Annotated in this window: 105 protein-coding genes, 2 tRNA genes and 3 pseudogenes (2 of these 110 only partly in view); 67 read left to right on the forward strand and 43 right to left on the reverse strand. The window is 63.3% G+C overall.

The genetic code is table 11. The annotated features are described in order from the left end of the window. Both L1P09_RS09715 and cysB read left to right on the forward strand, forming a co-directional pair. Positions 1–228, forward strand: the 3' end of a protein-coding gene (locus tag L1P09_RS09715) for a universal stress protein (RefSeq protein ID WP_009683850.1). Its footprint begins 270 nt before the window's first position; the window shows 228 of its 498 coding nt (coding positions 271–498); its start codon lies beyond the left edge, outside the window; its stop codon occupies positions 226–228. 127 nt (positions 229–355) lie between these two features. Then, a complete protein-coding gene (cysB, locus tag L1P09_RS09720) occupies positions 356–1,330 on the forward strand; it encodes an HTH-type transcriptional regulator CysB (RefSeq protein ID WP_009683851.1) in 975 nt (324 codons plus the stop codon). Positions 1,331–1,382: 52 nt separating this feature from the next. Here the strand turns inward: cysB and L1P09_RS09725 are convergent, their stop codons facing one another. From L1P09_RS09725 to rloA, 5 genes are all read right to left on the reverse strand, one after another. Further along, a complete protein-coding gene (locus L1P09_RS09725; RefSeq protein WP_009683852.1) occupies positions 1,383–2,117 on the reverse strand; it encodes a phosphoadenylyl-sulfate reductase in 735 nt (244 codons plus the stop codon). A gap of 86 nt (positions 2,118–2,203) precedes the next feature. Next, complete coding sequence (gene pabB / locus L1P09_RS09730) at positions 2,204–3,547, reverse strand: aminodeoxychorismate synthase component I (RefSeq protein ID WP_054905366.1); 1,344 nt, start codon at positions 3,545–3,547, stop codon at positions 2,204–2,206. 169 nt (positions 3,548–3,716) lie between these two features. Further along, a complete protein-coding gene (locus tag L1P09_RS09735) occupies positions 3,717–4,697 on the reverse strand; it encodes an alpha-L-glutamate ligase-like protein (RefSeq protein ID WP_009683854.1) in 981 nt (326 codons plus the stop codon). Further along, positions 4,697–6,232 carry an osmotic stress tolerance membrane protein RloB gene (gene rloB / locus L1P09_RS09740; protein ID WP_029884945.1) on the reverse strand — a complete coding sequence of 512 codons (1,536 nt, stop codon included), beginning with the start codon at positions 6,230–6,232 and terminating at the stop codon, positions 4,697–4,699. Before rloB ends, L1P09_RS09735 begins: the two co-directional genes overlap by 1 nt. A 5-nt stretch (positions 6,233–6,237) precedes the next feature. Beyond that, positions 6,238–6,774: a retropepsin-like aspartic peptidase RloA gene (gene rloA, locus L1P09_RS09745; protein ID WP_029884944.1), complete on the reverse strand. Its 537-nt coding sequence runs from the start codon at positions 6,772–6,774 to the stop codon at positions 6,238–6,240. Positions 6,775–7,081: 307 nt separating this feature from the next. Here rloA and L1P09_RS09750 point away from each other — a divergent pair, with 307 nt between their 5' ends. From L1P09_RS09750 to prpF, 5 genes are all read left to right on the forward strand, one after another. Further along, positions 7,082–7,798, forward strand: coding sequence for a GntR family transcriptional regulator (locus L1P09_RS09750; RefSeq protein WP_009683857.1), 717 nt, complete (start codon positions 7,082–7,084; stop codon positions 7,796–7,798). Then, positions 7,795–8,685, forward strand: coding sequence for a methylisocitrate lyase (gene prpB, locus L1P09_RS09755; RefSeq protein WP_029884943.1), 891 nt, complete (start codon positions 7,795–7,797; stop codon positions 8,683–8,685). The genes L1P09_RS09750 and prpB overlap by 4 nt, the downstream gene beginning before the upstream one ends. Before the next feature lie 115 nt (positions 8,686–8,800). Then, on the forward strand, positions 8,801–9,928 hold the full coding sequence (gene prpC, locus L1P09_RS09760; protein WP_235768759.1) for a bifunctional 2-methylcitrate synthase/citrate synthase: 1,128 nt from the start codon (positions 8,801–8,803) through the stop codon (positions 9,926–9,928). A gap of 124 nt (positions 9,929–10,052) precedes the next feature. Then, on the forward strand, positions 10,053–12,641 hold the full coding sequence (acnD, locus tag L1P09_RS09765; protein ID WP_154211285.1) for a Fe/S-dependent 2-methylisocitrate dehydratase AcnD: 2,589 nt from the start codon (positions 10,053–10,055) through the stop codon (positions 12,639–12,641). A gap of 164 nt (positions 12,642–12,805) precedes the next feature. After that, entirely contained in the window at positions 12,806–13,996 is a 1,191-nt protein-coding gene (prpF, locus tag L1P09_RS09770) for a 2-methylaconitate cis-trans isomerase PrpF (RefSeq protein WP_054905369.1), read from the forward strand. 601 nt (positions 13,997–14,597) lie between these two features. Here prpF and acnB read toward each other — a convergent pair. After that, positions 14,598–17,207 (reverse strand): bifunctional aconitate hydratase 2/2-methylisocitrate dehydratase, encoded by a 2,610-nt coding sequence (gene acnB / locus L1P09_RS09775; protein ID WP_047149740.1) that lies wholly within the window; start codon positions 17,205–17,207, stop codon positions 14,598–14,600. Positions 17,208–17,613: 406 nt separating this feature from the next. Between acnB and L1P09_RS09780 the strand changes: the two genes are divergently transcribed. Together L1P09_RS09780 and L1P09_RS09785 are read left to right on the forward strand one after the other, a co-directional pair. Beyond that, positions 17,614–18,081: a DUF1289 domain-containing protein gene (locus L1P09_RS09780; RefSeq protein WP_161892253.1), complete on the forward strand. Its 468-nt coding sequence runs from the start codon at positions 17,614–17,616 to the stop codon at positions 18,079–18,081. 128 nt (positions 18,082–18,209) lie between these two features. Then, positions 18,210–18,806: a hypothetical protein gene (locus L1P09_RS09785; RefSeq protein WP_235768760.1), complete on the forward strand. Its 597-nt coding sequence runs from the start codon at positions 18,210–18,212 to the stop codon at positions 18,804–18,806. Between the two features lie 13 nt (positions 18,807–18,819). On the opposite strand, the gene queD is transcribed toward L1P09_RS09785, so the two are convergent. After that, on the reverse strand, positions 18,820–19,176 hold the full coding sequence (gene queD, locus L1P09_RS09790; protein ID WP_009685940.1) for a 6-carboxytetrahydropterin synthase QueD: 357 nt from the start codon (positions 19,174–19,176) through the stop codon (positions 18,820–18,822). 53 nt (positions 19,177–19,229) lie between these two features. Beyond that, the gene (locus L1P09_RS09795) at positions 19,230–20,309 is read right to left on the reverse strand and encodes a patatin-like phospholipase domain-containing protein (protein ID WP_054904148.1); all 1,080 of its coding nucleotides are present in this window, start codon (positions 20,307–20,309) and stop codon (positions 19,230–19,232) included. A 201-nt stretch (positions 20,310–20,510) separates the two neighbouring features. On the opposite strand from L1P09_RS09795, the gene L1P09_RS09800 reads away from it, so the two are divergent. The 5 genes from L1P09_RS09800 (at position 20,511) to L1P09_RS09820 (ending at position 24,525) form a co-directional block, all read left to right on the forward strand. Further along, positions 20,511–20,819 (forward strand): PepSY domain-containing protein, encoded by a 309-nt coding sequence (locus L1P09_RS09800; protein WP_029886952.1) that lies wholly within the window; start codon positions 20,511–20,513, stop codon positions 20,817–20,819. Next, positions 20,819–21,133 carry a PepSY domain-containing protein gene (locus L1P09_RS09805; RefSeq protein ID WP_054904147.1) on the forward strand — a complete coding sequence of 105 codons (315 nt, stop codon included), beginning with the start codon at positions 20,819–20,821 and terminating at the stop codon, positions 21,131–21,133. Before L1P09_RS09800 ends, L1P09_RS09805 begins: the two co-directional genes overlap by 1 nt. Then, positions 21,134–21,802 carry a response regulator transcription factor gene (locus tag L1P09_RS09810; RefSeq protein WP_009685936.1) on the forward strand — a complete coding sequence of 223 codons (669 nt, stop codon included), beginning with the start codon at positions 21,134–21,136 and terminating at the stop codon, positions 21,800–21,802. Beyond that, the gene (locus L1P09_RS09815; RefSeq protein ID WP_054904145.1) at positions 21,799–23,115 is read left to right on the forward strand and encodes an ATP-binding protein; all 1,317 of its coding nucleotides are present in this window, start codon (positions 21,799–21,801) and stop codon (positions 23,113–23,115) included. Before L1P09_RS09810 ends, L1P09_RS09815 begins: the two co-directional genes overlap by 4 nt. A 252-nt stretch (positions 23,116–23,367) precedes the next feature. Further along, complete coding sequence (locus tag L1P09_RS09820; RefSeq protein WP_154211287.1) at positions 23,368–24,525, forward strand: HPP family protein; 1,158 nt, start codon at positions 23,368–23,370, stop codon at positions 24,523–24,525. Here L1P09_RS09820 and L1P09_RS09825 read toward each other — a convergent pair. Beyond that, positions 24,499–25,365, reverse strand: coding sequence for a LysR family transcriptional regulator (locus tag L1P09_RS09825; protein WP_235768761.1), 867 nt, complete (start codon positions 25,363–25,365; stop codon positions 24,499–24,501). The genes L1P09_RS09820 and L1P09_RS09825 overlap by 27 nt on opposite strands. Positions 25,366–25,543: 178 nt before the next feature. On the opposite strand from L1P09_RS09825, the gene L1P09_RS09830 reads away from it, so the two are divergent. Further along, positions 25,544–27,433, forward strand: coding sequence for a propionyl-CoA synthetase (locus L1P09_RS09830; protein WP_054904142.1), 1,890 nt, complete (start codon positions 25,544–25,546; stop codon positions 27,431–27,433). A gap of 5 nt (positions 27,434–27,438) precedes the next feature. Here the strand turns inward: L1P09_RS09830 and zapE are convergent. Together zapE and L1P09_RS09840 are read right to left on the reverse strand one after the other, a co-directional pair. Next, positions 27,439–28,506 (reverse strand): annotated as a pseudogene (gene zapE / locus L1P09_RS09835) (cell division protein ZapE); the annotation flags it as partial. Positions 28,507–28,636: 130 nt separating this feature from the next. Then, complete coding sequence (locus L1P09_RS09840) at positions 28,637–28,879, reverse strand: DUF465 domain-containing protein (protein ID WP_009685928.1); 243 nt, start codon at positions 28,877–28,879, stop codon at positions 28,637–28,639. A gap of 258 nt (positions 28,880–29,137) precedes the next feature. Between L1P09_RS09840 and L1P09_RS09845 the strand changes: the two genes are divergently transcribed. Beyond that, positions 29,138–29,212, forward strand: a tRNA-Gln gene (locus L1P09_RS09845). Between the two features lie 141 nt (positions 29,213–29,353). Here L1P09_RS09845 and L1P09_RS09850 read toward each other — a convergent pair. Genes L1P09_RS09850 through L1P09_RS09860 form a run of 3 tightly spaced genes read right to left on the reverse strand, consistent with a single transcriptional unit; the run spans position 29,354 to position 34,493 of the window. Further along, positions 29,354–31,753 carry a response regulator gene (locus L1P09_RS09850; protein WP_054904141.1) on the reverse strand — a complete coding sequence of 800 codons (2,400 nt, stop codon included), beginning with the start codon at positions 31,751–31,753 and terminating at the stop codon, positions 29,354–29,356. A gap of 13 nt (positions 31,754–31,766) precedes the next feature. Beyond that, positions 31,767–32,228 carry a response regulator gene (locus L1P09_RS09855; RefSeq protein WP_009685925.1) on the reverse strand — a complete coding sequence of 154 codons (462 nt, stop codon included), beginning with the start codon at positions 32,226–32,228 and terminating at the stop codon, positions 31,767–31,769. Positions 32,229–32,234: 6 nt separating this feature from the next. Then, positions 32,235–34,493, reverse strand: coding sequence for an ATP-binding protein (locus L1P09_RS09860; protein WP_054904140.1), 2,259 nt, complete (start codon positions 34,491–34,493; stop codon positions 32,235–32,237). 267 nt (positions 34,494–34,760) lie between these two features. Between L1P09_RS09860 and L1P09_RS09865 the strand changes: the two genes are divergently transcribed. The 7 genes from L1P09_RS09865 to L1P09_RS09895 all read left to right on the forward strand — a co-directional run bounded on the left by L1P09_RS09865 (position 34,761) and on the right by L1P09_RS09895 (position 41,098). Further along, complete coding sequence (locus L1P09_RS09865; RefSeq protein ID WP_054904139.1) at positions 34,761–35,288, forward strand: Csu type fimbrial protein; 528 nt, start codon at positions 34,761–34,763, stop codon at positions 35,286–35,288. Between the two features lie 30 nt (positions 35,289–35,318). Beyond that, complete coding sequence (locus L1P09_RS09870; protein ID WP_192439905.1) at positions 35,319–35,855, forward strand: Csu type fimbrial protein; 537 nt, start codon at positions 35,319–35,321, stop codon at positions 35,853–35,855. 18 nt (positions 35,856–35,873) lie between these two features. Continuing rightward, the gene (locus L1P09_RS09875; protein WP_009685920.1) at positions 35,874–36,404 is read left to right on the forward strand and encodes a Csu type fimbrial protein; all 531 of its coding nucleotides are present in this window, start codon (positions 35,874–35,876) and stop codon (positions 36,402–36,404) included. A gap of 3 nt (positions 36,405–36,407) precedes the next feature. Continuing rightward, positions 36,408–36,911, forward strand: a complete 504-nt coding sequence (locus tag L1P09_RS09880) for a Csu type fimbrial protein (RefSeq protein WP_054904137.1) — start codon at positions 36,408–36,410, stop codon at positions 36,909–36,911. A 39-nt stretch (positions 36,912–36,950) separates the two neighbouring features. Beyond that, a complete protein-coding gene (locus L1P09_RS09885; RefSeq protein ID WP_054904136.1) occupies positions 36,951–37,727 on the forward strand; it encodes a fimbrial biogenesis chaperone in 777 nt (258 codons plus the stop codon). A gap of 108 nt (positions 37,728–37,835) precedes the next feature. Next, complete coding sequence (locus L1P09_RS09890) at positions 37,836–40,130, forward strand: fimbria/pilus outer membrane usher protein (protein WP_390898626.1); 2,295 nt, start codon at positions 37,836–37,838, stop codon at positions 40,128–40,130. After that, positions 40,127–41,098, forward strand: a complete 972-nt coding sequence (locus L1P09_RS09895) for a Csu type fimbrial protein (protein WP_192439906.1) — start codon at positions 40,127–40,129, stop codon at positions 41,096–41,098. Before L1P09_RS09890 ends, L1P09_RS09895 begins: the two co-directional genes overlap by 4 nt. A 21-nt stretch (positions 41,099–41,119) precedes the next feature. Here the strand turns inward: L1P09_RS09895 and L1P09_RS09900 are convergent, their stop codons facing one another. The 4 genes from L1P09_RS09900 to L1P09_RS09915 form a co-directional block, all read right to left on the reverse strand. Further along, complete coding sequence (locus L1P09_RS09900) at positions 41,120–42,268, reverse strand: M14 family metallopeptidase (protein ID WP_235768763.1); 1,149 nt, start codon at positions 42,266–42,268, stop codon at positions 41,120–41,122. 96 nt (positions 42,269–42,364) lie between these two features. Further along, entirely contained in the window at positions 42,365–43,168 is an 804-nt protein-coding gene (dkgB, locus tag L1P09_RS09905; RefSeq protein WP_009685914.1) for a 2,5-didehydrogluconate reductase DkgB, read from the reverse strand. A 261-nt stretch (positions 43,169–43,429) separates the two neighbouring features. Then, a complete protein-coding gene (locus tag L1P09_RS09910; protein ID WP_009685913.1) occupies positions 43,430–43,924 on the reverse strand; it encodes a DUF934 domain-containing protein in 495 nt (164 codons plus the stop codon). Continuing rightward, entirely contained in the window at positions 43,908–45,560 is a 1,653-nt protein-coding gene (locus L1P09_RS09915; protein ID WP_054904132.1) for a nitrite/sulfite reductase, read from the reverse strand. The genes L1P09_RS09910 and L1P09_RS09915 overlap by 17 nt, the downstream gene beginning before the upstream one ends. Positions 45,561–45,774: 214 nt before the next feature. Between L1P09_RS09915 and L1P09_RS09920 the strand changes: the two genes are divergently transcribed. Beyond that, positions 45,775–46,851 (forward strand): ABC transporter substrate-binding protein, encoded by a 1,077-nt coding sequence (locus L1P09_RS09920; RefSeq protein ID WP_235768764.1) that lies wholly within the window; start codon positions 45,775–45,777, stop codon positions 46,849–46,851. Between the two features lie 277 nt (positions 46,852–47,128). On the opposite strand, the gene L1P09_RS09925 is transcribed toward L1P09_RS09920, so the two are convergent. Further along, complete coding sequence (locus L1P09_RS09925; RefSeq protein WP_009685910.1) at positions 47,129–47,347, reverse strand: DUF2970 domain-containing protein; 219 nt, start codon at positions 47,345–47,347, stop codon at positions 47,129–47,131. A gap of 160 nt (positions 47,348–47,507) precedes the next feature. Beyond that, positions 47,508–51,215 (reverse strand): methionine synthase, encoded by a 3,708-nt coding sequence (metH, locus tag L1P09_RS09930; RefSeq protein ID WP_235768765.1) that lies wholly within the window; start codon positions 51,213–51,215, stop codon positions 47,508–47,510. Positions 51,216–51,395: 180 nt separating this feature from the next. Here metH and L1P09_RS09935 point away from each other — a divergent pair, with 180 nt between their 5' ends. The 5 genes from L1P09_RS09935 to L1P09_RS09955 all read left to right on the forward strand — a co-directional run bounded on the left by L1P09_RS09935 (position 51,396) and on the right by L1P09_RS09955 (position 56,880). After that, complete coding sequence (locus L1P09_RS09935) at positions 51,396–53,696, forward strand: fatty acid cis/trans isomerase (RefSeq protein ID WP_054904152.1); 2,301 nt, start codon at positions 51,396–51,398, stop codon at positions 53,694–53,696. Between the two features lie 113 nt (positions 53,697–53,809). Next, positions 53,810–54,844, forward strand: coding sequence for an acyltransferase family protein (locus L1P09_RS09940; protein WP_054904129.1), 1,035 nt, complete (start codon positions 53,810–53,812; stop codon positions 54,842–54,844). Between the two features lie 58 nt (positions 54,845–54,902). Continuing rightward, positions 54,903–55,487, forward strand: coding sequence for a Fe-S biogenesis protein NfuA (gene nfuA / locus L1P09_RS09945; protein WP_003250416.1), 585 nt, complete (start codon positions 54,903–54,905; stop codon positions 55,485–55,487). A gap of 301 nt (positions 55,488–55,788) precedes the next feature. After that, positions 55,789–56,397: an SCO family protein gene (locus L1P09_RS09950; RefSeq protein WP_054904128.1), complete on the forward strand. Its 609-nt coding sequence runs from the start codon at positions 55,789–55,791 to the stop codon at positions 56,395–56,397. Beyond that, positions 56,398–56,880, forward strand: a complete 483-nt coding sequence (locus L1P09_RS09955; protein WP_029884912.1) for a copper chaperone PCu(A)C — start codon at positions 56,398–56,400, stop codon at positions 56,878–56,880. 32 nt (positions 56,881–56,912) lie between these two features. On the opposite strand, the gene L1P09_RS09960 is transcribed toward L1P09_RS09955, so the two are convergent. From L1P09_RS09960 to L1P09_RS09995, 8 genes are all read right to left on the reverse strand, one after another. Further along, a complete protein-coding gene (locus tag L1P09_RS09960) occupies positions 56,913–57,140 on the reverse strand; it encodes a hypothetical protein (protein WP_029884913.1) in 228 nt (75 codons plus the stop codon). Positions 57,141–57,212: 72 nt separating this feature from the next. Then, positions 57,213–58,046, reverse strand: coding sequence for an AraC family transcriptional regulator (locus L1P09_RS09965; RefSeq protein ID WP_054904127.1), 834 nt, complete (start codon positions 58,044–58,046; stop codon positions 57,213–57,215). Then, positions 58,043–58,357, reverse strand: coding sequence for an AzlD domain-containing protein (locus L1P09_RS09970; RefSeq protein ID WP_009685903.1), 315 nt, complete (start codon positions 58,355–58,357; stop codon positions 58,043–58,045). The genes L1P09_RS09965 and L1P09_RS09970 overlap by 4 nt, the downstream gene beginning before the upstream one ends. Beyond that, positions 58,354–59,046, reverse strand: a complete 693-nt coding sequence (locus L1P09_RS09975; RefSeq protein ID WP_054904126.1) for an AzlC family ABC transporter permease — start codon at positions 59,044–59,046, stop codon at positions 58,354–58,356. Before L1P09_RS09975 ends, L1P09_RS09970 begins: the two co-directional genes overlap by 4 nt. Before the next feature lie 121 nt (positions 59,047–59,167). Next, entirely contained in the window at positions 59,168–59,863 is a 696-nt protein-coding gene (locus tag L1P09_RS09980) for an SEL1-like repeat protein (protein ID WP_235768766.1), read from the reverse strand. Between the two features lie 139 nt (positions 59,864–60,002). Further along, entirely contained in the window at positions 60,003–61,085 is a 1,083-nt protein-coding gene (locus L1P09_RS09985) for a hypothetical protein (RefSeq protein ID WP_235768767.1), read from the reverse strand. Between the two features lie 39 nt (positions 61,086–61,124). After that, positions 61,125–61,763, reverse strand: a complete 639-nt coding sequence (locus tag L1P09_RS09990; protein WP_115294176.1) for a LysE family translocator — start codon at positions 61,761–61,763, stop codon at positions 61,125–61,127. Between the two features lie 2 nt (positions 61,764–61,765). Then, on the reverse strand, positions 61,766–62,554 hold the full coding sequence (locus L1P09_RS09995; RefSeq protein ID WP_235768768.1) for a YqcI/YcgG family protein: 789 nt from the start codon (positions 62,552–62,554) through the stop codon (positions 61,766–61,768). Positions 62,555–62,714: 160 nt separating this feature from the next. Between L1P09_RS09995 and L1P09_RS10000 the strand changes: the two genes are divergently transcribed. Further along, a complete protein-coding gene (locus tag L1P09_RS10000; protein ID WP_235768769.1) occupies positions 62,715–63,635 on the forward strand; it encodes a LysR substrate-binding domain-containing protein in 921 nt (306 codons plus the stop codon). Positions 63,636–63,752: 117 nt separating this feature from the next. After that, positions 63,753–64,244, forward strand: a complete 492-nt coding sequence (locus L1P09_RS10005; protein ID WP_235768770.1) for a GNAT family N-acetyltransferase — start codon at positions 63,753–63,755, stop codon at positions 64,242–64,244. Positions 64,245–64,296: 52 nt separating this feature from the next. Here L1P09_RS10005 and L1P09_RS10010 read toward each other — a convergent pair whose 3' ends face one another. Then, positions 64,297–65,385, reverse strand: a complete 1,089-nt coding sequence (locus tag L1P09_RS10010; RefSeq protein WP_235768771.1) for an asparaginase — start codon at positions 65,383–65,385, stop codon at positions 64,297–64,299. A gap of 399 nt (positions 65,386–65,784) precedes the next feature. Here L1P09_RS10010 and L1P09_RS10015 point away from each other — a divergent pair, with 399 nt between their 5' ends. The 7 genes from L1P09_RS10015 to L1P09_RS10045 all read left to right on the forward strand — a co-directional run bounded on the left by L1P09_RS10015 (position 65,785) and on the right by L1P09_RS10045 (position 72,727). Then, entirely contained in the window at positions 65,785–66,738 is a 954-nt protein-coding gene (locus L1P09_RS10015) for a sugar ABC transporter substrate-binding protein (RefSeq protein ID WP_054912497.1), read from the forward strand. Positions 66,739–66,764: 26 nt separating this feature from the next. Further along, positions 66,765–68,318, forward strand: a complete 1,554-nt coding sequence (locus L1P09_RS10020; protein ID WP_235768772.1) for a sugar ABC transporter ATP-binding protein — start codon at positions 66,765–66,767, stop codon at positions 68,316–68,318. After that, the gene (locus L1P09_RS10025; protein WP_235768773.1) at positions 68,315–69,307 is read left to right on the forward strand and encodes an ABC transporter permease; all 993 of its coding nucleotides are present in this window, start codon (positions 68,315–68,317) and stop codon (positions 69,305–69,307) included. The genes L1P09_RS10020 and L1P09_RS10025 overlap by 4 nt, the downstream gene beginning before the upstream one ends. A 4-nt stretch (positions 69,308–69,311) precedes the next feature. After that, the gene (locus tag L1P09_RS10030) at positions 69,312–70,334 is read left to right on the forward strand and encodes a LacI family DNA-binding transcriptional regulator (protein WP_235768774.1); all 1,023 of its coding nucleotides are present in this window, start codon (positions 69,312–69,314) and stop codon (positions 70,332–70,334) included. Positions 70,335–70,349: 15 nt separating this feature from the next. Continuing rightward, positions 70,350–71,258 (forward strand): ribokinase, encoded by a 909-nt coding sequence (gene rbsK / locus L1P09_RS10035; protein WP_235768775.1) that lies wholly within the window; start codon positions 70,350–70,352, stop codon positions 71,256–71,258. After that, entirely contained in the window at positions 71,255–71,653 is a 399-nt protein-coding gene (gene rbsD / locus L1P09_RS10040) for a D-ribose pyranase (protein WP_009685887.1), read from the forward strand. The genes rbsK and rbsD overlap by 4 nt, the downstream gene beginning before the upstream one ends. Before the next feature lie 72 nt (positions 71,654–71,725). Further along, on the forward strand, positions 71,726–72,727 hold the full coding sequence (locus L1P09_RS10045) for a nucleoside hydrolase (RefSeq protein WP_197885135.1): 1,002 nt from the start codon (positions 71,726–71,728) through the stop codon (positions 72,725–72,727). Here the strand turns inward: L1P09_RS10045 and L1P09_RS10050 are convergent. Further along, positions 72,699–72,911 (reverse strand): hypothetical protein, encoded by a 213-nt coding sequence (locus tag L1P09_RS10050; protein WP_054904114.1) that lies wholly within the window; start codon positions 72,909–72,911, stop codon positions 72,699–72,701. The two genes, L1P09_RS10045 and L1P09_RS10050, sit on opposite strands and share 29 nt — an antisense overlap. A 275-nt stretch (positions 72,912–73,186) precedes the next feature. On the opposite strand from L1P09_RS10050, the gene L1P09_RS10055 reads away from it, so the two are divergent. Further along, a complete protein-coding gene (locus L1P09_RS10055; protein WP_054904113.1) occupies positions 73,187–73,516 on the forward strand; it encodes an I78 family peptidase inhibitor in 330 nt (109 codons plus the stop codon). Between the two features lie 75 nt (positions 73,517–73,591). Here the strand turns inward: L1P09_RS10055 and L1P09_RS10060 are convergent, their stop codons facing one another. Then, positions 73,592–73,804 (reverse strand): cold-shock protein, encoded by a 213-nt coding sequence (locus L1P09_RS10060; protein WP_003250656.1) that lies wholly within the window; start codon positions 73,802–73,804, stop codon positions 73,592–73,594. Positions 73,805–73,966: 162 nt separating this feature from the next. Then, on the reverse strand, positions 73,967–74,272 hold the full coding sequence (locus tag L1P09_RS10065) for a hypothetical protein (protein ID WP_054904112.1): 306 nt from the start codon (positions 74,270–74,272) through the stop codon (positions 73,967–73,969). A 334-nt stretch (positions 74,273–74,606) separates the two neighbouring features. Between L1P09_RS10065 and thrS the strand changes: the two genes are divergently transcribed. The 9 genes from thrS to L1P09_RS10110 all read left to right on the forward strand — a co-directional run bounded on the left by thrS (position 74,607) and on the right by L1P09_RS10110 (position 82,095). Continuing rightward, positions 74,607–76,529: a threonine--tRNA ligase gene (gene thrS, locus L1P09_RS10070; protein ID WP_054904111.1), complete on the forward strand. Its 1,923-nt coding sequence runs from the start codon at positions 74,607–74,609 to the stop codon at positions 76,527–76,529. After that, positions 76,529–77,080, forward strand: a complete 552-nt coding sequence (infC, locus tag L1P09_RS10075; RefSeq protein WP_235768776.1) for a translation initiation factor IF-3 — start codon at positions 76,529–76,531, stop codon at positions 77,078–77,080. The genes thrS and infC overlap by 1 nt, the downstream gene beginning before the upstream one ends. 60 nt (positions 77,081–77,140) lie before the next feature. Then, positions 77,141–77,335, forward strand: coding sequence for a 50S ribosomal protein L35 (gene rpmI / locus L1P09_RS10080; RefSeq protein ID WP_003250667.1), 195 nt, complete (start codon positions 77,141–77,143; stop codon positions 77,333–77,335). Positions 77,336–77,362: 27 nt separating this feature from the next. Continuing rightward, positions 77,363–77,719, forward strand: coding sequence for a 50S ribosomal protein L20 (gene rplT / locus L1P09_RS10085; RefSeq protein WP_003250671.1), 357 nt, complete (start codon positions 77,363–77,365; stop codon positions 77,717–77,719). Between the two features lie 109 nt (positions 77,720–77,828). After that, positions 77,829–78,845 (forward strand): phenylalanine--tRNA ligase subunit alpha, encoded by a 1,017-nt coding sequence (gene pheS / locus L1P09_RS10090; protein WP_009685880.1) that lies wholly within the window; start codon positions 77,829–77,831, stop codon positions 78,843–78,845. 31 nt (positions 78,846–78,876) lie between these two features. Continuing rightward, positions 78,877–81,258, forward strand: a complete 2,382-nt coding sequence (gene pheT / locus L1P09_RS10095; protein WP_054904110.1) for a phenylalanine--tRNA ligase subunit beta — start codon at positions 78,877–78,879, stop codon at positions 81,256–81,258. A gap of 4 nt (positions 81,259–81,262) precedes the next feature. Beyond that, positions 81,263–81,565, forward strand: coding sequence for an integration host factor subunit alpha (gene ihfA / locus L1P09_RS10100; RefSeq protein ID WP_003250679.1), 303 nt, complete (start codon positions 81,263–81,265; stop codon positions 81,563–81,565). Next, a complete protein-coding gene (locus tag L1P09_RS10105) occupies positions 81,546–81,902 on the forward strand; it encodes a MerR family transcriptional regulator (RefSeq protein WP_009685877.1) in 357 nt (118 codons plus the stop codon). The genes ihfA and L1P09_RS10105 overlap by 20 nt, the downstream gene beginning before the upstream one ends. 116 nt (positions 81,903–82,018) lie before the next feature. Beyond that, a tRNA-Pro gene (locus L1P09_RS10110) sits at positions 82,019–82,095 on the forward strand. A gap of 79 nt (positions 82,096–82,174) precedes the next feature. On the opposite strand, the pseudogene L1P09_RS10115 reads toward L1P09_RS10110, so the two are convergent. Further along, positions 82,175–82,423, reverse strand: a pseudogene (locus L1P09_RS10115) (tyrosine-type recombinase/integrase); the annotation flags it as partial. Positions 82,424–82,750: 327 nt separating this feature from the next. Between L1P09_RS10115 and L1P09_RS26220 the strand changes: the two are divergent. The 4 genes and pseudogenes from L1P09_RS26220 to L1P09_RS10130 form a co-directional block, all read left to right on the forward strand. Continuing rightward, positions 82,751–82,954, forward strand: a pseudogene (locus L1P09_RS26220) (glycoside hydrolase); the annotation flags it as partial. Between the two features lie 21 nt (positions 82,955–82,975). Next, entirely contained in the window at positions 82,976–83,662 is a 687-nt protein-coding gene (locus L1P09_RS10120; RefSeq protein WP_313903910.1) for a hypothetical protein, read from the forward strand. Between the two features lie 402 nt (positions 83,663–84,064). Then, entirely contained in the window at positions 84,065–84,757 is a 693-nt protein-coding gene (locus L1P09_RS10125) for a lipopolysaccharide kinase InaA family protein (protein ID WP_235768778.1), read from the forward strand. Positions 84,758–84,914: 157 nt separating this feature from the next. Beyond that, positions 84,915–85,178, forward strand: coding sequence for a hypothetical protein (locus tag L1P09_RS10130; protein WP_182366150.1), 264 nt, complete (start codon positions 84,915–84,917; stop codon positions 85,176–85,178). Positions 85,179–85,237: 59 nt separating this feature from the next. On the opposite strand, the gene L1P09_RS10135 is transcribed toward L1P09_RS10130, so the two are convergent. Continuing rightward, the gene (locus tag L1P09_RS10135) at positions 85,238–85,600 is read right to left on the reverse strand and encodes a YceK/YidQ family lipoprotein (RefSeq protein WP_192439918.1); all 363 of its coding nucleotides are present in this window, start codon (positions 85,598–85,600) and stop codon (positions 85,238–85,240) included. A 377-nt stretch (positions 85,601–85,977) separates the two neighbouring features. Between L1P09_RS10135 and L1P09_RS10140 the strand changes: the two genes are divergently transcribed. Further along, positions 85,978–86,376 (forward strand): NUDIX domain-containing protein, encoded by a 399-nt coding sequence (locus L1P09_RS10140; RefSeq protein ID WP_009685866.1) that lies wholly within the window; start codon positions 85,978–85,980, stop codon positions 86,374–86,376. Positions 86,377–86,634: 258 nt separating this feature from the next. Continuing rightward, entirely contained in the window at positions 86,635–86,934 is a 300-nt protein-coding gene (locus L1P09_RS10145) for a hypothetical protein (protein ID WP_029884935.1), read from the forward strand. A 20-nt stretch (positions 86,935–86,954) separates the two neighbouring features. Here the strand turns inward: L1P09_RS10145 and L1P09_RS10150 are convergent, their stop codons facing one another. Both L1P09_RS10150 and L1P09_RS10155 read right to left on the reverse strand, forming a co-directional pair. Then, the gene (locus L1P09_RS10150; protein ID WP_054904106.1) at positions 86,955–87,677 is read right to left on the reverse strand and encodes a FadR/GntR family transcriptional regulator; all 723 of its coding nucleotides are present in this window, start codon (positions 87,675–87,677) and stop codon (positions 86,955–86,957) included. A 178-nt stretch (positions 87,678–87,855) separates the two neighbouring features. Beyond that, on the reverse strand, positions 87,856–89,589 hold the full coding sequence (locus L1P09_RS10155; RefSeq protein ID WP_192439919.1) for an IlvD/Edd family dehydratase: 1,734 nt from the start codon (positions 89,587–89,589) through the stop codon (positions 87,856–87,858). Positions 89,590–89,774: 185 nt separating this feature from the next. On the opposite strand from L1P09_RS10155, the gene L1P09_RS10160 reads away from it, so the two are divergent. The 6 genes from L1P09_RS10160 to L1P09_RS10185 all read left to right on the forward strand — a co-directional run bounded on the left by L1P09_RS10160 (position 89,775) and on the right by L1P09_RS10185 (position 96,466). Next, complete coding sequence (locus L1P09_RS10160) at positions 89,775–91,082, forward strand: MFS transporter (protein ID WP_029884937.1); 1,308 nt, start codon at positions 89,775–89,777, stop codon at positions 91,080–91,082. Positions 91,083–91,113: 31 nt separating this feature from the next. Beyond that, positions 91,114–92,103, forward strand: coding sequence for an AraD1 family protein (gene araD1, locus L1P09_RS10165; protein WP_054904104.1), 990 nt, complete (start codon positions 91,114–91,116; stop codon positions 92,101–92,103). 35 nt (positions 92,104–92,138) lie between these two features. Next, positions 92,139–93,713, forward strand: coding sequence for an aldehyde dehydrogenase (NADP(+)) (locus L1P09_RS10170; protein WP_235768779.1), 1,575 nt, complete (start codon positions 92,139–92,141; stop codon positions 93,711–93,713). Positions 93,714–93,863: 150 nt separating this feature from the next. Beyond that, positions 93,864–94,772 (forward strand): glutaminase B, encoded by a 909-nt coding sequence (glsB, locus tag L1P09_RS10175; RefSeq protein WP_235768780.1) that lies wholly within the window; start codon positions 93,864–93,866, stop codon positions 94,770–94,772. A gap of 116 nt (positions 94,773–94,888) precedes the next feature. Further along, entirely contained in the window at positions 94,889–95,962 is a 1,074-nt protein-coding gene (locus tag L1P09_RS10180) for an aldo/keto reductase (RefSeq protein ID WP_054904102.1), read from the forward strand. A 279-nt stretch (positions 95,963–96,241) separates the two neighbouring features. Beyond that, positions 96,242–96,466 (forward strand): hypothetical protein, encoded by a 225-nt coding sequence (locus L1P09_RS10185; protein WP_054904101.1) that lies wholly within the window; start codon positions 96,242–96,244, stop codon positions 96,464–96,466. A 49-nt stretch (positions 96,467–96,515) separates the two neighbouring features. Here L1P09_RS10185 and L1P09_RS10190 read toward each other — a convergent pair whose 3' ends face one another. The 3 genes from L1P09_RS10190 to L1P09_RS10200 form a co-directional block, all read right to left on the reverse strand. Continuing rightward, complete coding sequence (locus L1P09_RS10190) at positions 96,516–97,280, reverse strand: hypothetical protein (protein WP_029886989.1); 765 nt, start codon at positions 97,278–97,280, stop codon at positions 96,516–96,518. Between the two features lie 178 nt (positions 97,281–97,458). Then, complete coding sequence (locus L1P09_RS10195) at positions 97,459–98,229, reverse strand: SDR family NAD(P)-dependent oxidoreductase (protein WP_232892450.1); 771 nt, start codon at positions 98,227–98,229, stop codon at positions 97,459–97,461. A 101-nt stretch (positions 98,230–98,330) separates the two neighbouring features. Next, positions 98,331–98,801: a MarR family winged helix-turn-helix transcriptional regulator gene (locus tag L1P09_RS10200; RefSeq protein ID WP_029886991.1), complete on the reverse strand. Its 471-nt coding sequence runs from the start codon at positions 98,799–98,801 to the stop codon at positions 98,331–98,333. 198 nt (positions 98,802–98,999) lie between these two features. On the opposite strand from L1P09_RS10200, the gene L1P09_RS10205 reads away from it, so the two are divergent. From L1P09_RS10205 to L1P09_RS10225, 5 genes are all read left to right on the forward strand, one after another. Beyond that, complete coding sequence (locus L1P09_RS10205) at positions 99,000–99,830, forward strand: p-hydroxycinnamoyl CoA hydratase/lyase (RefSeq protein ID WP_009685852.1); 831 nt, start codon at positions 99,000–99,002, stop codon at positions 99,828–99,830. Positions 99,831–99,902: 72 nt separating this feature from the next. Then, complete coding sequence (locus tag L1P09_RS10210; protein ID WP_029886992.1) at positions 99,903–101,351, forward strand: aldehyde dehydrogenase; 1,449 nt, start codon at positions 99,903–99,905, stop codon at positions 101,349–101,351. 74 nt (positions 101,352–101,425) lie between these two features. Next, positions 101,426–103,309 (forward strand): feruloyl-CoA synthase, encoded by a 1,884-nt coding sequence (locus L1P09_RS10215; protein ID WP_054904100.1) that lies wholly within the window; start codon positions 101,426–101,428, stop codon positions 103,307–103,309. Then, entirely contained in the window at positions 103,306–104,544 is a 1,239-nt protein-coding gene (locus tag L1P09_RS10220; protein WP_054904099.1) for a thiolase family protein, read from the forward strand. The genes L1P09_RS10215 and L1P09_RS10220 overlap by 4 nt, the downstream gene beginning before the upstream one ends. Before the next feature lie 14 nt (positions 104,545–104,558). Beyond that, on the forward strand, positions 104,559–106,289 hold the full coding sequence (locus L1P09_RS10225; RefSeq protein ID WP_235768781.1) for an acyl-CoA dehydrogenase family protein: 1,731 nt from the start codon (positions 104,559–104,561) through the stop codon (positions 106,287–106,289). Here L1P09_RS10225 and L1P09_RS10230 read toward each other — a convergent pair. Together L1P09_RS10230 and L1P09_RS10235 are read right to left on the reverse strand one after the other, a co-directional pair. Further along, positions 106,273–107,295, reverse strand: coding sequence for a formylglycine-generating enzyme family protein (locus tag L1P09_RS10230; RefSeq protein WP_232892447.1), 1,023 nt, complete (start codon positions 107,293–107,295; stop codon positions 106,273–106,275). The two genes, L1P09_RS10225 and L1P09_RS10230, sit on opposite strands and share 17 nt — an antisense overlap. Then, positions 107,292–108,974, reverse strand: coding sequence for an arylsulfatase (locus tag L1P09_RS10235; RefSeq protein WP_235768782.1), 1,683 nt, complete (start codon positions 108,972–108,974; stop codon positions 107,292–107,294). Before L1P09_RS10235 ends, L1P09_RS10230 begins: the two co-directional genes overlap by 4 nt. Positions 108,975–109,223: 249 nt before the next feature. Between L1P09_RS10235 and L1P09_RS10240 the strand changes: the two genes are divergently transcribed. Together L1P09_RS10240 and mhpT are read left to right on the forward strand one after the other, a co-directional pair. After that, the gene (locus L1P09_RS10240; RefSeq protein WP_054904095.1) at positions 109,224–110,615 is read left to right on the forward strand and encodes an alginate export family protein; all 1,392 of its coding nucleotides are present in this window, start codon (positions 109,224–109,226) and stop codon (positions 110,613–110,615) included. Positions 110,616–110,648: 33 nt separating this feature from the next. Beyond that, a complete protein-coding gene (mhpT, locus tag L1P09_RS10245; protein WP_054904094.1) occupies positions 110,649–111,881 on the forward strand; it encodes a 3-(3-hydroxy-phenyl)propionate transporter MhpT in 1,233 nt (410 codons plus the stop codon). 360 nt (positions 111,882–112,241) lie between these two features. Here the strand turns inward: mhpT and L1P09_RS10250 are convergent, their stop codons facing one another. Next, positions 112,242–113,219 (reverse strand): D-2-hydroxyacid dehydrogenase family protein, encoded by a 978-nt coding sequence (locus L1P09_RS10250; protein ID WP_235768783.1) that lies wholly within the window; start codon positions 113,217–113,219, stop codon positions 112,242–112,244. A gap of 58 nt (positions 113,220–113,277) precedes the next feature. Next, a protein-coding gene (locus L1P09_RS10255; RefSeq protein WP_054905654.1) for a LysR family transcriptional regulator crosses the window boundary here: on the reverse strand, positions 113,278–113,303 show its 3' portion. Its footprint extends 883 nt past the window's final position; the window shows 26 of its 909 coding nt (coding positions 884–909); its start codon lies off the right edge, out of view; the stop codon is at positions 113,278–113,280.

Below are 113,303 nucleotides of genomic sequence, written 5' to 3' on the forward strand. Positions count from 1 at the left end.
GACCTAGCCGTCATCAAGGCCGTACGGGTTCGCCAGGGCGACCCGGCGCAGGTCATTCTGGATCAGGCGCAACGGCTCAGTGTCGACCTGCTGATTTTTGGTAGCCACAGTGCCGGTGCCGGGGTGGATGTGCCAATCGGCCGCACGGCGGTGCGGCTGCTGCAACTGTCGCCGGTCCCGGTCTACATGGTGCCGTTGGCGCAGCATTTGGGGCGTAGGAAAACGTGAGCGCGGCTGTAGGGCATATCCTCAGCATGTAACAAAATTGTTCTAGATTTATTTCCGGAACCACTAATATAGTTATATATCGTCGCTGCTTGCTGCCGCTGACTCATCGCTGAACCGAGGGAAATCTATGAAGCTTCAACAACTGCGCTACATCTGGGAAGTGGCGCATCATGACCTCAATGTCTCCGCGACGGCGCAGAGCCTGTATACCTCCCAGCCGGGTATCAGCAAGCAGATCCGCCTGCTGGAAGACGAGTTGGGTGTTGAAGTATTCGCGCGCAGTGGCAAACACCTGACCCGCGTTACCCCGGCCGGTGAGCGCATCATCAATACCGCGGGCGAAATCCTGCGCAAGGTCGAGAGCATCAAGCAGATCGCCCAAGAGTTCTCCAACGAGAAAAAGGGCACGCTGTCCATCGCCACCACCCATACCCAGGCGCGCTACGCGTTGCCGCCGGTGATCAGCAGCTTCATCAAGCAATACCCGGAAGTGTCCCTGCACATGCACCAGGGCTCGCCGATGCAGATTGCCGAAATGGCCGCAGACGGCACGGTCGACTTTGCCATTGCCACCGAGGCACTGGAGCTGTTCGGCGACCTGGTCATGATGCCTTGCTACAAGTGGAACCGTTGCGTGGTCGTGCCGCAAGGTCACCCACTGGCCAAGCTGCCCAAGCTGACGTTGGAGGCCGTAGCCGAATACCCGATCGTGACCTATGTGTTCGGTTTCACCGGGCGCTCCAAGCTGGATGAGGCCTTCAACCACCGCGGCCTTACGCCGAAGGTAGTGTTCACTGCCGCCGACGCCGACGTGATCAAGACCTATGTGCGCCTAGGGCTGGGCGTGGGCATCGTTGCCGGCATGGCAGTGGACGCCAAGCTCGACAGCGACCTGGTGGCACTCGATGCCAGCGAGCTGTTCGAGGCCAGCATCACCAAGATCGGTTTCCGCCGTGGCACCTTCCTGCGCGGCTTCATGTGTGACTTCATCGAGAAGTTCGCGCCGCACCTGACCCGCGAAGTGATGGCCAAGGCAATCCAGTGCCACAACAAGCAGGAGCTCGAAGCGCTGTTCGAAGGGGTCGAGCTGCCCGTGCACTGAAACGCGAACACCGGGGGCTTTGCGCCCCCGGTTCTACAGCGGCGTTACGGGTTCAAGCCTTGCTGATCAGGTTGCCAGCGTGCAACCCGCACTCCTTCTGGGTGGACTCTTCCCACCACCAACGCCCTTCACGTTCATGCTGGTTCGGCAGCACCGGGCGCGTGCAGGGCTCGCAGCCGATGCTGATGAAGCCACGTTCATGCAGGCTGTTGTACGGCAGCTCCAGCATGCGGATATAACCCCACACTTCTGCGCTGCTCATCTGCGCCAGCGGATTGAACTTGTACAGCGTGCGCTCGGGCGTGGAGAAGGCGCTGTCGATTTCCAGCGCTGCCACCTGGCTGCGAGTGCCAGGGCTCTGGTCACGGCGCTGGCCAGTGGCCCAGGCGCTGACGGTTGCCAGCTTGCGCCGCAACGGCTCGATCTTGCGAATGCCGCAGCACTCGCCATGGCCGTCCTTGTAGAAACTGAACAGGCCCTTTTCCTTGACGAATGGGTCAAGCTGGGCGCGGTCCGGGCTGAGGATTTCGATCGGCAGGCCATACTGCTCGCGCACCTGGTCGATGAACCGGTACGTTTCCGGGTGCAGGCGGCCTGTGTCGAGGCTGAATACCTTGACCTGCTTGTTAAGCTTCCAGGCCATGTCGACCAGCACCACGTCCTCGGCGCCGCTGAAGGAAACCCACAGGTCGTCGCCGAAGTGCTCGAAGGCAAGCTTGAGGATGTCTTGCGGGGATTTGTTGGCATAGGTCGCGGCCAGGGCGGCGACGTCGAAGGGTTGGCTCATCAGGCGGTTTCCATCTTGGCTGTGGCGCTGTGCGCTCGTAGTGGGGGTGATGGTAACAAAAAAACAAGGTCTGGACGGGCTGGCGCTCACAGGCCTTGCAGTGTCTGCAGCAATACCCGCACCTTGGCAATCGACTCTTCGTACTCGGCCTGCCACTCGGAATCGGCCACCACTGCGCCGCCACCCCAGCAACTGACCTGGCCATCCTTGACCAGCAGGCTGCGAATGGCGATCGAGCTGTCCATTTCGCCACGCACGTCCACATACAGCAGGGAGCCGCAGTACAGTGCCCGCCGCGTGGGCTCCAGCTCGTCGATGATCTGCATGGCGCGGATCTTCGGCGCGCCGGTAATCGAGCCGCCAGGGAAGCTGTCGGCGATCAGGTCCAGGGCGTCCTTGTCGCTGGCCAAGCGGCCGGTAATGCTACTGACCAGGTGGTGCACGTTGGGGTAGCTCTCCAGGCTGAACAGCTCCGGCACCTTCACCGAGCCCACCTCGCAGGTACGCCCCAGGTCATTGCGCAGCAGGTCGACGATCATCAGGTTTTCCGAGCGGTCCTTGGGGCTGTGCAACAGCGCCTGGGCATTGCGCCGGTCTTCGCCCGGGTCGCTGGCGCGTGGGCGCGTGCCCTTGATCGGGCGGGTCTCGACTTGGCGTTGGCTGACGCGAATGAAGCGCTCGGGTGAAAAGCTGAGCAGGGCGCTGCCGTCGGCCAACTGCTGATAGCCCGAAAAGGGCGTCGGGCAGGCCTGGCGCAGTGCCTTGTAGGCCTGCCACGGGTCGCCCTTGCACGGCGCGCGAAAGCGCTGGGTGAGGTTGATCTGGTAGCAGTCACCGGCTTGGATATAGCGCTGCACCTGGTCGAAGGCGGCCTGGTACTGCGCAGGCTGCAAGTCGCCGGCCATGGGGGCGAGCAGTTGAAAGTCGCCATCGGGCGTGTGCTCGCTGCCGGCGAAGAGGTTGATCAGGCGTTCGCGCTCGTGTTGCGCCAGGCTTGGGTGAAACACCAGCTGGCTGGTGCCGCACTGGTGGTCGCTGACCAGCGCCCAGGCATACAGGCCCAGTTGCGCGTCGGGCACCCCGAGGTCATCCACGGCGTTGCTTGGCAGGTGTTCAAGGCGGCGGCCGAAGTCATAGCTCAGGTAGCCGATCAGGCCGCCGGCGAAAGGCAGTTCTACGCCGCTGGGCAAATCGGCGCTGCCCAGGCGCGCCAGGCCCTCGCGCAGGCGAGCGAGAAAGGCGCGGCCATCCTCTGCGGGTTCGGCTTGCAGTTGTTGCAGCGGCCAGGCACTGAGCAGATCGAAGCGCCCGCGCTCGGCACCAGGGCGGGCGCTGTCGAGCAGGATGGCGCCGGGCGCCTGGCGCAGGCGGGCGAAATAGGCGGCTGGGTCGGGTTGGTAGGGCAGGGGGTGTAGCGTACAGGTCGGCATCAGTATGGACGGCGATGTAAAAGCGAGGAGGGCGATTGTAGACCTGTGCGGGAGCAGCGCCTAGCACTGGGCGCGACATTCAACCCTGTGTTTGGCGCCTGGGGCTGGCTGCGACGCAAGGCCGCTGCCACAGGAGCACCTGCCCCTTGTGGCAGCCGCCTCGGCGATGTCAGCCCGGGTGTACGTGCCCGAACAAGCCCTGCGACACCTTCACCCGCTGCTCGACGTCCTCCGTCAGGCCGTCCTTGGCCAGTGCTTCGATGTGCGCTTCGATGGCATGGGTGCGCTGGGTCAGCCCGCAGTCGTTGGCGATCTGGATGTTCAGCCCTGGGCGGGCGTTGAGCTCCAGAATCAGCGGGCCTTTGTCCTGGTCCAGGACCATGTCCACGCCGATATAGCCCAGCCCGCAAAGCTCGTAGCACCCGGCGGCCAGCTTCATGAAGCCGTCCCAGTTCGGCAGTTGCACGCCGTCCACCGCGTTGGTGGTGTCCGGGTGCTTGCTGATGATGTTGTTCAGCCAGGTGCCGCGCAGGGTCACGCCGGTAGCCAGGTCGACCCCTACGCCGATGGCGCCCTGGTGCAGGTTGGCCTTGCCGCCGGACTGCCGGGTGGGCAGGCGCAGCATGGCCATGACCGGGTAGCCCATCAGCACGATGATGCGGATGTCGGGCACGCCTTCATAGCTGATGCTCTTGAAGATCTGGTCGGGTGTGACCCGGTATTCGATCAGCGCCCGGTCACGGTGCCCGCCCAGCGAGTACAGGCCGGTGAGGATGCTCGAGACCTGGTGCTCGATTTCCTCGTGGCTCATGATCTTGCCGGAAACGGTGCGGTAGCGGTCCTCGAAGCGGTCGGCGATCACCAGGATGCCGTCACCGCCGGCACCTTGGGCCGGCTTGATGACGAAGTCGTTGCGGCCGCCGATGATCTCGTGAAGCTTGTCGATCTGCTTCTCGGTCTCGATGACACCGTACATTTCCGGTACGTGGATACCTGCCGCGAGGGCGCGCTCCTTGGTGATGATCTTGTCGTCGACAATCGGGTACAGGCTGCGCTTGTTGTACTTCAGCACATAGTCTGCGTTACGCCGGTTGATGCCCATGATGCCCCGGGCCTCCAGGGCTTTCCACGTCTTGATCAGGCCAAACATCACACGTCTGCCTTTTTCACGAATGCCTTGAAGCGCATCAGCTCGGTCAGACGGTAGCCGCGATAACGGCCCATCGCCAGCATGAAGCCGACCAGGATCAGCAGCACGGCCGGGAAGGTGAACACGAAATACACCAGCTCTGGCACCATCATCAGCAGGTGGGCCAGTGATGCGGCAAACAGGGTGCCGATGGCCACTTTCATGGCATGGCCGCCGCCACGCTCTTCCCAGGTGATCGACAGGCGTTCGATGGTCATGGTCAGGATCACCATCGGGAACAGGGCTACCGACAGCCCGCGCTCAAGGCCCAGCTTGTGGCTGAACAGGCTGATCGCCGCAATCAGCACCACGACGAAGGTCAGCACCACGGACAGGCGCGGCAGCATCTGCAGTTTCAGGTGCTCCAGGTACGAACGCAGTGACAGGCCCAATGCCGTGATGACCGTGAACAACACGATACCGAAGCCCAGCTGGGTTTCGCGGAAGGCCAGGGCGATCAGCACCGGGGTGAAGGTACCCAGGGTCTGGATACCGATCAGGTTGCGCAGCACCAGGATCACCAGCACACCAATCGGGATCATGACCATGATCATGAAGGTCTGCTGGGTTTGCAGGGGCAGGCCGTACAGCGAATATTCGAGGAAGTCGGCGTCGGTGTTCTCGTCAGTCAGCTTGGCCAGGCGAATGGCGTTCATTTCACTGTTGTTCATGCTGAACGTGACGTTGGCCTTCTTGCCGCCATCGACGGTAATCAGGTTGTCGTCACCGGTCCACCACAGCAGTCGGTCGCTGGGCAGGCCCTGTTCGCCCGTGTCCGGGTTGAAGTAAAGCCAGTCGTTGCCGTTGTAGCTGCGCAGCCACAGCTCGGGGGTTTGCGGGGTGTCGGCCACCAGGCGGATGGTGTGCACCTTTTCCATCGGTACGTGGGCAATCGACAGCAGCAGGTCGATCACCTGGGCCTTTTTCATCGGTGAGGTATCGCCGGCCAGCAGCAGTTTGACGTTGTCATCGTTGAGGTTGTTGACCCGCTTGATGGTTTCGCTGACGAACGTCTCGACGTCGGCCGAATGCTGGCGGATAGGCGCCATCAGCGCCTCGGCGGCGATTTTTTCGGGGCCGTCGATGGCCAGGCTGTCACGGAAGGTCGGGCCTTTTACCGCGGTTTTTTCGTTGCTGTAGCGCTTGGTCAGCACCAGGCGGTAGTACAGCGTCTGGTTGCCGCTGGCGCGACGGGCCGACCAGGTGACCTTGCGGTTGCCATCGGCACGGTTGACGCTGACCCCGTAGTTGTTGGAGATGAAGCTCTCGTTGAGGCTGACGTAGTCGCGGTTCAGTGGCGGCACGAACATCTGCACCTTGACCGGGTCCTTGGTGCTGGCCACGAACTCGACCTTGGCGTCGATGTTCCACAGGTCGTCGGTTTCATCCTCGGTCACCGGGATGCCGAGGAAGAAGATCTGATAAGCCGTGACTGCCACGCCCAACAACACCAGTACGGTGATCAGGACTTTCAGATGGAGGGTAAGAGAGCGCATCGGGATTACTCTGCTTTGGGAGCGTCGGTGGCACAGGCAGGTTTGCCGGCCGCGTATTTAAGGCTTGGGTCGACCAGCGCGTCAAAGTGCTTGAGCGCCTCGGAGCCGATCAGCAGCGGGAACTGGAAGGCGCTGCGGTCGGTGAGGTTGACTTCGATGGTGCGCAAGGCCTGGCCCATGCAGATTTCGAGTTCGATGACCGGGCGGGCGGTGTAGGCCTTGCCCGATTCAGCATCATAGTCGCCCGCTCGGCGCTTGATTTTGCTGACGCGGGCCAGGGGCCGTTCGATCGGGTGCGAGTGGGCGGCATCGATGGCCAGGTAGAAGCGCACCCAGCTTTCGCCGTTGCGCTTGAAGCGCTTGATGTCGCGGGCGCTGAGCGAGGCAGTTTTGGCGCCGGTGTCGAGTTTGGCCGCCACTTCCAGGTCCAGGTCGCCCAGGCGTGCGTATTCATTGAGACCGTACACGGTCTTGCCGGCCGCCTGGCCAATGGCCGGCAGCAGGGTGAGGCAAAGCAGCAATAAAACGGGTGTGAGTCTCATAATCCTGGCGCGATGCAGTGCAAGGTTCTAGGCAAGGTTCAGGTCAAGGTGACTGGCAACTACTGCGCAAGCTTCCTCGTTCATCTGTCAACAAGCATGACTGCATGACAGACAGGCTATCCATACCCCATCGGAGGCGCGGCATTCTATCACGACGACGTATTGACGCCAGCGGTGCGCGATCTGACAGCGCTTGGCTTGCCTAAGTTCGTTCTTAGACGATTGTCGACAATATTGAATTTGTCTTTGACTTGAGTGGCATCGGTGGTTAACTTCTGACGAGTAGATTTCCCAAGGTGTCGACAATATGCAAGACCTTTCCACCCCTGGCCCGATGCTGGCAGACGAATCGGAAACCTTGTCGGAAAACGTCTTCCGGCGTATTCAGGCGGCCATCGTCAAAGGGGAAATTGCCCCTGGCAGCAAGATCTCCGAGCCAGAGCTGGCACGCACCTATGGCATCAGCCGCGGGCCGCTGCGCGAGGCCATCCACCGCCTGGAAGGCCAGCGCCTGCTGGTGCGGGTGCCCCATGTAGGCGCACGGGTGGTATCGCTCAACCATGCCGAACTGATCGAGCTGTACGAGATTCGTGAGTCCCTGGAAGGCATGGCCTGCCGCCTGGCCGCCGAACGCATGAGCCAGGCCGATATCGACGAGCTGCGCCGGGTGCTCGATACCCATGAGCGGGATGCCGCGTTCCAGGCTGGCCTGGGTTACTACCAGCAGGAGGGCGACTACGACTTCCATTACCGCATCATCCAGGGCAGCGGTAACCAGACGTTGGTCAAGATGCTGTGTGGCGAGCTGTACCAGCTGGTGCGCATGTACCGTATCCAGTTCTCGGCCACGCCCAACCGGCCACGCCAGGCCTTTGCCGAACACCACCGCATTCTCGATGCCATCGCCGAACGTGACGGCGAACTGGCCGAACTTCTGATGCGCCGTCACATCGGTGCGTCCAAGCGCAATATCGAGCGTCACTATCTGGACGCCCACAACAATAACCCACGAGGTGAGAAATGACTGTGAACAGCACACCCGGTCAGCGTTTTCGCGATGCCGTCGCCGCTGAACACCCGCTGCAGGTGGTTGGCGCCATCAATGCCAACCATGCCTTGCTGGCCAAGCGCGCCGGTTTCAAGGCCATCTACCTGTCCGGTGGCGGTGTTGCGGCAGGCTCCCTGGGCCTGCCGGACCTGGGTATCACTGGCCTGGACGATGTGCTCACCGACGTGCGCCGTATTACCGATGTGTGCGACCTGCCGCTGTTGGTGGATGTCGATACAGGCTTCGGTGCCTCGGCTTTCAACGTGGCGCGCACCGTGCGCTCGATGAGCAAGTTCGGTGCGGCGGCGATCCATATCGAGGATCAGGTCGGGGCCAAGCGTTGCGGCCACCGGCCGAACAAGGAAATCGTCAGCCAGCAGGAAATGGTCGACCGCATCAAGGCAGCCGTCGATGCCCGTAGCGACGACAGCTTCGTGATCATGGCGCGTACCGACGCCTTGGCCGTCGAAGGCTTGAACGCTGCCCTGGACCGTGCCGCAGCGTGCATCGAGGCGGGTGCCGACATGATCTTCCCGGAAGCGATCACCGAGCTGCAGATGTACAAGACCTTCGCTGACCGGGTGAAGGCACCCATCCTGGCCAACATCACCGAGTTTGGCGCCACTCCGCTGTACACCACCGAAGAGCTGGCTGCGGTCGATGTTTCGCTGGTGCTGTACCCGCTGTCAGCGTTCCGCGCCATGAACAAGGCAGCCGAGAATGTGTACACCGCGCTGCGCCGCGACGGCACGCAGAAGAACGTGATCGACACCATGCAGACGCGCATGGAGCTTTACGATGCCATTGGCTACCACGCCTTCGAGCAGAGCCTCGACGCGTTGTTTGCCCAGAAGAAGGGCTGAGCCTGTGACAACTCCAGCCCCGCATGGCAGCGGGGTTGCCCGCGAAAGGGCGGGTACAGGCAAGCCCGATTAGCCAGCCAGATTTCCATAACAAGTTCAAGAAAGGAGAAACACCATGGCCGAAGCAAAAGTACTCAGTGGCGCAGGCCTGCGCGGCCAGGTGGCCGGCCAGACTGCGCTGTCCACCGTGGGCCAGGCCGGTGCCGGTCTGACCTACCGCGGTTACGATGTGCGTGACCTGGCCGCCGGTGCCGAATTTGAAGAAGTCGCCTACCTGCTGCTGTACGGCGAGCTGCCCTCCCAGGCTGAATTGGCCGACTACAAACACAAGCTCAAGGGCATGCGTGACCTGCCACCGGCACTCAAGGAAGTGCTCGAGCGCATTCCTCGCGACGCCCACCCCATGGACGTGATGCGCACCGGTTGTTCGGTGCTCGGTACCCTCGAGCCCGAGCTCACCTTCGAAGCCCAGCGCGACAAGACCGACCGGCTGTTGGCCCTGTTCCCGGCGGTGATGTGCTACTGGTACCGCTTCACCCACCATGGCGTGCGCATCGACTGCAGCAGCGACGAAGACACCCTGGGCGGCCACTTCCTGTACCTGCTGCACGGCAAGAAGCCCAGCGAGCTGCACGTCAAGGTCATGAACGTGTCGCTGATCCTCTACGCCGAGCACGAGTTCAACGCCTCGACCTTCACGGCCCGGGTGTGCGCTTCGACCCTGTCCGACCTGTATTCCTGCGTTACCGCAGCCATCGGCACGCTGCGCGGCCCGCTGCACGGGGGTGCCAACGAGGCGGCCATGGAGCTGATAGAGCGCTTCCAGAGCCCGCAGGAAGCCACTGCCGAGCTGCTGCGCATGCTCGAGCGCAAAGACAAGATCATGGGCTTCGGGCATGCCATCTACAAAGAGTCCGACCCGCGCAACGAGGTGATCAAGGGCTGGGCGAAGCAATTGGCCGATGAGGTGGGCGACAAGGTGCTGTACCCGGTTTCCGAAGCCATCGACAAGACCATGTGGGAGCAGAAACGCCTGTTCCCCAATGCCGACTTCTACCATGCCTCGGCTTACCACTTCATGGGTATTCCGACCAAGCTGTTCACCCCGATCTTCGTCTGTTCGCGCCTGACTGGCTGGGCGGCGCACGTGTTCGAGCAGCGCGCCAACAACCGCATCATCCGCCCGAGCGCCGAGTATGTCGGCGTCGAGCAGCGCCAGTTCGTGCCGATCGAGCAGCGCTGAGGCATGGATCGCCAGGGCTGCTGCGCAGCCCAATCGCGGCACAAGGCCGCTCCCACAGGGACTGCGCAGCGCCCCCATTGGCGAGATCTGTATACCGAGTACCGTGACCGAGCCTGATAACGATATGAATACTGCATACCGCAAGCCCCTGCCAGGCACCGACCTGGACTACTTCGATGCGCGCGCGGCCGTCGAGGCGATCAAGCCCGGCGCCTACGACGGCCTGCCGTACACCTCGCGCGTTCTCGCCGAAAACCTGGTGCGTCGCTGCGACCCGGCCACCCTCGACGCCTCGCTGAGCCAACTGATCGAGCGCAAGCGCGACCTCGATTTCCCGTGGTTCCCGGCGCGCGTGGTGTGCCATGACATCCTCGGCCAGACCGCGCTGGTCGACCTCGCCGGCCTGCGTGACGCCATCGCCGACAAGGGCGGCGACCCGGCCCAGGTCAACCCGGTGGTGCCGGTACAACTGATCGTCGACCACTCGCTGGCTGTCGAGTGCGGCGGCTATGACCCGCAAGCGTTCGACAAGAACCGCGCCATCGAAGACCGACGTAACGAGGACCGCTTCCACTTCATCAACTGGACCAAGAAAGCGTTCAAGAATGTCGACGTGATCCAGCCGGGTAACGGCATCATGCACCAGATCAACCTGGAGAAGATGTCGCCGGTGGTGCACTGCGACCATGGCATCGCCTACCCGGATACCTGCGTGGGCACTGACAGCCACACCCCGCACGTCGATGCCTTGGGCGTGATCGCCATTGGCGTGGGTGGCCTGGAAGCGGAAAACGTGATGCTTGGCCGAGCATCGTGGATGCGCCTGCCGGAAATCGTCGGCGTCGAGTTGACCGGCAAGCTGGCGCCGAACCTCACCGCCACCGACCTGGTGCTGGCCCTGACCGAGTTCCTGCGCAAGCAGAAGGTGGTCGGCGCCTACCTGGAGTTCCACGGTGAAGGTGCGCGCGCCCTGACCCTGGGGGACCGCGCGACCATCTCCAACATGGCCCCGGAGTACGGCGCTACGGCGGCCATGTTCGCCATCGACCAGCAGACCATCGATTACCTGCGCCTGACCGGCCGTGAAGAACAGCAGGTCAAACGGGTGGAAACCTATGCCAAGGTCGCCGGCCTCTGGGCCGACAGCCTGGCCGGCGCGGTATACGAGCGTACCCTGAGCTTCGACTTGTCGAGCGTGGTACGCAACATGGCCGGCCCGTCCAACCCGCATGCCCGCGTGGCCACCAGCGAGCTGGCGGCCAAAGGCATTGCCGGCAGCTGGCAGCAAGTGCCAGGGCAGATGCCTGATGGTGCGGTGATCATTGCCGCCATCACCAGCTGTACCAACACCAGCAACCCGCGCAACGTGATCGCCGCAGGCCTGATTGCGCGCAACGCCAACAGGCTGGGCCTCACCCGCAAGCCGTGGGTCAAGTCATCGCTGGCCCCGGGCTCCAAGGCGGTGCAGCTGTACCTGGAAGAGGCTGGCCTGGAGAAAGAACTGGAGCAACTGGGCTTTGGCATCGTCGCCTTCGCCTGTACGACCTGCAACGGCATGTCTGGTGCCCTGGACCCGGTGATCCAGCAGGAAATCATCGACCGTGACCTGTACGCCACCGCCGTGCTGTCGGGCAACCGCAACTTCGACGGGCGTATCCACCCGTATGCCAAGCAAGCCTTCCTGGCCTCGCCACCCTTGGTGGTCGCCTATGCGATTGCGGGCACCATTCGCTTCGACATCGAAAAGGACGTGCTGGGCGTGGTCGATGGCCAGGAAATCCGCCTCAAGGACATCTGGCCCAGTGACGAAGAGATCGACGCCGTGGTGCGTGCGGCGGTCAAGCCGGAGCAATTCCGCAAGGTGTACATCCCGATGTTCGCCATCGAGGAAGACCGCGGGCCGAAAGTGGCACCGTTGTATGAGTGGCGGCCAATGAGCACCTATATTCGCCGGCCGCCTTACTGGGAAGGCGCCTTGGCCGGTGAGCGTACCCTGCGTGGCATGCGCCCACTGGCGGTGCTGCCGGACAACATCACCACCGACCACCTGTCGCCATCCAACGCGATCATGCTCGACAGTGCTGCGGGCGAGTACCTGGCGAAAATGGGCCTGCCAGAAGAAGACTTCAACTCTTACGCGACCCACCGCGGTGACCACCTGACCGCCCAGCGCGCGACCTTTGCCAACCCCAAGCTGTTCAACGAGATGGTGCGCAACGCAGACGGCAGCGTGAGGCAAGGCTCGCTGGCGCGGATCGAACCGGAAGGCCGGGTGACCCGCATGTGGGAGGCGATCGAGACTTACATGCAGCGCAAGCAGCCGCTGATTATCGTGGCCGGTGCCGACTACGGCCAGGGCTCATCGCGTGACTGGGCGGCCAAGGGTGTGCGCCTGGCCGGTGTCGAGGCCATTGTCGCAGAAGGTTTCGAGCGCATTCACCGCACCAACCTGGTAGGCATGGGCGTGCTGCCGCTGGAGTTCAAACCCGGCACCGACCGCAAGACCTTGGGGCTGGACGGTAGCGAAACCTATGACGTGCTGGGTGCGCGTACGCCGCGCGCTACGCTGACCCTGGTGATTACCCGGGCCAGCGGCGAGCGCATCGATGTGCCGGTGACCTGCCGCCTGGACACGGCCGAGGAAGTGTCGATCTACGAAGCGGGCGGGGTGCTGCAGCGCTTCGCCCAGGACTTCCTCGAAGCTACCGCCTAACCCCCAGAGCAGGGGCCGCGTTGCGGCCCATCGCCGGCGAGCCAGCTCCCACAGGAGTCGCGCAATCTCGATGGCAGCACGGTCCCTGTGGGAGCTGGCTTGCCGGCGATGGGCTGCAAAGCAATCCCGAGGGTCTCATGCCCATCAGACAGGACAGCAAAGCAATGGCTCACGTACCGCAAACAAGAATACCCGCCACCTACATCCGTGGTGGCACCAGCAAAGGCGTGTTCTTCCGCCTGCAAGACCTGCCCGAGCCGGCGCAGGTCCCAGGCCCTGCCCGCGACGCGCTATTGCTGCGGGTCATCGGCAGCCCCGACCCTTACGGCAAGCAGATCGACGGCATGGGCGGCGCGACCTCCAGCACCAGCAAGACCGTCATCCTGTCGCCCAGCATCAAGCCGGGCCATGATGTCGATTACCTGTTCGGCCAGGTCAGCATCGACAAGGCCTTTGTCGACTGGAGCGGCAACTGCGGCAACCTGTCTGCTGCGGTCGGGTCGTTCGCCATCAGTAGCGGCCTGGTCGACACCGCGCGCATTCCACGCAACGGCGTGGCCACCGTGCGTATCTGGCAGGCGAACATCGGCAAGACCATCATTGCCCATGTGCCGGTCACTGAAGGCATGGTGCAGGAAACCGGAGACTTCGAGCTGGATGGGGTAACGTTCCCGGCAGCGGAAGTGCAGTTGGAGTTCCTTGACCCGGCTGCGGACGAGGACGGTGCCGGCGGTGCCATGTTCCCGACCGGCAACTTGGTCGACGACCTTGAGGTGCCGGGTGTCGGCACCTTCAAGGCTACCTTGATCAATGCCGGCATCCCGACCATTTTCATCAATGCTGCCGATATCGGCTACACCGGCACGGAGTTGCAGGACGCCATCAACGGTGACCCGCAAGCGCTGCTGCGCTTCGAGGCCATCCGTGCCCATGGCGCCGTGCGTATGGGCCTGATCGACCATGTCGACCAGGCTGCCGGGCGTCAGCACACACCGAAAGTGGCCTTCGTCGCACCACCCAGCACCTACACGGCGTCCAGTGGCAAGGCGGTAATGGCAAGCGAGATCGACCTGTTGGTACGGGCCTTGTCGATGGGCAAACTGCACCATGCCATGATGGGCACCGCGGCGGTGGCGATCGGTACGGCGACGGCCATTCCCGGTACGCTGGTCAACCTGGCAGCGGGCGGAGGCGAGCGCAGCGCCGTGCGTTTCGGCCATCCCTCGGGCACGCTGCGGGTCGGCGCCGAAGCCCGCCAGGTAAACGGCGAGTGGACAGTGACCAAGGCAATCATGAGCCGCAGTGCTCGGGTGCTGATGGAGGGCTGGGTTCGCGTGCCTGGCGACAGCTTCTAACCCACGCCTGGCGCTCGGCCTCAAGCGGGGCCGCTGCGCGGCCCTATCGCTGGCCAGCTCCCACAGGGAGCGCGCCAGGGCTGACAGGTGTTTGCCACAAGATGTCACACGCGCTGAAGATGCAGTGGCGAGCACCTGACAACCCTGGTGCGCCACCCTGTGGGAGATTCTATGGTTTCTGGCAAGGGTAGCCGGAGCATCTTCAGCGCCTGTGAGATCGAGCGCCGCCCGCGCGGCGCAATCCCGAGCTGCGCTCGCTCCTACGTTTGTTTCGGGCCAGTAACGCCTGTGACAGGCGCGCGCGGCCGCCTGGTTTGTACGGCGCGATATTGAGGCATGCACCAAGGCGTTCGCGCGCGAATCCCACAGGAAGAATTGGCCCGAAACAAACGTAGGAGCGAGCGCAGCTCGCGATTGCGCCGCGCGGGCGGCGCTCGCTCTAACAGGCGCTGCCATACCTTGTGGCAAACACCTGTCAGCCCTAAGGCGATCCCTGAGGGAGCTGGCTTGCCAGCGCTAGGCCGGGTGAGGAACAAAAAAGCCCCGGCATTTCTGCCAGGGCTTCTTCTTGTGGCTTGCAGCTTACAACTTGCCGCTCAGCTTACGCCTGTACCACCGGGATCTTGGCGTTGGCAGCCGCTTCGCGGAACTCGGCGATCTGGTCGAAGCTCAGGTAGCGGTAGACGTCGGCAGCCATGCTGTCGATGTCTTTGGCGTACTGCATGTACTCTTCGACGGTCGGCAGCTTGCCGATGATCGAAGCCACGGCAGCCAGCTCGGCCGACGCCAGGTACACGTTGGTGGCGTCGCCCAGGCGGTTCGGGAAGTTACGGGTCGAGGTGGAGACCACGGTCGAACCGGTCTGCACACGTGCCTGGTTACCCATGCACAGCGAGCAGCCTGGCATTTCCATGCGTGCACCGGCCTTGCCGTAGATGCCGTAGTAGCCTTCTTCGGTCAGCTGGTGTGCGTCCATCTTGGTTGGCGGGGCCAGCCACAGACGGGTCGGAATACCGCCCTTGACCTTCTCCAGCAGCTTGCCGGCAGCGCGGAAGTGGCCGATGTTGGTCATGCACGAACCGATGAACACTTCGTCGATTTTCTCGCCCTGAACCGAGGACAGCAGGCGCGCGTCGTCTGGGTCGTTCGGCGCGCAGAGCACAGGCTCTTTGACGTCGGCCAGGTCGATCTCGATGATTTCGGCGTACTCGGCATCGGCGTCGGCCGACAGCAGCTCAGGCTTGGCCAGCCAGGCTTCCATGGCCTGGGCGCGGCGCTCGAGGGTACGGGCGTCGCCGTAACCTTCGCCGATCATCCAACGCAGCAGGGTGATGTTGGACTTCAGGTACTCGGCGATGGCCTTTTCTGGCAGCTTGATGGTGCAGCCGGCAGCCGAGCGCTCGGCCGAAGCATCGGACAGCTCGAAGGCTTGTTCGACAGTCAGTTCGTCCAGGCCTTCGATTTCCAGGATGCGGCCGGAGAAGGCGTTTTTCTTGCCTTTTTTCTCGACGGTCAGCAGGCCTTGCTTGATGGCGTAGTAAGGGATGGCATGGACCAGGTCACGCAGGGTGATGCCAGGCTGCAGCTTGCCCTTGAAGCGCACCAGGATCGACTCTGGCATGTCCAGCGGCATGACGCCGGTGGCCGCAGCGAACGCAACCAGGCCGGAACCGGCCGGGAACGAGATGCCGATCGGGAAGCGGGTGTGCGAGTCGCCGCCAGTACCCACGGTGTCGGGCATCAGCATGCGGTTCAGCCAGCTGTGGATGATGCCGTCGCCTGGGCGCAGCGACACGCCGCCACGGGTGCGGATGAAGTCTGGCAGGGTGTGGTGGGTGGTGACGTCGATCGGCTTCGGATAAGCCGCGGTGTGGCAGAACGACTGCATCACCAGGTCAGCGGAGAAGCCCAGGCAAGCCAGGTCTTTCAGCTCGTCACGGGTCATCGGGCCGGTGGTGTCCTGGGAGCCGACGGTGGTCATCTTCGGTTCGCAGTAGGCACCTGGGCGCACGCCCTGGCCTTCTGGCAGGCCACACGCACGGCCGACCATTTTCTGCGCCAGGGTGAAGCCCTTGCCGCTGTCGGCTGGCTGCTCCGGCTTCTTGAACAGCCCGGATGGGCCTTGGCCCAGTTCGGCACGGGCTTTTTCGGTCAGGCCACGGCCGACGATCAGCGGGATACGGCCGCCAGCGCGCACTTCATCCAGCAGCACTTCGGTTTTCAGGGCGAAGGTGGTGACCAGCTCGTCGCTGCCATGGCGGCGCACTTCACCTTTGAACGGGTAGACGTCGATCACGTCGCCCATGGCCAGGTTGGTGCAGTCGAACTCGATCGGCAGGGCGCCGGCGTCTTCCATGGTGTTGTAGAAGATCGGGGCGATCTTGGTGCCGAAGCAGAAACCACCGGCGCGCTTGTTCGGCACGTACGGGATGTCGTCGCCGAAGAACCACAGCACCGAGTTGGTGGCGGATTTACGCGAGGAACCGGTACCGACCACGTCACCGACATAGGCAACCGGGTAGCCTTGGGCCTTGACCGCTTCGATCTGGGCGAGTGGGCCTACCGAACCCGGCTGCTGCGGCTCGATGCCGTCACGGGCCATTTTCAGCATGGCCAGGGCGTGCAGCGGGATGTCAGGGCGCGACCAGGCATCGGGTGCAGGGGACAGGTCGTCGGTGTTGGTCTCGCCAGGCACCTTGAACACGCTCAGGGTGTACTTGTCGGCGATGGCCGGGCGCGAGGTGAACCACTCGCCGGCAGCCCAGGATTCCAGCACGGCCTTGGCATTGGCGTTGCCAGCCTTGGCTTTTTCGGCCACATCGTGGAAGGCATCGAACATCAGCAAGGTGTGCTTGAGCTGTTCGGCCGCGACGGCGCCCAGTTCGGCGTCATCCAGCAGCGCGACCAGCGTTTCGATGTTGTAGCCGCCCTGCATGGTGCCCAGCAGTTCGGTGGCGTGCTTGCGGTCGATCAGTGGCGATTGGGTTTCGCCCTTGGCGACGGCAGAGAGGAAAGCAGCCTTGACATAGGCAGCTTCGTCGACCCCTGGCGGTACACGGTGGGTGATCAGTTCTACGAGGAAGGCTTCTTCGCCGGCCGGCGGGTTTTTCAGCAGCTCGACCAGGCCTGCGGTTTGTTCGGCGTTCAGCGGCTGGGGCACGATGCCCAGGGCGGCGCGCTCTTCGATGTGTTTGCGGTAGGCTTCAAGCACAGTTATTTCCCTCATCAGTGGTCCCTAAAGGGGGTCCGGGACGCTCATCCAGCATTCAATGCACCCATGCGCCGCCACGGCTTTTTGAGCCGCCCGGCCAGGGTCGCAAAGAATCCTTACGGAAGCTGCTTTCAAAGTTTTACGCCTGCAGAACGGGGTGCTGATGAGGGCTGGCGCGGGCATGCGAGGGATGCATGGCCCGGGCCAACGCCGTTCTACCGGATCAACTGTGCTCGTGACGCTTTGAAAACAGCTTCCTACGGACATTGTTGCCTGTGAAAAGGCGGGATGATTCTACGGCAAAAAAAGCCCGAAGGTAAGGCGCAGAACATCACTTTAACGAGTGACCCTGGTTAGACAAAGGGCTAACATGGGCGCGTGTTCCACCGCCATGCTGTTGTTTTTCATGTCCAACAACTCCATCAAGACCCCTTGCGTCGGCCTGTGCTCCACGGTGTATGGGGACACGGTTTGCCGCGGCTGCAAGCGCTTCCACCACGAAGTGATCCACTGGAACGGCTACGATGACGCGCAAAAGCGCGCTGTGTGGCTGCGCCTTGAGCAGTTGCTGGTGCAGGTCATGATGGCCAAGCTCGAGGTGTTCGATAAAAGCCTGTTGCGCCAGCAACTGGAGCAGCGCTCCATCCGCTTCGTCGACCAGCAGTCGGAATATTGCTGGGCCTACCAGCTGATCGCCCGCGGTGCGCGGATGATCCGTGATCTGGAAGCCTACGGCATGGTACTGCTGCCGGAATTTCGCGATTGGGAACTGCCACAATTGCGCGATGCCATCGACCGCGAATTCTTCCTTTTGTCCGAAGCGCACTACCAGCGTTACATCGCCCCTGCGTTTCTCGCCAGCTCGCTGGGCTAAGCGCTGGCATCAGCGCCTTCGCCGCGTTCACGCCTTGTACGCATGGCCTGGGAGCGGGTTCCGGCTGCAAGCGGGCAACAGCACTCACTACTGTCTTCCTTTTCCGCCAGTGAAGAGGGCTCGACGGCATGTCCCACTACCAATTCCAACCTCAGAAAAGCTTCATTGCCAGGCTGTACTGGCAGCCACGCTTGAGCATGCAAGGGCAGGTCCAAGACGTGCCCATCGGTGACACAGGTAATGGCGATTCGCCCTTTACCAGTGGTGGCTGGCTGCACGCCGGTGAAGACCATTACACCGACACGGTGGCACCGGCGTATGTGATCTCACGGCGCAAGTTTCGCACGCTGTTCTGGTTCGGCTGCTACGAGACCGATGGTGAGTACGACTTCGAGATCCGCGCCGTGGGTGACGAAGACAGCCATCCGCACTGGCGGCGGCGCGGTCACCGCCTGGATGTCAGCCGCAACGGCTACCTGGCCCTGTACTCGGCCGCGCAGGCCGTTGGCCATGACGCCCTGGCCGCCGGCACCATGCTCTGGCGCCTCGATGGCCTGGCGCCAGAGCAGCTTGCCGAAGGCGATGCGGTCAGCGACGTGAGCCTGGTCAGCCTGCATGGCAAGACGGTCAGGCGGCTGGTCGAGGATGGCTTTCCCTACCTCAGCGAGGTGCAAGGTGAAGCAGGCTACCTGCATCTGCAGGTGCTGAGCATAGGGGCCGCCTGACCCTGGCGGTGTTTCAGTCGCCGTAGTATTCGCACCCGCTGGTGCAGGTCTCGTGGATGCGGACTTTGGACAGCTCCGGCAGCAGCGGCTTGACCTGATCCCAGATCCACTTGGCGATTACCTCGCTGGTGGGGTTTTCCAGGCCGGGGATGTCGTTCAGGTAATTGTGGTCGAGCTGCTCGTAGATCGGCTTGAAAATGGCCTTCACCTCGGCGAAGTCACGGATCCAGCCGGTGTGCGGGTCCAGCGGGCCGGTCAGGTGCAGGCCGACCTTGAACGAGTGGCCGTGCAGGCGGCCGCATTTGTGCCCGGCAGGCACGTGGGGCAGCCGGTGAGCCGATTCGAATGTAAATTCCTTGAAGATTTCCACGCTGTCAGAACTCTGAGTGAATCAATAATGCGCGCAGTTTAACAGCATGACCGCTACAAGGCTTGCAGGCGTTCATGCAGCCGCCCGGTGGCGATCAGTTCCAGCAATTCGTCGCCCAGCCGCTGGCTTTCGGCAATGGCCTTGTACCAATAGCGTTTGCGCCCCGCGGCATCGCCCATGAAACGCTTGAAGTCGTTGCGGTCTGGCAACTTGCCGAAGGGCAGGGCGGCCAGATAGTGCGGTGAGGGCGTCATCAGCAACACGTTCTGCAGCCGCCTGGCATCGCCCTTGCGCCAGGGCAGCGCCTTGTCGAACCAGCCGGGTATGACCTTGTCGGTGAAGTGCGGGTACAGCACCAGGTCGTCGCCGTGGTAAGGCAGGTCGAGGTGGTAATCGAGCAAGCCGCCGTCGCGGTAAGTACCGGCGCCCGCCCCGGGAATATCCTTCACTCCCTGCATGACCATCGGGATCGAGCCCGAGGCGAGCAGGGCCTGGCGCAGGTTGGCCAGGTCCAGCGGCAGGCAGCGCGAAGGGAAGTCGGTCAAGGCATCGAGCGGCGGCGCGCTACGCCCGTCATGCAGGATGATGCGCTCGAAGTGGCGCGCCAGGCGTGCCCGGCCCAATAGATTGCTGGCGACCACCGAGCCCAGGCCGAGGCCCAGGCGGGCACGCTGGTCGTGGGCGAGCTGACCATGGCTTTTCACCACCAGGATGTTCAGGCGATAGTGCGGGTTGGCCAGCAACTGGGCGTCGCGGCCCTGCAGCAGGTCATCAAGCATTGTTGCGCAACTGCGGCTGATTTCGGCCGGTGTTACCCCTTTGGCGAAGTCTTGCTCGGTATACAGTTCGCCAAGCCGGCGGATGCCGGCCACCGGGTCTTGCAGGCAGGCACTGGCGAAGCGCCAGGCGCCGATCGAGGCGCCGATCAGTGCGCGTTGGCGCGGTGCCGACGGTAGCCACTCACCGAACAGGGCCAGGTCCAGGCCTTGGATGCCGAGTGGCTTCGGCCCGCCCGCTGCGCCTGGCAGCACACCCACATCGGCCGCCTGTAGCCCGCGCTCGCGGATGTGCCGTAGGGCACGGTGGCCCGCCTTGAACGTGAGCGCAGGGTATTTGATGTGGATGGCGCTCATGACGGATCTCCTGGGTATCGAGCCGGTGATTATAAGGTTCGGTGAAGCGAATACTGCGTAGCGATGCAACGGCGCGGTGGAACATCACACGGCCCCGCAGGCTGCGCTATCATGCCGCCCGTTGCTTTCAGGTTGAATTAAGGACCGCCGGGTAATCTTAACCCCGTAGACAACTTGTACAGCTCTCAGGAGAGAAGCACGATGAAAACCTTGACTGCCCTGTTCACCGCCGCCGCCCTTGCCCTGGGCGCCAATGCCGCTTTCGCCAAGGATGTGCAGCCCGACGAAGTGGTCAAACTGGTAAACGCCAAGACAATCAAGTCGCTGGACGAACTCAAGGCCACTGCCATGGCCAAGCACCCCGGCGCCACCGTTACTGATTCCGAGCTGGAAGACGAGTACGGCCGTTACATCTACAAAGTCGAGCTGCGCGATACCCAGAACGTGGAATGGGACGTGGCACTGGACGCCAAGACCGGTGAAGTGGTGAAGGACGAGCGAGACAACTGATGCGTCGCTTACCACGGCCACCGCGCTACCTGGCGCTGGCGCTGCTGGCCGTGTGCTCGCTGGCAGCCGCCCGCGACCTCGACCAGGATGAAGCCCTGAAACTTCGGCAAAAGGGCGTCATCCTGCCACTCGAACAGTTGCTGGAAACTGCCCTGGGGCGTTACCCCGGGGCGCGTTTACTGGAAGCCGAACTGGAAGAGGACGATGATCGCTACGAATATGAGGTCGAGCTGCTGACGCCTGCTGGCGTGGTTCGCGAAATCAAGCTTGACGCCAGCACCGGCGCCCTGCTCAAAGATGAGGAAGACGACTGAATGCGCCTGTTGCTTGTCGAGGACAACGTACCGCTGGCCGATGAGCTGATTGCCGGCTTGCAACGCCAGGGCTATGCCGTGGACTGGCTGGCCGATGGCCGTGACGCCGTGTACCAGGGCCAGAGCGAGCCTTATGACCTGATCATCCTCGACCTCGGCTTGCCGGGCATGCCGGGCCTGGAGGTGCTCGCCCAGTGGCGTGCCGCTGCGTTGGCCACGCCGGTGCTGATCCTGACCGCGCGCGGCTCTTGGGCCGAGCGTATCGAAGGGTTGAAGGCAGGGGCCGATGACTACCTGAGCAAGCCGTTTCACCCCGAGGAGTTGCAGTTGCGCATACAGGCGCTGTTGCGCCGTGCCCGCGGCCTGGCCAACCAGCCCAGGCTGGAAGCGGCCGGCTTGCACCTGGATGAAGGCCGCCAATGCGTGAGCCGCGACGGTGTAGATATCCAGCTGACCGCTGCCGAGTTCCGCTTGCTGCGCTACTTCATGCTGCACCCACAGCAGATCCTGTCCAAAAGCCACTTGGCCGAACACCTGTACGACGGTGAAACCGAGCGTGACTCCAATGTATTGGAGGTGCACGTCAATCACTTGCGCCGCAAGCTGGGGCGCAGCGTGATCGAAACCCGCCGTGGGCAAGGTTACATCTACGCCGGGAGCGCCGAGTGAAGTCGATCCAGGCGCGCTTGAGCCTGGGCCTGGTCGCTGTGCTGGTGGTGGTGGGCGTGGTGCTGGCTCAACTGACCCTGTGGTTGTTCGAAGCCGGCCTGCAACGCTACCTGGAAAACGGCCTGCGCAAGGAAAGCGAGAACCTGCTGGTGGCCCTGGTGCGGGGGCCGTCTGGCCTGCAGCTGGACGAGCGGCGTATCTCGGCGGCTTACCAGCGGCCGTTTTCCGGCTACTACTTCCGCATCGACTTCGACCAGGGCACCTGGCGTTCTCGCTCGTTGTGGGACCTGGACATGCCCAAACCGCCGGCCCCAGGGCTTTCCGACAGCCATGAGCTGCGGCCGGAAGGGCAGCACCTATTGGCACTGCGTGCCGACTACCGGCGCCTGGGGCAGGATATTTCCATCAGCGTGGCCCAGGACTATTCCCCGGTACGCCAGGGATTCCGGCGCCTGCAACAGATCGGCCTGGGCATGGGCCTGGTGGCGTTGATCCTGGTGCTGGTGCTGCAGCGCATCACCGTCACCCGCTCGTTGCGGCCGCTGGAGCGGGCACGCCAGCAGATCGCCCAGCTGCAGCAGGGGCAGCGTTCGCAACTGGATGCCGAAGTCCCCAGCGAGCTGGCCCCGTTGGTGGGGCAGATCAACCATTTGCTCAGCCACACCGAAGACAGCCTGCGCCGTTCCCGCAATGCCCTGGGCAACCTTGGCCATGCGCTGAAAACACCGCTGGCGGTGCTGCTCAGCCTGGCGTCGAGCGAGCGCCTCAAGGATTTGCCGCAAGTCAGCGCGCAGATGCGTGAGCAACTGGAGCAGATCCAGCAACGCCTGGCCCGTGAGTTGAACCGGGCGCGCCTGGCCGGCGACGCCCTGCCAGGCGCGCAGTTCGATTGCGATGCCGAGTTGCCCGGCCTGCTCCAAACCCTGGGCATGATCCATGGCGAAGGTTTGCTGCTGGCCAGTGATGTGCCGCCCGGGCTGTCACTGCCATGGGACCGGGAAGACGTTCTGGAGCTGCTGGGGAACCTGCTGGACAACGCCTGCAAATGGGCTGACAGCGAAGTGCGCCTGGGGGCCGAGGCGGATGCCGAAGGGTATCGGCTGTGGGTCGATGATGATGGGCCGGGCATTCCCGAGGGGCAGCGCCAGCAGGTGCTGGGGCGCGGGTCGCGGCTGGACGAGCAGGTGGACGGGCACGGCCTGGGCTTGGGCATCGTGCGTGACATCGTGGAGGCCTGGGGAGGGCAGTTGGCGTTGCAGCAAAGCCCGTTGGGCGGGCTGCGGGTGAGCCTGAACCTGCCGCGCAAGGCCTAGTGGTCCCGAGCCGCGCCTGCGGCTGCGGCGGCCTGCTTTGCCGATAGGCACTGCAAAAAAATTGCAGTACAGGCGCATTTTTTTGAATTGGCCCAATCGCGCCGCTGCCGGCACAATGCCTTCACGAAACCGCGTGGTTTCCATCTCTCCATGGACGGAGCCCCTTGTGATATTGCCTGCGCAATACCAGGCCCAGGCAGCTGCCCTGGGCTTTCTTTTCAAACCGAAAAAAACACGACCCCGATAGTTCAAATGCCTGCCTCGCGTTCCGAAAGTCGTCTGCTGCGGCTATTGCCGCCCGCCCTGAATATCCCCCCCAAAGAATGGTTGCGTGCCGGTATTGGTGCACTGCTTGGTTTGTTCCTCGCCGGCTGGCTGACCAGCATGGCCTACGGCCCGGGCATTGCTCTGCACTTGCTCGGCCCGTTGGCCGCGTCGGCGGTGCTGGTGTTCGCGGTGCACTCTGGCCCGTTGGCCCAGCCTTGGCCGGTGCTGGGCAGTTACGCCCTGGCAGGCGCTGTTGGCCTGGCCATGCGCCAGGGGTTCGGCCCCGAGTTGTGGGTGGCCGCCGTGGCGCTGGGGATCTCGATCCTGGTCATGTGCCTGCTGCGCTGCCTGCACCCCCCGGGTGGCGGGGTGGCCGTGAGTGCGGTACTGGCCGACCCGGGCCTGACCGCCCTGGGCGACCACCTGTTGCAACCGGTGTTGCTCAATGCACTGATCCTGGTAACGGTGGCAGTGCTCTACAACCGCCTGACGGATGTGCGCTACCCCAAAGGCGCGGTAATCCGCAAGGACCTGCACCATACCCATGACCCGCTGCCTACCGAGCGCGTTGGCGTGCGCAGCGAAGACCTGGACCATGCCCTCGAAGAGCTGGGCGAGTTCGTGGACGTCACCCGTGACGAACTGGAGCGCATCATCCTGGCCACCGAGCAGCATGCCTTGCAGCGCAGCCTGGGTGGCATCACCGCGGCGTCAGTGATGTCTCGCGATGTGCAATTCGCCAGCCCCGACACGACGCTGGAGCGGGCCTGGGCCATGCTGGCCAGCCATCATCTGAAAACACTGCCGGTGCTGCAGCACGGCAAACTGGTGGGTATTGTCAGCCTCAGCGATCTGGTTGGCCCGGCCATGCAACGTGGCCGTTTCACCTGGCGCGGACTGTTCGGCCGCCCGCCCGTGCGCCTGGCCCAGGTGATGATGCAGCCAGTGGTCAGCGTCAGCAGCCAGCACCCGCTGGAGCGCCTGCTGCCGCTGCTGTGCGAACAAGGCCTGCATTGCCTGCCGGTGCTCGACGATGGGCGCCTGGTGGGGGTGATCACCCAGACCGACCTGATCGCCGGCCTCAAGCGCCAGTTGCTCAGCAAGGCCCAACAGGTTTCAGAGAACAGGGTCCCAGCGTTGTGACCAGTCGCTTGCGCCGGCGGCCACCAGCCGGCGCAGCACGCTGAACGACTGTTGCAGGGCTTCGCTGTCGCGTTTGCGCGGGTAGACCAGATAGGTTGGGTAGGTGAATTCCGGCGCGTGCGGGACTCGCTCGAAAACCCCGCTGTCGAGGTAAGCTTGAACCACCCGTGTGCGGAAGTAGCCGCTACCGCCTTGGCCGAGAATGAACTGCAGCGCCAGTGGGCCGAGGTTGAAGCTCAGCGCCGGGCGCGCGCAGTCGGGCAAGGCGGCGTCATGCTGGCGACGGAAGGCCTGGCCCCAGTCGATGTAGATATACGGCTCTGGCCGATCGACCCGGCGCACGCGGATCAGCTTTTCTTCCATCAACTGCTCGACCTGCAAACCCGGGCCATAGGTTGGCTGGTAGACCAGCGCAGCGTCCAGCAGGCCCATCTCGACCTTGCGCAGCAGCGCCTCGCCGTCGCTGACCTCGCTGCGGATTGCGTGGCTGGGCAGTTCGCGATGCAGGGCGCTTACCCAATCGAGCATCATCGGGTTGCCCAGGCTCACTTCACCGCCTACATGCAGCACCTGCTGGCAGCCCTCGGGCAGCGGCAGGTCACGGCGCGCCGCCTCCCAGGTCTGCACCAGCTGGTTGGCATAACTGACGAAAGCTTCGCCATCGCAGGTCAAGCTGGCGCCACTGCGGCTGCGCACGAACAACTGGCAACCCAGCTGCTGTTCAAGGCGCTGCACCCGGGCGGTGATTGCCGTTTGCGAAACGAACAGGCGCTCGGCGGCAGCGACCAGGCTGCCGCAACGCACGATCTCCAGAAAGGTACGGGCCTGTTCGATATCCATGGGCTGCTCGGTGGCTTGAGGGGGGCCTATTCTAGGGGTTTTGCACCGAAATAGGGCGCATTGGCGCGTTATGCAAATTTGCAGGTCGGTTGTGACTTTAGTCGCCTGGCGAGGCGGGCGGTGCAGGCCATACTTCAGGTTCGCCCTTCAATAACAACAAAATCGGGTTCCTTTCGATATGAGCTACCAGCACAGCTACGCCCAGTCCATCTCCGACCCTGCCGCTTTCTGGGCGGAACAGGCCGCTCAACTAGCCTGGTATCAAAAACCTGCCCAGGTCTTGCAAGAGAACGCCGATGGCACCCACCGCTGGTTCGCCGATGGCCGGCTCAATAGCTGCTACCTGGCCCTCGATCACCAGATCGAGCAGGGCCGCGGCGAGCAGTTGGCGCTGATCTACGATTCGCCGGTGACTGGCGTGCAGCAAACCTACACCTACCTGCAGTTATGCGACGAGGTGGCGCGCCTGGCCGGCTTGCTGCGTGAACTGGGCGTTAACAAAGGCGACGGCGTGATCATCTACATGCCCATGGTGCCGCAGGCGGCCATGGCCATGCTGGCCTGTGCGCGGATTGGTGCGGTGCACTCGGTGGTGTTCGGTGGCTTCGCCGCCAACGAGCTGGCCCTGCGCATCGATGACGCGCGGCCGGCGCTGCTGCTGACGGCTTCCTGCGGGCTGGAGTTCGACAAGGTCATCCGCTACAAGCCACTGGTCGACCGTGCGCTGCAACTGGCCAGGCATCAGCCGCGCTCGGTACTGGTGCTGCAGCGGCCGCAGGTGAAGGCCGATCTGCTGCCAGGGCGCGACCTGGATTGGCAGGTGGCGGTGCAAACTGCCAAGCCGGTTGAGCCGGTAGCGCTGGATGCCGGTGACCCGCTGTACATCATGTACACCTCGGGCACCACGGGCAAACCCAAGGGCATCGTCCGCGAAAACGGCGGCAACGCGGTGGCACTGTGTTACGCCATGCGCCATATCTATGGCATGCAAGCCGGTGATGTGTGGTGGGGCATTTCCGATGTGGGCTGGGTGGTGGGGCACTCGCTGATCGTCTACGGGCCGTTGATGAGCGGCTGCACCACGATATTCTACGAGGGCAAGCCGATTCGCACGCCAGACGCCGCTGCCTACTGGCGGGTGGTCGAGCAGTATCGGGTCAATGCGCTGTTCTGTGCGCCCACGGCCATGCGTGCCATTCGCAAGGAGGACCCGCAGGGCGAACGGGTGCGCACCCATGACCTCAGTTCGCTGCGCCATGTGTTCCTGGCGGGTGAAAAGCTCGACTCGAGCACCCATCAATGGCTGGAGCAGGTGAGTGGCAAGCCTGTGCACGACCATTGGTGGCAGACCGAGACCGGCTGGCCAGTCACTGCGCCCTGTGTGGGGCTGGAGGGCAGCGCGGCACGGCCGGGTTCGAGCAACCGCGCCGTGCCCGGCTATCACGTGCGTGTGCTGGACGACGAAGGGCGCCTGCTGGGCCCCCACCAGCAGGGCTCGATCGTGATCGCCCTGCCATTGCCGCCCGGTTGCAGCCAGACGCTGTGGGGCGACCACGCACGTTACCTGCAGGCCTATCTGCACAGCTACCCTGGCTACTACCACACGGGCGATGGCGGCTACCTGGACGATGATGGCTTCGTTTACATCATGGGGCGCACCGACGATGTGATCAACGTGTCCGGGCATCGGCTTTCCACGGGGGAAATGGAAGACCTGGTGGCGCGCCACCCTGCGGTGGCCGAGTGCGCGGTGATTGGCGTGCATGACGAAATAAAGGGGCAGGTGCCGTTGGCGCTGGTGGTGCTCAAGGACGGCGAGGGCATTGCCGAGGCGCAGTTGCTGGTCGACCTGGTGGCCAGCGTACGCGAGGAAATAGGCCCGTTGGCGTGCTTCAACCGAGTGCGACTGGTGAAGCGCCTGCCCAAGACCCGGTCCGGGAAGATCCTGCGGGCGGTGTTGCGCAAGATTGCCGATGGGCAGGACTACGTCCCGCCTTCGACCTTGGACGACCCGGCGGTGTTGGGGGAAATCGAAGTGCTGCTGGCTGATCTGCCCAGGGCGGTGTAGCCCTGCGGCCCGACCACCTGCAGCTGCCCCAGGCGGCTGCGGGTGCGCATCAGGTCGGCAAGCGGCCCACCCAGGCTTTCTTCCAGTGGTCGTTTGCCGATCACCGTCACCTGCCTGTCCTGGTCGTACAGCACATCCACCAGGTTGACGAAACGTTGTTGCGCCGCCAGTGAGCAGTCCGCCAGGTCATCCAGCCCATCGATGACCCATTCGTCGTACTGCTCGGCCAGCACCAGGTAGTCGATCACCGCCGTGGCCTTTTCGCACAGGTCGTCAAAGCTAAGCACCACGCGCCGGCCATCCACTGCCAGGGCGCGCAGTGGGCGCTTGTTCACGTTCAGCTGCACTGGCCGTGGCGCGGGCACCTGCAACGCCTGGCGCTGCGCGGCAGTGCCGGGCCATACATAATGCCCCTGGGTGAATCGCTGCTGCTCGCGGTTGGCCGGCAGGCTGCGAAAGTCGGTATCGCCACCGACTTCGAGGACCTCCATCGAGCTGTTGATCAGGCGGATCACCGGCAGGAAACGCTCGTGGTACAGGGGGTTGGGCAGCAGCCCCTCAGGCGCGTAGTTGGACGTCACCAGCAAAAACACCCCGCGGCTGAACAAGGCATTGAACAGCCGGGTGAGCAGCATGGCATCGCCAATGTCATGTACATGGAATTCATCGAAACACAGCACCCGGCAATCGCCTATCAGCTCGTCCAAGGTCGCACCCAGTGCGTCGTCCAGCGCCCGGTGGCGATGCATGCCTTGGTGCAGGCGGGCAAAAAAATCATGGAAGTGCAGGCGCTTCTTGGCTTCGACCGGTACGGCCTGATAGAAGCCGTCGAGCAGCCAGCTTTTGCCCCGGCCGACCGAGCCGTACAGGTACAGGCTACGCGCTTGGCCTTGCTCCAGTTGTGCCAGTTGCCTGGCCATGCAGTGGATCACCCGGCGCTGGCCATCGCTGAGCTGATAACCGCGGCTGTGCGCCTTGTCTTCGAACCAGGCGAGCAGTTCGCTCTGATGCGCGGCAGCGCCGCGCAGGCGTTGGCCAAGTTGGCGCAGCGGGGTAGGGATCCAGGCAGGCAAAAGCACAGCTCCTTGGGCATTGACGGGGCAGTGTGCAGCTTGCCCGAGGGCGGCGATTTTGACCAATAGAGAAATTGCGCGGCAATTATCACTTCTCGCGATAGGTGTCGCCGCCACGGCTGCCGCTGGGCTATGCCTTGCGTTCCAGCTGGCGCTCGATCATGTACTTCACCGCCAGCCGGCGCTCTTTCAGGTGGCGCAGGTCCTCGTCGACGAAATTGCCTGCCGAGATGGCCTCGGCTGCCAGTACCTGGTTGTCGATATCGACGTACTCATCCAGCAAGCGATCCAGTGCCTTGTCGGCCTGGCGACGTTGTTGAACGATCTCGCGTGGGTAGTGCAGGTCCTGGTAAAGGTCGTGAGAGACAGGCATGGGTTCCTCCTTGGTCAATGCAGATGGGTTATCTGATTTGAAGGGAGGAACGCGAATGTGTTGAAGCGAAGCGAGAAGAAAACGACGGATGGTAGGCGGCGGCGGCAGAAATGACTAAGCCGCTGTTTTTTGACAATTTTTTTTTCATCAGGGGGTTCACAGACCGAAACTTTGTTGTTAAAGTGCCGCGCATTCCAAGACAACACGCAGTTGTCACTCACTTGGAATTGTCAGAGCAGCTCACGCTGCATCCGATACAGGGGCGTCGCCAAGCGGTAAGGCAGCAGGTTTTGATCCTGCCATGCGTTGGTTCGAATCCAGCCGCCCCTGCCATTTCCCAGTTCCAAATGTAACTTGCCCGGTGCTTATTCTGATGAGCGTCGGGTTTTGTCGTTTCTGCGCGTGCGAACTGCTACACCCACTGTGGCCGCAGCGTTGCGTTGGCCCAGGGCCGCAAAGCGGCCCAGCCATTGGTCAGCCCTGGCGCACTGCCAGGCCGCCCAACATCTCGTTGAGCACCCGCGCCAGTTCATCGGCTTGCACCGGTTTCTGCATCACCAGGCTGCCCGGCAATTCCAACCCTTGCAACTCCGCATAGCCAGTAAGAAACACCACCGGCAGGTGCGGGCGCCGCTCGCGGGCTGCCAAGGCCAGTTGCCCACCGTTGAATTCCGGCATGGCGAAATCGGTCAGCAGCAAGTCGATCTCGTCATCCAGCAACGCCAGTGCCTGTTCGCCGCTGTGCGCCTGGCGCACCTGGTAGCCGTACTGGCGCAGTACATCGCCGAGCATGTCACGTACCAGGTGGTCATCGTCCACCAGCAGTACGGTCCGGTTACGGCCGCTATCGTTGATCGAAAGGCTGAGCACGGCTGCTGCCGGTTCACTGACCGCGCGGTCTTTCACTGCTGGCAGGTATACCGCCACCTCGGTACCACGCCCTGGCTTGGTGTCGATGCGCACACCACCACCGGACTGTTTGGCGAAACCAAAGACCTGGGCCAGCCCAAGCCCGGAACCCTTGCCGATATCCTTGGTGGTGAAGAACGGCTCGAACACCTTGGCCACCACCTCTTCGCTCATGCCGCACCCGGTGTCGCGAATGCTCAGCATCACGTATTCGCCCCGCTCAGGGTCTTCCGGGCGCTGTGGGGGGGTGTCGATGCAGGTGTTGTGGGTCGCCAGGATCAACTGGCCGCCATCGGGCATGGCATCGCGGGCATTGATGGCCAGGTTGAGAATGATCATTTCAGTCTGGGTCGGGTCGGTCAGCGCCTGCCACAGGCTTGGGTCCAGGTCCAGGCGCACCGAGATATTGCCGCCCAAGGTGCGGCGTAACAGTTCCTCGAGGCCCGCCAGGGTGCGGTTGAGGTTCAGCGGTACCGGTTCCAGGCGCTGGCGACGGGAGAAGGCGAGCAATTGCGAGGTCAACTTGGCACCGCGCTCACCCGCTTCGCGAACGTGCTTGAGGCGCGACCGGGCTTTGTCCAGGTCGCCCCGGGTCAGGTCGCGCTCAAGGAAACTGGCACCGGTGAGGATCACGGTCAGCAGGTTGTTGAAGTCGTGCGCCACGCCGGCAGTCAGCTGGCCGACCGCTTCCAGGCGCTGCATCTGCTGCAAGGCGGCCTCGATGCGCTCGCGCTCATCGATCTGCTCGCGCAGGCGCGCATTGGCTTCGGCCAGGCCCAGCGCGGTTTCGCGCTCGCTGGTGATGTCGCGGGCGACCACGTAAAGCAGGGTGTCTTCGGGCACCACGACCCACGACAGCCAGCGTTGCTGGCCACTGGCGTGAAGGATGCGGCCAACGAAACGCACGCTGGTACGGCCGTGCGCGAGCGCGGCCAGTTCGGTCAACAGCAGTTCCTGATCGCTGTCGGGCAACAGGTGCAACAGCGACGACTGGCTCAGGCGCTCGCGGGAAAAGCCCAGGCTGGCTTCCCAGGCGGGGTTCAGCGCCACCGGGGTGAGGTCCTTGTTCAGCACTGCCAGCAGATCCTGTGACAGCTCCCAGGCGCGGTCGCGTTCACGGGTACGGCGTTCCACCCGCTCGCCCAGCATTTCGTTGAGCTGGCGCAGTGCCTGGGTGGCCAGGCGCTGGGTGTTGATGTCTTGCAGCACGCCGGAAAAGCGCACGCACTGGCCGTTGACGAACTGGCTCTGGCCACTGCTAAGCAACCACCGCGGCTCCTGGCCGCTGGGTTGGGCAGTGCGAAATTCCACCCGGTACTGGCCACCGCTTTCGGGCAGCATGGCGTATTCGACAGCATTGCGCACCAGCGCAAGGTCGTCTGGGTAGATGCCGTCGTAGAACACCTGCATGGTCATTTCCATGCTGGCGGGCAGGCCGAACAGGGTCTTGCAGCGCTCGTCCCATACCAACGAGCCATCTTGCGGGCGCAGGTCCCAGGTGCCCATGCCCGCGGCGTCGATGGCGATGCGCGCCCGCGCCTCGACATCGACCAGCGCCTCTTCGGCGCGGCGCCGGCGCTGGCGCTCCTGCACTTCGGTCAATGCCCGGCGTACCGCCTTGGGCAGTAGCGGCAGGTTCTTCTTCAGCACATAGTCGGTAGCGCCCAGGCGGATCATTTCCACGGCGTGCTCTTCGCCGTAGATCCCGGAGAGAAAAATGAACGGGGTATCTGCGGCCAGGCGCTGGGCAATGGCCAGCACCTCGGTGCCGGACGAGCCCGGCAGCACGCAGTCGCAAAGGATCAGGTCGTAGTGGTCCTGCTCCAGGGCATGCTCGACGCCCGTATGGTCGAATACCAGATGCGATTGCACATGCAGCCCGCTGCGCTCCAGGCGCATCAAGGTCAGCTCGGCGTCCATCGAGCTGTCTTCGACCATCAGTAGTTTCAACGGCGTTTGCGGCATCGTTGCGGCGGCCTCAATTGCTACCGCGACGGTTCAGCCGCAGCGAGCCAGGTGGTGGTTCATTCAGTACGGCCCAGAAGATTCCCAGGTCGGAAATGGCGGCGACGAATTCCTTGAATTCCACGGGTTTGACCACATACGCGTTCACCCCTAGCTCGTAGGCGCGCAGCAGGTCGGGCTCTTCGCGGGACGAGGTCAGCATGACCGTGGGGATGCTACGTAGCTCGGCAGTGGCGCGCACTTCCTTGAGCACCTCCAGGCCGTCGACTTTGGGTAGCTTCAGGTCCAGCAGCATTACAGCAGGGTTGCCGTCATCACGATCGGCATAGGCGTTGCGGCGCAACAGGTAGTCCAGCGCCTCGGCACCGTCGCGCAGGACGATGACCTCGTTGGCCAACTGGCTACGCTCCAGAGCCAAAAGCGTCAGCTCCAGGTCTCGTGGATTGTCTTCGACCAGCAGGATGGGTTTGAGCATGATTGTTCAAGTGCCTCGGGTAGTCGCGGGTTGGCGCGGTAGAGAAAAGTGGAAACTGGCGCCATGGTCGATCTGGCCCTCGGCCCAGACACGGCCATCATGGCGCTCGATGATACGGCGCACGCTTGCCAGGCCAATCCCTGTGCCTTCGAACTCTTCCATACGGTGCAGGCGCTGGAATACCCCGAAAAGCTTGTTGGCGTAGGCCATGTCGAAGCCCACGCCGTTATCGCGGATACAGATTTCGGTTTCATCCGGGTGTTGCTCGGCGCTGATCGAAATGCGCGCGGGCTCACGACCGCGGGTGTACTTGATGGCATTGGCGATCAGGTTGTGCAATGCCAGGTTGATGAATGCCGGGTCCCCGATCACCTTCGGCAGTGGCGCAATGTCCCAGATGATCTCGCGGCCTTGGTAATCGGGTGCCAGTTCGCTGCGGATAGCCACGACCAGGGCGTTCAGGTCGACATCGGACATGCGCAGGGCAGAGCGGCCCATTTGCGAGAAGTTGAGCAGGTTGTCCACCAGGCTGCCGGCGAAATTGGCGGCTTCACCGATGTGTTGCAGGAAGCGCTGGCCACGCTCGCTCAACCCTGCGCCCTCGATTTCGCCGAGCAGCTCGGTATAGCCGGCAATGTGCCGCAGCGGCGCGCGCAGGTCGTGGGAAACGCTGTACGAAAACGCCTCGAGTTCCTTGTTGGAACGGCGCAGTTCACCGGCCAACTGTGCCAACTCCTCGGCCTTGCGCAGCACAATGCCAAGCACTGCGGTGCGCAGCTCCTGCACGCCCTCGACCACCAGTGGCTCCCAAGGTGCGCAGTAGCCATGCAGTCGCTCCTGCCAGCGCTCGAAACTGTGCCGCGGGTCGAGGTTGCCCTGCGGCCCCACCTGCTTGGTCGGCTGGCCTGCCCAATTCACCGTGCGTACCTGTTCGGGGCGGAACCACAGCAGGTAGTGCGAATGGATCTGCGAAATCGCGACGGCCAGAACGCCACCGGCATGGTCTGCCAGCTCGGGCAACTCGTCGATATCGCGGCGCACGTTGTCGGTGCAAAATACATGTTCGTCGCCACGCTGGCTCAGCCAGTGCACCAGCGCCGTGACCTGGGCGGTGGGTGGCGTCTGGCCGAACAGGTCGCAGCGTTCTGCCGAGATCACCGCGGCGCCCTGGGCGTCGGCAAAGGCCAACAGGACTTCGGGCACCTCGCGCAGGCCATCGCTGACGCTGTCATGGTCGGCCATGGACGAAATCATGCGGACAATGTGCTGGCGCAGCTCCAGTACCTTGCTGGTGCTGGCATGTGACTCGCGGGATTCGACCTGCAACGACAGCACGCTGGCCAGTAGCTCGCAGGCGGTGCGCGTACGCAAATCTACAGGCCTGGGTTGCTGATGGTGGCAAGAGATCAGCCCCCACAACTCGCCATCGGCCATGATCGACAGGGACATCGACGCCAGGGTACCCATGTTGCGCATGTATTGCAGGTGCACCGGTGAAACGCTGCGCAGTGTCGCAAAGCTCATGTCCAGCGCCTTGCCGGTACGCGGGTTGGCTGCCGGCAGCAGCGGCGAAGGCTGATAGTTGGCGTCCTCGATCACGCGGATACGGTTGACCCGGTACAGTTCGCGCGCCTGGCGCGGGATGTCCGAGGCCGGAAAGCACAACCCCAGGTAGCTGGGGTAGCCCGGGTCGGCGACCTCTGCCAGAACCTGGCCATTGCCTTCTGCATCGAAGCGGTAAGCCTTGACCCGGCCAAAACCGGTGATGCGCTTGAGTTGAGCCACCGTTTGCTGCAGCAGCTCTTCAAGGCTGCCGGCCAGGTGCAGGGTGCTGACGAAGTTGCGCACCAGCGGGTAGTAATCGCCTTGCCCGGTGAGGTCGGACGGCAGCCGCGGTGGTTCGAATTCGGCGATCAGCACCTGATCGTGACGGTGGGCCAGCAGGTGCAAGGCGGCGGTGTGCGGTGCCCCTTCGCACAGGTGCACATCACCAATGTGAAAGGGGAATACTTCGTCTTCGGGTAACCGCGAAAGGTGCATGCGCAAGTCGAACCCGCCACTGACCAGCTCGGCGAAATGGCAACCGATAAGCTCCCTGGCCGGCTTGCCCAGCCACTGTTCGAGGTTTTCACTGGCCTGGAGTACCCGCAAGTCGGCTTCGTCGACGACCAGCAGGAAACCGTGGGGCTGGACGCTGCCGGGCACCTGGATCGGTTCCTGAGCGCAACGCTCCACGGCTTGGGCGAGCGTGCTATCTGCAGTCATCAATTGAAAGCTCCTGTCTTGTCGGTCCATGCTTGCCGCACGAGTTTGAGGCAGGATGATGGAGGTACACCTTATCAGAATATCGGCCCATTCGCCGGCTTCTGGCCATTTGAGGTCTGTGAATCACGATGGGTTCTGCCCCTTGCAGGTTTTTTTTCATCGAACGCTATCGCTTTGTTGCTAATACCAAAAAACGGTCGGTTGCAGCTTTTGGCGCCGTGCCTCGCTGCTAGGCTCAACTGAGCATAGAGCGATAAGGACAACAAGGTGAAGGAGCGCTTACTGGCCGGGTTGTTTGGCCTGTTACTGAGCAACGCTGGCGCAGCGGCAGACTTCCTGGTGGAGGTGCGGGTGCTGGTGCAGCGCGGCTGCATGCTGGTCACCCAGGCCCGCGACGCGGGCGCGCAGGCTGCTGGGCGAATCGACCTGGGTGCTGCGCCGCGGCTGGATGGCCCGTCGGCACCGCTGGCCGGGGTGTTGCTGAGCCAGCGCCCGCCGCGCCTTGAATGCAACCCCGACACGCCTTATCAAGTACAGGTCGACGGCGGCCAGCACGGCGGCACTGGCGATGTGCGTTTCCTGGCCAGCGACGACGCCCCGGGCCGGCCTATTCCTTATCGGCTCTATCGCGACGCGGCCTGGCGCGAGCCACTGCCAGTGAACGTTGCGCAGGCGGCCCGGGTGCCCGATAGCGGCTCGGCCGAATTGCCGCTGTATGCGCGAATCGACACGCTGGCCTGGGTGCCGAAAGCCGGCCTGTACGCCGACCTGTTGAAAGTCACGGTCACTTGGTGAGGATGCTGCCATGCACAAGGACGCGCAGCCATGAACCGCACCTCGATCCTGCTGTTGACCCTGGGGCCTTTACTGGTGCCAGGCGGTGCAGCGCATGGCAGCGCCACTGGCTTCATTCAGGCGCGGCTGGTGATCAGCGCCGCCTGCCAGATCAGCAGTAACGAAGCGCAACCGGCGACCCTGGCCAACCCGGGCTTGCTGGACTTCGGCGAGCGGGGCCCGAACTGGGACCAGCCGCTGCGTAGCCGGGTGGATGAAGCGGGCGGCGAGGGCAGCCTGCAAATCAGTTGCACCCCCGAAGTGCGTGCATTCAACGTGCGCATCAATGGTGGCATGCATGGTGACGACGGCATTCGTCGCCTCAGCAACGGCAGCCACCTGATTCCCTATCAGCTGGCAGTGGACCCGGGCGGTAACAGCCGTTACGGCATCGGCCAGGCACGGGCCTTCGTCATCAGCAGCACGCAACAGATACCGATCCCCATCTACGGCGTGGTGGTGGCGCAACCGCGTGCGCTGCCAGCCGGGCTGTACCGCGACACCCTCCGGGTGACCCTGGACTGGTAACCACGCAAGGAGACTCCGATGCGAACGAACCTTTCATGCTGCATCCTCGCCGGCCTGGGTTTGGCCCTGGCCACGCAGGCCCAGGCCGCCACGGTGACCGGGACCATCAACTCGACGCTGACCTTGACGGCGGCCTGCCAGGTGAATGGTAGTTCAGGCACCTCGGGGTTGAACTTCGGCTCGCTGGATTTCGGCACCCAGGATGCCTTGTTCACCACGGCCAACGCACAGGTGCTGGGTAGCGGTGGCGCGCTGAGCATTCTGTGCTCGGCGGGCACGGTGCCGGCGATTCGCGTGCGTGCAGGGTCGCATGATGGTCAATCGACCGGCGGCACCCGTGCACTGGCTGATGGCGCGGGGAATTTCGTGCCCTACGACTTCTATACCGACTCCGGGCGCACCACCGTGTTGGCCATCGATGGCACCATCACCCTGCCAACCAGTACCGGTGTGGCGCAAACCGTCAACCTGTACGGCCAGGCGCGTGGCAAGGCCGGGTTGCCGGCTGGGGTGTACACCGACACGGTCGCCGTCGAGTTGTCGTTCTGAGCCATGCGCCATTGGCTGACGGTGGGCCTGGCTGGCCTTGGTGCGCTACTGGCGGCGCCACTGGATGCGGCCACTACCAGCACCTTCACGGTCGCGGCGCAGGTCGCTGCCGGTTGCCTGGTGGTGGGCGGTGTCAGCCAGTATGGGGTGCTGAACTATGGCACCCAGTCGGCGTTGTCCACCAGCGTGCTCAGTACCTCGCTGGGCGGCACCACGGTGACCTTCCAGTGCACCCCGGGTGTGGCAGTGAGCATGAGCCTGGGCGGTGGCCAGAACAGTACCAGCGGCACGCGCTATCTGAAGAACACCAGCGGCAGCCAGGTCCTGGCCTACCAGTTGTACCGGGATGCCGCCTACAGCCAGCCGTTGGGTGTAGGGCAGAGCGCCACCGTGAGCTACAGCGACGCCACGGCGATCAAGCTGCCGGTGTATGGGCGGGTTCAGCTGACCGGCAAGCTGCCGGCAGGGACTTATACCGACGTTGTGCAAGTGATGGTGACCTGGTGAACGCCAGCGGCGCCAATGACCAGTGCTAAGGAGAGCTTGATGGCAGTAGGCGCGAAGTGGGCGCGAGGGCTGATCGGGTTGTGGTGGCTGGCAAGCCTGCCGGCTGGTGCAGCCACCTCGGTGTTGATCTGGCCGATCGACCCGGTGCTGGAGGCCGATCAGAAGGCCGGCGCACTGTGGCTGGAGAACCGCGGTACCGAGGCTGCCAACTTGCAGGTGCGGGTGTTTGCCTGGCACCAAGGGCGTTACCAGGAGCAGTTCCAGGCCCAGCGCGAGATCATCGGCAGCCCCCCAGTGGCCAATATTCCCCCTGGACAGAAGCAATTGATCCGCCTGACCCGCACCGGCCCTTCACCTGCCGGCCAGGAAAAGGCCTATCGCATCATCATCGACGAAATTCCGCCGGCCATCCCGCTCGACAAGGCCGGCCCCGGCACCACGGCCGCCATTCGGCTGCAGATGCGCTATTCCGTACCGCTGTTCGTCTACGGCGAAGGGCTGTGGGGCAAGGCGGACCCCGAGGGCGGGCGCACCGCCGCCAGCGTGGGCAAGCCCCAGTTGAGCTGGCGGCCTGTCACGGTGCAGGGCAAGCCTTATGTGGAACTGCGCAATACCGGCCCGGTGCATGCACGGCTGACCGACGTGGTGCTGCAGCAGGGCGGCCAGCGCAAGGCGCTGGCCGAAGGTTTGCTGGGCTATGTGTTGCCGGGTGCGAGTATGCGTTGGCCGGCACCCGTGGCGCTCAATACAGGCAGTGTGCTGCAAGGCCGGGTCAACGGCCAGGCCACGGCCGGCACCCTACCCCAGGGGCAGTGAACCAGCACCAGAATGCAGCGCAGGGGCCAAGGAGGACCCGGCAATGGTTGGATACCGTGTGTGAAATGGCTAGCGCTGAGTTTGCGCCGCGGGTGCCTGCAGTTGGCTGTGCTTGGCCCAGCGCTGGCGCTGGCCGACGACCTGCCGCCGCCGCCCACGGAGCTGTCCGCCATCGCCGACGCCACGCTGTTCCTCGACCTGATGGTGAACCGCATGCCCAAGGCTGAGCTGGTGCCGGTGCAGCAGCGGGCCGGCCAGTTGTACCTGGACAGCGCCGTGTTGCGCGCGGCAGGTGTGACACTGCCCGGCGACCCGCAGGGCGAGGTCGCCCTCGACGCGGTGAGCGGGCTGCACGCCGATTACGACAGCCGGAACCTGCGGCTGTTGCTGCAAGTGCCGCCGGCCTGGTTGCCCGAGCAACAGGTCGGCGATCGTAACCTGTACCCGCCCAGCGATGCGCGGAGCAGCTTCGGCGCGTTGTTCAACTACGACCTGTACCTGAACGACACCGATGACGGCGGCACCTACCTGGCGGCCTGGAACGAACTGCGCGTGTTCGACGGCTGGGGCACCTTCGCCAGCACCGGGCAATGGCGCCAATCGTTCAATGGCGCGCAGGCCGACGCGGCAAGGCGGGGCTTTCTGCGCTACGACACCACCTGGCGCTTCACCGACGAGCAGCGCCTGTTGACCTACGAGGCCGGCGATTTCGTTACCGGGGCACTGCCCTGGACCCGTTCGGTACGGGTGGGCGGCGTGCAACTGTCGCGCGACTTCGCCGCGCGGCCGGACCTGGTCACTTACCCCTTGCCGGCCTTTGCCGGCGAAGCCGCGGTACCGACCTCGCTCGACCTGTTCATCAACGGCTACAAGGCCAGTTCCAACGAATTGCAGCCAGGCCCCTACACGCTGACCAACGTGCCGTTCATCAACGGTGCCGGCGAAGCGGTGGTGGTCACCACCGACGCCCTGGGCCGGCAGGTTTCCACCACCTTGCCGTTCTACGTCACCAGCAGCCTGTTGCAAAAAGGCCTGTCAGACTATTCGATAGCGGCCGGGAGCCTGAGGCGTGACTACGGTGTGCGGGACTTTGCCTACGGCGCGGGGGCGGCCAGCGCCAGCCTGCGCCATGGGGTAAGCGACACGTTCACCGTGGAAACCCACCTTGAAACCGCTGCCTCGCTGATGCTGGGTGGCCTGGGTGGCAACCTGCGGCTGGGCAACTTCGGTGTGCTCAATGCCGCGCTCGCGCAGAGCCGTTTCGACGGCGATCAGGGGCAGCAGGTCGCGCTGGGTTACCAATACAACAGCCAGCGCTTCGGTTTCAGCTACCAGCGCCTGCAACGGCGTGCCGACTATGCCGACCTGAGCCGGGTCGACACCCCGGACATACAGGCAAGCACACGCAGCGAGCAGGTCAGCCTCAGCCTCAACCTTGACAGGTACGGCAATGTCGGTGCCGGCTACTTTGACGTGCGCGCTGCAGACGGCACGCGTACCCGGCTGATCAACCTGAGCTACAGCAGGCCGTTGTCAGGCAGCAGCAGTGTGTACCTGTCGGCCAACCGCGAAATCGCTGGCGGGCAGTGGGCCGTGCAGGCGCAACTGGTGATTCCGTTCGACACCCATGGCACGCTGGCGCTAGGCCTGGAACGCAGCAACACCGGTGAAACCCTGCAGCGGGTCAATTACGGGCGCGCCGTGCCGGTAGGCAGCGGCGTGGGCTATAACCTCGGCTATGCCCAGGGTAGCGACCGCGATGCCTATCGCCAGGCCGATGTGACCTGGCGCTTGCAGTCGGTACAGCTACAGGCCGGCGTATATGGCAGCAGCGGCGCAACGACCCGCTGGGCCGATGCCAGTGGTTCGCTGGTATGGATGGATGGGCTGTTCGCCGCCAACCGGATCGACGACGCTTTCGTCGTGGTCAGTACCGACGGCTATGCCGATGTACCGGTGCGCTATGAAAACCAGGAGGTCGGCCGTACCGACGCCGGCGGCCACCTGCTGGTGCCGTACAGCAGTGGTTACTACCGCGGCAAGTACGAGATCGACCCCATGGACCTGCCGCCCGATGTGCTGGCGCCGAATGTGGAGCAGCGTGTGGCCGTGCGCCGCGGCAGTGGCTACCTGCTGGAGTTCCCGCTGAAACGGGTACTGGCGGCGAGCATCGAGCTGGTTGATGCCAGCCAGCAGCCGCTGAAGCTGGCCAGCCGGGTGACCCACGAGCAATCGGGCAGCCAGGCTGTGGTCGGTTGGGACGGGCTGGTGTACCTGGAGAACCTGTCGCCACGCAACCGCCTGCAGGTCGCGCTGGAGGGGGGCGGGCGCTGCCAGGTCGAGTTCGACTTCCCCGAAGCGCAAGGTTCGATCCCATTGCTTGGGCCGTTGGTGTGCCGATGACGGCCTGGCAGCGGGGCCTGCTGGCAAGCTTGCTGTGGTTGCCGATGGGGGCCGCCTGGGGGTTGTGCTCATCGGTGGCGACCCTGCCGGCCGCGTTCGGCAGCCTCAATTCCACGCAGGTGCGCACCACGGCACAGAACGCCTCGACCCTGAACTCGGGGTTGCAGTGCACAGGGTCGCTGCTGAGCGTGCTGAGCAACAGCGACCATTTCTATCTCACTATCACGTCGCCCAGCAGCGGCCTGGTAGGCCCGACGGGGGATGTGATTCCTTACACGGTGTACGGCGACAACACCACCAATTACCCGATTGCCCGCGGCGTGGCCTATGACTTCGCCCGTACCGGCATTCTCGACCTGTTGGGTTTGCTCGGCGGCACCACCCCCAAATCGGTGCCGCTGTACATGCGCACCCAGGTGGGCAGCAATGTTGCCGCTGGCCTGTACCAGGAAACCCTGACCATTGCCTGGAGCTGGGACTACTGTTCGGGCATTGGCTTGCTCGGCGCCTGCCTTGGGCGCGACATCGGTTCAGGCAGCAAGACCCTGACCGTGAGCCTGACAGTGACCAACGATTGCCAGATCACCACGCCCAACATCAACTTCGGCAGTGCCCCGGTGGTGGCAGGGTTCGCCACGGTCAGCCAGAGCCTGAGTGTGTCCTGCACCAAGGGCAGCAACTACACGGTTGGCCTGGACGACGGGCAGAACGTGGCCAATGGCAGGCGGCGCATGAAATCTACCCTCAGCAATTACCTGGCATACGACATTTTCAAGGGTGCCGGTACGGTGCGGTGGGGCGCGGTTGGTGCGGCACGCCGCGCGAGCACTGATGCGGATGTGAACCCCGGTGCCGGTACCGGCACCGGCAGCCAAGTGTTCAACTACAACGCCAAGGTCTACACCGACCAGGCCACGCCGCCCGTGGCCAGCTATACCGACAGTGTGATCCTGGATGTGCAGTTTTGAAGGCGTGCGCCAGCTGCGGGGTCAGCGCAAGTCGCCAAGCATGTCTGCCAGCGTCTCCAGCACGGCGCCGGCCAGTGCCTTGGAGCGCGTGCCCGACCAGCCGGTGGCGGCGTTGGGCGCATCATCATGGTCCTTGAATGGCATTTCCAGGGTCAGCGACAGGCAGTCGTACGCCATGCCCACCGCATTGCAGGCCAGGGTGGTGTTCGCCTGGCCAGGCTCGTCGCGGGTGTAGCCATGTACCGTCTGGAAGTCGCGGGTAAGGCTGCACAGGGTGCTGCGGAACTGCGCCTCAAGCTTTGCCAGCCGGGGTGTGTAGCCTGGGTTGCCCTCGCACGCCGCCGTGAATACATGGGGGATTTCTTCATCACCGTGCACGTCGATGAAGGCGTCCACACCATATTGCTTCATCTGCGCCTGGGCGAAGAACACTTCCGGGGTGAGTTCGACACTGGCGTCCTGCCAGGCACGGTTGAGGTCCTTGCCTTTGAAGTTGGTGCGCAAATGGCCAAGGAAGGCGCCGTCGGGGTTCATGTTGGGGATCAGGTACAGATCGGCTTTGCCCAGCAGTTGCTGGATCACCGTGTCGTTAGCCTGCAGGCGGTCTATCACGCCCTCCATGAACCATTCGGCCATGTGCTCGCCGGGGTGTTGCTGGGCGATCAGCCATAGCTTGCGCTTGCCCTCGGCACCATCACCCGCCCGTAGCAGGGGAATGCCCCGGCCTTGCACGCTGCGGCCGCTGGCCAGCAATTCGACACCGGGCAGTTGCCGGGCCCGCTCGATCAACTGGTTGTGGCGAGCGCGCGGGTAAGGTTCGAAGTAGGCGAACCAGACCTGCGGCTGCTCAGCCTTGAGTTCGAACGAAAGCGCGCTGCCATCGAACTGGCTGGGCACCCGGAACCAGCGTTGCTGGTCGTAACTGGCAACGGCGTTGTAGCCGCTCCAGGCATGCTTGTACGAAGCGCCAGAGGCGTTGTCGAGGCTGAAGCGGTGGACCTGGCCCGGCGTCAGCCCGCTGACCCTGAAGTGGAACCACTGGTAATGGTCGCTGTGGGTGTCCGGGCGGATGGCCAGGCGCACCTGCGCCGGGTTGCTGGCATCCAGTACCTGGATATTGCCAGAATCGAAATCGCAGTCGATGTGCAGGGGGGACAGCGTTACGCTCATGGGCCGGGCTCCTTTGTGGGCATTGTTGTAGGCGTACTGTACACGGCTTGGCCGTGCAAAGTGGCGCTCGGTCCCATGCCCCCCCTGCAGAGTGTCTCAGTCCCAATCAGGGGCAAGGCCCGGCGGGCTGACTTCACGGCCATTGCGTTCCAGCGTGGCGATGCGTGCCATGTCCTGGTCATCCAGCTTCAGGCTACGGGCCAACAGGTTGCTGGCCAGGTTCTCGCGCTTGGTCGACGAGGGGATCACCGCGTAGCCCAGTTGCAGTGCCCAGGCCAGGGCAACCTGGGCCACGGTGGCCTTGTGCTTGGTGGCGATCTCGGTCAGCACCGGGTCCTTCAGCACCTTGCCGTAGGCCAAGGTCATGTAGGACGTGACAGTGATGCCTTGCGCCTCGAGGTAGGCAGCCAGCTTGCTGTTCTGCAAGTACGGGCTGAGCTCGATCTGGTTGGTGGCGATTTCGCCTTTGCCCACCACCTCGATGGCTTGCTCGGTCAACGCGATATTGAAGTTCGACACCCCGATCTGGCGGGTCAGGCCCGCTTTCTTGACCTCGGCCAAGGCGGCCATGTAGGCGGGCAGGTCAACGCCGTTGCCCGGGGCTGGCCAGTGGATCAGCAACAGGTCCACGTAGTCGGTGCGCAGTTTTTTCAGGCTTTCCTTCAAGCTGTCTTGCAGCTTGTCATGGGCATAGTTGTCGACCCAGATCTTGGTGGTAATGAACAACTCACCGCGTGGTACACCGCTCTCGGCGATGGCCTGGCCGACCTCTGCTTCGTTCTTGTAGACCTGCGCGGTGTCGATGGCCCGGTAGCCCAGCTTGAGGGCGGCCTTGACCGAGTCGATGACCGTCTGGCCTGTGAGGCGAAAAGTACCGAGACCAAAAGATGGAATGCTCATGAGGTGGCTCCTGCTAGGTGAGGGAAGGGGCTGGAATTCAGCCAGGGGGGGCAGCCCCGTCCGTTGTTTGAGTGTGGAGCAGTGTGCAAGTTTGATGCGGTTTGATTAAGGCGGGGTTCGACCAAGGACATTTGATCCCCAGGCAAAAAAGGGCGCAGGCGTGGGTGGGCTGGGAGGAAGCTGGGGCAGGGTTGAGCGGTACCGGCGGGTACAAATGAAACGGCCCGCCATTGCGGCGGGCCGTGGTGTTGCAGGTGGCAATCAGCGGCGACGGAACAGCGGCAGCGGCTCGTCGGTAGCGGCCTGGTAGGTCACCGAGAAGTCCTTGAGGCCCTGCAATGCGTCTTCCGGGTCCTTGTCGGCACGGATGGCGAATGCATCGAAACCGCAACGGGCCATGTAGAACAACTGGTCGCGCAGTACGTCACCAATGGCACGCAGCTCGCCCTTGAAGCCGTAGCGGTCACGCAGCAGGCGCGCGTTGGAGTAGCTGCGCCCGTCGGTGAAGGCGGGGAAGTTCAAGGCGATGACCTGGAAGTACTGCACGTCTTCACCGATTTCTTCGGCTTCCTGGTCGCTGTCCAGCCACACGCCAAGGCCGCCGTCGCGGGCCTTGAGCACATGGGCATGGTCACGCCACATCTGCAGCGGAACGATGTAGTCGTCGCAGTTGGTCAGCTCGTCGAAAGACGTTTCCTTGGGCAGCAGGTGCCAGGTTTCGTCGACGATCTGATTGTTCTTAATGATTCGCTGCATAGACGCGTTCCTTGAAGGGGTCGATACCGATACGCTGGTAGGTGTCGATGAAACGCTCTTCCTCGGTACGTTGCTCGACGTACACCGCGATCAGCTTTTCGATCACATCGGCCATGTCATCCTGGGCGAAGGACGGGCCGAGGATCTTGCCCAGGCTTGCGCCGCGTGCAGCGTTGCCGCCCAGCGACACCTGGTAGAACTCCTCACCTTTCTTGTCCACGCCGAGGATGCCGATGTGGCCCACGTGGTGGTGGCCGCAGGCGTTCATGCAGCCGGAAATGTTCAGGTCGATTTCGCCGATGTCGAACAGGTAGTCCAGGTCGTCGAAGCGGCGCTGGATGGACTCGGCAATCGGGATCGACTTGGCATTGGCCAGCGAGCAGTAATCACCGCCCGGGCAGCAGATGATGTCGGTCAGCAGGCCGATGTTCGGAGTGGCGAAGCCGCTTTCGCGTAATTCCAGCCACAGCGCGTGCAGTTGGCGCTGCTCGACATCGGGCAGGATGATGTTCTGCTCGTGCGAAGTACGCAGGAAGCCGAAGCTGTAGCGCTCGGCCAGGTCGGCCACGGCGTCCAGCTGCTTGTCGGTCAGGTCACCCGGGGCCACGCCGGTGGGTTTGAGCGACAGGGTAACGGCCACGTAACCCGGCCGCTTGTGAGCGCGGGTGTTGCGCGAGCGCCAGCGGGCGAAGCCAGGGTACTCGGCGTCCTGGGCGGCGAAGTCGACGTTGTCCAGGGCCAGGTATTCGGGGTCGACGAAGTGGCGCGATACCCGCTGCACTTCGGCTTCGGTCAGGGTAGTGCTGCCGCCACGCAGGTGGACCATTTCGGCCTCGACCTTTTCGGCGAACACTTCCGGGGTCAGTGCCTTGACCAGGATCTTGATCCGCGCCTTGTACTTGTTGTCACGGCGACCGTAACGGTTGTACACGCGCAGGATGGCGTCGAGGTAGCTGATCAGGTCTTGCCACGGCAGGAATTCGTTGATGAACGAGCCGACCACCGGGGTACGCCCCAGGCCGCCGCCTACCAATACGCGGAAGCCCAGCTCACCGGCCGCATTGCGCACCGGCTCCAGGCCGATATCGTGCACTTCGATGGCGGCACGGTCTTCCTGCGAGCCATTGATGGCAATTTTGAACTTGCGCGGCAGGAAGGCGAATTCCGGGTGGAAGGTGGTCCACTGGCGCACAATTTCGCACCATGGCCGTGGGTCGATGACCTCGTCTGCGGCAACCCCGGCGAACTGGTCGGTGGTGGTGTTGCGCAGGCAGTTGCCGCTGGTCTGGATCGCGTGCATCTGCACTTTGGCCAGCTCGGCAAGGATGTCTGGAACATCTTCCAGCGCCGGCCAGTTGTACTGCACGTTCTGCCGGGTGGAAATGTGGGCGTAGCCCTTGTCGTAGTCGCGGGCGATCTTGGCCAGGGTGCGAACCTGGGTGGCGTTCAGCTGGCCGTACGGCACGGCGACACGCAGCATCGGCGCGAAACGTTGGATGTATAGGCCGTTCTGCAGGCGCAGAGGGCGGAATTCTTCTTCGCTCAGCTCACCGGCCAGGTAGCGGCGGGTCTGATCACGGAACTGCTTGACGCGGTCCTCGATGATCCGCTGATCGTACTCGTCGTATACGTACATAAAAGTCCTGTCTCAGGCATGCAGCTATTCGCGCGCACGGCCGCGCACTCCGGTACGGAGCCGGGGAACGATAGCAGGTTGCGTTTATGCGCTAAAGTGATGTTTTTGCATATGAAAAGAACCAAATGGACTATGTGAGACTGACTGCCATTTGTGCCCAGTATACCGGCGCGGCGGGTATAATCCGCGGTTTGCGTTACAGGGATGCCAGCCCATGTTGAAGGCGTTGTGCCAAAGCATTTGTCTTGCCTTGCCGCTGGCGGCGAGCGCACAACCGGCTTCGGTGGTGTTCCTCAACCCGGGGCTGTCCAGTGAGACGTTCTGGAACAGCTACAGCCGGTTCATGCAGGCCGCCGCCCAGGAGCTGGGCATGACCCTGCGCGTGCAATACACCGAGCGCAGTGCCGACCAGGCGTTGACCCAGGCAAGGGCGATACTCACCGCGCCGCAGCGGCCCGATTACCTGATAGTGGTCAACGAGCAATACGTGGCGCCGGAAATCCTGCGCCTTTCGCGCGGCACGGGGGTGAAGCTGCTGCTGGTGAATAATGGCCTCACGGCCAGTCAGGAGCGCAGCATCCTGGCCCAGCCCGACAAGTTCGCCGCGCCACTGGGCACACTGACCAGCAATGACGAACAGGCGGGTTTCGAGATGTTGCATCAGATGGTCGCGCGATTGCCACGTGGCCATGGCCCGGTAGAGTTGCTGGCGTTTGTCGGCGTCAAGACCACGCCGGCCTCGCAAATGCGCGAGCAGGGTATGCGCAGGGCGCTGGCCGATTTCCCCCAGGTGCGCCTGCGTCAGGTGGTGTATGGCGGCTGGAGCCGACAGCGGGCCTACGAGCAGGCGCAGCTGCTGCTGCAGCGTTACCCGAACATCGGCCTGGTGTGGTCGGCCAATGACGAAATGGCCTTCGGCGCCATGCAAGCTTTCCAGGAAGCCGGCCATACGCCGGGGCGTGACGTGCTGTTCGGTGCTGTGAACAGCTCGCCCGAGGCGCTGCGTGCGCGCATCGACGGCCGCCTGAGCGTGCTGTTGGGTGGGCATTTCACCCTCGGTGGCTGGGCCATGGTGATGCTGCACGATGATGCCCAGGGGCTGGCGCTGAACCGTGATGGCTTGCGTGTACACACCGCGCCGGTCATGCAGGTGATTGACCAGGCCAAGGCCAGGCGTTGGCTGAAACTGCTGGAGCGGGACGACTATGGCGTGGATTTTCAGCGCTACAGCGCCGAAGGGCGGCCTGCCAGTTACCAATACCCGTTTTTGACGTCGCCGGTCGAATATTGAAAGACCCTGCTTGAGAGAAGGGCATTGCTCGTCTTAACTGCTGGTTGTGAAGTGCATTCCCATAACCACTACAAGAGGCAATGCAATGGGAAACTCAACCAAGGTCCGCAAAGCTGACAGCAGTGTCGATGCCTGGGCGATCCTCTGCCTGATCGTGCTGGTGGTCGTCACCGCCGTGTACTGGGTCAGCCACCAGTGACTTGAACCTTCCGACCGTGATGCAGCCACGGCGCCTGCGGCAGCCATTGCGCAGGCGTTGTGCTTTGCGGCCCCGTGATTAACGCGCGGTAAGGTGTAGCGCCAGTTGCACCAGGCCAATCAGCACGGCAATGAACACCAAGGTGAACAGTGTGCCCATGACGATGAAATGGCTTGCCTTGCCATGGGTGAAGTCGCGGGCGCGGTTCTTGCCGCTTTGCACGCCGAAGGCGGCGGCGAGGATGCTGTGCAGCATCTGCCAGAAGGTCGGCGGTTTGCCTTGGCTGGAATCGTCCATGGTGGCTCCTGAATAATCAGAGGCAATCAGGGACAGTGTAGGTGGGGTTTGCCGCTACCGTGCAACCCGTTCGCGACCCGAGCCCGCGCCTGCCGAAGCAACCGGGCCCGGGCAGCCGCAACCGGGTGTCGCGAAGGGCCGCAAGGCGGCCCCGGCAGACTCAGCTGTCGTAACCCAGGTTAGGGGCCAGCCAGCGCTCGCTGACGCTGACATCCTGGCCTTTACGCGCGCTGTAACACTCGATCTGGTCCTTGTCGACCTTGCCCACGGCAAAGTACTGCGCATGCGGGTGGGCGAAGTACCAGCCACTGACCGCCGCGGCCGGGAACATCGCGAAGTGCTCGGTGAGGAACACGCCGCTTGGCCCGGTTTCGCCAATGGCCGTGCCATCGAGCAGGCGGAACAGGGTCTCTTTTTCGGTATGGTCCGGGCAGGCCGGGTAGCCCGGTGCCGGGCGGATGCCGCGGTACTGCTCCTTGATCAGCGCTTCGTTGTCCAGTTGCTCGTCGCGGGCATAACCCCAGTGTTCCTTGCGCACCTGTTCGTGCAGCCATTCGGCACAGGCTTCGGCCAGGCGGTCGGCCAGGACCTTGACCATGATCGAGCTGTAGTCGTCGCCTTTGTCCTGATACGCCTTGGCCACTTCCTCGGCACCAATGCCGGCCGTGGTGATGAAGCCCCCCACGTAATCGGTCACGCCGCTGCCTTTGGGCGCGACGAAGTCGGCCAGCGACCAGTTGGCCTTGCCGTCCGGCTTGATGGTTTGCTGGCGCAGGTGGTGCAGGGTGGCCAGGGTCTGGCCATCTGCACCGTAGACTTCGATATCGTCATCGGCGACCTGGTTGGCCGGCCAGAAGCCGAACACCGCCCGGGCACTGATCAGCTTTTCGTCGATCAGCTTGTCGAGCATTTCGCGGGCATCGTTGTACAGCGCCGTGGCCGCTTCGCCGACCACCTCGTCGGTGAGGATGCGCGGGAACTTGCCGGCCAGGTCCCAGGAAATGAAGAACGGTGTCCAGTCGATGTATTCGGCCAAGGTGCGCAGATCGATGTCTTCCAGCACCTTCACGCCGGTGAAGGAGGGTACCGCTGGCTGGTAGCCGGCCCAATCGTATTGCGGCTTGGCGGCGATGGCCTGGGCGTAGCTCAGGCGCTCGGTACGGGCACTGCGGTTGGCGGTGCGTTCGCGTACTTCCACGTACTCCTGGCGGGTCCGCTCGATGAAACCTGGCTTGAGCTCCCTGGACAGCAGCTGGGTAGCCACGCCAACCGCGCGCGAGGCGTCGGTGACGTAGACCACGGCATCGTTGCTGTACTTCGGTTCGATCTTGACGGCGGTATGCGCCTTGGACGTCGTGGCGCCCCCGATCATCAGCGGCAGCGTGAAGCCCTGGCGCTGCATTTCGCGGGCAACGTGGACCATCTCGTCCAGCGACGGCGTGATCAGGCCGGAGAGGCCGATGATGTCGCACTTTTCGTCGCGAGCGGTTTGCAGAATTTTCTCGGCCGGCACCATCACGCCAAGGTCGACGATATCGTAACCGTTGCAGCCCAGCACAACGCCAACGATGTTCTTGCCGATGTCGTGCACGTCGCCTTTCACCGTGGCCATCAGGATCTTGCCTTTGGCTTCGGGCTTGTCACCTTTCTCGGCCTCGATGAAGGGGATCAGGTGCGCCACTGCCTGCTTCATCACCCGGGCCGACTTGACCACCTGGGGCAGGAACATCTTGCCCGCGCCGAACAGGTCCCCGACCACGTTCATGCCGTTCATCAGCGGGCCTTCGATCACTTCGATCGGGCGTGCGCACTGCTGGCGGCAGGCTTCGGTGTCCTCGACGATGAATGCGGTAATGCCCTTGACCAGCGCGTGCTCCAGGCGTTTTTCCACCGGCAGCGAGCGCCACTCTTCGTTTTCCACTTCTTTGGTGGCGCCGCCGCCGCGGTAGTCTTCGGCGATTGCCAGCAGGGCGTCGGTGCCGTGCGGGGTGCGGTTGAGCACCACGTCCTCGACCTTTTCGCGCAGCGCAGCGGGAATTTCGTCGTAGATTTCCAGCTGGCCGGCGTTGACGATACCCATGGTCAGGCCGTTCTGGATCGCGTGGTAGAGGAACACCGAGTGGATCGCCTCACGCACCGGGTTGTTGCCACGGAACGAGAACGACACGTTGGACACACCGCCCGAGCTCAGCGCATGCGGCAGGTGGTCGCGAATGTAGGCACAGGCCTCGATGAAATCGACGGCGTAGTTGTTGTGCTCTTCGATACCGGTGGCGACGGCGAAGATATTCGGGTCGAAGATGATGTCTTCCGGCGGGAAGCCCACTTCGTTGACCAGGATGTCGTAACTGCGCTGGCAGATTTCCTTCTTGCGCGCAGCCGTGTCGGCCTGGCCCACTTCGTCGAAGGCCATGACCACCACGGCGGCGCCGTAGCGCTTGCACAGGCGGGCATGGTGCTTGAACTGCTCCACGCCTTCTTTCATGGAAATGGAGTTGACGATGCCCTTGCCCTGGATGCACTTCAGGCCCGCCTCGATCACTTCCCACTTCGACGAGTCGATCATGATCGGCACGCGCGAGATGTCCGGTTCGCCAGCGATCAGGTTGAGGAAGCGGACCATGGCGGCCTGGGAGTCGAGCATCCCTTCGTCCATGTTGATGTCGATCACCTGGGCGCCGGCTTCGACCTGCTGCAGGGCGACTTCCAGGGCTTCGGTGTAGTTCTCTTCACGGATAAGCCGGGCGAACTTGGCGGAGCCGGTGATGTTGGTACGCTCGCCAACGTTCACGAACAGCGACTGGCGGTCGATGGTGAACGGCTCCAGGCCCGACAGGCGGCAGGCCTTGGCGATTTCCGGAATCTCGCGCGGCGGGTATTTGGCGACCGCTTCGGCAATCGCCTGGATGTGGCCCGGGGTGGTACCGCAGCAACCGCCGATGATGTTGAGGAACCCGCTGGCGGCGAACTCCTCGACCACCGCGGCCATTTCGGCAGGGCTTTCGTCGTATTCACCGAAGGCGTTGGGCAGGCCGGCGTTGGGGTGTGCCGAGACATGGGTGTCGGCCTTGGTCGACAGTTCTTCCAGGTACGGGCGCAAGTCCTTGGCGCCCAGGGCGCAGTTCAGGCCCACGGAAATCGGCTTGGCGTGGCGTACCGAGTTCCAGAACGCTTCGGTGGTCTGGCCCGACAGGGTGCGCCCGGAGGCATCGGTAATGGTGCCGGAGATCATGATCGGCAGTTCGATGCTGTCTTCCTCGAACACCTGTTGCACGGCGAAGATCGCCGCCTTGGCGTTGAGAGTGTCGAAGATGGTCTCGATCAGGATCAGGTCGGCGCCGCCTTCGATCAGGCCACGGGTGGCCTCCACATAGTTCACCACCAGCTCGTCGAAGGTGACGTTGCGGTAGCCAGGGTCGTTGACGTCCGGTGAAATCGAGCAGGTGCGGCTGGTAGGGCCGAGCACGCCAGCAACGAAGCGCGGCTTGTCGGGGGTTTCCAGCGTCTTGGCATCGGCCACCTGGCGGGCAATGCGCGCACCTTCGACGTTCAGCTCGTACACCAGCGATTCCATGCCGTAGTCGGCCTGGGAGATTTGGGTGGCATTGAAGGTGTTGGTTTCGAGAATATCCGCGCCCGCATCCAGGTAGGCTTTCTCGATGGCAGCGATCACGTCTGGGCGGCTGAGCAGCAACAAATCGTTGTTACCCTTGACATCGCTTGGCCAATCGGCGAAACGCGTGCCACGATAGTCGTGTTCCTCGAGCCGGTAGCTTTGGATCATAGTGCCCATGCCGCCGTCGAGGATCAGGATGCGCTCTTTGAGGGCGTTCTGGAGTGCTTGGAGACGAGCGCTGCGGTCGGACATAGGAACTACCTGGTCGGGCGAATATCAGAAGGGGCCGAATCATAACAAAGCTGCGCGGTTTTTAGGTGCATCGCCCATTTCCATGAATTCTGCTCATGTTGGCCTAGCCGGTGAAAAACGGTGGCCAAGGACGACCAGGCAACAAATCGTGATGGCTTCAAGAACCAGGACTTTCCGCACATGGTGCAACGTATCCTTGCCGGCGCTTTCGCCCTGCTCCTTAGTGGCGCGGTGCTTGGGCAAGCTCCCCAGTCGAGCCCGGCCATATCCTACACCCGGGACATCCAACCCATTTTCACCGAGAAATGCGTGGCCTGCCACGCCTGCAACGATGCCGCCTGCCAACTGAAGCTGGAAAGCCCCGAAGGCGCAGTACGCGGGGCCAGCAAGGTTCCGGTGTACCAGGGCGAGCGCAGCCAGGCAGTGCCCACCACGCGGCTGTTCTACGACGCCCACAGCGAGAGCGAGTGGCGCAAGAAAGGCTTCTACTCGGTGCTCGACAACCAGGGCAGCCAGGCCGCGCTGATGGCGCGCATGCTCGAACTGGGGCACAAGACGCCACTCACGCCCAATGCCAAGGTGCCTGACGAGATCGTCCTGGGCCTGAACCGCAACAACATGTGCCCCTTGCCCCATGAGTTCGATGCCTACGCCGGCGCCCATCCCAAGGAAGGCATGCCGCTGGCCGTGACCGGGTTGACGGACCAGGAATACGACACCATGCGCCGTTGGCTGGCCGCCGGCGCGCCGGTCGAGTACCAGCCGATCCAACCCAGCGCTGCCGAAGCCCGGCAAATCGCCGAATGGGAGGAACTGCTCAACCGCCCAGGCTCCACCGAAGCGCTGGTTGGCCGCTGGCTGTACGAGCACCTGTTCCTGGCGCATATCTATTTTACAGGGGGTGAGCAGGGTCATTTCTTCCAGTGGGTGCGCTCGCGCACGCCAAGCGGCCAGCCAGCAGACATCATCGCCACGCGGCGGCCCAACGACCCGCCCGGTACCGACTTCTACTACCGGTTGATCCCGGTGCAGGGCGTGATCGTGCACAAGACGCACATCACCTACCCAATGGGGCCGCAAAAGCTCAAGCGGGTGAAGCAGCTGTTCTATGCCGGTGACTGGCATGCCAGCGCGCTGCCCGGCTATGGCCCACGCCACCGCGCCAACCCGTTCGAAACCTTCGAGGCCATCCCGGCGGTGGCGCGCTACCAGTTCATGCTGGATAACGCCGAGTACTTCGTGCGCACCTTCATCCGCGGGCCTGTTTGCCGGGGGCAGATCGCCACCGACGTCATTCGCGACAACTTCTGGGCATTGTTCCAGGAGCCCGCGCACGACCGCTACATCACCGATGCGCACTACCGCGGCGAAGCCACGCCGTTGCTGGCCATGCCAGGCCAGAACGACGACGTGGGCAGTGTGCTGAGCCTGTGGCACGCGTACCGCGACAAGCGCAACGCCTATGAAAAGCTGCGCCGGGAAGCCTATGCCGAGCTGCCGGCCCCAGGCTGGGCGACGCTGTGGGCCGGTAACGACAATGCCTTGCTGAGCATATTCCGTCATTTCGACAGCGCCTCGGTAACCAAGGGCCTGGTCGGCGACGTGCCCCTTACCGTCTGGCTGTTCGACTACCCACTGCTCGAACGCACCTATTACCAGCTGGCAGTCAATTTCGATGTGTATGGCAACGTGTCCCACCAGTTGCAGACGCGCCTGTACTTCGACCTGATCCGCAACGGTGCCGAGGTCAATTTCCTGCGCCTGATGCCGGCAGACCAGCGCAAGGCGATTCTTGGCGACTGGTACCAGAACAGCGGCAAGGTCAAGATGTGGCTGGACTACGAGGACATCGACAGTGACACGCCGAGCGGTATCAAGCTTGACCCGCGCAACCCCACGCGCGACTTCGGCCTCAAGCTGTTGCAGCGCACCGGCAGCCTGAATGCCGCGCCCGACCCGATCAACCGCTGCCAGGGCGCCTTCTGCTCGCGGCCGCAAATGAGCGAAGAGTTCCGCAATGCCGAGCAGTCGCTAAGCCGCCTGGTCTCGCGCCCGGCGGCCGGGCTGAAGGTGATCAACCAGCTGCCCGAGGCGACGATGTTGCGCATCGAAGGGCAGGGCGGCCAGCGCCAGGTGTACAGCCTGCTACGCAATCGCGCGCACAGCAACGTGGCCTTCCTGCTTGGCGAGGCCTATCGCTACCAGCCTGGCCTGGACACCCTGACCCTGTACCCCGGTGTGCTCAGCAGTTACCCCAACTTCATGTTCAACATCCCGACCAAGGATGTGCCGGAATTCGTCGAGGACATGGAGTACGCGAAGGACGATGCGGCGAAGTTCGAACGCATTGTCATGCGCTGGGGCGTGCGCCGCAGCCACCCCGAGTTCTGGCGCTACTTCCATGACCTGAACAGCTACATCAAGGAAACCGAGCCGCTCGAGGCCGGGGTGCTGGACATGAATCGCTACGAAAACCTCTGATCGGTTTGGCTGACCTTTCCGATACACCTGCGGTCGGAAAGTGTTAGGTGGCCTGTATCGGTGCTCACGCAGCCGATACGGGCCTCAATGCACCGAAAAGCGCAGGTTCTTTCATGTTGTATTCGCTTCAGGCATTGCGGGCGTTCGCCGCTTGGGTGGTGGTCTGCCACCATTTCATGCAGATCTTCTTCGATTTCCATGCCACGGGCCCCGTCGGCCAATTGCTCACTGACCGCGGCGCCGTGGGCGTGGACATCTTCTTCGTGATCAGTGGGCTGGTTATCTACCTGTCGACCTGCGACAAGCCGGTCGAGCCGCGCCAGTTTCTGCTCAACCGGGTGCTGCGCATCGTTCCCGCCTACTGGTTCTATACGGCCCTGATGGCCTTGTTGTTGCTGGCGTTCAGCCAATGGATGCCGCACCAGGTGTTCAGTTGGCATCACCTGCTGCTGTCGCTGCTGTTCATCCCGGCGGAGAACCCCGGCGGTTATGGCCTGTATCCCACCTTGAACGTGGGCTGGACGCTGAACTTCGAGATGTTCTTCTACCTGTTGTTCGGCCTGGCTTTCCTTGTGCGCAAACGTCACCACCTGTTGATGGTGGCTGGCGCCTTGCTGCTGGTCAGCGAGGTGCTGGGGCGGTTCGGCTTGCTCAGCCACTTTTACAACAACGACATCATCTATGAGTTCTTGCTCGGCATCGGCCTTGGGGTCTTGTACCGCCATGGGCTGATCCGCCAGGGCCGGGTGCTGGCGTTGCTGTTGCTGGGGGCGGCAGGCCTGGCCATCTATCACCTCGATGCATCGCAGCGTTTGCTGCATTGGGGCGTGCCGAGCGCAATGATCGTGCTGGCCTTCATCGCCCTGGAACCGATGTTCAAAGGCAACCGGCTGCTCAAGGCGCTGGGCGACTGCTCGTATTCCGTGTACCTGATCCATGTGCTGGTGCTGTATGCCGGCTGGTTCGCCAGCCAGCGGCTGCAGTTGAATCCTTACTGGGTATTCGCGGTGTGCGTGCCGTCCATTGGACTAATGTCGTGGTTCAGCTATTGCTGGCTGGAACGTGGCCTGTACCGGCGCATGCAGGCGTGGCTGGCGGCGCCGCGAGGGGGCGAGCCGGCCTATGCGCTTTCCCGAGTCAAATACTAGGACTTTGTTCGATGCGCCGGTTGGCGTACACTTGGCGGCAAGTCTGTGAGGAACCTACATGAGCGCTATAACCATTACCGACGCCGCCCATGACTACCTGGCCGATCTGCTCTCCAAGCAGAACACGCCTGGCATCGGCATTCGTATTTTCATCACCCAGCCGGGCACCCAGTACGCCGAAACCTGCATCGCCTACTGCAAGCCGGGCGAAGAGAAGCCTGACGACACCGCCGTTGGCCTCAAGAGCTTTACCGCTTACCTGGATGCGGTCAGCGTGCCGTTCCTGGAAGATGCCCTGGTCGATTACGCCACCGACCGCATGGGTGGCCAGCTGACCATCAAGGCGCCGAACGCCAAGGTGCCGATGGTCAATGAAGACAGCCCGATCAACGAGCGTATCAACTACTACCTGCAGACCGAGATCAACCCTGGTCTGGCCAGCCATGGCGGCCAGGTCAGCCTGGTAGATGTAGTGGACGACGGCATTGCTGTGCTGCAGTTTGGCGGTGGTTGCCAAGGGTGCGGCCAGGCTGACGTAACGTTGAAAGAAGGCATCGAGCGCACCCTGCTCGAGCGTATCCCGGAGCTGAAGGGCGTGCGTGACGTGACTGACCACAGCCAGAAAGAAAACGCCTACTACTAAGCCTTCCGGCGGCTGCGGGGCTGCAGCCTCACCGTTGCCATGGCGCATGCTTGCTCGGGCTGCGTTGCAGCCCGATCGCGACACGAGGCCGGGTCTGAACAGGCCGCTAAAGTCCCCGCACTTAGCAATAAAGTGTTACGTTTTCAAGCCCTGCGACAACAGGCCGCAGCCCGTATTTCAAGGGCTGCAGGCTCTACCTGCCCAGGTCGGGTAGAACCCCTCTGGGTCTCATGCCAGAATGCCCCGGTTTTTCGACTGGCCCGTCCCAAGGGCCGGCACCTTCCCTGTAAAGGATGGTTTCATGAATGATCTATATAGCCGGCGGGCAGTCGTCGCCGGCATGGGCGTTCTCGGGCTCGGCCTGCTGGCGGGCTGCAGCCCGGCGCGGGGGCTCGAGTTCAAGTACGGCAAGAACATGAGCAATGAGATCCTCGGGCGCAAGTTCAGCCTCAAGGACCCGCAAGGCAACGTGCGCACCCTGTCGAGCTTTTACGGCAGCATGCCCATGATTTTCTTCGGCTTCACCCAGTGCCCGGCGGTCTGCCCCACCACGCTGGCGCGTGCGGCGCAGATCCGCAAGACGCTGCGCGGCCGCGACCGCGACTTGTTCCAAGTGGTGTTCATCACCCTGGACCCGGAGCGCGACACCCCCGAGGTGCTCGATGCCTACGTCAAGGCCTTTGACCCCACGTTCATCGCACTGACCGGCACCCCCGAAGAAATTGCTGCAGTAGCCAAGGAATTCAAGGTGTTCTACGAGAAAGTCCCGGCCGGGGACACCTACACCATTTCTCATTCGTCCACCAGCTACGTCTACGATACACGTGGCACCCTGCGCCTGAGCCTGGGCCATTCCCTGACTGCCAAGGAATGCGCCGAAGACCTGGTCACCCTGATGGAGATCTGCTGAATGTTGATGCAACCGATCAAACGCGGCCTGGCTGCCCTGGCCCTTGCCGGGCTGGCACTGCCGGCCCTCGCCCAGACCACCGTGAGTGAAGCCTGGGTGCGTGCCAGCGTGCCGCACCAGCAGTCCACCGGCGCATTCATGACCCTGACCGCCAGCAGCGACAGCAAGCTGGTGAGCGTGGCGTCGCCAGTTGCCAAGACCGTTCAGGTACACGAAATGACCATGAACGGCGATGTGATGGGCATGCGTGAGGTGAAGGCTGTCGAGCTACCCGCGGGCAAAGCCGTTACGCTGGACCCAAATGGCCTGCATGTGATGCTGATGGGCCTGAACGGCCAGGTCAAGGAAGGCGAAAAAGTACCGCTGAGCCTGACCATCGAAGACGCCAAAGGCGCCAAGGAAACCGTGGAAGTGCAGGCTGAAGTGCGCGCGCTCACCGCCGAGGCGGGCGGCGGCCACGACCACATGCACATGCAGCACTGACAGGTTCCAGCAAGGCAGCCTTGGCGCGCCGGTCAACTGCGAAACTTGGGCAGTGGCCGGTCGAGGGTCAGCGAGGTCAAGGTCTTGCGGACTTGCGCCTCGTCGGCTTCCAGCGCCCGTAAACTCGCGCGAATCTTGCCTGCGGCGGGCACATCGCCCTGCCGGTCGATCCAGTCGGCAATCTCCTTGCACGCGCTACTCAGGCAGGCCTGGCGCTGGTTCATCAGCGACAGTAGGGTGGTGAGCTCTCTTTGGGACATGGCAGGATCCTCCGTTCAGCCCTGTTAGTGTAGCAGTGGCTAGGCGGCCTGCCTGTGGCGAGGTGCCACAGCTCAGCCTGACCTCCAGGCGCTGCGATAAACGCCCGGCGGCACGCCGTAGGCCTGCTTGAACTGCCGGCTCAGGTGGCTCTGGTCGGCAAAGCCCAGGTCGAACGCGACCTGCGACGCTACCAGGCCGCTTTTCAGCATTTCCCGTGCACGGGCCAGGCGCCGCTGTTTGAGCCAGGCATGCGGCGGCAGGCCGGTAGCCTGGCGAAACACCCGGGCGAAGTGAAATGGCGACAGGTTGACCGCCGCTGCCAGCGCCTCCAGCGAAGGCGGGTCGGCCAGCCGGCTTTCCAGCAGTTCGCGCGCGCGGGCCACTGCCAGGGGCTCTTGGCCCGGGGCCGAAGGCGCCGCGCATTGCCCATGGCGCTGCACCAGCGCCAGCACCGCCTGGCGCCAGGCGGTTTGCTGCTGCAGGGCGCTGGCACCGGCTTCTGACAACTGGTGCAGTTGACTGAATGCAACGGCCAGCGCAGGGTCTTGGATCACGCTGGCCTTGAAGCTGGGCATGCCGTGACGCCCCAGCTCCAGTTCCTCGAGCACCCCTGTGACCCGTTCATGATCGGGGTAGAAACCGCGATAGCGCCAACCTGCTTCGTGAGCGGTGGCGCCGGTGTGCAGTTCGTCCGGATTGATCAGCACCATGCTGCCGACCGGGGCCAGGTGCTCGCTGCCGCGGTGCCAGAAACGCTGGGCGCCGGACTCGATCACGGTGAACACATAACCCTCGTGGACGTGCGGGGCGAAGCGTTGCTGAACGTAACGCGCGTGCAGCATCTCGACGTCGCCCAGCGCTGGCGCCTGCCAAAGGTGTGTCTGCTCGCGCAGTGCCTCGCTCATGCCAGCCAACTGCGCAAAAGGAAGAAGATCAACATGCTCACCAGCATGCTCAGCACTACGCTGCGGGTCAACAGCACCAAGGTGATGGCCGCCAGTGAGCCCAGCAGGTAGGGGTTGAGCAGGCTCAGTTCGAGCTGGTGCTCGGGCAGGAAAATGATGGGGCCGCAGATGGCCGTGAGCATGCCCGGCACGGCAAAGCCCAGAAATTGCCGCGCGTTGGAGCTAAGCCGTAAGGGCAGGCGTGGCTCCAGAAACGCGTAGCGGTTGAGAAACACGATGGCCCCCATGGCAAAAATCAGCACCCAGGTCATGTGCGTGCTCCGGCAAATTTCTGGCAGATGAAACCGGCGCTCATGCCCAGCAACCCGGCGGCGACCAGGGCGGTCTCCCAGTGCCAGTAGCTGAACAATACCGAGCAGAACAGCGACACGGCTACGCACGCCAGCGTGGCGAGGTTGCGCACCAGCGGCGCGATCAAGGCCACGAAGGTGGCGACGATGGAAAAGTCCAGCCCGTACTGGTCCAGGTGTGGAATGCTCTGGCCCAGCAGGATACCGGCCAGGGTGAACAGGTTCCAGGCAACGTAGAAGGTCAGGCCCACCCCTAACGCGTACCAGCGGTTGAACTGCTGCTGCTCGTACTGGCTGGTCAGGGCGAAGAATTCGTCGGTCAACAGAAAGCCTAGGCCCAGCCGCCAGCGCAGCGGCTGGTTGGACAGCACTGGGCGCATCGACAGGCCATACAGCAGGTGCTGTGAGGTCAACAGCAAAGTGGTCAGCAGTATCGATGCCAGGTTCGCGCCGCCCTTGAGCATGCCGATGGCCACCAGTTGCGCGGCGCCGGCAAAGACGATGGCCGACAGCCCTTGGCCCTGCCAAGGGCTTAGGTTGGCCTCGATGGCCATCGACCCGGCGAGCAGGCCCCAAGGGGCGACGGCAAGGGACAGCGGCAGGATGGCGATGGCGCCGTGGAGAAAGGCTTGGCGAGCAATGGTGGGCATGGTATCTGCAATGCGTTTACAGGGCAGGCCAGCATGCCAGACGGTCAGGGGGTTGGCTTGAACGATCTTGCTGGTCGACAGCGCTTTTGGCGTGAGCGCCCGTAATGCCCCCGGGCACCAGCTAGGGGTGCCGGGTCAGGTGTTGCTGCGCTGTCACGCAGCCATTGATGTCGACCGCCTTCTGCAGCAGGCTCAACCGGTGCTGTGGGTCCAGTTCGCTGAGCAGGCGGTACACCTCGGCCTGGTAGTCACGCTGGCGCCCCCACAGCATTTCCAGGCCTTGTGGCTGGTTGCGTCGGCAGGCCAGGTGAGTGGCAGGCTGCGGGTAATAGGGGGCGTACACGGTGGCCATGCTGGGGATGGCCTCCAGGGCTGTGCGGTAATCGCTACTGGCATTGTAGGGCTGGCACCAAGTGGCGATGGCCGGTGCGGGTGCGGCAAAGCCCTGCTTTAGGCTGGCTTCGAGCAACGGGCAGGCAGCTTCAGGGATCTGCGCCGCGGGAAGGTAGGTCATGTAGTACAGGGCCAACCGGTACTGGGCGACCGGGTGGCCCAGCTCGACCGACTTTTTCAACAGGGCCACCGCTGTAGGCAAGGTGTGAGCCATTGCCTGCCCCTGGCGGCTGAGCTCCGCGTCGGCGCCCAGCGACGTGCGCAGGGTGCTGCTGCCTTCTTCCTGATTGTCGGCCTGTTCCAGCAATGGCAACGCCTGGCGGTAGAGCAGGTCGGCATGCGGGTCGATATTAACCTCCAGCGCCTGGGCAGCCAGCGGCAGTAACGCAACCAGCAGCGCGGGCAGGCGCATGGCCAGGCTCACAGGTGAACCCCATGGGCGGCCAGGTGAGAGTGCACGGTTTCGACGGTCATGGCGGTCAAGCATTGCGCCTCGGGGAAATCGGAACGACCACGTATTCTAGCCAGCCAAGGGGCCTGGCCGAAAGGCCGCTGTGCAAATGTCAGACGAGTCTGATAGGGGTGACATTACGCTGGGCGTGTTTTTCCTGGGCCAGGCCCAGCTTGGCGGTGATCACCTTGGCCAAGGCATTGTTGCCCAGGTCGTTCAGGTGCAGGCGATCGATGAACAAATCTGCCCCGAACACGGGCGAGCTGCTGAGCATGCCGTTCATGTCGTAGCAGGGGACCGGATCGGCCTGGCTCTTGATGCGGCGGAAAAACGCCGAGTGCAGTTGGCTGTCGAACGCGCCTTCGAGCAGCCGGTCGAAGTTGCCCGGCTGCTGCTCCAGTGCCGCCAACATGGCCTGTTCGCCGGCCGGCAGGGTTTCCCGGCACCAGGGCAGCAACGGCTGCAGGATGAAGGTCAGGGTGGCATGGCTGTCGGCCAGCAACCGGTCCCATTGCCGCAGCGTGCGGCCAATGGTGTCGGCGGCGCGAGCCAGGCGCTTCTCCGGGGCGGATAGCGGCCAACTGCCCACGGCTTCGGCTGGCGGCGGCGGCGCCAAGGCTTGACCAATGCGCCGCCACAACGATTGCCGGCGGGCGGCGGTGGCAGGCTGCAGGCCTTCGCTGAAGCTGTTGAGAAAGTCCTGGTAAGCCTTGCCATGGGCTGCTGCGGGGCTGGCAAGCACTTCGCACAGGGCTTCGTGGGCCAGGCTGTTCAGGCCGCTGAGCACGACCACGTGGCCGAGCTGGCCCAGGCGATGCTGGTGGGTCAGGAACAACAGCAGCTCCTGGCTGGCATTGAGCCCGCAGCCGGCCAGGCTCAGCCAGACTTCGCCAGTGAGCATCGACAGGTGCGAAGCCACGGTGTGCTCGTCGGAGCTGGCGCCGATGCCCAGGGCTGTCGAGCCGCCCACCAGCAAGTTGATGCGTGAAGCGCCGCCGCGCTCGCCCGCAGAAAAGCGCTTGCCGGCGCAATGGCTGTAGCGCAGGCCCAGGGCATCGGTGTTGATGGTGCCAGAGCGGTAGCCGGTTTCGTGCACATGCACGGTGTGTGGCGCACGGCGGCTGCCGCGCAGCAGAAAGCGCTGGTAGTCCTGTGGCAGCGGCGAAGGAGGCGGGCTGGTGCGGGTGGAGTTCATGAATGCTCCTTCAATGGCGCCGTAGGGTGCACAGCAGTTTCAGGCCGCCAGTTCTTTCAGGTTGTACAGCAGGCCGCCTGCGGCGATCAGCAGCAGCGCCACGCCGGACGCCAGGCTGATGACCCGGTTGCTACGCTGCGAGGCGATCTTGCCGATGGCGAAGATGTACAGGCTGAGCACGGCGAAGTCGATGGCCACCCAGAGCAGCGACAGGACCACCATGCTTTTGCCGAACGACTCGGTGATCTGGATGAACTGCGGGAAGAAGGCGATGAAGAAGATGATGTCCTTCGGGTTGGAAATGCCCACCATGAACCCTTGCAGCAACCCGCCACGGCCGGGCTTGGCCGCCTCGTTAGGGGCCTCGTTCGAGGCCGCTGCAGCCGGCGCCTGCAGCGCCTCGCGCAGGGTACCCACGGCAATGTGGCCGATGAACAGGCAGCCCAGCAGGCTCATGATGTTGAGCCAGGTCTTGTCGATGGCCGCGCTGGTGAGGATGATCCAGGCGGCTGCGCCAATCAGCACCAGGGACGCCCAGTTGGTGCCGACGGCGGTGAACATGGCCTTGCGCGAGCCCGAAGCGGCCGCAGTGTTGACGATCAGTGCCACCACTGGGCCGGGCGTGGCGATCAGCAGCAGGACGGTGAGGGCATAAGTGGCGGTGAGTGCGGTATTCACGGTCAGTTCTCGATCAGTATGTCGGGTGTCGGCTGGTGTGCGGTGTGGGTATGAAACGGGCAGCGCGACGGGTTCAGCGAACCTGCCTCCTGCAGCTGGTACTGCTTCCATTCGTAGTTGTTGGCATCGCCAAAAGCGCCAAGGGTGTCGGGCACGACGCCATCGTTGTAGTGGTGTACCCGCTCGCGGATGCGCGCGCGGATGCGCCGGCCGCTTTCGCTGCGGGTGTCGGCCACTTCGTCGAAGTTTTCCCGGGGGTTGATGACGAAGGTGATGTGTTGGCCCAGGTTGCGGCTTTTCATGCGCTGGTGGCCGGGGAAGTTCATGTTGATGAACAGCGGCATGCCGGCGTAGCAGAACGACCAGCCGGTATCGGCGGGGTCGGTCGGTATGCCCTGTGGCCAGGGGTGAGGGTCGCGCGCATGCACCCCGCGCAGCACCTTCCAGGCCAGCGCCTGCTGTTCGCTCAGGCTGCTGTCGGCTGCAGTCTGCAGAAACACCACCAGTGGGCTGCCGATGCGCTGCCGGGGTGTGACAGGTGCGATGAGGCGCACATAATCGGCCAGGCCCTGTGCGATATCATCCGACAGTTGCTCGGCGCGTGCGAACAGGATGTAACAGGTTTCGCCGTTTACCGCCTTGCGGCCGAACAGGCACGGAAATTCGGGGTTGGCGAGAATGGTGCGAAATTGTTCTACGGTGGTGTACGTCCAGTGTTGCATGTCATGACCATGTTCAGCGGCGAGCTCTAGCGCATCCAGGCGATAGCAATTTCCATATCCCGTAAACATGATTTCCCCAGGCGTGAATTTAAATGAACGTTCCAGTCATATGCAGGCAGGATCTTGGTTATATTTGTTTTTTACCTGCATTTTCCGAGACGCACTTCACGTTGTAAAACGCGTGGAACTATGACCTACTATTAGTCTCACTCATGCTCGGGATATCGCCATGTCGGAACGCATCCAGGCCCTGCACGCATTGCGTGCCTTCGAGGTGGCGTCACGCTATGGCTCCTTCACCCGTGCGGCCGAAGAGCTTGCCTTGACCCAGGGTGCAGTCAGCCACCACATCAAGACCCTCGAAGCCATGTTTGGTTGCGACCTGTTCGAGCGCCGTGGGCCCAAGCTGAGCCTGACCGAGCATGGCCGCGTGCTGGCCCAGGAACTGAAAGTGGGCTTCAAGATCATCGAAAATGCCTGCGCGTTGTTGCGCCAGGACCGTTATGGCTTGCGCCTGAAGGCGCCTTCCACGCTGACTGTACGCTGGTTGTTGCGGGCGCTGGATGCATTCAAGAAGCACGAAGACCACTGCAGCGTGCAGCTGTCGAGCGTGTGGATGGACATCGACACCGTCGACTTCTATTCCGAGCCTTACGACTGCGCCATTCTTCTGGCCAGCGGGCGCTTCCCTGCCGACATCGACAGCTTCAAGCTGTTCGACGAGTGGCTGATACCGGTATGCCACCCCGATTACATGGCGCAAGCGCAGCCAGCCCTCAGCGACCTGCCGCAGTGCGAGTTCCTGCACCCTTCCCCCGACCGGCGCGACTGGCGGCGCTGGTTGGCGCGGATGGACGCGCTGCACATCAGTATCGACCAGGGGCAGGTATTCGACACGCTGGACCAGGGCATTTCGGCTGCACAGCAGGGCCTGGGCATTTCGGTCGTCGACCTGGTACTGGCCAGTGCCGACCTGGCGGCCGGGCGCCTGGTTACGCCATTCAAGCATGCCGTGGCCACCGGCGACGGGTACTACATGACCTGGCTCAAGGCCAGCCCCAAGGCGCGGCAGATGCACAAGCTGCGTGACTTCCTGATGGGCCAGGTGCCGCCGCTGGCCTACAAGGATATCGACTACCTGTACGGTTGAGCCGTACTGCTTCGCGGTGGCAGAGCGCTGTGGCCAAAATGCCTTGCAACGGCTGCGCGCATGCCAGCCAGCGGTTTAGAATGGCCGGCTTGCCATTTTGGTACCCGGAGCCTGCCCATGAGCAACCTGCAATTCCGCCAGCCCGTCATGACCGACGCCGAGCGCTGCTACCAGATTGAGGTGAGTGCCTACGAGGGCGACGAGGCGGCCACCCTGGAAAAGATACGCACCCGTATCAGCCAGTACCCACAAGGCTTCCTGTTGCTCGAAGAGCAGGGCGGCATCGTGGGGTTCATCAACAGCGGCTGTGCCCATGCCGTGGTGATGGCTGACGAGGCGTTCAAAGACTTGGTCGGGCATGACCCGCTGGCAGCCAATGTGGTGATCATGTCGGTGGTGGTGGACCCCGCGCACCAGGGCAAAGGCTACGCCAAGCGGCTGATGGACGAATTCATTGCGCGGACCAAGGCGCAAGGCAAGCAGACCATTCACCTGATGTGCAAGGAGCAGCATGTCGAGCTGTACCGCAAGATGGGCTACCAGTACGTGCGGCCTTCGCCCTCCGACCACGGCGGCATGGCCTGGCACGAAATGGTCATGGCCCTCTAGGCAACCGTGAAGCGGGCCTCAGCAGCCTGTGGCTGCTGAGGTTGCTGGGGTATCAGTACTCCCAGAAGATCCGCTGCAGCTCCTTGCTGTCCTGGGTCTTGGTCATTGCCACCATGGCCAGAATCCGCGCCTTCTGCGGGTTCAGGTCGTGTGCCACCACCCAGTCGTTCTTGTCATCTGGCTGTTCGGCGTTACGCAGCACGAGGCCACCCTGGTTGACGTGCGACGAGCGAATGATCTGCACACCCTCCTTGCGCAGTTCCTGCAGCGCCGGCACTACCCGTGAAGACACCGAGCCATTGCCGGTACCGGCGTGGATCAGCGCCTTGGCGCCATGTTGCGCCAACGCTTTGTAGGCAGTGTCGGTCACGTTGCCATAGCCATAGGCAATGTCGACCTGCGGCAGGCTGCTGATCTGTTTGATGTCGAACTCGGAGTTGACCGTGTGACGCTTGGCCGGCAGGCGGAACCAGTACGACTTGCCTTCCACGACCATGCCCATTGGCCCCCATGCGCTCTTGAACGCTTCAGTCTTGATGTTGACGGCCTTGCTCACGTCACGGCCAGACTGGATCTCGTCGTTCATGGTCACCAGCACGCCCTTGCCTCGCGACTGCTGGTCGCCGGCCACGGCCACTGCATTGTAGAGGTTGAGCATGCCGTCGGCGGACATGGCGGTGCCCGGGCGCATCGAGCCGACTACCACGATTGGCTTGTCGGTCTTCTCGACCAGGTTGAGGAAGTAGGCGGTTTCTTCAAGCGTGTCGGTACCGTGGGTGATGACGATACCGTCCACATCCTTGCTGTCGGCCAGTTCGGCGACGCGTTTGGCCAGCTTCAGCAGGTCATCGTTGCTGATGCTTTCCGAGGCGATCTGCATCACCTGCTCGCCGCGCACATTGGCGATGTCAGCGAGCTCCGGCACGCCGGCGATCAGCTTGTCCACCCCCAGCTTGGCAGCCTGGTAGGTGGCGCTGTTGGCGGCGCTGGCGCCAGCGCCGGCGATGGTGCCACCGGTGGCGAGGATGACCACGTTGGCCAGTTTCTGCCGGGTTTCGGCTTCCTTGGCCGAGGCGGCGGTGGGCAGGACCAGCAGCAGGGTGAGGGCGCTGGGGGCAAAGGTTTTCAGTGCGGCATTCATCGTTCTTGTGCTCTCTTCCAAATGAGATGGTTTTTGAATCGCGCAGCTTGCAAGGCATCTTTCATACCAGCTTGCGCGCGCAGTGGTGCAGGCACCGCTGTGTGTTGCAGTGCTGTGCGCAGCAGCCCCGAAACCACGGCCGCAGTGCAGGTTGGCGCAGGTGCAGCGCAGCCCGGCTCGACCTAGGGGGGGGCGTTGCGGGGGTAGTGTTCCATTCGAGAATCCGAACAGGCGTAGGAAAAGGTGTTCGGTTTTGCGGAAAGATTCTGGATAATCAGCGCCAACGGTTTCGGCCGCTGACCTGAAAAACGGATTTGACAAACCCTGCTACTGTTTCCATAGTTACGTACCGCAAACGTTTGCGATCCGATAAAAAAACAAGATTCGGAGTCATCGTCCATGAAACTGCCGTTCCCCGGTCGTCTGCTGGCCCTCGCTGTCGTTTCCTCACTCTCCCTTGCCTTGCCGTTTTCTGCCGCCCACGCCGAAGACAAGCCCAAGGTCGCCCTGGTCATGAAATCGCTGGCCAACGAGTTCTTCCGCACCATGGAAGACGGTGCCAAGGACTACCAGAAAAGCCACGCCGCTGAGTTTGATTTGATTGCCAACGGCATCAAGAACGAAACCGACACTGGCGAACAGATCCGCATCGTCGAGCAAATGGTCAACGCCGGCGCCAAGGCGCTGGTGATTGCCCCGGCCGATTCCAAGGCGTTGGTATCAGCGGTGAAGAAAGCCATGGACAAAGGCGTGGTGGTGATCAACATCGATAACCGCCTGGACCCAGAGCTGCTCAAGAGCAAAGGCATCAGCGTGCCCTTCGTCGGCCCTGACAACCGCAAAGGCGCGCGTATGGTGGGCGAGTACCTGGCCCAACAGAAGCTCAAGGCCGGTGACCAGGTGGGCATCATCGAAGGGGTGCCAACCACCACCAACGCCCAGCAGCGCACTGCAGGCTTCAAGGACGCCATGGAAGCCGCCAAAATGAACATCGTCTCGGTCCAAAGCGGTAACTGGGAGATCGACAAAGGCAACGCCGTCGCCGCTTCCATGCTCAACGAATACCCCGACCTGAAGGCCCTGCTGGCCGGTAACGACAGCATGGCGCTGGGTGCGGTTTCGGCTGTGCGTGCCGCCGGCAAGGCGGGCCAGGTGCAAGTGGTCGGCTATGACAATATCAACGCCATCAAGCCCATGCTGGCCGATGGCCGCGTGCTCGCCACCCTTGACCAGGCAGCCAGCCAGCAAGCCGTATTCGGTATTCAGGCAGCATTGAAAATGGTCAAAGGCGAAAAGCCTGACGTGGATGCCGACAACGTCATCCAGACCCCAGTCAAGCTCGTTACCAAGTAGCCCCGACCCTGCCAGGAGAACCGGCCATGCCTGCATCGGCCAATGAAGTGGTGCTCGCTGCCAGCGGCCTTGGCAAGACCTACGCCCAGCCGGTGCTGGGCGAGGTCAGCCTGAATCTGCGGGCCGGCGAAGTGCTGGCCCTGACCGGCGAGAACGGTGCGGGCAAGAGCACGCTGTCCAAGTTGATCAGCGGCCTGGAAACCCCCACCACCGGGCACATGACCTACCGCGGCCAGGCCTACGCCCCCGCCAGCCGCAGCGAGGCCGAGCGCCTTGGCGTGCGCATGGTCATGCAGGAACTGAACCTGCTGCCAACCTTGACCGTGGCGGAAAACCTGTTTCTCGACAACCTGCCCAGCCGTTTTGGCTGGATCAACCACAAACGCCTGCGCCAGTTGGCCACGGCGGCCATGGCCAGGGTCGGGCTCGATGCCATCGACCCGGATACCCCAGTCGGCGAACTGGGTATCGGCCACCAGCAAATGGTCGAAATCGCCCGTAACCTGATCGGCGACTGCCACGTGCTGATCTTCGACGAACCCACCGCGATGCTGACCGCGCGCGAAGTGGAGCTGCTGTTCACCCAGATCGACCGCCTGCGCGCGCGCGGGGTGGCCATCGTGTACATCTCTCACCGCCTGGAAGAGCTGCAGCGCGTGGCCCAGCGGATCGTCGTACTGCGCGACGGCAGGCAGGTGTGTGACGAGCCCATCCAGCGCTACAGCAGCGCCGAACTGGTCAACCTCATGGTGGGCCGCGAACTGGGCGAGCACATCGACCTGGGCCGGCGGCAGCTTGGCGGACCCTTGCTCAAGGTCGAGCGGCTTACCCGCAGCGACAAGGTGCGCGAGGTATCTTTCGAGGTCAGGGCAGGGGAGATATTCGGCATCTCCGGCCTGATCGGCGCGGGCCGCACCGAGTTGTTGCGCCTGATCTACGGCGCCGACCGTGCTGACAGCGGCAGCATCGCATTGGGCCAGCCACCGCAGCCGGTGACCATCGACTCGCCCAAGGCGGCCGTGCGCGCAGGCATAGCCTTGATCACCGAAGACCGCAAAGGCGAGGGCCTGCTGCTGAGCCAGTCGATCAGCGCCAACATTGCCTTGGGCAACCTTGGCGCCGTGTCACGGGCCGGCGTGCTCGACGGCGAGGCGGAAAGGGCCTTGGCCGAGCGCCAGATCCAGGCCATGCGTATTCGCAGCGCCGGTGCGCAGCAGGTGGTTGGCGAGCTGTCGGGTGGCAACCAGCAGAAGGTCGTGATCGGCCGTTGGCTGGAGCGCGACTGCCAGGTGCTGCTGTTCGACGAGCCCACCCGGGGCATCGATGTCGGTGCCAAGTTCGACATCTACGGCCTGCTGGCCGAGCTGGCACGCCAAGGCAAGGCCCTGGTGGTGGTGTCCAGCGACCTGCGCGAATTGATGTTGATCTGCGACCGCATCGCCGTGCTGTCTGCCGGCCGCCTGATCGACACCTTCGACCGTGAGCACTGGACGCAGGATCAACTGTTGGCGGCAGCCTTTGCCGGTTATCAGAAACGTGACGCTCTGCTGCATGAGGCAGCCCCCAGGATGGACGTATGAAAACCACACCGCTCGACAGCCAAGGCGACGCCGTGCGCCGCAACGGTTCCTATTATGGCCTGGGCACCTACCTGGGCCTGGCCGGCGCCTTGCTGGCGATGATCGTGCTCTTCTCGTTCCTCAGCAGCCACTTCTGGTCGTACAACACTTTCAGTACATTGGCCAACCAGATCCCGGACCTGATGGTACTGGCGGTCGGCATGACCTTCGTGCTGATCATCGGCGGTATCGACCTGTCGGTGGGGTCGGTGCTGGCCCTGGCCGCGTCTACGGTGAGCGTGGCGATGCTCGGTTGGGGCTGGGGCGTGCTACCCGCCGCGCTGCTGGGCATGGCCGTGGCTGCGCTGGCCGGCAGCATCACTGGCAGCGTGACCGTGGCCTGGCGCATCCCGTCGTTCATCGTCTCGCTCGGCGTGCTGGAAATGGCCCGTGGCCTGGCCTACCAGTTCACCGACTCGCGCACCGCCTATATCGGCGATGCCTATGCCTGGTTCTCCGACCCGGTCGCCTTTGACATCTCGCCAGCGTTCATCATCGGCTTGCTGGTGATCGTGCTGGCCCACCTGGTACTGACCCGCACGGTGTTCGGCCGCTACCTGATCGGCATCGGCACCAATGAAGAGGCCGTGCGCCTGGCAGGTATCGACCCACGGCCCTACAAAGTGCTGGTGTTCGCGCTGATGGGCCTGCTGGCCGGGCTGGCTGCGCTGTTCCAGATTTCCCGGTTGGAAGCGGCCGACCCGAATGCCGGCTCTGGCCTGGAACTGCAGGTCATTGCCGCCGTGGTGATCGGCGGCACCAGCCTGATGGGCGGGCGTGGCTCGGTCATCAGCACCTTCTTCGGCGTGCTGATCATTTCCGTACTGGCCGCGGGGCTGGCGCAGATCGGTGCCAGCGAACCGACCAAGCGCATCATCACCGGGGCGGTGATCGTCATTGCCGTGGTGCTCGACACTTACCGTAGCCGGCGTGCAGGCCGGCGGAACTGACAACATGGCAACCATCAAAGATGTCGCGGCATTGGCGGGTATTTCCTATACCACGGTGTCCCATGTATTGAACAAGACCCGACCGGTCAGCGAGCAGGTGCGGCAGAAAGTGGAGGCCGCGATTGTCGAGCTCGACTATGTGCCCAGTGCCGTGGCGCGTTCGCTGAAGGCTCGTAGCACGGCGACCATCGGCCTGCTGGTGCCCAGCAGCGTGAACCCTTACTTTGCCGAGCTGGCGCGGGGCATCGAGGACGCCTGTGAACGCAACGGCTATTGCGTGATTCTGTGCAACTCCGACGACAACCCGCAAAAGCAGCGCAGTTACCTGCGCGTGTTGCTGGAAAAGCGCATCGACGGGCTGGTGGTGGCGTCGGTGGGCGAGGACAGCGACCTGCTGCAGAGCCTGGCCAGCGTACGTACGCCCATGGTGATCGTCGACCGCGAGCTGGAAGGGGTGGACGCTGACCTGGTGCGCATCGACCATGAGCACGGCGCTTACCTGGCGACCCAGCACCTGCTGGCCCTGGGGCACCGCGACATCGCCTATATCGGCGGCCCCGCCGATACCGGGGTAACCCAGCTGCGCCTGCGCGGCTTTCATCGGGCCATGGCCGAGGCGCAGGCGCCGGTGCACAGTGACCGTGTGCTGCACTGCGACTTCACCAGCCCGGGCGGCCATGCCGCCGCTGCGCAAGTGTTGCAGGGGCGGCGACCTACGGCCATTTTTGCGGGCAACGACATGATCGGTTTCGGCGTGCTGCGCGCTGCCGCCGAACGCAATATCAACGTGCCCGGCGAATTGTCGGTGATCGGCTTCGACGACATCGAGCTCAGCCGCTACGTGTACCCGCCGTTGACCACCGTGGGCCAGTCGATCCGCGAACTGGGCGAGAGCGCTGCCTCGCTGTTGCTGGCGCGCATCGGCACCCCCCGGCAAGGCATGGCCGAGCAGCGCATCGTAGCCCCGCGCATTGTCTTGCGCGAATCCACCGGGCCGCGCCCGGACCTGTTCAACGATTACCGCTAACGCTAAGGAACTGTCATGAATGCCAAGGTTGTGGTGGTCGGCAGCCTCAACATGGACCTGGTGGTCCGCGCCCAGCGCTTGCCTCGCGCCGGCGAAACCCTGCCCGGTGAGCGTTTTTTCACGGTGCCGGGCGGCAAGGGGGCCAACCAGGCCGTAGCAGCTGCGCGCCTGGGCGCCAGCGTGGCGATGATTGGCAATGTCGGCGATGACGATTATGGCCGCCAGTTGCACCAGGCATTGTCCGCAGAAGGCATCGACTGCCAGGGCGTCAGTACCTGCCCCGGCGTGTCCAGCGGTGTAGCCCTGATCACCGTGGATGCCGGCAGCCAGAATTGCATTGTCATCATCCCCGGCGGCAACGGCCTGCTGACGCCGCAGTCGGTGCAGCACTTCGAGGCGTTGTTGCAGGCTGCGCAGGTGGTCATCTGCCAGTTGGAGGTGCCGGTCGACACGGTGGCCTGGACGCTGAGGCGGGCGCGTGAACTGGGCAAGCAGGTGATCCTCAACCCGGCGCCTGCCACCGGCCCGCTGCCTGCGCAATGGTTCGCGCTCATCGATTACCTCACCCCCAATGAAAGCGAGGCCGAAGCGCTGACCGGCATTGCGGTGACCGACCAGGCGAGCGCGCAGCTTGCCGCAGAGCGCTTGCTGCAGGCGGGGGCGGGCAAGGTGATCGTCACGCTGGGCGCGCAAGGGGCATTGCTGGTAACGCCCGAGGGCCACCAGCATTACCCCGCACCGGTGGTGCAGCCGCTGGACACCACTGCTGCTGGCGACACCTTCATTGGCGGCTTCGCTGCGGGCCTGGTGCGTGGCCTGGAGGAGGGCGAGGCCATCGCCTTCGGCCAGCGTGCTGCGGCGCTGTCGGTGACACGCGCTGGCGCGCAGCCATCAATCCCTTACCTGGCGGAGCTGGTGCCATGAAGAAAACCCCGCTGCTGAACGTTGCCCTTTCGCGCACCATCGCCGGCATGGGCCATGGCGATATCCTGGTGATCGGCGATGCGGGCCTGCCGGTGCCGCCAGGCGTGGAAATGATCGACCTGGCGATCACCCCTGGCTTGCCGGACTTCGCCAGTGTGTTGCGGGCCGTGCTGAGCGAGCTTCAGGTAGAGCGGCATGTGCTGGCCGAGGAAATGCAGAAAGTGGTGCCGCCAGCGCTGGTCGAGCTCGAGCGCCTGAAGGGCAAGCTGGGCAAGCGCGAATGGCTTAGCCATGAAGCATTCAAGGTGCTGTCGCGCAGTGCCCGGGCGGTGGTGCGTACCGGTGAGTGCCAGCCCTACAGCAATATCGCGCTGGTTTCCGGCGTCACGTTCTGAGCCGTTTACCAGCCGCCGGTGCCACCCGGCGCGTCTGCCGTTATTCACCAAAGGCAACAGGAGTGCCATTCCATGCTCAAGCCCTGGCTTCAAGGACTCGCTTTCATGCTCACTGCCACCAGCTTGCAGGCTGCCCCCATCGACCTGATCATCGACACCGACCCCGGTGCTGACGACGTGGTCGCCTTGTTCCTGGCCCTGGCCTCGCCAGAAGAACTCAATGTTCGCGCCATCACCACCGTGGCCGGCAATGTGCGCCTGGATAAAACCTCCCGCAACGCGCGCCTGGCGCGCGAATGGGCTGGCCGCGAAGACATCCCGGTTTACGCGGGGGCCGGCCGCCCGCTGGTGCGCGCCCCTGTCTATGCCGCAGAAGTGCACGGCGAAGAAGGCCTGGCCGGCGTTCAAGTGCATGAGCCGAAGGCCCCGCTGGCCGCCGGCAACGCCGTGCAGTACCTGGTAGACACCTTGGCGGCCGCCAAGCCGCACAGCATCACCGTGGCCATGCTCGGCCCACAGACCAACCTGGCCCTGGCGCTGATCCAGCGCCCGGAGATTGCCAAGGGCATCAAGGAGGTGGTGGTCATGGGCGGCGCCCACTTCAACGGCGGCAACATCACCCCGGCGGCAGAATTCAACCTCTACGCCGACCCCCATGCAGCCCAGGTGGTTCTGGCCAGCGGGGTGCAACTGACCTATCTACCGCTGGACGTCACACACAAGCTGCTGACCAGCGACGCCCGGCTGCAGCAGTTGGCCGCGGTGAATACACAAGCCAGCAAGCGGGTGGTGGACATTCTCAACGTGTACATCAAGCACGACATGGCGTTGTACGGCATGCCCGGCGGTCCGGTGCATGACGCCAGCGTCATTGCCTACTTGCTCAAGCCCGAACTGTTTAGCGGCCGGCGCATTCACCTGAGCATCGACAGCCGCGAAGGCCCGACCTTTGGTCAGACCGTCGCTGACTGGCACGGCGTGCTCAAGCAGCCGGCCAATGTGTTGTGGGTGGAGCAGGGTGACGCCCAAGGCCTGTTCGACCTGCTTAGCGCCCGGTTGGCGCGGCTGCAATAGCTGCGCGCGGGGCGTAGCGCTCCAGCACCTGCTCGATGAAGCTGCGTGCTGCTTCGGGGCCGCGGTCGCGCACCAGCAGGTCGATGCCGATCAACAGCAACTCCTCTGGTGTGCCAGGGCTGTACGCACTCTGGCCCTCGGCCCACTTGACCTTGATATCGGCATCGATGGTGTGGCTGCTCATGAAAAGCTCTCGCTAGGGGCCCGGAACGAAGGGGTGAACACCTGACCCTGGTGTTCGATGGAGGCGGGATGCACTCCACTTCTTGCAGCAAATCATGGCTTTGCGCCAGTGACCGTGCGCGCTAAGCATATGGCAAACGCAGCGGGTTGTGCAAAATCCGGTCACGATTGCTTTTCCCCCTCGTTGATCGAGTTCAGGCAGACTTGACCGGTTTTGCAACAAATGATGAGCGGAACTGTCGGATCAGACATTCCCATACCGATTTAGGAGGCTTCATGTTCCGTACCCGTGCTTACCTGGCAACCCTGGCGATGGCTGCTGTCCTGGCTGGTTGCAGCACTGGTGGCGATGCTGGTGGTAATGCCAGTGGGGCTGCACCGGCTGCGCCGGCCGGCAACGACGGCCGCTGCGATGCCAGCGGCGCAGACTTTGCCATGGGCAAGCAAGCCAGTGCCGAGTTGCTGGAGCAGGCGCGCAAGGCCAGTGGTTCGCAAATAGCGCGTATTCTCAAGCCGCACGACGTGGTAACCCTGGAGTACCGGTCCGAGCGCTTGAACCTTAACGTCAATGAGCAGGGTGTGGTCAACCGCGTCAACTGCGGCTGATTCAGCTACCCCCGGCCCCTGGGGCGCGCCCAAAAAAAACCCGCCACAAGGGCGGGTTTTTTACAGCTATCCGAATTACTCCGGACGAACCTGTGCAGCCTGCATGCCTTTCTGGCCGCGCTCGGCGACGAAGGAAACAGTCTGGCCTTCTTTCAGGCTCTTGAAGCCGTCAGATTCGATGGCTTTGAAGTGAACGAACAGGTCGTCGCCGCCGCCTGCTGGGGTGATGAAGCCGTAGCCTTTCTCATCATTGAACCATTTGACGGTGCCTTGTTGGCGATTGGACATGGGTGAATCTCCAGAACATTTAGTTTTTTCGGTGGTGCAATGCGGCCGAGGCTACGGAGCACGGGACGTATCATAGTCCATTTCTGCGCATCTAGCGCCTTTTACCTTCGCCGGATATTGATCCAGCTCAAAGATTTACCGGCCGACTTTGGCTTTAAGGTTTCAGCTCTTCGGTGCGCAGGCCTGTTTCACAACCGTTTGCGCTTTCTGCATCAGCTTGGCGTCCACGCCATCCTTGCTGTCCAGGTCGGCAATTTCGGCATCGGTGAAGTTCTTCTTGATGGCTTGGGCGCCACAGTCGCAGTGTTTCTTCGCAGTTGCAGCATCAACGCCCTGGCCGCTGGCCACCTGCGTGCACTGAGCCATGTAGCCGGCCTCTTTCCCCGGTGGGAAGTTGCCAGCGTTCGCGGCTACCGGCAGCAGCAGGGCAGCAGTGGCCGCCAGGGCCAGAAGAGACGGAACTCGCATAACCAGTTACTCCTTGGGTTAAGGTCTCATCAAGAGTAGGTTGCTTCCCAAAGTCTGATAGGGCTTTTTCCGGGTTAGTTCACCCCGACCCTGTAATTTCCAAATATTTCTGCCTGCGGTGCAACCCGCGTGCTAGCATGCTCGGCTTGTGTTCGCGCCTTTGCCCGGCGCAGCCATTTTTCTTTCCAGTCACTCTGGTTCGTCCCTCGCAAGCCGAAAGGCTTCTGCCACTGTGAGGCAGGCTTCCTTTGCAGGAAGGCAGGTCGGATCTTGTACTGGCTCATCCCAACCCACGTGACCTTTGGTAGGGGTCACCACTAGGAGAGGAGGCGCCATGCCCGTTATTACTCTTCCCGATGGCAGTCAGCGTTCGTTTGATCACGCCGTATCCGTAGCCGATGTAGCCGCATCCATTGGTGCAGGCCTCGCCAAGGCCACCGTGGCCGGCAAGGTCGACGGCAAGCTGGTCGACGCCTGCGACCTGATCAGCCACGACGCCACACTGCAGATCATCACCCCTAAAGATGCAGAGGGACTGGAGATCATCCGCCACTCGTGCGCCCATTTGGTTGGCCACGCGGTGAAGCAGCTGTACCCGACCGCCAAGATGGTGATCGGCCCGGTGATCGACGAAGGCTTCTATTACGACATCGCCTACGAGCGCCCCTTCACCCCTGAAGACCTGGCCGCCATCGAAAAGCGCATGATGGAGCTGATCGACAAAGACTACGACGTGATCAAGAAGGTCACCCCGCGCGCCGAAGTCATCGACGTTTTCACCGCCCGTGGCGAAGACTACAAGCTGCGCCTGGTCGAAGACATGCCGGACGAACAGGCCATGGGCCTGTACTACCACGAAGAATACGTTGACATGTGCCGTGGCCCGCACGTGCCCAACACCCGCTTCCTCAAGGCTTTCAAGCTGACCAAGCTGTCCGGCGCCTACTGGCGTGGCGATGCCAAGAACGAGCAGTTACAGCGCGTGTACGGCACCGCCTGGGCGGACAAGAAGCAGCTGGCAGCCTACATCCAGCGCATCGAAGAAGCCGAAAAGCGCGACCACCGCAAGATTGGCAAGCAGCTCGACCTGTTCCACTTGCAGGAAGAAGCCCCAGGCATGGTGTTCTGGCATGCCAACGGCTGGACCGTCTACCAGGTGCTCGAGCAGTACATGCGTGGCGTGCAGCGCGAAAACGGCTACCAGGAAATCAAGACCCCGCAGGTTGTCGACCGTATTCTGTGGGAGCGTTCCGGCCATTGGTCCAACTACGCCGAGAACATGTTCACCACTTCGTCGGAAAGCCGCGACTACGCGGTAAAACCGATGAACTGCCCGTGCCATGTGCAGGTGTTCAACCAGGGCCTGAAAAGCTACCGCGACCTGCCGCTGCGCCTGGCCGAGTTCGGTGCCTGCCACCGTAACGAGCCATCCGGTGCCCTGCACGGCATCATGCGCGTACGTGGCTTCGTACAGGACGACGCGCACATCTTCTGCACCGAAGAACAGGTGAAGAAAGAAGCAGCCGACTTCATCAAGCTGACCCTGGACGTGTACAAGGACTTCGGCTTCAGCGACATTGCCATGAAGCTGTCCACCCGCCCGGCCAAGCGTGTCGGTTCCGAAGAGCTGTGGGACCGTGCCGAAGGTGCACTGGCCGACGCCCTGAACGAATCCGGCCTGGAGTGGGAATACCAGCCAGGCGAAGGCGCCTTCTACGGTCCGAAGATCGAGTTCACCCTGCGTGACTGCCTTGGCCGTAACTGGCAGTGCGGTACCCTGCAGTACGATCCGAACCTGCCAGAGCGCCTGGATGCCAGCTATATCGCCGAAGACAACAGCCGCGTGCGCCCGGTAATGCTGCACCGTGCCATCCTCGGCTCGTTCGAGCGCTTCATCGGCATGCTGATCGAGCACTACGCTGGCGTGTTCCCGGCCTGGCTCGCACCGACCCAGGCGGTGATCATGAACATCACCGACAAACAGGCCGATTTCGCCCTTCAGGTGGAGAAATCTCTGAACGGTAGCGGTTTCCGTGCCAAGTCGGACTTGAGAAATGAGAAGATCGGCTTTAAAATCCGCGAGCATACTTTGCTCAAGGTCCCGTACCTTTTGGTTATAGGGGACCGCGAAGTCGAAACGCAAACCGTCGCTGTGCGCACTCGCGAAGGTGCTGACCTGGGCTCCATGCCCGTCGCCCAGTTCGTTGAGCTGCTGAATCAAGCGGTTTCCCGGCGTGGTCGCCAAGAATCGGAGTAATGACTATTAAGCGTGAAATGAGAAACGATAAGCGTGCTGTACCGAAGGCCCCGATCAACGAGAATATCTCGGCCCGCGAGGTTCGGTTAATTGGCGCAGACGGCGAGCAAGTTGGCATCGTCTCGATTGATGAAGCGCTGCGTATCGCTGATGAAGCGAAGCTGGACCTGGTAGAAATCTCTGCAGACGCAGTACCACCTGTCTGCAAGGTGATGGACTACGGCAAGCACCTCTTCGAGAAGAAGAAGCAGGCTAACGAAGCCAAGAAAAACCAGAAACAGATCCAGATCAAAGAAATCAAGTTTCGTCCAGGGACGGAGGATGGGGATTACCAGGTAAAACTACGCAACCTGGTACGTTTCCTTACCGATGGGGACAAGGCCAAGATCTCTCTGAGATTCCGCGGCCGTGAGATGGCCCACCAGGAGCTGGGCATGGAGCTGTTGAAGCGGGTCGAAGCCGACCTCGCCGAATACGGCACCGTTGAGCAGCATCCCAAGATGGAAGGACGCCAGCTTATGATGGTCATCACCCCCAAGAAAAAGAAATAATCTCCCGGGCACGGCAGGCCTGATGATTATGTGTAATTTTATCGAATGCGGAGTTCCAACATGCCAAAAATGAAAACCAAGAGCGGTGCTGCGAAGCGCTTCCTGAAGACTGCTTCGGGCTTCAAGCACAAGCACGCTTTCAAGAGCCACATCCTGACCAAAATGTCGACCAAGCGTAAGCGTCAACTGCGCGGTGCCAGCTTGCTGCACCCGTCCGACGTGGCGAAAGTCGAGCGCATGCTGCGCGTACGTTAATTCTGGTTAAGATAGAGGAAGTTACTCATGGCTCGTGTTAAGCGCGGCGTTATCGCTCGTAAGCGTCACAAAAAAATTCTGAAGCTGGCTAAAGGTTACTACGGTGCACGTTCGCGCGTATTCCGTGTAGCCAAGCAAGCGGTCATCAAGGCTGGCCAATACGCCTACCGCGACCGTCGCCAGAAGAAGCGTCAGTTCCGCGCACTGTGGATCGCTCGTATCAACGCCGGTGCCCGCACCAACGGTCTGTCCTACAGCCGTCTGATTGCTGGCCTGAAAAAGGCTTCGATCGAAATCGACCGTAAGGTTCTGGCCGATCTGGCAGTGAACGAAAAAGCGGCGTTTGCTGCGATTGTCGAGAAAGCTAAAGCCGTTCTGGCTTAAGTACCCGCGACAATCACCCGGCGGCGCTCGCGGCGCCGGGCATTGAACGTCATCGATAGGGGAAGAGCCTTCAAAGCTCTTCCCCTATTTTCGTATCTGGAGTCTGTACATGGAAAACCTGGATGCGCTGGTCTCCCAAGCCCTAGAGGCCGTGGAGCGCGCTGAAGACATCACTACCCTGGAACAGATCCGGGTTAACTATCTCGGCAAGAAAGGCGAGCTGACCCAGGTGATGAAGACCCTGGGCAACCTGCCAGCCGAAGAGCGGCCGAAAGTCGGCGCGCTGATCAACGACGCCAAAGAGCGCGTTACCGTTGTGCTCAATGCCCGCAAGGCTGCCTTTGAAGAAGCCGAGCTCAGCGCTCGCCTGGCTGCCGAATGCATTGACGTCACCCTGCCAGGCCGTGGCCAGGCCACCGGTGGCCTGCACCCGATCACCCGTACCCTCGAGCGCATCGAGCAGTTCTTCACCCACATTGGCTACGGCATTGCCGAAGGCCCAGAGGTGGAAGACGACTACCACAACTTCGAAGCGCTCAACATTCCCGGCCACCACCCGGCGCGGGCGATGCACGACACCTTCTACTTCAATGCCAACATGCTGCTGCGTACCCACACCTCGCCGGTGCAGGTGCGGACCATGGAGTCCACCCAGCCGCCCATCCGCATTGTCTGCCCGGGCCGCGTTTATCGCTGCGACTCGGATATCACCCACTCGCCGATGTTCCACCAGGTCGAAGGCCTGCTGATCGACCGCGACATCAACTTCGCCGACCTCAAGGGCACCATCGAAGAGTTCCTGCGCGTGTTCTTCGAGAAAGAACTGGCGGTGCGTTTCCGCCCATCGTTCTTCCCCTTCACCGAGCCGTCCGCCGAAGTCGATATCCAGTGCGTGATGTGCTCCGGCAACGGCTGCCGGGTGTGCAAGCAAACCGGTTGGCTGGAAGTGATGGGTTGCGGCATGGTGCACCCGAACGTGCTGCGCATGTCTGGCATCGACCCGGAAGAGTTCCAGGGCTTCGCCTTTGGCATGGGGGCCGAGCGCCTGGCCATGCTGCGCTATGGCGTCAACGATTTGCGTCTGTTCTTCGACAACGACCTGCGGTTCCTGGCGCAATTCCGCTAGGCCCAATCGACGCAATTTTCAGGAGAACAGCATGAAATTCAGTGAACAGTGGCTGCGCGGTTGGGTAAACCCGCAAGTCTCTCGTGACGAACTGGTTGCCCGCCTGTCCATGGCCGGCCTTGAAGTCGACAGCGTTACCCCCGCTGCCGGCCAGTTCAGCGGCATCGTGGTAGGCGAGATCCTGGCCACCGAACAACACCCGGACGCCGACAAGCTGCGTGTGTGCCAGGTAACCAACGGCCAGGAAACCTTCCAGGTCGTGTGCGGCGCCCCTAACGCCCGCCCAGGCATCAAGGTGCCATTCGCCATGATCGGCGCCGAGCTGTCTGGCGACTTCAAGATCAAGAAGGCCAAGCTGCGTGGCGTCGAGTCCTTCGGCATGCTGTGCTCGGCTGCCGAGCTGGAAATCAGCGAAGAAAACGACGGCCTGCTGGAACTGGCAGCCGATGCCCCGGTAGGCGAGAACATTCGTACCTACCTGAGCCTGGACGACGCCAGCATCGAAATCGGCCTTACGCCGAACCGCGGTGACTGCCTTTCCATCGCCGGCCTGGCGCGTGACGTCAGCGCCCTGTACGACACCCCGGTCAGCCGCCCGGTAGTGCCTGCTGTACCACCGGCCCACGACGAAGTGCGCCCGGTTGAAGTCAGCGCCCCGGCTGCATGCCCGCGCTACCTGGGCCGCGTTATCCGTAACGTCGACCTGAGCAAGCCAACCCCGTTGTGGATGGTCGAGCGCCTGCGCCGCAGCGACGTGCGCAGCATCGACGCCGCCGTAGACGTCACCAACTACGTGATGCTCGAACTCGGCCAGCCGATGCACGCCTTCGACCTGGCAGAAATCAACGGCGGTATTCGCGTACGCATGGCCGAAGAGGGCGAAAAGCTCGTTCTGCTCGACGGCCAGGAAGTGGCCTTGCGCGCCGACACCCTGGTGATCGCCGACCACACCCGTGCCTTGGCCATCGCCGGCGTCATGGGTGGCGAGCATAGCGGTGTAAACACCGAAAAAACCCGCGACCTGTTCCTGGAAAGTGCCTTCTTCGAGCCGATTTCGGTTGCCGGTAAAGCCCGTTCCTACGGCCTGCACACCGACGCCTCGCACCGCTACGAGCGCGGCGTCGACTCGCACCTGGCCCGCGAAGCCATGGAACGCGCCACCCAGCTGCTGCTGGACATTGTCGGCGGCGAAGCCGGCCCGGTCGTCGAAGCCGTCAGCGAGCAGCACCTGCCGCAGGTGGCCCCGGTTACCCTGCGCGCCGAACGCATCACCCAGATGCTTGGCATGGAAATGGACCCAGCCCAGGTCGAGCAACTGCTCAACGCCCTGGAACTGACCACCAGCAAGGCAGCCGAAGGGGAGTGGACCGTCACCGTGCCAAGCCACCGCTTCGACATCAGCCTGGAAGTGGACCTGATCGAAGAACTGGCCCGCCTGTACGGCTACAACAACCTGCCGGTCCGCTACCCGCAAGCGCGCCTGGCGCCACAGGGCAAGCCGGAAACCCGCGGTGACCTACCGACCCTGCGCCGCCTGCTGGTTGCCCGCGGTTACCAGGAAGCCATCACCTACAGCTTCATCGACCCGAAACTGTTCGAACTGTTCAGCCCGCGCGTAGAGCCACTGCTGCTGGCCAACCCCATTTCCAGCGACATGGCCGCCATGCGTGCTTCGCTGTGGCCGGGCCTGGTCAAAGCCCTGCAGCACAACCTGAACCGCCAGCAAGACCGCGTGCGCCTGTTCGAAAGCGGCCTGCGTTTCGTCGGCCAGCTGGGTGACCTGCAACAGCAGCCCATGATCGCTGGCGTGGTCACCGGCAGCCGCCTGCCAGAAGGCTGGGCCAACGGCCGCGACGGCGTCGATTTCTTCGACGTTAAAGCCGACGTGGAAGCCTTGCTGGGTTATTCCGGTGCCCTGAGCGACTTCACCTTCAGCGCCGGCAAGCACCCAGCCCTGCACCCAGGCCAGACCGCCGCCATCGAGCGCGACGGCAAACTGGTCGGTTACCTCGGCGCCATCCACCCAGAGCTGGCCAAAGCCCTGGACCTGGACCGCCCGGTGTTCCTGTTCGAGCTGGTGCTTGGCGACGTGGTCGAAGGCCGCCTGCCGAAATTCAGCGAACTGTCCAAGTTCCCGGAAACCCGTCGTGACCTGGCCTTGATCGCCGGCCGTGACGTGGCAGCCAGTGCGGTGCTTGAATTGATTCGTGACAATGCAGGCGAATGGCTCACAGACCTCAGGCTGTTTGATGTCTACCAGGGTAAAGGTATTGATCCTGATAGAAAAAGCCTGGCCGTCGGCTTGACCTGGCAGCATCCATCGCGCACTCTTAACGACGATGAGGTGAACACTACCCTGCAAAACATCCTCACCTCGCTCGAACAAAGGTTGAACACCACGTTAAGGAAATAACGGCATGGGTGCTCTGACGAAAGCTGAGATGGCCGAAAGGCTGTACGAGGAGCTGGGGCTTAACAAGCGTGAGGCCAAGGAGCTGGTCGAGCTGTTTTTCGAAGAAATTCGGCACGCACTTGAAGAGAACGAGCAGGTCAAGCTGTCCGGTTTCGGCAACTTCGACCTTCGCGACAAACGCCAGCGGCCGGGCCGCAACCCCAAGACTGGGGAAGAAATCCCGATCACCGCACGGCGCGTCGTCACCTTTCGTCCAGGGCAGAAGTTGAAGGCCCGGGTTGAGGCCTATGCTGGAACCAAGCCATAACGACGAACTGCCCCCCATACCGGGCAAACGCTACTTCACCATTGGTGAAGTGAGCGAGTTGTGTGCCGTAAAGCCACACGTGCTGCGGTATTGGGAGCAGGAGTTCGACCAGCTCAACCCTGTGAAGCGGCGGGGGAACCGGCGGTATTATCAGCGGCAAGACGTGCTGATGATCAGGCAGATTCGCGCGCTGCTGTATGAGCAGGGGTTCACCATTGGCGGGGCGCGGTTGCGGCTCTCCAGTGATGAGGCTAAAGATGATTCGAGCCAGTACAAGCAGCTGATTCGGCAGATGATTGTCGAATTAGAGGATGTGCTGGTCGTGTTGAAGAAGTGAGCTGTGGCTTTTCGGGTGAGTGGAAATTTTTTTGAGAAAAAGCTTTCATTTATCAGAGGGTTAGGGTACATTCTTCAACGTTCTCGGCAGTATTGAGAACATGCTTCAAGCCCAGTCGGGGCGTAGCGCAGCCCGGTAGCGCACTTGCATGGGGTGCAAGGGGTCGAGTGTTCGAATCACTCCGTCCCGACCATATATTTCAGTGACTTAGGCCATTTCCGAAAGGGATGGCCTTTTTCATGTGCGTGACTTTTGCGTGACTTCTCAGGTTTTTACGCCTGCCTCCTCTTCAAAATGGTCAGTACCGGCCCACGCGAGTCCGTCGCTGAAACTTTGTTTGCAGCATCTATCAACTGCCCCAGCTCCGCGCCAGAATAGTGGCTGGTCACGCTTCCGTTTTTGTGACCAAGTAGCGACTTCCGATCTTCCTGTGTTACACCAGCTGCTTTCAGGCGTCTGCCGAAAGTGTGCTTCAAGTCGTGGACCCTGATCGAAGCGAACCCAGGGTGTGCCGGCCGCAAGATCAACTATAGAGCAGGCATCAACGTCCTTCGCTAAAGGAATCAACCAGCTTGTTGAGAATGCCTTCTTGGTACTGGCGGTTGTAACAACCAGGTTGATTCGGCGGGGTGTCATCGCACGCGATATTGTGTGCGCGGGTAGGGCTCCCATAAGTGCTATTGGAGAAATGAGAGCAACCGCTTAGCAAACAGATCCCAAACCCAAGTACCAACAATCCTTTTTTCATATCCTGCCTCGCACATAAGTCAATGCAGATTTGACGATTTAGCAGCCTAAAAGACACATTCATGCCCGCCAAGTGCGGGCTTCTTTTTGCTTGGAGAACCATGGCCAGACTCACCGAATCCCAGGCCGGAGGCGCGAATGTGCTCCGGTTTCTGGATCTGATCGCCTTTTCAGAAGGCACCTCTACCGTCAAAGGCAGTGATGATGGCTACAACGTGCTGTACGGCGGTGGGCTGTTTCAAGGCTATGCCGATCACCCGCGCCGCAAGCTGACTTTTCCCATAAACGGCAAGCCGGTCACCAACCTCAAGCGCGCCACCTCCCTCCTGCTGTTGCTGGCCACAGCCTCACTCACCGCGTGCCTCCCCTGGAAGCGCGAACGCGCCGCCTACGCGGACCTTTGCGAATCCGAGTTCCAGTTCAAAGTGCCAGGCCCGCAGGGCGAAATCACGCTCTACCTGGAAACCTACCTCTACGACCACGCGGCACAGTGGGGTGAAAAGCGTTACGAGCAAGGCCTGCACGTGCAGTACCCAGGCGAGGAATACCCGCGGCCAGAATTTTTCGTGCAGATGATCGCCTACAACAAGGACCGCCAGCGCCCGTCCACCGACTCAAAACATGGTGAACCGCCGATTCCGGTGCTGTACGACAGCCGCCAGGCCTACATCATTTTCGAAGACGGCTCGCGCCTGAATGCGCGGCCCGAGGTGTACGTAGGCCGCAACGATATCTACGACTATCCCTCAGTGAATGAGCGGGCTGCCAGGCCGTCCCCGTACGACATCAACAGCGATGAAGTGCACCGGATGATTCCCAAGCTCACCAACAACAAGCGCTACGGCTCGGCGTATGTAATCTTCCAGACGGACAAGCTGAACGCTGACTCCAAGTGGACCATTCACCTGGGCAGCTTGCAGGTGCAGGGGCGCGCAGTGGCGATTCCGCCACTGCAGTTGTGTTATCACCCGGTGAAGAAATGGATCGGCATCGAGCCGCTGATGAAGCCGTGAAGCTGCAGCAAGGTTGGTTTGGTGGTGTTTGGCGGGGGTGGGAGCGAAAGGGAATTTTTGTCAGAAATGCTGATTTTTTCTTGAGTCTGGGATTGCTGAACGGCGTTGAAGAGCTGGCGACCGCTTTGCGGTCCGGCCGCCACGCAAGGTCGGATAGGCACGCCACCTGAACGATGTGATTTGGCCGCGATCGAACCTCCAGGGCCTGGTCTGGCTTCATCGCTCGCAAGCAAGCGCATGCTGCACAGGCCACGAGCTCTCCAGCCGCAGCTCGTAAGTGTTGGCCGAATGGATAGGTGTTGTGTCAGTTCTGCCACCCTGATTTCCCTTCGATTTCCATATACTTTCACTGTTGTTATCAAGATATTTCAGCCAAATTGGCGCCAGGCGTTAAGGTGTTCCGTGACTGCAAATCCGACCGATGTGAAGCTTGGCGAGTTACTGCTGGCAGATGTTCTCAACGCTCCGGGCGTTTGGGTAGAGCCGCCTAATGTCCGCAGGGGAGGTGAGAGCGGTGTGTTGCGGGTAGAGCTGGGTGGGCTGACGTTCTATAAAAAGCAGCAGGTCGGGCATGTCTATCGAAGCCTGCGTCACCCTTTCGGCCACCCAACCGTTGCACGCGAGGCAAAGGCTGTGCGTGCTGCTACAGCGCTGGGGGTTGGTACGCCCGAGCTTGTGTACAGCCATATTCATAAACACCAGGGAAAGTGGCAGGCCGTGATGGTCACGGCGGCGCTGGAGGGCTACGTGTCGCTCGAAGACTTCCGTGCCCGGCAGCTGGAAAAAACGCTAGGGCATCATCGCTATCTCGAAATTCTTGAAGCCTATGGCCGAGCACTTGGCAAGCTGAATCTTGGAAAGTGGCAGCACGGTTGCCTGTATCTGAAACATGTCTTCGTCGATTTCAGGGCGCCAGGCCTGGCTGTCGCCTTGCTAGACCTGGAAAAGGCCAGAAAGCGCTTCAGCGCCAAACAGGCCGCCCGCCATGACTTGCGGCAGGTCAAGCGTCGGTCAGGCTGGGATGGCGAAGAGTGGGGGGCGTTCTGTCGGGGCTACAGGCATTCGTTCGGCACAAAAGCCGATGTATTGCTTTGACAGCCCGTTGTGCTCCATGACCTGCCCACCCATCCAGCATGGATGGAAAGCCAGTAGCGACTTCCCTGGTTGCATAGTACGGTCCGCCTTCAACAACCCCCCCCGGTGCGTTGTCGCCAATCCCACGGACCGGGACTCTCATGACCTGGGAGGTCGAATGGAAGTCGCTCGAAAGATCAGCCAACAAGCATTGGATAACGCTCTGGTAGCCTTCGCCCGCTACAAAATCGGAGAAATCAAAATCTTCGACCTGGAACAGGCGATGAGCTTCGAAGCGGGCGAAGCCCTATCCGAAAGCGGTCTGGTCCAGTTAACAATCGCCAAGATGGCGTCTGGCCGGTATCGCATCAGCGATGAAGGGGAGAACGCCATCACACAGGCTGGTCGGGATCGCCTCGAGGCCATCCGCGGCAGATCGTGATCTATTCAGCGTCGAGACGGCCGCAGTGGTGTACTGCGGCCGTTCGCCTGGCGCACCGCTCACTCCTGCACAAGGCTGGTTTGAGCCGGTGCCTGGGGCATTTGTGGGCTTATGCTTGGCACAACCATATTGCCGAGTTTGAATTGCTGGTAACTGGTGTAGGGCAGCATAACGGTGTCCGCAATGCCCGACATCGCCATATCGACCAGAATCTGGTACGGATCTGAATGGGCTCCAGTTCTTTCAGGGCCAGTCAAATTGCAAAATTGGTAGGCTACACCGCTATACATCCGTGGAATGGCTGGGCAATAGGAGTTCCACTCAGCCAGATCGCCCACTGCCTTTGACTCATTCGATACCGTACGCACGGTTCCACATCCGCTTATCGCTGCTGCGATGATGATCCCGATCCATGGCCTCATGATGCTGTCTCCTCTGCAATGGCCAGCCATTGTGCATCAGCTCTATTCGTCGCTTGCACGTACAAGGTTAGTGATCATACCTCGTTCGTTTCTGACGCTTCTGGATCACCTCAGGGCACGCCATGCCAGCAAGGCCCGCGACTTCAATTTCTTGCAGGCAAAAGAAAGCCCGCTGCTAGTCGGGCTAGAGGTGTTTCACATGGGGATGGCTTGATTGTCCCTCTGCAGGCGTGAAAATGAGGTGAAAATAACGTGCTCAGCCTGTGATTTGTGCCGTTCAGGGTGAACGAGTCGTCACCGAAGTGAGTCTTCAGGAAGCAAGTCTGTATTGGCTGCAACGATACGGACATGGACCTACTGACGAGCTGAGTGTGTGTATGCGGGACAAGAAGGCGCGCGGAGCCAAGATCAAAGACAGGGCAACGGTCCTCTGCCTGCGCAGTGGCAGGATCTTGCTGGTACGGAAAAAAAGCGGGAAGTGGAACTTCCCCGGCGGCGCTATCGAACCGGGCGAGTCGCCTGTTGCAGCGGCTGCGCGGGAGCTGCAAGAGGAAACGTCCATTGAAGGCCACGGTCTCTTTCACCTGTGCACCCTTCAGCTGGGGTCAACCATTCACCATGTGTTCACTACGCATGTCGATGATCAGGAAAAACCCGTGGCTCGCAATGAGATCGTGGCCTGCAAATGGGTGCTCAGAGACAAGCTGAGCCCAGCCATTCTCAATGCTAGGGCCGCTGAGCTGCTATCAAGCCAACTGCCTGCGTTGACCGCTTAGTTACTTCAGCGCAGCGGCATCGCGCCTGGTCTCATCTTTCTCACATCTTGCTCATCATTGGCCTCCAGCAGGTTGCCAGGGCTGAGCGTGCACGCAGCGCGCCCAGGCCGGTTGCCGGTAGATCATGGCAAATGCGGCTGTTAAATAATTGCAGCACATACGCACGCTCGGCGGTCGATCCAGTTATATCGGCTTAATCCCAAAGTAGGGTAAGCCGCACGGCCTGGGGTACAGCCAATTTCGATCGCTGGAGGCGCTATGCGGATGAGGGGTAACGTGTATTGGGCGTGGGTCGACCCTGCGCTGAACCATCGCAGCCATGAAGAGACCCTGGCAGACGGCAGCCGGATAGATGTACAGGTCAGGCTTTCGCGCAGCGGGACCACGCAGATGTTCCTGGGGGTGTATGCCCGTTCCGGGATGGCATTGCACGAAGAGGCCTACGACTGCTGGCCGAAGCGCTCATTGGTTCGTGCCTTGGCCTGGGGCAGCATGCGTGCGCGGCAGATAGCCGAAACAGGCGTGTCTGCCGTGCCCCCCAAGGCCGCCCTGCAATAAGCACCCGGCGGCCTTCTGCCTTAGCTGGTCGGGTCCTGCCCCAGTACTTTGCCCAGCGCCACGCGCGCATCCTCAAGCTGTACCAGCGAGGCATGGCGTGCACCGAGTGCGTCGCCATTCTGGATGGCGGTCAAAATGGCCTTGTGCCGGGGCAGGGCGAGTTGGTTGAAGTTTGGCCGCTGGTTGGAATAGCGCACCGATTCGCGCAGGGCCATGGACAACATGTTGCACAGGTAGGCCAGCAGGTCATTGTGGGTGGCGTCGGCGATGCGTGCGTGGAAGTCCAGGTCCGGTTGCAGCCGCTCTTCATGGGTGCGCGCGGCTTCCATGCGTTGATACGCTTCGCTGATCGACTGCACATCTTCGGCCGTAGCGTTGGTGGCGGCCAGTGCGGCAGCAGCGGGCTCGATGACCCAGCGTACGCTGGACAAGGTATTGAAAAAGTCCTTCTGCGGCGTGGCCTGCATCAGCCAGTGCAGCACGTCTGGGTCAAGCATGTGCCAGTCATGGCGCGGCCGCACCAGGGTACCGACCCGGGGGCGGGCTTCGACCAGGCCTTTGGCAGTCAGCGCACGCATCGCTTCGCGGAACACGGGCCGGCTGATCGCGTAGCTTTCGCACAGGCTGGCCTCGTTGGGCAGCTTCTGCCCGGGCGCGAGTTGGCCAGAGACGATCTGCAGGCCGAGGTCCTGTACCAAAGTGGTGTGCATGCTCTTGCGCGTGGAGGGCTGGCGGTAGTTCATGGGGGGCGCGGGTGGTCCTTCAAGCGGGGGGAGCATCATAGCATCAGTGAATGGGCGGCGGCCTTTTGACGAGGTCGCAGCAGTTTGGCTTGGTTCGGCGGGAAACAGCGTGGTGGGTGGAACGGGCTTCGCCGGTGTTCGCGGCTGAGCCCGCTCCTTCATTGCGGGGTGCGGCTGGTCAGTGGGAATGCTTGGGCACCGCTGCCCCTCGGCAGCCCACCAGGAAGTCGAAATCGCAGCCTTCATCGGCCTGCATCACATGGTCCAGGTACAGCTTGGCATACCCGCCGGTGATCAACTGCGGCGGGGCTTGCAGGTCGGCCAGCCGGCCGGCCAGTTCCTCGGCGCTGATATCCAGGTGCAGCCGGCCCTCCTTGCAGTCCAGTTCGATCCAGTCACCTTCCCGCACTGCGGCCAATGGCCCGCCTGCTGCGGCCTCGGGCGCCACATGGAGTACCACGGTGCCGTAGGCAGTGCCGCTCATGCGTGCGTCCGAAATACGCACCATGTCGGTTACGCCCTGGGCCAGCAACTTCGCCGGCAAGCCCATGTTGCCGACTTCGGCCATGCCCGGGTAGCCCTTGGGCCCGCAGTACTTCATCACCAGTACCGAATTGGCGTCTACATCCAGTTCAGGGTCGTTGATGCGTGCCTTGTAGTCTTCGAAGTTTTCGAACACCACGGCGCGGCCACGGTGCTGCATCAGCGCCGGGGTGGCGGCTGACGGTTTGAGCACCGCGCCCTTGGGCGCCAGGTTGCCACGCAAGATGCAGATACCGCCATCGGCCACGAGTGGGTTGGCCAGCGGGCGTATCACTGCTTCGTCATATAACGGCGCGGCCTGGCAGTTGGCCCACAGGCTGTTGCCGTTGGCCGTCAACGCGTCGGGGTTGGGCAGCAGGCCATGTTCGCCCAGGCGGCGGATGACCGCCGGCAAGCCACCGGCGTAATAGAACTCTTCCATCAGGAAGCGGCCCGATGGCTGCAGGTCGACCAAGGTCGGTGTCCCGCGGCCAACGCGGGTCCAGTCTTCCAGTTGCAGGTCTACGCCAATGCGCCCGGCAATCGCCTTCAGGTGGATAACGGCGTTGGTCGAGCCGCCGATGGCGGCGTTGACGCGAATCGCGTTCTCGAAGGCTTCGCGGGTGAGGATTTTCGACAGGCGCAGGTCTTCGCGAACCATATCGACAATGCGCATGCCGGAAAGGTGGGCAAGGACATAGCGGCGGGCATCCACTGCCGGGATGGCGGCATTGTGGGGCAGGGAGGTGCCCAGCGCTTCGGCCATGCAGGCCATGGTCGAGGCGGTGCCCATGGTGTTGCAGGTGCCCGCCGAGCGCGACATGCCAGCTTCGGCGGAAAGGAACTCGTTGAGGTCGATCTGGCCGGCCTTGTAGGCCTCGTGCATCTGCCAGACGATGGTGCCGGCGCCAATGTCCTTGCCCTTGTGCTTGCCGTTGAGCATCGGCCCTCCGGTCACCACGATCGCCGGCACGTCGCAGCTGGCAGCGCCCATCAGCAGCGCCGGGGTGGTCTTGTCGCAGCCTGTCAGCAGCACCACGGCGTCCACCGGGTTGCCGCGGATCGCTTCCTCCACATCCATGCTCGCCAGGTTGCGGGTGAGCATGGCGGTGGGGCGCAGGTTGGACTCGCCGCTGGAAAACACGGGGAACTCCACCGGGAAGCCGCCAGCCTCCAGCACGCCTTTTTTCACATGCTCGGCAATTTTGCGGAAATGCGCGTTACACGGCGTCAACTCCGACCAGGTGTTGCAGATGCCGATGATCGGCTTGCCCTGGAATTCATGGTCCGGAATGCCCTGGTTCTTCATCCAGCTGCGGTACATGAAGCCGTTCTTGTCGGCGGTTCCGAACCATTGGGCAGAGCGCAGGGGGCGTTTGGCGTCAGACATATCGGGAGACCCTATTAGTATTACTATTTGTCGTTTATTGCCTAACTGTACTGCGTGAAATCGCGCATGTGAAGGCTTGTTGTTCCAAATAGTATTACTATATGATCCTGTCGCCAGGTTAGCGGTCTGCCAAAAAGCCCCGGCCGGGTGCTGTGATCATTACAAGAACAATTGGAGACATCGCCATGATTCAGGAGCAGCGGCTTGTCCGCCTGATCACACTGAAACTCATCCCTTTTCTGGTTCTGCTTTACCTGGTGGCCTACGTCGATCGTTCGGCGGTGGGCTTTGCCAAGCTGCACATGGGCGCCGACATCGGCCTGGGTGACGCGGCCTATGGCCTGGGTGCCGGGCTGTTCTTCATCGGCTATTTTCTGTTCGAAGTGCCGAGCAACCTGCTGCTCGACCGCTTTGGCGCGCGGCGCTGGTTCGCCCGCATCCTGGTGACGTGGGGTGCAATTACCATCGGCATGGCCTTCGTGACCGGGCCCAATGGCTTCTACGTGATGCGCTTCTTGCTCGGCGCCGCCGAGGCGGGCTTCTTTCCGGGGGTGCTGTACTACATAACCCAGTGGTACCCGGTGCGGCATCGCGGCAAGATCCTGGGCTTTTTCATCCTCTCGCAGCCCCTGGCCATGCTGATCACCGGGCCGCTTTCCGGCGCGCTGCTGGGACTGGAGGGCATCTACGGCCTGCATGGCTGGCAGTGGCTGTTCATCTGCATCGGCACCCCGGCGGTGCTGCTCGCCTGGCCTACCTTGCGCCTGCTGCCGGACGGGCCTGCCCAGGTGCGCTGGCTCAGCGAGGCACAACGCAGTTGGCTGCAGGAGCAACTGGCCAACGACCTGCGTGATTTTGGCCAGACCCGCCATGGCAACCCGCTGCATGCGCTCAAGGACGGCCGCGTACTGTTGCTGGCGCTGTTCTACCTGCCGGTCACCTTGAGCATCTACGGCCTCGGCTTGTGGCTGCCAACGCTGATCCACCAGTTTGGCGGCAGCGATCTGGTCACGGGCTTCGTTTCGGCGGTGCCGTACCTGTTCGGCATCATCGGCCTGTTGATCATGCCCCGCAGCTCTGACCGCCTCAACGACCGCTATGGGCACCTGGGCCTGCTGTGTGCGCTGGGCGCCATAGGCCTGTTCCTCAGTGCCTGGCTGACGGTGCCGGTGCTGCAGTTGGCCGCGCTGTGCGTGGTGGCGTTTGCCCTGTTTTCCTGCACGGCCATCTTCTGGACGCTGCCTGGGCGGTTCTTTTCAGGTGCCAGCGCAGCCGCAGGCATCGCCCTGATCAACTCGATCGGCAACCTTGGCGGCTACCTGGGGCCGTTCGGTATCGGCGCGCTCAAGGAACACACCGGGCAGTTGTCTTCGGGGCTGTATTTCCTTGCCCTGGTGATGCTGTTCGGCGTGCTGCTCACCGGCGTCGTCTACAACCGCCTGGAGCGTCGCCAACGCCTGGCTTCCACGCGGGCCGCCGAAGGCGCCCGCTGAACTTTGCAACCGACAAGCGAGCACATCAACCATGCGACTGATTCAATTCGAAAGCGCCGCCGGCGCGCGCCATGTGGGCGTGGTGGAAGGCGAGTACGCCCTTGAAGTGCGGGGCGTCAGCAGCACCCGTGAGCTGGCCTTGCAGGCCATTGCCGCCGGCCGCGATCTGGCCAGTGAAGTCCGGGCCGCTGGGCTGGGTGAGCGGCACGACTACCTGGCCTTGCTGGCCCAGGGCCGTGTGCTGCCACCTTTGGACCACCCGGACCCGGCGCACTGCCTGGTCACCGGCACCGGCCTGACCCACCTGGGCAGCGCCGCCACCCGCGACAAAATGCACCAGCAACAGGCCGAAGGTACCTTGACCGATAGCATGCGCATGTTCCAGTGGGGCCTGGCGGGCGGGCGGCCGCCAGCGGGTGAGGAGGGTGCGCAGCCGGAGTGGTTCTACAAGGGCGACGGCGCGATCGTGGTGCGCCCCGGCGCCGACCTGCCGCTGCCGGCCTTTGCCGAAGACGCCGGCGAGGAGCCTGAGCTGGTCGGGCTGTACCTGATCGGCCCGGGCAATACCCCGTACCGGATTGGCTACGCCTTGGGCAACGAGTTTTCCGACCATGTGCTGGAGCGGCGCAATTACCTGTACCTGGCGCATTCCAAGCTGCGCGCCTGCAGTTTCGGCCCGGAGCTTCGCCTGGGGGCGTTGCCAGCGCACCTCGAAGGCACCAGCCGCATTCTGCGCGATGGCCAGGTGCTGTGGAGCAAGCCGTTCCTGTCCGGCGAGCAGAACATGTGCCACAGCTTCGAGAACCTGGAGTACCACCACTTCAAATACAGCCAGTTCCTGCGCCCTGGCGATGTGCATGTGCACTATTTCGGCACCGCCACACTGTCGTTCGCCGACGGCGTGCAGGCCCGACCGGGCGATACCTTCGAAATCAGCCTCGACGCCTTTGGCCAGCCGCTGCGCAACGGCGTTGCCGCAGCGCCCGGGCAGGTTCGCCCAGGGCTGGTGAAAAGCCTGTGAGGGCCAGGCCTTCTTTCTTGTTACAGGAGTCAACCATGTCTGCAAGCAATTTCATTGGCGGCCAGCGCAGCGCTGCTGGCAGCGTTCACCTGCAAAGCCTCGATGCGCGCACCGGCGAAGCCTTGCCGGGGATCTTCACCCAGGCCACCCCTGGCGAGGTGGCTGCCGCTGCCGAGGCCGCCGAAGCGGCATTCGTCGAATACAACGGCATGGCGCCCGAGCGTCGCGCGCAGTTTCTGGATGCCATTGCCGACCAGCTGGACGCGTTGGGCGATAGCTTCATCGCCACGGTGTGCCGCGAAACGGCCTTGCCTGCTGCGCGCATCCAGGGCGAGCGCGGCCGAACCAGCAATCAGCTGCGCCTGTTCGCCAAAGTACTGCGCCGCGGCGATTACCTGGCGGCGCGCATCGACCGCGCTCAGCCACAGCGCCAGCCACTGCCACGCCCGGACTTGCGCCAGTACCGCACCGGCGTAGGGCCGGTAGCCGTGTTCGGTGCCAGCAACTTCCCCCTGGCGTTCTCCACTGCCGGCGGCGACACCGCAGCAGCGCTGGCCGCTGGCTGCCCGGTGGTGGTCAAGGCGCACAGCGGCCATATGGCCACGGCCGCGCAGGTGGGCGAGGCTATCGAGCGGGCGGCGCAGGCGACCGGCATGCCTGCCGGGGTGTTCAACATGGTCTACGGTAGCGGTGTGGGTGAAGCGTTGGTGCGCCACCCGGCCATCCAGGCGGTGGGGTTTACCGGTTCGCTCAAGGGCGGGCGTGCCCTGTGTGACCTGGCGGCAGCACGCCCCCAGCCGATTCCGGTGTTCGCCGAAATGAGCAGCATCAACCCCGTGCTGGTCTTGCCCGCGGCGTTGCGCGCGCGCGGCGGGCAGGTGGCCGAGGCGCTGGCGGCTTCGGTGGTGCTGGGCTGTGGGCAGTTCTGCACCAACCCCGGGCTGGTCATTGGCATTGCCGGTGAGGCATTCACCGCCTTCACTGCAACGCTGGCTGCGCAATTGGCCGACCAGCCCGCGCAAACCATGCTCAATACAGGCACCTTGCGCAGCTATGCCAGTGGCGTGCAGCGCCTGCACCAGCACCCAGGCGTGCGCCACCTGGCCGGTGCCGAGCAGGTTGGCGACCAGGCCCGGGCGCAGCTGTTCCAGGCCGATGCGAGCCTGCTGTTGAACGGTGACGAACTGCTGCAGGAAGAAGTGTTCGGGCCTGCCACGGTGCTGGTCGAAGTCGCCGACGAAGCCGAGCTGCGCCGCGCCGTGCAAGCGTTGCACGGGCAGCTCACCGCCACCCTGATCGCCGAGCCGCAAGACCTCCAGCAGTTCGCCACGCTGGTGCCGCTGCTGCAGCGCAAGGCAGGGCGCCTGCTGCTCAACGGTTACCCCACCGGTGTCGAAGTGTGCGAAGCGATGGTGCATGGTGGGCCCTACCCGGCCACCTCCGATGCCCGCGGCACCTCGGTCGGCACCTTGGCCATCGACCGCTTCCTGCGCCCGGTGTGCTTCCAGGACTACCCCGATGCGCTGCTGCCCGATGCGCTGAAAAATGCCAACCCGCTGGGGCTGCAGCGCTTGGTCGACGGCCAGCACAGCCGTGAGGCATTGATCTGACGCAGGCTTGGGCATGGCGGCGGCCCAGGCCTTGCAGGCCGAACGGCGCCGACGGGGGAGTTTGTTGCCAAATGTGTGATTTCCTTCACGCACTCGGCGTCAAGAATGCGACCCCCGCCGTCGTCGAGGGGGACTGAACCAGGGCCCGCCATGCAAACGCTGTTGGACGAGATCCTTGAACAAGTACGCCCCTTGATCGGCACGGGCAAAGTTGCCGATTACATTCCTGCGCTGGCCGACGTGCCGGCCCAGCAACTGGGCATCGCCGTCTACAGCAACGATGGCAGTCACTACTGTGCGGGCGACGCCCTGGAACCGTTCTCGGTGCAGAGCATTTCCAAGGTGTTCAGCCTGGTTCAGGCGATAGGCCATTCGGGTGAAGCGATCTGGGAGCGGCTTGGCCATGAGCCGTCCGGCCAGCCATTCAACTCGCTGGTGCAGCTGGAGTTCGAGCGCGGGCGCCCGCGCAACCCGTTCATCAACGCAGGGGCCTTGGTCATCTGCGACATCAACCAGTCGCGCTTCGCTGCGCCAACCTTGTCGATGCGCGATTTCGTCCGGCGCCTGTCCGGTAACCCGCACATCCAGATCGACACCCGCGTCGCCGATTCGGAGTATCAGTTCCGCGCGCGCAATGCGGCCATGGCTTACCTGATGCAGTCGTTTGGCAACTTCCACAACGAGGTGGAAACGGTGCTGCGCAGTTACTTCAGCTACTGCGCACTGCGCATGAATTGCCTGGACTTGGCGCGGGCATTCTGCTTTCTGGCCAACGACGGCTTTTGCAAGCACAGCGGTCAGCAAATTCTCAGCCGTCGCCAGACCCAGCAGGTGAACTCGATCATGGCCACCAGTGGCCTGTATGACGAGGCAGGCAACTTCGCCTACCGGGTAGGGTTGCCGGGCAAGAGTGGCGTCGGCGGCGGCATCGTCGCCATCGTACCGGGGCAGTTCAGCGTATGCGTGTGGTCGCCGGAGCTGAATGCGGCGGGCAACTCGCTGGCCGGCATGGCCGCGCTGGAGTTGCTGAGCGCACGCATTGGCTGGTCGGTGTTCTGAATACCAGGCTGGCCTGGCGCGTGGTCGCTTGCCCCAGCCGGGTTCGGCCAACCTGATTGAACGTTTCAGCGCCATGGGCCGTCGGTATTGCATGTCTTATGCAATGGAGGTAGCCCATGAAATACCGCGCACTCGGCAACACTGGCCTGCTGGTTTCGGAGCTGGTGGTTGGCACGGTCCCGTTCGGCGGGCGTGGCGCATTCGAAAAAACCGGTAGCGTGGATGTCGACCAGGCACGGCGCATGTTCGACATGGCCTTCGATGCCGGCGTCAATATGGTGGACACGGCCGACTTGTACTCGCACGGCCTTGCCGAAGAAATCGTTGGCCAGGCGCTGGCCCAGCGGCGCCAGTCGATCATCCTCGCGACCAAGGCGCGCAGCCCGATGGGCGACAACCCCAACGACAGCGGGGCGTCGCGTTACCACTTGATTCGCGCCTGCGAGGCCAGCCTCAAGCGCCTGGGTACCGACCATATCGACCTGTACCAGGTACACAACTGGGATGGCGTGACGCCGGTGGAGGAAACCCTGGCGGCCTTGGACCACCTGGTGCAGAGCGGGAAGATCCGCTACTTCGGCACGTCCAACTATACCGCCTGGCAAATGATGAAAACCCTCGGCAGCGCGCGCGTGAATGGCTGGCAGCAGCCGGTCTCGCAGCAAATCTATTACACCCCGGAGGCGCGCGAAGCCGAGTACGAATTGCTGCCCATGGCCATCGACCAAGGGGTTGCAACCTTGGTGTGGGGGCCCCTGGGCGAGGGGTTGCTGACCGGCAAGGTGCGGCGCGGGCAGCAGACCCCCAAGGGCACCCGCCAGGGCAATGACTGGCCAGAACCCTACGTGCATGATCGCGAGCGGGCCTATGACATCATCGAAGCCTTGATCACCATCGGCCAGCGCCATGGCTGCTCGCCGGCACGGGTATGCCTGGCCTGGCTCAAGGACCGCCCAGGCATCACCAGCGTGATCACGGCGGGGCGCAGCTTCGAGCAGCTGCATGACAACTTGCAGGCGACCGAGCTGGTGCTCTTGCCAGAAGACCTGGAACAGATGGAACAGGCCACGCGGATCGCGCCCCAGTATCCCTACTGGCACCGGATCGCGGCCGAAATGGACCGCATCGACCCTGCCGAGGCGCCATTCATCGCCTTGCACCGCAAAACGATGCAGCGCCAGCAACCGTGACGAGTGCAGGTAATCGTTCAGCCACCATCGAAGAGGACACGCCCATGGCCGAGCAGCAGAAAGACCAGCAAACCCAAGTGCCAGCCCATTCCACGGAAGAGGAGAAGGCCCGGTTGAAAGACAAGAACAAGGACGGCATTCCGCCGGGCGCCGAGTAATCGCAGCGCAGTACCAATCTGGCGGTCGCTTGGCCCCACGGGCCAGGCGCCCGCTATTTACCTGAATTATTTTCTGCCCGACCGGTCAGGTATTGAGTCCTTGTTCAATCAAGAGGTTCTTATGCACGCCTACACGGTCCGCTATCAACTCAATGGCCAGCCTTGCACCCACACCTTCGAGCTCGAACAGCCCGAGCTTGCCCTGCACCAGGCAGCGCTGCACCTGATGGTGCTGCACTTCGGCGACGGCGAGAACAGTTTGCTGATGCCGCCCGCTGATGCCAGCCCGGACGAAATCTTGGCCCAGGCCAAGGTAATGGGGCTGACCCAAATCGACGTGGCGTGACGAAGCCCACCGGGTGAGCCTGCCACCCCTTGGCGTGGCAGGCTGAACTTCAGCGCCGCCGTAATGCGGCGGCCAGCCCTAGGGTCAGCACCACGGCACTGGCGATTGCCACGCCGATGGCAGCCGCGGCGCCCCAGGCTTGCAGCAGTGCTGCCAATACCAGGTAGAACGCGATCACCCCCACCGCGCCAATCGCATTGCCCCGCACCATCGCGGCCATCCCGGGCCGGCCATTCTGTACGTAGGCAAACACGACCAGCGGCCATGCGATTACCGGTATCGGTGCCAGCATGCCGCTGGTTGCCGGGCCCAGCCAGTCGGCCAGGCTTGTGGTCAGCATCAGCAGGCTGGTCGCCGCCACCATGCGCAGCGGTATTTCCCAGTATCGGTGCTTGGGGCGGGCCAGCATGTCCGGGCTGGGCTCGCGGCCACTGGCGCGTATCAGCACCCCGATCAGAACCAGCGCTACGGCCACCGACAGGTGCAGGTTGCCCCAGTGGGTAAATGCGTAAGCCACCAAGCCGTACGCCAGCAACGCCAGCAGCACGGCGGGTACCAGCGCTGCCCGGCGGGTGCTCCACATGAAGCAGCAGTACGTCGCCTGCACCGCCACCAGGCCGCCCAGTGCGCCAGGCACTGCAGCTACAGCAAAGGTGCTGCCCTGTTCCAGGCACAGGAAGGTCATGACCAGTGCCGAGGTAATGGGCATGCCGGACAACAGCCCGCCCAGCAGGCCGCCCCATCGGCGCGACGCCAGGGAAATGGCCCACATCAGCAAAGGGGTGACGATTAGCTTCAGGTACAACAGCGTCATTGCGCGAATGGGCCCAGGCCCAGCTCGGTGTGGGTGGCCGGGGGCTGCAGCAGCATGCAATCGTTCCTTGTGCGTGGGGGCAAGCCTGCGAGCATGCGGCGGCGCAAGGGCCGGGGTCAAGGCTGTGGCGTGCCTGCAAGGTCATGCCGCGCGGGCCGGGCCTAGGGCGCGAAGCGGCTCACCACGGGATCCGCTGGCCGTCCCACCCCCAGAAGCTGCCACTGTCGGCTGGGCCTGTCCGGCCTACCTGGTCGATCACGCACTGGGCGGCAAACGCCGGCTCGAACAACTTGCCCGGCGGCACATTGCTTTGGAACGGCCGCGACAGCGCGGTATCGGTGGTGCCTGGGTGCAGCGCCAATACCGTAGCCGCCGGGTTCAGGCGTTGCAGCTCGATACTTGCCGTGTGCAACAGCTGGTTCAGCGCCGCCTTGCTCGCGCGGTAGCTGTACCAGCCGCCCAGGCGGTTGTCGCCGATCGAGCCCACCCGCGCCGACAGTGCGGCAAAGGTGGCCGGCTGTTGGCGCAGCAGGGGTAGCAGGTGCTTGAGCAGCAGAATAGGGGCGAAGGCATTGGTCACGAAGCTGGCCTGCAACCCGGCCAGGTCCAGCTGGGCCAGGGATTTTTCCGCCTTGGCGCCTTGCTGGTGCAGAATGCCCAGCGTGCTCACCACCAGGTGCAGGTGCTTGCAGCCAGCGCTGACCGTGCAGGCCAGCGCAGCAAGGGCCGCCTCGTCGCGTGCATCGCAATCCACCAGCCTCAGGCGTTGGCCGTGTGCGGCCGTCAGCGCAATCAATGCGCTGCTACGGCTGGCACTGCGCGATACCGCCCACACCAGGTCGATATCGTCGCGGGCCAGCAAGGCCTGGCACAGTGCCAGGCCGATGCCTTGGCTGGCGCCGCCTATCAGGGCATTGGCTTGCCCGGTCAATCCAGGGATCAGGTGCATGGGGCGCCCTCGGCACTGCGGGGTACTCCCAATGAGTACACCGGGTCATTGCAGATCATGCGCTACCGGCAGCAGCACCGCGGTAGCGCGGCTCACAGGTTTTACGCCTGGTAGATCCTGGTCAACAAGCGCAGTAATTGCTCGCGCTCCTCGTCATTCAGTGCCGCGGTCGCTTCCCGGTCGCTGTCGCTGGCGATCTGCTTCAACTCCTTGAGCAGTACTTCACCGGCTTTGCTGAGAAAAATCCCGTACGAGCGCTTGTCCGGTTTGCAGCGCACCCGTACGGCCAGGGCGCGTTCTTCCAGCTTGTTCAACAGCGGTACCACCTGGGGTGGCTCGATGGCCAGCGAGCGGGCCAGGTCCGCCTGCATCAGCCCTGGGTTCTGCTCGATCACCGCCAGTGCCGAAAATTGCGCCGGGCGCAGATCATGGGCAGCCAGCCGGCCGATAAAGTTCTGAAACAGCTTCAACTGGGCACGGCGAAGGGCATAACCGATCAAGTCTTCAAGCACGACATCCGCCCCGGAAACGGCGGTGGCAGCAGTATCGGTGGTGCGGGCAGACCTTCCCATCGGGTGAATGGCTCCTGGGGCATTGGTAATAAAGTTACCTAGTTTGCCTGCCTTGGCAAGATCCGGCTAGAGGAGGGCTGGTGAAAAAGAGCGGGGGCTTAGATGCTGCAAAGGATAATTTTCATAATAGTTAATTGACATAACTAATTTGCTCCCTTAGCTTGAGGGCATCACCCCGAACAACAAGAGTGCAGAACCATGAGCAAATACGCAGGCCGTTGGGCTACCGTGAAAGTCGAGCTGGAGTCGGGCATTGCCTGGGTCACCCTGAATCGGCCAGAAAAACGCAACGCCATGAGCCCCACCCTGAACCGGGAAATGATCGACGTGCTGGAAACCCTGGAGCAGGACGCCGAGGCTGGCGTACTGGTCCTGACCGGTGCCGGGGAGTCGTGGACGGCCGGCATGGACCTCAAGGAGTACTTCCGCGAGGTGGACGCCGGGCCGGAAATCCTTCAGGAAAAAATCCGCCGCGATGCATCGCAGTGGCAGTGGAAGCTGCTGCGCATGTACGCCAAACCGACCATTGCCATGGTCAACGGCTGGTGTTTCGGCGGCGGTTTCAGCCCGCTGGTGGCCTGCGACCTGGCCATCTGTGCCGACGAAGCCACGTTCGGCCTGTCGGAAATCAACTGGGGCATCCCACCCGGCAACCTGGTCAGCAAGGCCATGGCCGACACCGTGGGCCACCGTCAGTCGCTGTACTACATCATGACCGGCAAGACCTTCGGTGGGGCAAAGGCGGCCGAAATGGGCCTGGTGAACGAAAGCGTGCCGTTGGCCCAACTGCGCGAAACCACCCGCGAACTGGCGCTGAACCTGCTGGAGAAAAACCCGGTGGTGCTGCGTGCCGCCAAGAACGGCTTCAAGCGTTGCCGCGAACTGACCTGGGAGCAGAACGAAGACTACCTGTACGCCAAGCTCGACCAGTCCCGCCTGCTGGATACCGAAGGGGGGCGCGAGCAGGGCATGAAGCAGTTCCTCGACGACAAGAGCATCAAGCCAGGCTTGCAGGCTTACAAGCGTTGAGTGACAGCGGGCCGCGCCGCCCCTGGCGGCAGCCCGCGAATAGTGCCCATGAATACAAAAAGAGGAATGAGCATGTTGCAGGTGCCTTTGCTGATTGGCGGGCGGTCGTGCCCCGCCAGCGATGGACGAACCTTCGAGCGACGCAACCCGGTCAGTGGTGAAGTGGTATCGCAGGTGGCCGCGGCTTCGCTGGCCGATGCCGATGCTGCCGTGGCAGCCGCCAGCGCGGCATTCCCGGCGTGGGCAGCACTGGCGCCCAGTGAGCGACGTGGCCGCCTGCTGGCCGGCGCAGACCTGCTGCAGGCGCGCGCCGGCGAGTTCATCGCTGCGGCCGGTGAAACCGGGGCGATGGCCAACTGGTACGGCTTCAATGTGAAGCTGGCGGCCAACATGCTGCGTGAAGCCGCCGCCATGACCACGCAGGTCACCGGCGAGGTGATCCCTTCCGATGTGCCTGGCAGTTTCGCCATGGCCTTGCGAGCACCGTGCGGGGTGGTGCTGGGTATCGCGCCCTGGAATGCCCCGGTCATTCTGGCCACGCGCGCCATCGCCATGCCCCTGGCGTGCGGCAATACCGTGGTGCTGAAGGCGTCGGAGCAGAGCCCGGCGGTGCACCGGTTGATCGGCCAGGTGCTTCAGGATGCGGGGCTGGGCGACGGCGTGGTCAACGTTATCAGCAACGCCCCGCAGGATGCGCCAGCGGTGGTCGAACGCCTGATTGCCAACCCCGCTGTGCGGCGGGTGAATTTTACCGGCTCCACCCAGGTGGGGCGCATCGTCGGCGAGTTGGCCGCACGCCACCTGAAACCGGCCTTGCTGGAGTTGGGCGGCAAGGCGCCGTTGCTGGTGCTGCACGACGCCGACCTGGACGCCGCGGTCGAGGCGGCGGCCTTTGGCGCCTACTTCAACCAGGGCCAGATCTGCATGTCCACCGAGCGCTTGCTGGCCGATAGCCGCATCGCCGATACCTTTGTCGACAAGTTGGCAGTCAAGGTCAGCGGGCTTCGTGCCGGCGACCCCCAGGCCAGCGACTCGGTGCTCGGCTCGCTGGTCAGCAGTGCGGCGGGCGAACGCATCAAGGCGCTGATCGACGATGCCGTGGCCAAGGGCGCTCGCCTGGTCTGCGGCGGCCAGCTGGACGGCAGCATCCTGCAGCCGACCCTGCTCGACCATGTCGACAGCAGCATGCGCCTGTACCGCGAAGAGTCGTTCGGGCCGGTGGCTGTAGTGCTGCGCGCCGAAGGTGACGAGGCCTTGCTGCAACTGGCCAACGATTCGGAGTTTGGCCTGTCGTCAGCCATTTTCAGCCGGGACACCAGCCGGGCGCTGGCCCTGGCCCAGCGCGTGGAATCGGGTATCTGCCACATCAACGGGCCGACCGTGCACGATGAAGCGCAAATGCCCTTCGGCGGGGTGAAGGCCAGCGGCTATGGCAGCTTCGGCAGCCGCACGGCCATCGACCAGTTCACCCAGTTGCGCTGGGTCACCCTGCAACAGGGCCCCCGGCATTACCCCATCTGAGCAACACGCAATTGGCCGCCCCGGGCAATGCCCGGCGGCGGCAGCCTGTACAACAAGAACAAGGAGCAACCTGCGTGAATACCCAACCCCGCCTGCGGTCATGCGACCCTGGCCAACCGCCGCGCTACCGGCAGGTGTCCATTGGGCACCCACAAGTGCAGGTCAGTGAAACCGACGGTGTGCTGCGCATGCTGGCGCTGGAGCCGTTGGCGCCTTTGCCGGCGCGCCTGCTCGACCGCCTGCTGCACTGGGCGCGCGTGCGCCCGCACACCACCCTCATCGCCGCGCGCGAACCCAGCGGTGGCTGGCGTGAAGTCAGCTATGCGCAGATGCTCGACCAGGTACGTACCATCGCTGCCCACTTGCTAGGGTTCGGCCTTGGCGCCGAACGGCCGCTGGTACTGTTTTCCGGCAATGACATCGAGCACCTGCAGCTTGCCCTGGGGGCCATGTATGCCGGCATTCCTTACTGCCCGGTGTCGCCTGCCTACGCACTGCTGTCGCAGGACTTCGCCAAGCTGCGCCACGTTTGCGAGGTGCTGACCCCTGGCCTGGTGTTCGCCACCGACAGCCAGCCGTTCCAGCGTGCCTTCGATGCCGTGCTGGATGAATCGGTGCCGGTGGTCAGCGTGCATGGCCAGCCGCCACGCCGCCGCCATTTCAGTTTCGCCAGCCTGCTGCAGCCCTGTGACCTGGCGCCGGCAGACGCTGCGTTCGCCGCCACCGGGCCCGATACCATTGCCAAGTTCCTGTTCACCTCGGGTTCCACCAAGCTGCCCAAGGCGGTGATCACCACCCAGCGCATGCTCTGCGCCAACCAGCAGATGCTGCTGCAGACCTTCCCGGTGTTTGCCGAAGAGCCGCCGGTGCTGGTCGATTGGCTGCCCTGGAACCACACCTTCGGCGGCAGCCACAACCTGGGCATCGTCCTGTACAACGGCGGCAGTTTCTATCTGGACGCCGGCAGGCCGACCCCGCAAGGCTTCGCGGAAACCTTGCGCAACCTGCGCGAGATTTCGCCCACGGCCTACCTCACCGTACCCAGGGGCTGGGAAGAGCTGGCCAAGGCGCTGGAGCAGGACGCCCAGCTGCGCGAGGTGTTCTTCGCCCGCATGAAGCTGTTCTTCTTTGCCGCAGCGGGGCTTTCGCAAAGCGTTTGGGACCGCCTGGACCGTATCGCCGAGCAGCACTGCGGCGAGCGTATCCGCATGATGGCGGGCTTGGGCATGACCGAGGCGGCGCCGTCCTGCACCTTTACCACCGGGCCGCTGTCGATGGCCGGCTACGTCGGCTTGCCGGCACCGGGTTGTGAGGTGAAGCTGGTGCCCCAGGCCGACAAGCTCGAAGCGCGTTTTCGCGGCCCGCATATCATGCCGGGCTACTGGCGCTCGCCGCAGCAAACTGCCGAGGTGTTCGACGAGGAGGGCTTCTACTGCTCGGGCGATGCACTGAAACTCGCGGATCCGCAACAGCCGGAGCAGGGCCTGATGTTCGACGGCCGCATCGCCGAGGACTTCAAGCTGTCGTCGGGTGTATTCGTCAGTGTCGGGCCACTGCGCAACCGCGCGGTGCTGGAAGGCTCGCCCTATGTGCAGGACGTCGTGGTCGCGGCGCCCGATCGCGAGTGCCTGGGCATGCTGGTGTTCCCGCGGCTACCCGAGTGCCGGCAATTGGCGGGGCTTGGGGCACAGGCCAGCGACGCCCAGGTGCTGGGCAGCGACGCGGTGCGCCAGTGGTTTGCCAACTGGCTGACGCACCTGAACCGGGACGCCCAAGGCAACGCCAGCCGCATCGAATGGTTGGCCTTGCTTGAAGAGCCACCCTCGATCGACGCGGGCGAAATCACCGACAAGGGCTCGATCAACCAACGTGCGGTGTTGCAGCGGCGCGCTGCCCTGGTCGAGGCGCTGTATCGGTGCGAAGCCCCGGGCCAGTTGCACGCACAGGCGCGGCCATGAGCGGCGGGCTGTGCACCGTGTTCGACGACGTTGCCATCGTCGATATGGTGCGCACCCCTTGGGTTGACCTTGGGGGTGCGCTGGCAACCGTTTCACCCATCGACCTGGCCATCAAGGCCGGGCGGGCGGTGCTGGCGCGTGCCGGTAGCGATCCGCAGGCCGTGGGCAGCGTGCTGGCCGGCAGCATGGCCCAGGCCAGCTTCGATGCCTATTTCCTGCCAAGGCATGTCGGCCTTTACTGTGGCGTGCCGCTGGCAGTGCCGGCCTTGGCGGTACAGCGCATCTGTGGCACGGGGCTCGAGCTGTTGCGCCAGGCTGCCGAGCAACTGCGCAGCGGGGCGCCGCAGGTGTTGTGCGTAGGTGCCGAATCCATGTCACGCAACCCGATCGCGGCCTATGAACACCGGGGCGGCTTCCGCCTGGGGGCGCCGGTCGGGTTCAAGGACTTTCTCTGGGAGGCGTTGTACGACCCGGCGGCCGATGTGGACATGATCGGCACCGCAGACAACCTGGCCCGTGAGCATGGCCTGGCGCGGGAAACCGTGGATGCCTGGGCCTTGCGCAGCCATCAGCGCGCGTTACAGGCCCAGCAGGCCGGTTGGTTCGCTGAGGAAATCGTCAGCATCAGCAGCGAAAGCTTCTTCGCCGACGGCTACCAGCCACGCGGTATCGAACTGCCACGCGGGCTCGCCGAAGTCAGCCGCGACAGCCACCCACGGCCCACCGATGCTGCAGCGCTGGCGCGGCTGCGTACCGTGCACCCTGGTGGGGTACAAACCGCAGGCAACAGTTGCGCGGTGGCCGATGGGGCGGCGGCGGCAGTGGTGGCGCCCTACGCCAGTTGCACGCGACCGCCCCTGGCGAAACTGTTGATGGCCACGGCGGTGGGCGTATCGCCGCACACCATGGGTATCGGGCCGGTGCCGGCCATCGAGCTGCTACTGCGCCGCAGCGGCCTGCGCGCAGACCAGATAGACCGCTTCGAAATCAACGAAGCGCAAGCCGCGCAGGTGGTGGCGGTGGCCCAGGCGCTACAGCTCGATGTGGCAAAGCTCAACGTTCACGGTGGCGCCATTGCCCTCGGGCACCCGCTGGCCGCCACCGGGTTGCGGCTGGTGCACACACTGGCTCGGCAACTGCAGCAGGGCAACCTGCGCTATGGGGTGGCTGCTGCGTGCATTGGCGGCGGCCAAGGCATGGCGCTGCTCATAGAAAACCCCCGTTTCACTGCCTGAACAAGAGGTGTTCCATGGCCTGGAAGGCCCCCCTGCTGGACATGCAATTCGTGCTGCAACATTGGCTCCAGGCTGACAAGGCCTGGCAGGCAATGCCGCCTCATGCCGACCTGGACCTGGACCTGGCGTGGCAGGTGCTGGAACAAGCCGCCCGCTTCACTGAGCAGGTGCTGGTGCCGCTGAACGCCACAGGTGATCGCCAGGGTTGCCGTATGGAGGCGGGGCAGGTGCGGACCCCGCACGGTTTCCCGGCGGCCTACCAGGCTTATGTCGAGGCAGGGTGGCCGGCATTGGCCTGTACCCCGCAGTTCGGCGGCCAAGGGTTGCCGCTGGTGCTCGACGCTGCGCTGCAGGAAATGCTCTTCGCCAGCAACCATGCCTGGGCCATGTACACCGGTATTGCCCATGGCGCGTATCAATGCCTGCAGGCGCATGCCAGCGAACAACTGCAGGCACGCTACCTGCCCGGTATCGTCAGTGGCGAGATCCTGCCCACCATGTGCCTGACCGAGCCCCAGGCCGGCAGCGACCTGGGCCTGTTGCGTTGCCGCGCCGAGCCGTTGGGCGACGGCCGTTATGCCATCACGGGCAACAAGCTGTTCATCTCCGGCGGCGACCACGACCTGACCCGCCAGATCGTGCACCTGGTGCTGGCGCGGCTGCCGGGCGCGCCGGCCGGCAGCCGCGGTCTGTCGCTGCTGCTGGTCCCCAAATGGCTGGAAGACGGTCAGCGTAATGCGGTGCAGTGCGAAGGCCTGGAGCACAAGCTGGGTATCCGCGGGAGCGCCACCTGTGCATTGCGCTTCGAGGCGGCCAGTGGCTGGTTGGTGGGGCAGGCGCACGGCGGCCTGGCGGCGATGTTCGTGATGATGAATTCGGCCCGGCTGCACGTTGGCTTGCAAGGGCTGGCGCACGCCGAAGCCGCCTGGCAATGTGCCCGGGAATACGCCATGGCGCGTAGGCAGATGAATGCGCCCGGGCAGCCCAAGGGCCAAGCCGACCCCATTCACTTGCACCCCGCCATGCGCCGGGTGCTGCTTGAGCTGCGGGTGCGCAGCGAAGGTATGCGCGCACTGGGCTACTGGGCGGCGCACTGGCTGGATGTGGCCGCAGCAGCCACTGAGCCCGGGCAACGGGCCAAGGCGTCGACGCTGGCGGCGCTGCTGACACCGGTCATCAAGGCTGCCTTCACCGAGCAAGGTTTCACCCTGGCCAGCAAGGCCCTGCAGGTGTTCGGCGGTTATGGCTACACCTGCGAGTTCAGTATCGAGCAAACGCTGCGCGACAGCCGCATCGCCATGATCTACGAAGGCACCAACGAGGTGCAGGCCAACGACCTGCTGCTGCGCAAGGTGCTGGGTGACGGCGGGGCGGGCATGGCACTGCTGCTGGGCGAACTGCGTAAAGAAGCCGGCACCGGCATGGCGGCTGCGGTTCTGCAGAAGGTATGTGCGGTGCTGCAAGGGCTACTTGCCGAGGTCATGGCCAAGGCGGCCGCTGACCCCGAGTACCCGTACAGCGCGGCCGGCGACTTCCTGCAACTGTGTGCCACGGCGTTGCAGGCGTTTGCCTGGGCGCGCACCGAGCGTTGCCTGCAGGCCTTGCCGGTGGACGCGCCACTGCGCCTGCAAAAGCAGGAAAGCATCGGCTTTTTCTGCAACTACCTGATGCTCGATTTCGACCGCCAGGTAGCGGCCGTGGCGGCGGCCGCTGCCCCGTTGCCCAGCATTACCGCACCGTTCTGAAACCCACGTGTGAAGTGGCCATGAACACCGGCTGAGGTTGCCGCGCCGAAGGCCGGTAGCGCAGGCAGCGGTCTGCCGAACACAGGTGCGAACCGCCCTTGATCACTGCCACTTTCACGCCGGGGTCGGCGGGGTCGTGGCTGTCGTCCAGGCTTGGCCCGGGCGGGTCCAGGCCAGCGTCGCGCTGCGGCGCATGGCCAGGGCGGTAACCCGTGCGGGTCAACTCCCAGACATTGCCCCCGGCATCGAACAGGCCAAAGCCGTTGGCCGGGAAACAGCCCACCGGCGAAGTGCCGGTGAAACCGTCGGTGGCGGCGTTGTGGTACGGGAATTGGCCCTGCCAGGTATTGGCCATGGCTTTGCCCTTGGGCAGTTCGGTCATGCCCCAACTGAAGTCGGCATCCTGCAGGCCGCCGCGCATTGCATATTCCAGCTGCGCCTCGCTGGGCAGCCTGCGCCCGGCCCAGCGCGCATAGGCCTGTGCATCCTCCAGTGCCACTTGCACCACCGGGTGGTTAGCCAGCCCTTGCAAGTCGCTGCCCGGGCCTTGCGGGTGGCGCCAGCTGGCCCCGGGCACGAACTGCCAACCCGGGCGCAGCACATCCGGCCCTTGCTTGAACACCATTGCCCCCGGCACGCGCAGGTGCTGGGGCAGGCTGGGGTCGTCGGCCTTGTCGATCCCCCGCTCGGCATGGGTGAGGTAGCCGGTCGCCGCGACAAAGCGTGCGAACTGGGCATTGGTGACCGGGTGTACATCGATCCAGAACGCCGACACTTGCGCCAGGTGGGTGGGGCCCTCCTCGTCGTAGTAGCGGTCCGAGCCGAAACTGAACTTGCCGCCGGGCAGCTGCACCATGCCGTCCCGCCAGGGGCCTTCACGGGGGGTGGGTACACCGCCATAGCCATCACACAGCAGCGCCGGGGCCGCCGCTTGCGGCCAGGCGCTGTAGCCAATGGCGAGCAAACCGGCGGCGAGCAGTGCGCAGCCGGCTGCACGCCCGATCATTGCTTGCTGGCCACCGCCGGGCTCGCCACTCTGGCAGGGCTGGCGGGGCGGCCTTCGGCATCGATCACGATATTGCTGCGCTGGGCGTAGGCCTTCCAGTCGCGCAGCATCTGTGCCACTTGCTCGGGGTGCACAGCGGCGATGTCGTGGTGCTCACCTGGGTCTTTGCGCAGGTCGTACAGGTGCCACGCCGGTTTGCCGTCGGTGGCATCCCACAGCAGCTTCATCGGGCCCTTGCGCAGCGAAGCACTGCCGTTGATTTCCCAGCCCAGGGCTTCGTCACCGGCATGGATGAGCGTGTCGTCGCCTTGCAGGTAGTCCAGTGCCGAACTGCCCTGCGGCGGCACGATATCGCGGTCGCGGTACTTGATGCCGGGCATCGGCGCACCGGCCAGTTGCAACAGGGTGGGCATGATGTCGCGCACGCTGGCCAGCGCTTCGCTGCGCCCCGCTTTGATCGTGGCCGGGTAGTAGACAAAGGCCGGCACGCGGATGCCGCCCTGGTAGGTGGTCATCTTGTAGCGGCGGCTGGGCAAGGCGCTGACCTGGGCCCAGGCCGAGCCGATCATCAGGAACGAGTCGCGTCGGCCGTAGTTGTCCAGGCGGTTGTCGAAGTGCTGGCTGATCCACGTCGGGTCCACCCGTGAAGCGTTCTCCGGGCCATTGTCGGACATGAACAGGATCAGCGTATTTTCCAGTTCGCCCCGCTGCCTCAGGTGCGCTACCAACCTGCCCACCTCGGCATCCAGGGCGCTGACCATGGCGGCGTAGACCTCCATGGTGCGCGCCGATTGGCGTTGCTGCTCGGCGCTGAGCGATGCCCAGCTCGGCACCCCTTCCAGTTGTGCGTCCAGCGGGAAGTCGGCCGGTACCAGGCCGGCCTTGCGCTGGCGCTCCAGGCGCTGTTTGGCGATGGCCTCGTAGCCCTGGTCATAGCGGCCGCGGTATTGCGCCAGGTACTGGTCCGGTGCCTGCAGCGGCCAATGCGGCGCGGTATAGGCGGCGAAGGCGAAGAACGGTTTGTTGCCAGGGTTGGGCTGGTCAATCGCGTCAATGAGGCGGTCGGTGAACCAGGTGCTGGAGTAGAAGTCGGTGGGCAGCGCGATGGGTTCACCGTTGTGCAGGAAGGTTGCGCTGTAGTTCGGCTGCAAATCCATGTTGGCTTGCTTGAAGTGCGCGGCGCCGCCTTCGAGCAGCACGTAGGCCTGGTCGAACCCGCGGTTCTGCGGCTGTTGCGCAGGTTGCATGCCCAAATGCCATTTGCCGGAAATGAAGGTCCGGTAGCCGGCATCGTGCAGCAGCTCGGCGAGGGTGGCGACATTGCCTGCCAGCACACCCTCGTAGCCGGGGCGCACTTCAGTGCCAGGCGGCAGGCGCTTGCGTGCCTCGGCCATCATGCCCAACCCGGCCAGGTGTGGGTCGTTGCCGGACATCAGCATCGCCCGGGTCGGGGAGCAACTGGGCGCGGCATGAAAGTCCAGCATCAGGCGGCCGTCGGCCAGCAGGCTGTCCAGGTTGGGGGTCTGAATTTCGCTGCCCAGTGCTGACAGGTCAGAGAACCCGAGGTCGTCAGCCACGATGAGCAGAATGTTTGGTTGTTTAACGATAGGGGCGGCCATGGCTTGGCTGGTGCCGAGCATCAGCAGGCCGAGCGCAGCAAGGGATTTTAGGCAGTTCATTGGGGTGCTCTTGTTGTTTTGGTAGGTAAAGGGCGGTGCTTATCCGCAGGTTAGACACCACGCAGCGTCGATATTAGCGGCCGGGGCCGGGTTTGCGCAGGCGGTTGGCGCATAAGCGTTCGATCAGCGAACGCTTATGCGCGCAGGCACCTTGTCGGGGCCATTTAACCATTGACGGCAATATGGTTAACAAAAATAATAATTCACAGAGTTATCCAATTTTATAAAAACAAGTAAAGGAAACTTCTGATGACCAAGCCGTTGAACCGGGCATGGGTGCTCGTTGTGCTGCTTTCGCTATGCCAGTACACGTATGCTGCGAACCCGCTGGAAGAGAGCCGGCCAGGCCGGCCCGGCGCGCCGCGCTGGGTCGAGGACTACCGCTTCCTCGATGACCCCGCCAAGGCCAGCGACCCGTTCGATGGGCTGCGCTACCACCGGTTGTCCGAGTCCGCCTGGCTGCAGCTCGGCGCGGAGGCCCGCTACCGTGCCGATGCATTGGACCAACCCTTCTTCGGTTTGCGGGGCCTGAAAGACGACTCCTACCTGCTGCAACGCTTGCAGGCGCATGCGGACCTGCACCTGTTCGATGACGGGCTGCGCACGTTCTTGCAGGTGGAAAACACCCGCGCCTTCGGCAAGGACCTTTATTCGCCCAACGACGAAGGCCGCAACGAAATCCGTCAGGCGTTCATCGACTTCAATCATGACTTTGCCGCAGGCCGGTACACCACCCGCGTCGGTCGTCAGGAAATGGCCTACGGCGATCAGGTCTTCGTCACCTACCGAGACGCGCCGAACCTGCGCCTGAGCTTCGATGGCGTGCGCGCCAGCCTCAACCTCAAGCGCGGCTACAAGCTCGATGCCTTCGCCGTCAGGCCACTGAAAACCGGTGCGGACAGCTGGGATGACGGCAGCAACAACGCGGTGAAGTTCTATGGGCTGTACGGCACGTTGCCGCTGACCCCCAGCTGGAACATGGACCTGTTCGGCTTTGGCCTGCAGACCGAAGCGCGCAGCCTGGCTGGCGAGGTCGGCGACGAGCAGCGCTACACCTTCGGCACTCGCCTGTTCGGCCGCTATCAAGCGCTTGACTGGAGCTGGAACCTGGCTGGCCAGCGGGGCCACCTGGGCGGCGCATCGATCCGCGCCTGGGCGCTGTCGAGTGACAGTGGCTATACCTTCGCCCACCCCTGGCAACCGCGCCTGGGGCTGCGCGTCGATGCTGCCAGCGGCGATGGCGAGCCTGGCGATGGCAAGGTCGGTACCTTCGACCCGCTGTTCCCGCGCAACGGCGTGTATGGCGAAGCCAGCCTGACCACCTTGAGCAACTTGATCGTGGTCGGGCCCACGTTCGGTTTTTCGCCGTCGCGCACGGTGCGTTTCGAGCCGGCCGTGCTGGCGGTGTGGAAGCAACGCGAAGAGGACGGGGTGTACATGCCGGGCATGAGCATGCTGGCCAACACCCGGGGAACCGGGCGCCATGTCGGCACCATCTACCGGGCCAACGCCCGTTGGCTGGCCACACCCAATCTCACGCTGGACCTGGACCTCAAGTACTACGACGTTGGCGCTGGCATCAAGGAGGCCGGCGGCGAAGATTCTTCGATCGTTTCCTTGCGTGCCACATTCAGGCTTTGACTTCACGACCCATAACAACAACAGGGGCCACACATGAGTCATTCATCCAAAGCTGCAAGCAAGCCGGTGCTCACCATCGGCCTGTGTTTTCTGGTGGCGTTGCTTGAGGGCCTGGACCTTCAGGCCACCGGCGTCGCCGCACCGCACATGGCCAAGGAATTCGCGCTGACCCCGGCGATGCTCGGCTGGGTATTCAGCGCCGGGTTGCTCGGGCTGTTGCCGGGCGCGTTCATTGGCGGCTGGCTGGCCGACAGGCTGGGCCGAAAAGCGGTGTTGATCGTCGCGGTATTGCTGTTCGGTGGTTTTTCGCTTGGCACTGCGCATGCCGACAGCTACAGCACGCTGTTGATCGCACGGCTGGTGACAGGGTTGGGGCTTGGTGCAGCGCTGCCTATCCTGATCGCCCTGGCCAGCGAGGCGGCGCCGGAGCACCTGCGCAGCACGGCGGTGAGTGTGACCTACTGCGGCGTGCCGCTGGGTGGGGCGATCGCTTCGGTGATCGGCATGGCCGGGTTGGGTGAAGACTGGCGAGTGGTGTTCTACGTGGGCGGTATTGCGCCGATCTTGATTGCCCTGGTGCTGATGCTGTGGCTGAAAGAGTCCCAGGCGTTTCGCGCCCGGCCTGCTGCCAGCGCGGGTGATGCGGGGTTGCTGACCCAGCTGTTCGGGCCGGGGCAGGTCAGCCGCACGCTGCTGCTCTGGCTGGCGTGTTTCTTCACCCTGACTGTGCTGTACATGCTCCTGAACTGGTTGCCGTCGTTGTTGATGGGCCAGGGTTACAGCCGGCCGCAGGCGGGTGCGGTGCAGATCCTGTTCAACCTTGGCGGCGCAGCAGGCTCGTTCCTGACCGGGCGCATGATGGACCGCGGGCATGCCGGGCGTGCGGTGTTCATCGGCTACGCCGGGATGCTGGCCTCGCTGGCTGGGTTGGGGCTGTCGAGCAGTTTTGCGCTGATGCTGGTGGCGGGCTTTACCGCCGGTTATTGCGCCATTGGCGGGCAACTGGTGCTGTATGCCTTGGCACCCACGCTGTACCCCACCCACGTGCGCGCCACAGGCGTTGGTGCGTCTGTGGCCGTGGGCCGGCTGGGCTCGATGGCCGGGCCATTGGCTGCCGGGCAAATCCTGGCGGCGGGGGCGGGGGTAGGGGGCTTGCTGCTGGCGGCCTCACCCGGCCTGGTGGTGGCCGCGTTGGCAGCGCGCGCGTTGCTGGGGCAGCGTAAACGCGCAGTTCTGCCTGCTGCGGCGCAGAACGCCGCGCCATAGGCCTGCCTGTAGTGCAGGGGCCGCTTTGCGGCCCATCGCAGGCAAGCCACACACAGGGGGCGCATCAGGGCTGATAGGTGTTTGTCACAAGATATGCAGCGCCTGTGAGATCGAGCGCCGCCCGCGCGGCGCATCGCGAGCTGCGCTCGCTCCGTTTGTTTCGGGCCAATTATTCCTGTGGGATTTGCGCGCGAACGCCTTGGCGCATGCCTCAAAATCGCGTCGTACGAACAAGGCGGCCGCGCGCATCTGGCACAGGGGTTACTGGCCCGAAACAAACGTAGGAGCGAGCGCAGCTCGCGATTGCGCCGCGCGGGCGGCGCTCGATCTCACAGGCGCTGCATATCTGCTGGCAAACACTCAGTTCCCTGCCGCCAGTACCTGCGGGTTGGCCACGTTCTGCGGTGCCCCCCCGAAAAACGCCAGCACATTGTCAAAGGCATCACCGAAATACAGCTCGTAGCCGGTCTTTTCCACATACCCCAGGTGGGGCGTGGCCAGCACACGCGGGTGGCGCAGCAGGGGGTGGCCGGGGTCGAGCACCGGCTCCTGCTCGTACACATCCACCGCCGCATAACCTGGCCGGCCTGTATCCAGTGCTTGCAGCAACGCCCCTGGCGCAATCAGTTCCGCGCGGCTCACGTTCACCAGCAGGGCGTCCTCCTTCATGCGTGTCAGGTCGTCCAACGTCACCCGGTGCCGGGTTTGCTCGGACAGGCGCAGGTTCAGGCTGACAACATCCGCTTCGGCAAAAAACGCCTCGCGTGACGCCGCGGCCCGGTGGCCATCCGCCGCGGCGGCGGCCCGGCTGCTGTCGCTGCCCCACACCAGCACCGGCATGTCGAACGCCTGCGCATAGCGGGCCAGGCGTTGGCCGATCTTGCCGTAGCCCCAGATACCCAGCACCTGGCCAGCCAGTGCCTGCCCCAGGTTGACTTGCCAGTGGCCTTGGCGGAAGGCATCGATGGCAGGCACCAGTTGGCGGCGGGCATTGAGTATCAGCGCCCAGGCCAGCTCCGCTGGGGCGACTGGCGAGCCCCGGCCCTCGGTCACCATGATGCCCCGGGCGGTACAGGCGGCCAGGTCGAGGTGGCTGGAGACCTTGCCGGTCTGGCTGATCAGCTTGAGGCTTGGCAGGCGATCGAGCAGGGCGGCGTCGATGCGGGTGCGTTCGCGGGTCAGTACCAGCGCGTCAGCGTCGGCAAAGCGTGCCGCCAATTGCTCGAGCGTCGCTGGCTGGGGGGCATGCAGTACGTGGACATCGTGCCCGTGCAGGCGACTGAAGCAGTCGAGGGTACGGATCACGTCCTGATAGTCGTCGGGGATGACAATGCGCATGGTGGTCGAGCCCTGGCAGTACTATGGGGGACCCACGATACCCCAACCTGACCTGCGTTCAAGTGCCTACAAAGGGGGGTGATA

The sequence above is a fragment of the Pseudomonas juntendi genome (assembly GCF_021560075.1).
Lineage (GTDB): Bacteria > Pseudomonadota > Gammaproteobacteria > Pseudomonadales > Pseudomonadaceae > Aquipseudomonas > Aquipseudomonas juntendi.

Coding starts and splice junctions, on each gene's coding strand:
- cysB (WP_009683851.1), top strand. CDS start 356: ATGAAGCTTCAACAACTGCGCTACATCTGGGAAGTGGCGCATCATGAC.
- L1P09_RS09725 (WP_009683852.1), bottom strand. CDS start 2,117: ATGAGCCAACCCTTCGACGTCGCCGCCCTGGCCGCGACCTATGCCAAC.
- pabB (WP_054905366.1), bottom strand. CDS start 3,547: ATGCCGACCTGTACGCTACACCCCCTGCCCTACCAACCCGACCCAGCC.
- L1P09_RS09735 (WP_009683854.1), bottom strand. CDS start 4,697: ATGTTTGGCCTGATCAAGACGTGGAAAGCCCTGGAGGCCCGGGGCATC.
- rloB (WP_029884945.1), bottom strand. CDS start 6,232: ATGCGCTCTCTTACCCTCCATCTGAAAGTCCTGATCACCGTACTGGTG.
- rloA (WP_029884944.1), bottom strand. CDS start 6,774: ATGAGACTCACACCCGTTTTATTGCTGCTTTGCCTCACCCTGCTGCCG.
- L1P09_RS09750 (WP_009683857.1), top strand. CDS start 7,082: ATGCAAGACCTTTCCACCCCTGGCCCGATGCTGGCAGACGAATCGGAA.
- prpB (WP_029884943.1), top strand. CDS start 7,795: ATGACTGTGAACAGCACACCCGGTCAGCGTTTTCGCGATGCCGTCGCC.
- prpC (WP_235768759.1), top strand. CDS start 8,801: ATGGCCGAAGCAAAAGTACTCAGTGGCGCAGGCCTGCGCGGCCAGGTG.
- acnD (WP_154211285.1), top strand. CDS start 10,053: ATGAATACTGCATACCGCAAGCCCCTGCCAGGCACCGACCTGGACTAC.
- prpF (WP_054905369.1), top strand. CDS start 12,806: ATGGCTCACGTACCGCAAACAAGAATACCCGCCACCTACATCCGTGGT.
- L1P09_RS09780 (WP_161892253.1), top strand. CDS start 17,614: ATGTCCAACAACTCCATCAAGACCCCTTGCGTCGGCCTGTGCTCCACG.
- L1P09_RS09785 (WP_235768760.1), top strand. CDS start 18,210: ATGTCCCACTACCAATTCCAACCTCAGAAAAGCTTCATTGCCAGGCTG.
- L1P09_RS09795 (WP_054904148.1), bottom strand. CDS start 20,309: ATGAGCGCCATCCACATCAAATACCCTGCGCTCACGTTCAAGGCGGGC.
- L1P09_RS09800 (WP_029886952.1), top strand. CDS start 20,511: ATGAAAACCTTGACTGCCCTGTTCACCGCCGCCGCCCTTGCCCTGGGC.
- L1P09_RS09805 (WP_054904147.1), top strand. CDS start 20,819: ATGCGTCGCTTACCACGGCCACCGCGCTACCTGGCGCTGGCGCTGCTG.
- L1P09_RS09810 (WP_009685936.1), top strand. CDS start 21,134: ATGCGCCTGTTGCTTGTCGAGGACAACGTACCGCTGGCCGATGAGCTG.
- L1P09_RS09820 (WP_154211287.1), top strand. CDS start 23,368: ATGCCTGCCTCGCGTTCCGAAAGTCGTCTGCTGCGGCTATTGCCGCCC.
- L1P09_RS09825 (WP_235768761.1), bottom strand. CDS start 25,365: ATGGATATCGAACAGGCCCGTACCTTTCTGGAGATCGTGCGTTGCGGC.
- L1P09_RS09830 (WP_054904142.1), top strand. CDS start 25,544: ATGAGCTACCAGCACAGCTACGCCCAGTCCATCTCCGACCCTGCCGCT.
- L1P09_RS09840 (WP_009685928.1), bottom strand. CDS start 28,879: ATGCCTGTCTCTCACGACCTTTACCAGGACCTGCACTACCCACGCGAG.
- L1P09_RS09850 (WP_054904141.1), bottom strand. CDS start 31,753: ATGCCGCAAACGCCGTTGAAACTACTGATGGTCGAAGACAGCTCGATG.
- L1P09_RS09855 (WP_009685925.1), bottom strand. CDS start 32,228: ATGCTCAAACCCATCCTGCTGGTCGAAGACAATCCACGAGACCTGGAG.
- L1P09_RS09860 (WP_054904140.1), bottom strand. CDS start 34,493: ATGACTGCAGATAGCACGCTCGCCCAAGCCGTGGAGCGTTGCGCTCAG.
- L1P09_RS09870 (WP_192439905.1), top strand. CDS start 35,319: ATGAACCGCACCTCGATCCTGCTGTTGACCCTGGGGCCTTTACTGGTG.
- L1P09_RS09875 (WP_009685920.1), top strand. CDS start 35,874: ATGCGAACGAACCTTTCATGCTGCATCCTCGCCGGCCTGGGTTTGGCC.
- L1P09_RS09880 (WP_054904137.1), top strand. CDS start 36,408: ATGCGCCATTGGCTGACGGTGGGCCTGGCTGGCCTTGGTGCGCTACTG.
- L1P09_RS09885 (WP_054904136.1), top strand. CDS start 36,951: ATGGCAGTAGGCGCGAAGTGGGCGCGAGGGCTGATCGGGTTGTGGTGG.
- L1P09_RS09895 (WP_192439906.1), top strand. CDS start 40,127: ATGACGGCCTGGCAGCGGGGCCTGCTGGCAAGCTTGCTGTGGTTGCCG.
- L1P09_RS09900 (WP_235768763.1), bottom strand. CDS start 42,268: ATGAGCGTAACGCTGTCCCCCCTGCACATCGACTGCGATTTCGATTCT.
- dkgB (WP_009685914.1), bottom strand. CDS start 43,168: ATGAGCATTCCATCTTTTGGTCTCGGTACTTTTCGCCTCACAGGCCAG.
- L1P09_RS09910 (WP_009685913.1), bottom strand. CDS start 43,924: ATGCAGCGAATCATTAAGAACAATCAGATCGTCGACGAAACCTGGCAC.
- L1P09_RS09915 (WP_054904132.1), bottom strand. CDS start 45,560: ATGTACGTATACGACGAGTACGATCAGCGGATCATCGAGGACCGCGTC.
- L1P09_RS09920 (WP_235768764.1), top strand. CDS start 45,775: ATGTTGAAGGCGTTGTGCCAAAGCATTTGTCTTGCCTTGCCGCTGGCG.
- L1P09_RS09925 (WP_009685910.1), bottom strand. CDS start 47,347: ATGGACGATTCCAGCCAAGGCAAACCGCCGACCTTCTGGCAGATGCTG.
- metH (WP_235768765.1), bottom strand. CDS start 51,215: ATGTCCGACCGCAGCGCTCGTCTCCAAGCACTCCAGAACGCCCTCAAA.
- L1P09_RS09935 (WP_054904152.1), top strand. CDS start 51,396: ATGGTGCAACGTATCCTTGCCGGCGCTTTCGCCCTGCTCCTTAGTGGC.
- L1P09_RS09940 (WP_054904129.1), top strand. CDS start 53,810: ATGTTGTATTCGCTTCAGGCATTGCGGGCGTTCGCCGCTTGGGTGGTG.
- nfuA (WP_003250416.1), top strand. CDS start 54,903: ATGAGCGCTATAACCATTACCGACGCCGCCCATGACTACCTGGCCGAT.
- L1P09_RS09950 (WP_054904128.1), top strand. CDS start 55,789: ATGAATGATCTATATAGCCGGCGGGCAGTCGTCGCCGGCATGGGCGTT.
- L1P09_RS09955 (WP_029884912.1), top strand. CDS start 56,398: ATGTTGATGCAACCGATCAAACGCGGCCTGGCTGCCCTGGCCCTTGCC.
- L1P09_RS09960 (WP_029884913.1), bottom strand. CDS start 57,140: ATGTCCCAAAGAGAGCTCACCACCCTACTGTCGCTGATGAACCAGCGC.
- L1P09_RS09965 (WP_054904127.1), bottom strand. CDS start 58,046: ATGAGCGAGGCACTGCGCGAGCAGACACACCTTTGGCAGGCGCCAGCG.
- L1P09_RS09970 (WP_009685903.1), bottom strand. CDS start 58,357: ATGACCTGGGTGCTGATTTTTGCCATGGGGGCCATCGTGTTTCTCAAC.
- L1P09_RS09975 (WP_054904126.1), bottom strand. CDS start 59,046: ATGCCCACCATTGCTCGCCAAGCCTTTCTCCACGGCGCCATCGCCATC.
- L1P09_RS09985 (WP_235768767.1), bottom strand. CDS start 61,085: ATGAACTCCACCCGCACCAGCCCGCCTCCTTCGCCGCTGCCACAGGAC.
- L1P09_RS09995 (WP_235768768.1), bottom strand. CDS start 62,554: ATGTTTACGGGATATGGAAATTGCTATCGCCTGGATGCGCTAGAGCTC.
- L1P09_RS10000 (WP_235768769.1), top strand. CDS start 62,715: ATGTCGGAACGCATCCAGGCCCTGCACGCATTGCGTGCCTTCGAGGTG.
- L1P09_RS10005 (WP_235768770.1), top strand. CDS start 63,753: ATGAGCAACCTGCAATTCCGCCAGCCCGTCATGACCGACGCCGAGCGC.
- L1P09_RS10010 (WP_235768771.1), bottom strand. CDS start 65,385: ATGAATGCCGCACTGAAAACCTTTGCCCCCAGCGCCCTCACCCTGCTG.
- L1P09_RS10015 (WP_054912497.1), top strand. CDS start 65,785: ATGAAACTGCCGTTCCCCGGTCGTCTGCTGGCCCTCGCTGTCGTTTCC.
- L1P09_RS10020 (WP_235768772.1), top strand. CDS start 66,765: ATGCCTGCATCGGCCAATGAAGTGGTGCTCGCTGCCAGCGGCCTTGGC.
- L1P09_RS10025 (WP_235768773.1), top strand. CDS start 68,315: ATGAAAACCACACCGCTCGACAGCCAAGGCGACGCCGTGCGCCGCAAC.
- L1P09_RS10030 (WP_235768774.1), top strand. CDS start 69,312: ATGGCAACCATCAAAGATGTCGCGGCATTGGCGGGTATTTCCTATACC.
- rbsK (WP_235768775.1), top strand. CDS start 70,350: ATGAATGCCAAGGTTGTGGTGGTCGGCAGCCTCAACATGGACCTGGTG.
- rbsD (WP_009685887.1), top strand. CDS start 71,255: ATGAAGAAAACCCCGCTGCTGAACGTTGCCCTTTCGCGCACCATCGCC.
- L1P09_RS10045 (WP_197885135.1), top strand. CDS start 71,726: ATGCTCAAGCCCTGGCTTCAAGGACTCGCTTTCATGCTCACTGCCACC.
- L1P09_RS10050 (WP_054904114.1), bottom strand. CDS start 72,911: ATGAGCAGCCACACCATCGATGCCGATATCAAGGTCAAGTGGGCCGAG.
- L1P09_RS10055 (WP_054904113.1), top strand. CDS start 73,187: ATGTTCCGTACCCGTGCTTACCTGGCAACCCTGGCGATGGCTGCTGTC.
- L1P09_RS10060 (WP_003250656.1), bottom strand. CDS start 73,804: ATGTCCAATCGCCAACAAGGCACCGTCAAATGGTTCAATGATGAGAAA.
- L1P09_RS10065 (WP_054904112.1), bottom strand. CDS start 74,272: ATGCGAGTTCCGTCTCTTCTGGCCCTGGCGGCCACTGCTGCCCTGCTG.
- thrS (WP_054904111.1), top strand. CDS start 74,607: ATGCCCGTTATTACTCTTCCCGATGGCAGTCAGCGTTCGTTTGATCAC.
- infC (WP_235768776.1), top strand. CDS start 76,529: ATGACTATTAAGCGTGAAATGAGAAACGATAAGCGTGCTGTACCGAAG.
- rpmI (WP_003250667.1), top strand. CDS start 77,141: ATGCCAAAAATGAAAACCAAGAGCGGTGCTGCGAAGCGCTTCCTGAAG.
- rplT (WP_003250671.1), top strand. CDS start 77,363: ATGGCTCGTGTTAAGCGCGGCGTTATCGCTCGTAAGCGTCACAAAAAA.
- pheS (WP_009685880.1), top strand. CDS start 77,829: ATGGAAAACCTGGATGCGCTGGTCTCCCAAGCCCTAGAGGCCGTGGAG.
- pheT (WP_054904110.1), top strand. CDS start 78,877: ATGAAATTCAGTGAACAGTGGCTGCGCGGTTGGGTAAACCCGCAAGTC.
- ihfA (WP_003250679.1), top strand. CDS start 81,263: ATGGGTGCTCTGACGAAAGCTGAGATGGCCGAAAGGCTGTACGAGGAG.
- L1P09_RS10105 (WP_009685877.1), top strand. CDS start 81,546: ATGCTGGAACCAAGCCATAACGACGAACTGCCCCCCATACCGGGCAAA.
- L1P09_RS10130 (WP_182366150.1), top strand. CDS start 84,915: ATGGAAGTCGCTCGAAAGATCAGCCAACAAGCATTGGATAACGCTCTG.
- L1P09_RS10135 (WP_192439918.1), bottom strand. CDS start 85,600: ATGAGGCCATGGATCGGGATCATCATCGCAGCAGCGATAAGCGGATGT.
- L1P09_RS10140 (WP_009685866.1), top strand. CDS start 85,978: ATGCGGGACAAGAAGGCGCGCGGAGCCAAGATCAAAGACAGGGCAACG.
- L1P09_RS10145 (WP_029884935.1), top strand. CDS start 86,635: ATGCGGATGAGGGGTAACGTGTATTGGGCGTGGGTCGACCCTGCGCTG.
- L1P09_RS10150 (WP_054904106.1), bottom strand. CDS start 87,677: ATGAACTACCGCCAGCCCTCCACGCGCAAGAGCATGCACACCACTTTG.
- L1P09_RS10155 (WP_192439919.1), bottom strand. CDS start 89,589: ATGTCTGACGCCAAACGCCCCCTGCGCTCTGCCCAATGGTTCGGAACC.
- L1P09_RS10160 (WP_029884937.1), top strand. CDS start 89,775: ATGATTCAGGAGCAGCGGCTTGTCCGCCTGATCACACTGAAACTCATC.
- araD1 (WP_054904104.1), top strand. CDS start 91,114: ATGCGACTGATTCAATTCGAAAGCGCCGCCGGCGCGCGCCATGTGGGC.
- L1P09_RS10170 (WP_235768779.1), top strand. CDS start 92,139: ATGTCTGCAAGCAATTTCATTGGCGGCCAGCGCAGCGCTGCTGGCAGC.
- glsB (WP_235768780.1), top strand. CDS start 93,864: ATGCAAACGCTGTTGGACGAGATCCTTGAACAAGTACGCCCCTTGATC.
- L1P09_RS10180 (WP_054904102.1), top strand. CDS start 94,889: ATGAAATACCGCGCACTCGGCAACACTGGCCTGCTGGTTTCGGAGCTG.
- L1P09_RS10185 (WP_054904101.1), top strand. CDS start 96,242: ATGCACGCCTACACGGTCCGCTATCAACTCAATGGCCAGCCTTGCACC.
- L1P09_RS10190 (WP_029886989.1), bottom strand. CDS start 97,280: ATGACGCTGTTGTACCTGAAGCTAATCGTCACCCCTTTGCTGATGTGG.
- L1P09_RS10195 (WP_232892450.1), bottom strand. CDS start 98,229: ATGCACCTGATCCCTGGATTGACCGGGCAAGCCAATGCCCTGATAGGC.
- L1P09_RS10200 (WP_029886991.1), bottom strand. CDS start 98,801: ATGGGAAGGTCTGCCCGCACCACCGATACTGCTGCCACCGCCGTTTCC.
- L1P09_RS10205 (WP_009685852.1), top strand. CDS start 99,000: ATGAGCAAATACGCAGGCCGTTGGGCTACCGTGAAAGTCGAGCTGGAG.
- L1P09_RS10210 (WP_029886992.1), top strand. CDS start 99,903: ATGTTGCAGGTGCCTTTGCTGATTGGCGGGCGGTCGTGCCCCGCCAGC.
- L1P09_RS10220 (WP_054904099.1), top strand. CDS start 103,306: ATGAGCGGCGGGCTGTGCACCGTGTTCGACGACGTTGCCATCGTCGAT.
- L1P09_RS10225 (WP_235768781.1), top strand. CDS start 104,559: ATGGCCTGGAAGGCCCCCCTGCTGGACATGCAATTCGTGCTGCAACAT.
- L1P09_RS10230 (WP_232892447.1), bottom strand. CDS start 107,295: ATGATCGGGCGTGCAGCCGGCTGCGCACTGCTCGCCGCCGGTTTGCTC.
- L1P09_RS10235 (WP_235768782.1), bottom strand. CDS start 108,974: ATGAACTGCCTAAAATCCCTTGCTGCGCTCGGCCTGCTGATGCTCGGC.
- L1P09_RS10240 (WP_054904095.1), top strand. CDS start 109,224: ATGACCAAGCCGTTGAACCGGGCATGGGTGCTCGTTGTGCTGCTTTCG.
- mhpT (WP_054904094.1), top strand. CDS start 110,649: ATGAGTCATTCATCCAAAGCTGCAAGCAAGCCGGTGCTCACCATCGGC.
- L1P09_RS10250 (WP_235768783.1), bottom strand. CDS start 113,219: ATGCGCATTGTCATCCCCGACGACTATCAGGACGTGATCCGTACCCTC.